93 protein-coding genes, 2 tRNA genes and 1 riboswitch (1 of these 96 running past the window's edge) are annotated in these 115,343 nt (G+C 58.2%); of the genes, 31 read left to right on the top strand and 64 right to left on the bottom strand.

Annotated elements, in window-relative coordinates; genetic code table 11:
• The coding region annotated (locus H9S92_RS01380) for a transposase (protein WP_187464848.1) crosses the window boundary (this coding region is incomplete at its 5' end): on the top strand, positions 1-64 show 64 of its 773 nt. The annotated region extends 709 nt beyond the left edge of the window.
• A 35-nt stretch (positions 65-99) separates the two neighbouring features.
• Positions 100-549 carry a putative quinol monooxygenase gene (locus H9S92_RS01375; RefSeq protein ID WP_222935929.1) on the top strand — a complete coding sequence of 150 codons (450 nt, stop codon included), beginning with the start codon at positions 100-102 and terminating at the stop codon, positions 547-549.
• A gap of 160 nt (positions 550-709) precedes the next feature.
• Here the strand turns inward: H9S92_RS01375 and H9S92_RS01370 are convergent, their stop codons facing one another.
• Entirely contained in the window at positions 710-1,546 is an 837-nt protein-coding gene (locus H9S92_RS01370; protein ID WP_187464932.1) for a phytoene/squalene synthase family protein, read from the bottom strand.
• Positions 1,539-3,062 carry a phytoene desaturase family protein gene (locus H9S92_RS01365; protein ID WP_187464931.1) on the bottom strand — a complete coding sequence of 508 codons (1,524 nt, stop codon included), beginning with the start codon at positions 3,060-3,062 and terminating at the stop codon, positions 1,539-1,541. Before H9S92_RS01365 ends, H9S92_RS01370 begins: the two co-directional genes overlap by 8 nt.
• A gap of 214 nt (positions 3,063-3,276) precedes the next feature.
• Between H9S92_RS01365 and H9S92_RS01360 the strand changes: the two genes are divergently transcribed.
• From H9S92_RS01360 to mscL, 3 genes are all read left to right on the top strand, one after another.
• Positions 3,277-5,013 (top strand): BatD family protein, encoded by a 1,737-nt coding sequence (locus H9S92_RS01360; RefSeq protein WP_187464930.1) that lies wholly within the window; start codon positions 3,277-3,279, stop codon positions 5,011-5,013.
• 430 nt (positions 5,014-5,443) lie between these two features.
• A complete protein-coding gene (locus H9S92_RS01355) occupies positions 5,444-6,415 on the top strand; it encodes a hypothetical protein (protein WP_187464929.1) in 972 nt (323 codons plus the stop codon).
• 213 nt (positions 6,416-6,628) lie between these two features.
• Positions 6,629-7,093: a large-conductance mechanosensitive channel protein MscL gene (gene mscL / locus H9S92_RS01350; RefSeq protein WP_187464928.1), complete on the top strand. Its 465-nt coding sequence runs from the start codon at positions 6,629-6,631 to the stop codon at positions 7,091-7,093.
• Positions 7,094-7,209: 116 nt separating this feature from the next.
• Here mscL and H9S92_RS01345 read toward each other — a convergent pair whose 3' ends face one another.
• On the bottom strand, positions 7,210-8,325 hold the full coding sequence (locus tag H9S92_RS01345; protein WP_187464927.1) for a M42 family metallopeptidase: 1,116 nt from the start codon (positions 8,323-8,325) through the stop codon (positions 7,210-7,212).
• A gap of 345 nt (positions 8,326-8,670) precedes the next feature.
• Between H9S92_RS01345 and H9S92_RS01340 the strand changes: the two genes are divergently transcribed.
• A complete protein-coding gene (locus H9S92_RS01340) occupies positions 8,671-9,000 on the top strand; it encodes a hypothetical protein (RefSeq protein WP_187464926.1) in 330 nt (109 codons plus the stop codon).
• A gap of 133 nt (positions 9,001-9,133) precedes the next feature.
• Here the strand turns inward: H9S92_RS01340 and H9S92_RS01335 are convergent, their stop codons facing one another.
• The 8 genes from H9S92_RS01335 to H9S92_RS01300 form a co-directional block, all read right to left on the bottom strand.
• Positions 9,134-11,353 carry a patatin-like phospholipase family protein gene (locus tag H9S92_RS01335; RefSeq protein WP_187464925.1) on the bottom strand — a complete coding sequence of 740 codons (2,220 nt, stop codon included), beginning with the start codon at positions 11,351-11,353 and terminating at the stop codon, positions 9,134-9,136.
• A 216-nt stretch (positions 11,354-11,569) separates the two neighbouring features.
• Positions 11,570-11,914 (bottom strand): nucleotide pyrophosphohydrolase, encoded by a 345-nt coding sequence (locus H9S92_RS01330; protein ID WP_187464924.1) that lies wholly within the window; start codon positions 11,912-11,914, stop codon positions 11,570-11,572.
• Between the two features lie 500 nt (positions 11,915-12,414).
• Positions 12,415-12,888, bottom strand: a complete 474-nt coding sequence (locus H9S92_RS01325) for a hypothetical protein (protein ID WP_187464923.1) — start codon at positions 12,886-12,888, stop codon at positions 12,415-12,417.
• A 676-nt stretch (positions 12,889-13,564) separates the two neighbouring features.
• The gene (gene polA / locus H9S92_RS01320; RefSeq protein WP_187464922.1) at positions 13,565-16,387 is read right to left on the bottom strand and encodes a DNA polymerase I; all 2,823 of its coding nucleotides are present in this window, start codon (positions 16,385-16,387) and stop codon (positions 13,565-13,567) included.
• A gap of 58 nt (positions 16,388-16,445) precedes the next feature.
• Positions 16,446-17,534 (bottom strand): hypothetical protein, encoded by a 1,089-nt coding sequence (locus H9S92_RS01315; protein WP_187464921.1) that lies wholly within the window; start codon positions 17,532-17,534, stop codon positions 16,446-16,448.
• A gap of 417 nt (positions 17,535-17,951) precedes the next feature.
• A complete protein-coding gene (locus H9S92_RS01310) occupies positions 17,952-18,689 on the bottom strand; it encodes a metal ABC transporter ATP-binding protein (protein WP_187464920.1) in 738 nt (245 codons plus the stop codon).
• Positions 18,690-18,940: 251 nt separating this feature from the next.
• Positions 18,941-20,314 (bottom strand): lytic transglycosylase domain-containing protein, encoded by a 1,374-nt coding sequence (locus H9S92_RS01305; RefSeq protein ID WP_187464919.1) that lies wholly within the window; start codon positions 20,312-20,314, stop codon positions 18,941-18,943.
• 650 nt (positions 20,315-20,964) lie between these two features.
• Positions 20,965-22,146 carry an MFS transporter gene (locus H9S92_RS01300; RefSeq protein WP_187464918.1) on the bottom strand — a complete coding sequence of 394 codons (1,182 nt, stop codon included), beginning with the start codon at positions 22,144-22,146 and terminating at the stop codon, positions 20,965-20,967.
• Positions 22,147-22,271: 125 nt separating this feature from the next.
• Positions 22,272-22,388: riboswitch (SAM riboswitch) on the top strand.
• Between the two features lie 355 nt (positions 22,389-22,743).
• On the opposite strand from H9S92_RS01300, the gene H9S92_RS01295 reads away from it, so the two are divergent.
• The 3 genes from H9S92_RS01295 to H9S92_RS01285 all read left to right on the top strand — a co-directional run bounded on the left by H9S92_RS01295 (position 22,744) and on the right by H9S92_RS01285 (position 25,790).
• Entirely contained in the window at positions 22,744-24,027 is a 1,284-nt protein-coding gene (locus tag H9S92_RS01295; RefSeq protein WP_187464917.1) for an O-acetylhomoserine aminocarboxypropyltransferase/cysteine synthase family protein, read from the top strand.
• 192 nt (positions 24,028-24,219) lie between these two features.
• Positions 24,220-24,681 carry a DinB family protein gene (locus tag H9S92_RS01290; RefSeq protein WP_187464916.1) on the top strand — a complete coding sequence of 154 codons (462 nt, stop codon included), beginning with the start codon at positions 24,220-24,222 and terminating at the stop codon, positions 24,679-24,681.
• 8 nt (positions 24,682-24,689) lie between these two features.
• Positions 24,690-25,790 carry a homoserine O-acetyltransferase family protein gene (locus tag H9S92_RS01285; protein ID WP_187464915.1) on the top strand — a complete coding sequence of 367 codons (1,101 nt, stop codon included), beginning with the start codon at positions 24,690-24,692 and terminating at the stop codon, positions 25,788-25,790.
• A 375-nt stretch (positions 25,791-26,165) separates the two neighbouring features.
• On the opposite strand, the gene H9S92_RS01280 is transcribed toward H9S92_RS01285, so the two are convergent.
• Together H9S92_RS01280 and H9S92_RS01275 are read right to left on the bottom strand one after the other, a co-directional pair.
• Positions 26,166-26,951, bottom strand: coding sequence for a glycoside hydrolase family 25 protein (locus tag H9S92_RS01280; protein ID WP_187464914.1), 786 nt, complete (start codon positions 26,949-26,951; stop codon positions 26,166-26,168).
• Between the two features lie 62 nt (positions 26,952-27,013).
• Complete coding sequence (locus H9S92_RS01275) at positions 27,014-27,589, bottom strand: hypothetical protein (protein ID WP_187464913.1); 576 nt, start codon at positions 27,587-27,589, stop codon at positions 27,014-27,016.
• Between the two features lie 158 nt (positions 27,590-27,747).
• On the opposite strand from H9S92_RS01275, the gene gatA reads away from it, so the two are divergent.
• Positions 27,748-29,169 carry an Asp-tRNA(Asn)/Glu-tRNA(Gln) amidotransferase subunit GatA gene (gatA, locus tag H9S92_RS01270; protein ID WP_187464912.1) on the top strand — a complete coding sequence of 474 codons (1,422 nt, stop codon included), beginning with the start codon at positions 27,748-27,750 and terminating at the stop codon, positions 29,167-29,169.
• Between the two features lie 88 nt (positions 29,170-29,257).
• On the opposite strand, the gene H9S92_RS01265 is transcribed toward gatA, so the two are convergent.
• The 4 genes from H9S92_RS01265 to crtD form a co-directional block, all read right to left on the bottom strand.
• The gene (locus tag H9S92_RS01265) at positions 29,258-29,920 is read right to left on the bottom strand and encodes a hypothetical protein (RefSeq protein WP_222935928.1); all 663 of its coding nucleotides are present in this window, start codon (positions 29,918-29,920) and stop codon (positions 29,258-29,260) included.
• A gap of 81 nt (positions 29,921-30,001) precedes the next feature.
• The gene (locus H9S92_RS01260) at positions 30,002-30,379 is read right to left on the bottom strand and encodes a VOC family protein (RefSeq protein WP_187464911.1); all 378 of its coding nucleotides are present in this window, start codon (positions 30,377-30,379) and stop codon (positions 30,002-30,004) included.
• A 99-nt stretch (positions 30,380-30,478) separates the two neighbouring features.
• The gene (locus tag H9S92_RS01255) at positions 30,479-31,195 is read right to left on the bottom strand and encodes an OmpA family protein (RefSeq protein WP_187464910.1); all 717 of its coding nucleotides are present in this window, start codon (positions 31,193-31,195) and stop codon (positions 30,479-30,481) included.
• Between the two features lie 106 nt (positions 31,196-31,301).
• Positions 31,302-32,828, bottom strand: coding sequence for a 1-hydroxycarotenoid 3,4-desaturase CrtD (gene crtD / locus H9S92_RS01250; RefSeq protein WP_187464909.1), 1,527 nt, complete (start codon positions 32,826-32,828; stop codon positions 31,302-31,304).
• Between the two features lie 463 nt (positions 32,829-33,291).
• On the opposite strand from crtD, the gene H9S92_RS01245 reads away from it, so the two are divergent.
• The 4 genes from H9S92_RS01245 (at position 33,292) to gldE (ending at position 37,096) form a co-directional block, all read left to right on the top strand.
• Positions 33,292-33,813 carry an RNA polymerase sigma factor gene (locus tag H9S92_RS01245; RefSeq protein ID WP_187464937.1) on the top strand — a complete coding sequence of 174 codons (522 nt, stop codon included), beginning with the start codon at positions 33,292-33,294 and terminating at the stop codon, positions 33,811-33,813.
• A gap of 117 nt (positions 33,814-33,930) precedes the next feature.
• On the top strand, positions 33,931-35,025 hold the full coding sequence (mutY, locus tag H9S92_RS01240) for an A/G-specific adenine glycosylase (RefSeq protein ID WP_187464908.1): 1,095 nt from the start codon (positions 33,931-33,933) through the stop codon (positions 35,023-35,025).
• 54 nt (positions 35,026-35,079) lie between these two features.
• On the top strand, positions 35,080-35,574 hold the full coding sequence (locus tag H9S92_RS01235; protein WP_187464907.1) for a single-stranded DNA-binding protein: 495 nt from the start codon (positions 35,080-35,082) through the stop codon (positions 35,572-35,574).
• Positions 35,575-35,713: 139 nt separating this feature from the next.
• On the top strand, positions 35,714-37,096 hold the full coding sequence (gene gldE, locus H9S92_RS01230) for a gliding motility-associated protein GldE (protein ID WP_187464906.1): 1,383 nt from the start codon (positions 35,714-35,716) through the stop codon (positions 37,094-37,096).
• 107 nt (positions 37,097-37,203) lie between these two features.
• On the opposite strand, the gene H9S92_RS01225 is transcribed toward gldE, so the two are convergent.
• From H9S92_RS01225 to tgt, 4 genes are all read right to left on the bottom strand, one after another.
• On the bottom strand, positions 37,204-39,468 hold the full coding sequence (locus H9S92_RS01225; RefSeq protein WP_187464905.1) for a hypothetical protein: 2,265 nt from the start codon (positions 39,466-39,468) through the stop codon (positions 37,204-37,206).
• Positions 39,469-39,571: 103 nt separating this feature from the next.
• The gene (locus tag H9S92_RS01220) at positions 39,572-41,194 is read right to left on the bottom strand and encodes a DUF1501 domain-containing protein (RefSeq protein WP_187464904.1); all 1,623 of its coding nucleotides are present in this window, start codon (positions 41,192-41,194) and stop codon (positions 39,572-39,574) included.
• 62 nt (positions 41,195-41,256) lie between these two features.
• Positions 41,257-42,696, bottom strand: coding sequence for a DUF1800 domain-containing protein (locus tag H9S92_RS01215; protein ID WP_222935927.1), 1,440 nt, complete (start codon positions 42,694-42,696; stop codon positions 41,257-41,259).
• A gap of 165 nt (positions 42,697-42,861) precedes the next feature.
• The gene (tgt, locus tag H9S92_RS01210; RefSeq protein ID WP_187464902.1) at positions 42,862-43,995 is read right to left on the bottom strand and encodes a tRNA guanosine(34) transglycosylase Tgt; all 1,134 of its coding nucleotides are present in this window, start codon (positions 43,993-43,995) and stop codon (positions 42,862-42,864) included.
• A gap of 396 nt (positions 43,996-44,391) precedes the next feature.
• On the opposite strand from tgt, the gene pth reads away from it, so the two are divergent.
• A complete protein-coding gene (pth, locus tag H9S92_RS01205) occupies positions 44,392-44,982 on the top strand; it encodes an aminoacyl-tRNA hydrolase (protein WP_187464936.1) in 591 nt (196 codons plus the stop codon).
• Between the two features lie 4 nt (positions 44,983-44,986).
• On the opposite strand, the gene feoB is transcribed toward pth, so the two are convergent.
• The 3 genes from feoB to H9S92_RS01190 all read right to left on the bottom strand — a co-directional run bounded on the left by feoB (position 44,987) and on the right by H9S92_RS01190 (position 47,967).
• The gene (gene feoB / locus H9S92_RS01200) at positions 44,987-47,116 is read right to left on the bottom strand and encodes a ferrous iron transport protein B (protein WP_187464901.1); all 2,130 of its coding nucleotides are present in this window, start codon (positions 47,114-47,116) and stop codon (positions 44,987-44,989) included.
• Positions 47,098-47,331 carry a FeoA family protein gene (locus H9S92_RS01195; protein ID WP_187464900.1) on the bottom strand — a complete coding sequence of 78 codons (234 nt, stop codon included), beginning with the start codon at positions 47,329-47,331 and terminating at the stop codon, positions 47,098-47,100. Before H9S92_RS01195 ends, feoB begins: the two co-directional genes overlap by 19 nt.
• Before the next feature lie 84 nt (positions 47,332-47,415).
• Positions 47,416-47,967: a hypothetical protein gene (locus H9S92_RS01190; protein WP_187464899.1), complete on the bottom strand. Its 552-nt coding sequence runs from the start codon at positions 47,965-47,967 to the stop codon at positions 47,416-47,418.
• 250 nt (positions 47,968-48,217) lie between these two features.
• Here H9S92_RS01190 and H9S92_RS01185 point away from each other — a divergent pair, with 250 nt between their 5' ends.
• The gene (locus tag H9S92_RS01185; protein ID WP_187464898.1) at positions 48,218-48,370 is read left to right on the top strand and encodes a hypothetical protein; all 153 of its coding nucleotides are present in this window, start codon (positions 48,218-48,220) and stop codon (positions 48,368-48,370) included.
• 142 nt (positions 48,371-48,512) lie between these two features.
• Here H9S92_RS01185 and H9S92_RS01180 read toward each other — a convergent pair whose 3' ends face one another.
• The gene (locus H9S92_RS01180; RefSeq protein WP_187464897.1) at positions 48,513-49,493 is read right to left on the bottom strand and encodes a sugar phosphate isomerase/epimerase family protein; all 981 of its coding nucleotides are present in this window, start codon (positions 49,491-49,493) and stop codon (positions 48,513-48,515) included.
• 136 nt (positions 49,494-49,629) lie between these two features.
• On the opposite strand from H9S92_RS01180, the gene H9S92_RS01175 reads away from it, so the two are divergent.
• A complete protein-coding gene (locus H9S92_RS01175) occupies positions 49,630-50,787 on the top strand; it encodes a hydroxymethylglutaryl-CoA reductase (protein WP_246463576.1) in 1,158 nt (385 codons plus the stop codon).
• A 193-nt stretch (positions 50,788-50,980) separates the two neighbouring features.
• Here the strand turns inward: H9S92_RS01175 and H9S92_RS01170 are convergent, their stop codons facing one another.
• The 10 genes from H9S92_RS01170 to H9S92_RS01125 all read right to left on the bottom strand — a co-directional run bounded on the left by H9S92_RS01170 (position 50,981) and on the right by H9S92_RS01125 (position 61,762).
• Positions 50,981-52,087, bottom strand: a complete 1,107-nt coding sequence (locus H9S92_RS01170) for a Gfo/Idh/MocA family protein (protein WP_187464896.1) — start codon at positions 52,085-52,087, stop codon at positions 50,981-50,983.
• Between the two features lie 903 nt (positions 52,088-52,990).
• Positions 52,991-55,966 (bottom strand): excinuclease ABC subunit UvrA, encoded by a 2,976-nt coding sequence (gene uvrA / locus H9S92_RS01165; RefSeq protein ID WP_187464895.1) that lies wholly within the window; start codon positions 55,964-55,966, stop codon positions 52,991-52,993.
• Positions 55,967-56,233: 267 nt separating this feature from the next.
• Positions 56,234-57,157, bottom strand: coding sequence for a T9SS type A sorting domain-containing protein (locus tag H9S92_RS01160; protein WP_187464894.1), 924 nt, complete (start codon positions 57,155-57,157; stop codon positions 56,234-56,236).
• 152 nt (positions 57,158-57,309) lie between these two features.
• Complete coding sequence (locus H9S92_RS01155) at positions 57,310-57,540, bottom strand: hypothetical protein (protein ID WP_187464893.1); 231 nt, start codon at positions 57,538-57,540, stop codon at positions 57,310-57,312.
• Between the two features lie 113 nt (positions 57,541-57,653).
• Positions 57,654-58,130, bottom strand: coding sequence for an ExbD/TolR family protein (locus tag H9S92_RS01150; protein ID WP_187464892.1), 477 nt, complete (start codon positions 58,128-58,130; stop codon positions 57,654-57,656).
• A gap of 135 nt (positions 58,131-58,265) precedes the next feature.
• Positions 58,266-58,823, bottom strand: coding sequence for an ExbD/TolR family protein (locus H9S92_RS01145; protein WP_187464891.1), 558 nt, complete (start codon positions 58,821-58,823; stop codon positions 58,266-58,268).
• A 20-nt stretch (positions 58,824-58,843) separates the two neighbouring features.
• Positions 58,844-59,356: a hypothetical protein gene (locus H9S92_RS01140; protein ID WP_187464890.1), complete on the bottom strand. Its 513-nt coding sequence runs from the start codon at positions 59,354-59,356 to the stop codon at positions 58,844-58,846.
• Between the two features lie 30 nt (positions 59,357-59,386).
• Positions 59,387-60,100, bottom strand: coding sequence for a MotA/TolQ/ExbB proton channel family protein (locus H9S92_RS01135; protein WP_187464889.1), 714 nt, complete (start codon positions 60,098-60,100; stop codon positions 59,387-59,389).
• A gap of 489 nt (positions 60,101-60,589) precedes the next feature.
• Positions 60,590-60,679: transfer RNA gene (locus H9S92_RS01130), tRNA-Ser, on the bottom strand.
• A gap of 252 nt (positions 60,680-60,931) precedes the next feature.
• On the bottom strand, positions 60,932-61,762 hold the full coding sequence (locus H9S92_RS01125; protein WP_187464888.1) for a TatD family hydrolase: 831 nt from the start codon (positions 61,760-61,762) through the stop codon (positions 60,932-60,934).
• A 76-nt stretch (positions 61,763-61,838) separates the two neighbouring features.
• Between H9S92_RS01125 and H9S92_RS01120 the strand changes: the two genes are divergently transcribed.
• Positions 61,839-62,510 (top strand): ribonuclease H1 domain-containing protein, encoded by a 672-nt coding sequence (locus H9S92_RS01120; protein ID WP_187464887.1) that lies wholly within the window; start codon positions 61,839-61,841, stop codon positions 62,508-62,510.
• 188 nt (positions 62,511-62,698) lie between these two features.
• Here H9S92_RS01120 and H9S92_RS01115 read toward each other — a convergent pair whose 3' ends face one another.
• The 8 genes from H9S92_RS01115 to H9S92_RS01080 all read right to left on the bottom strand — a co-directional run bounded on the left by H9S92_RS01115 (position 62,699) and on the right by H9S92_RS01080 (position 71,796).
• Entirely contained in the window at positions 62,699-63,292 is a 594-nt protein-coding gene (locus H9S92_RS01115; protein WP_246463575.1) for a 1-acyl-sn-glycerol-3-phosphate acyltransferase, read from the bottom strand.
• An 89-nt stretch (positions 63,293-63,381) separates the two neighbouring features.
• Positions 63,382-63,882, bottom strand: coding sequence for an asparaginase domain-containing protein (locus tag H9S92_RS01110; RefSeq protein ID WP_222935926.1), 501 nt, complete (start codon positions 63,880-63,882; stop codon positions 63,382-63,384).
• A 483-nt stretch (positions 63,883-64,365) separates the two neighbouring features.
• Positions 64,366-67,218, bottom strand: coding sequence for a TolB family protein (locus tag H9S92_RS01105; protein ID WP_187464885.1), 2,853 nt, complete (start codon positions 67,216-67,218; stop codon positions 64,366-64,368).
• A gap of 103 nt (positions 67,219-67,321) precedes the next feature.
• Positions 67,322-67,879, bottom strand: coding sequence for a class I SAM-dependent methyltransferase (locus tag H9S92_RS01100; RefSeq protein WP_187464884.1), 558 nt, complete (start codon positions 67,877-67,879; stop codon positions 67,322-67,324).
• Positions 67,880-68,067: 188 nt separating this feature from the next.
• Entirely contained in the window at positions 68,068-68,544 is a 477-nt protein-coding gene (locus H9S92_RS01095) for a DUF4199 domain-containing protein (protein ID WP_187464883.1), read from the bottom strand.
• Positions 68,545-68,680: 136 nt separating this feature from the next.
• Positions 68,681-69,937 (bottom strand): tetratricopeptide repeat protein, encoded by a 1,257-nt coding sequence (locus tag H9S92_RS01090; RefSeq protein WP_187464882.1) that lies wholly within the window; start codon positions 69,935-69,937, stop codon positions 68,681-68,683.
• A gap of 154 nt (positions 69,938-70,091) precedes the next feature.
• Positions 70,092-71,477, bottom strand: coding sequence for a dihydrolipoamide acetyltransferase family protein (locus H9S92_RS01085; protein WP_187464881.1), 1,386 nt, complete (start codon positions 71,475-71,477; stop codon positions 70,092-70,094).
• A gap of 248 nt (positions 71,478-71,725) precedes the next feature.
• A tRNA-Cys gene (locus H9S92_RS01080) sits at positions 71,726-71,796 on the bottom strand.
• Positions 71,797-72,104: 308 nt separating this feature from the next.
• Between H9S92_RS01080 and H9S92_RS01075 the strand changes: the two genes are divergently transcribed.
• The 3 genes from H9S92_RS01075 to H9S92_RS01065 all read left to right on the top strand — a co-directional run bounded on the left by H9S92_RS01075 (position 72,105) and on the right by H9S92_RS01065 (position 75,838).
• Complete coding sequence (locus H9S92_RS01075) at positions 72,105-72,866, top strand: carbonic anhydrase (RefSeq protein ID WP_222935925.1); 762 nt, start codon at positions 72,105-72,107, stop codon at positions 72,864-72,866.
• A gap of 114 nt (positions 72,867-72,980) precedes the next feature.
• Entirely contained in the window at positions 72,981-73,670 is a 690-nt protein-coding gene (locus tag H9S92_RS01070) for a DUF2490 domain-containing protein (protein WP_187464880.1), read from the top strand.
• A 293-nt stretch (positions 73,671-73,963) separates the two neighbouring features.
• On the top strand, positions 73,964-75,838 hold the full coding sequence (locus H9S92_RS01065) for a CocE/NonD family hydrolase (RefSeq protein ID WP_187464879.1): 1,875 nt from the start codon (positions 73,964-73,966) through the stop codon (positions 75,836-75,838).
• On the opposite strand, the gene H9S92_RS01060 is transcribed toward H9S92_RS01065, so the two are convergent.
• Entirely contained in the window at positions 75,839-77,161 is a 1,323-nt protein-coding gene (locus H9S92_RS01060; protein WP_187464878.1) for a GntP family permease, read from the bottom strand.
• A gap of 449 nt (positions 77,162-77,610) precedes the next feature.
• Here H9S92_RS01060 and H9S92_RS01055 point away from each other — a divergent pair, with 449 nt between their 5' ends.
• From H9S92_RS01055 to H9S92_RS01045, 3 genes are all read left to right on the top strand, one after another.
• Positions 77,611-78,612: a CotH family protein gene (locus H9S92_RS01055; protein ID WP_187464877.1), complete on the top strand. Its 1,002-nt coding sequence runs from the start codon at positions 77,611-77,613 to the stop codon at positions 78,610-78,612.
• 75 nt (positions 78,613-78,687) lie between these two features.
• Entirely contained in the window at positions 78,688-79,449 is a 762-nt protein-coding gene (locus H9S92_RS01050) for a hypothetical protein (RefSeq protein ID WP_187464876.1), read from the top strand.
• A 195-nt stretch (positions 79,450-79,644) separates the two neighbouring features.
• Positions 79,645-81,003 carry a Gfo/Idh/MocA family protein gene (locus H9S92_RS01045; RefSeq protein ID WP_187464875.1) on the top strand — a complete coding sequence of 453 codons (1,359 nt, stop codon included), beginning with the start codon at positions 79,645-79,647 and terminating at the stop codon, positions 81,001-81,003.
• Positions 81,004-81,101: 98 nt separating this feature from the next.
• On the opposite strand, the gene H9S92_RS01040 is transcribed toward H9S92_RS01045, so the two are convergent.
• Together H9S92_RS01040 and H9S92_RS01035 are read right to left on the bottom strand one after the other, a co-directional pair.
• Positions 81,102-82,370: a LamG-like jellyroll fold domain-containing protein gene (locus H9S92_RS01040; RefSeq protein WP_187464874.1), complete on the bottom strand. Its 1,269-nt coding sequence runs from the start codon at positions 82,368-82,370 to the stop codon at positions 81,102-81,104.
• Positions 82,371-82,448: 78 nt separating this feature from the next.
• Entirely contained in the window at positions 82,449-82,856 is a 408-nt protein-coding gene (locus tag H9S92_RS01035; protein ID WP_187464873.1) for a thiol-disulfide oxidoreductase DCC family protein, read from the bottom strand.
• 201 nt (positions 82,857-83,057) lie between these two features.
• Here H9S92_RS01035 and H9S92_RS01030 point away from each other — a divergent pair, with 201 nt between their 5' ends.
• The gene (locus H9S92_RS01030; RefSeq protein WP_187464872.1) at positions 83,058-87,230 is read left to right on the top strand and encodes a hybrid sensor histidine kinase/response regulator transcription factor; all 4,173 of its coding nucleotides are present in this window, start codon (positions 83,058-83,060) and stop codon (positions 87,228-87,230) included.
• Between the two features lie 291 nt (positions 87,231-87,521).
• Here the strand turns inward: H9S92_RS01030 and H9S92_RS01025 are convergent, their stop codons facing one another.
• From H9S92_RS01025 to clpB, 7 genes are all read right to left on the bottom strand, one after another.
• Positions 87,522-88,919 carry a glycosyltransferase 87 family protein gene (locus H9S92_RS01025; protein ID WP_187464871.1) on the bottom strand — a complete coding sequence of 466 codons (1,398 nt, stop codon included), beginning with the start codon at positions 88,917-88,919 and terminating at the stop codon, positions 87,522-87,524.
• On the bottom strand, positions 88,912-90,513 hold the full coding sequence (locus H9S92_RS01020; RefSeq protein ID WP_187464870.1) for an NAD(P)/FAD-dependent oxidoreductase: 1,602 nt from the start codon (positions 90,511-90,513) through the stop codon (positions 88,912-88,914). The genes H9S92_RS01025 and H9S92_RS01020 overlap by 8 nt, the downstream gene beginning before the upstream one ends.
• Positions 90,514-90,851: 338 nt before the next feature.
• Entirely contained in the window at positions 90,852-91,271 is a 420-nt protein-coding gene (locus H9S92_RS01015; protein ID WP_187464869.1) for a hypothetical protein, read from the bottom strand.
• Between the two features lie 198 nt (positions 91,272-91,469).
• Positions 91,470-91,826: a hypothetical protein gene (locus tag H9S92_RS01010; protein WP_187464868.1), complete on the bottom strand. Its 357-nt coding sequence runs from the start codon at positions 91,824-91,826 to the stop codon at positions 91,470-91,472.
• A 309-nt stretch (positions 91,827-92,135) separates the two neighbouring features.
• Positions 92,136-92,702: a UbiX family flavin prenyltransferase gene (locus tag H9S92_RS01005; RefSeq protein ID WP_187464867.1), complete on the bottom strand. Its 567-nt coding sequence runs from the start codon at positions 92,700-92,702 to the stop codon at positions 92,136-92,138.
• Between the two features lie 37 nt (positions 92,703-92,739).
• Positions 92,740-92,985: a hypothetical protein gene (locus H9S92_RS01000; protein ID WP_187464866.1), complete on the bottom strand. Its 246-nt coding sequence runs from the start codon at positions 92,983-92,985 to the stop codon at positions 92,740-92,742.
• An 80-nt stretch (positions 92,986-93,065) separates the two neighbouring features.
• Positions 93,066-95,699, bottom strand: coding sequence for an ATP-dependent chaperone ClpB (clpB, locus tag H9S92_RS00995; protein ID WP_187464865.1), 2,634 nt, complete (start codon positions 95,697-95,699; stop codon positions 93,066-93,068).
• Positions 95,700-95,990: 291 nt separating this feature from the next.
• Here clpB and H9S92_RS00990 point away from each other — a divergent pair, with 291 nt between their 5' ends.
• The 4 genes from H9S92_RS00990 (at position 95,991) to H9S92_RS00975 (ending at position 101,644) form a co-directional block, all read left to right on the top strand.
• Positions 95,991-97,142, top strand: a complete 1,152-nt coding sequence (locus tag H9S92_RS00990) for a Fic family protein (RefSeq protein ID WP_187464864.1) — start codon at positions 95,991-95,993, stop codon at positions 97,140-97,142.
• A 240-nt stretch (positions 97,143-97,382) separates the two neighbouring features.
• The gene (locus tag H9S92_RS22595) at positions 97,383-98,657 is read left to right on the top strand and encodes a helix-turn-helix domain-containing protein (RefSeq protein ID WP_187464863.1); all 1,275 of its coding nucleotides are present in this window, start codon (positions 97,383-97,385) and stop codon (positions 98,655-98,657) included.
• Positions 98,658-98,738: 81 nt separating this feature from the next.
• Positions 98,739-101,057 (top strand): serine hydrolase domain-containing protein, encoded by a 2,319-nt coding sequence (locus H9S92_RS00980; RefSeq protein ID WP_187464862.1) that lies wholly within the window; start codon positions 98,739-98,741, stop codon positions 101,055-101,057.
• A 41-nt stretch (positions 101,058-101,098) separates the two neighbouring features.
• The gene (locus H9S92_RS00975) at positions 101,099-101,644 is read left to right on the top strand and encodes a YceI family protein (RefSeq protein ID WP_187464861.1); all 546 of its coding nucleotides are present in this window, start codon (positions 101,099-101,101) and stop codon (positions 101,642-101,644) included.
• A 141-nt stretch (positions 101,645-101,785) separates the two neighbouring features.
• On the opposite strand, the gene H9S92_RS00970 is transcribed toward H9S92_RS00975, so the two are convergent.
• The 4 genes from H9S92_RS00970 to H9S92_RS00955 are packed head-to-tail and all read right to left on the bottom strand — an operon-like array spanning position 101,786 to position 106,613.
• Positions 101,786-102,208, bottom strand: coding sequence for a type II toxin-antitoxin system death-on-curing family toxin (locus tag H9S92_RS00970; RefSeq protein ID WP_187464860.1), 423 nt, complete (start codon positions 102,206-102,208; stop codon positions 101,786-101,788).
• A complete protein-coding gene (locus H9S92_RS00965; RefSeq protein ID WP_187464859.1) occupies positions 102,205-102,426 on the bottom strand; it encodes a hypothetical protein in 222 nt (73 codons plus the stop codon). The genes H9S92_RS00970 and H9S92_RS00965 overlap by 4 nt, the downstream gene beginning before the upstream one ends.
• A 58-nt stretch (positions 102,427-102,484) precedes the next feature.
• Positions 102,485-103,648 carry an N-acetyl-alpha-D-glucosaminyl L-malate synthase BshA gene (gene bshA, locus H9S92_RS00960; protein WP_187464858.1) on the bottom strand — a complete coding sequence of 388 codons (1,164 nt, stop codon included), beginning with the start codon at positions 103,646-103,648 and terminating at the stop codon, positions 102,485-102,487.
• A gap of 43 nt (positions 103,649-103,691) precedes the next feature.
• Complete coding sequence (locus H9S92_RS00955; protein WP_187464857.1) at positions 103,692-106,613, bottom strand: T9SS type A sorting domain-containing protein; 2,922 nt, start codon at positions 106,611-106,613, stop codon at positions 103,692-103,694.
• A gap of 216 nt (positions 106,614-106,829) precedes the next feature.
• Here H9S92_RS00955 and H9S92_RS00950 point away from each other — a divergent pair, with 216 nt between their 5' ends.
• A complete protein-coding gene (locus H9S92_RS00950) occupies positions 106,830-107,714 on the top strand; it encodes a MerR family transcriptional regulator (RefSeq protein ID WP_187464856.1) in 885 nt (294 codons plus the stop codon).
• Between the two features lie 85 nt (positions 107,715-107,799).
• Here H9S92_RS00950 and H9S92_RS00945 read toward each other — a convergent pair whose 3' ends face one another.
• From H9S92_RS00945 to H9S92_RS00925, 5 genes are all read right to left on the bottom strand, one after another.
• The gene (locus H9S92_RS00945) at positions 107,800-108,135 is read right to left on the bottom strand and encodes a hypothetical protein (protein WP_187464855.1); all 336 of its coding nucleotides are present in this window, start codon (positions 108,133-108,135) and stop codon (positions 107,800-107,802) included.
• Positions 108,136-108,434: 299 nt separating this feature from the next.
• Entirely contained in the window at positions 108,435-108,776 is a 342-nt protein-coding gene (locus tag H9S92_RS00940) for a hypothetical protein (RefSeq protein WP_187464854.1), read from the bottom strand.
• A complete protein-coding gene (locus tag H9S92_RS00935; RefSeq protein ID WP_187464853.1) occupies positions 108,776-109,210 on the bottom strand; it encodes a papain fold toxin domain-containing protein in 435 nt (144 codons plus the stop codon). Before H9S92_RS00935 ends, H9S92_RS00940 begins: the two co-directional genes overlap by 1 nt.
• Positions 109,132-111,801, bottom strand: coding sequence for a Hint domain-containing protein (locus tag H9S92_RS00930; protein WP_187464852.1), 2,670 nt, complete (start codon positions 111,799-111,801; stop codon positions 109,132-109,134). Before H9S92_RS00930 ends, H9S92_RS00935 begins: the two co-directional genes overlap by 79 nt.
• Before the next feature lie 266 nt (positions 111,802-112,067).
• On the bottom strand, positions 112,068-112,610 hold the full coding sequence (locus tag H9S92_RS00925) for a hypothetical protein (RefSeq protein ID WP_187464851.1): 543 nt from the start codon (positions 112,608-112,610) through the stop codon (positions 112,068-112,070).
• A gap of 156 nt (positions 112,611-112,766) precedes the next feature.
• On the opposite strand from H9S92_RS00925, the gene H9S92_RS00920 reads away from it, so the two are divergent.
• Complete coding sequence (locus tag H9S92_RS00920) at positions 112,767-113,072, top strand: hypothetical protein (RefSeq protein WP_187464850.1); 306 nt, start codon at positions 112,767-112,769, stop codon at positions 113,070-113,072.
• Positions 113,073-113,113: 41 nt separating this feature from the next.
• Here H9S92_RS00920 and H9S92_RS00915 read toward each other — a convergent pair whose 3' ends face one another.
• Positions 113,114-114,358 carry a 6-bladed beta-propeller gene (locus H9S92_RS00915; RefSeq protein ID WP_187464849.1) on the bottom strand — a complete coding sequence of 415 codons (1,245 nt, stop codon included), beginning with the start codon at positions 114,356-114,358 and terminating at the stop codon, positions 113,114-113,116.
• Between the two features lie 212 nt (positions 114,359-114,570).
• The coding region (locus H9S92_RS00910; RefSeq protein WP_187464848.1) for a transposase at positions 114,571-115,343 on the bottom strand (773 nt) is incomplete at its 5' end.

The following is a 115,343-nucleotide window of genomic DNA, read 5'->3' as shown; positions in this document are numbered from 1 at the left end:
GAACCTGCCAAAAAGTCAAGAGGTACTGGCGGAGGTCAGGAACTACGCCGCTAGAGCAGCTTGAAATCGCAGCGGACCATTGAATTAAGACTAAGCACAATGAAATTGCCCACCCAGATATTCCCATTACTTTTTCTCGCTTGCTTACACTTCTCCTGCGCGCGAAGCGAAGATACACGGGAACAGACTAATGCACCAGACCCGAAGGAAATGATGATCAGAATCGCCGAAATCGAGGTGGATTCCGCATATTTAGACGATTATATCGCCATCCTGAAAGAGGAGGCGGCTGCTTCCGTCCTATCAGAGCCTGGGGTTATCTGTATATACCCCATGTTCCAACGGGAAACTCCCAGTGCCGTAAGGTTGCTGGAGATTTACGCAAGCCAAGCGGCTTACGAGTCGCACCTACAATCACCACATTTTCTGCATTACAAATCCGCAACACGCCACATGGTCAAGTCGCTCAACTTAATTGATATGGAAGCAATTGACCCACTTTCGATGTCGCAAGTGTTTGCCAAGGTCCACGCCCCCCAGGTCGAGTGAAGTTCTCCCCTAGGCGGTGTGATGTCAAGTCTTTCCCGACTTAGTCCCTCTTCGTGTCCTTAGTGGTTCAAAAAACCTGCGAAGCAGGGAAAATGACTAGAAACTCCTCGCCGGACCGGAGGTCTTGATCCAGTTTGCTGCGACGTGGAACGCCTTGACCTCACATCATCCCGAAGCGGGCTTTGACGGCGGAGCTGGCCAGCAGGTAGACTTTCTTGCCATCGGGTACGCGGATGCGCTCGTCGGCCACCTGCCGGGCGGGGGCATTTTTTATTTTCTGGAAGAGCTTGGTGTAGTACACGTAGGCGAGGTAAACCCCCAGGCGGGCGCTGGTGGGCAATTGTTTGATGCCGGTGTAGGCGTGGTCGAAGTCGGCTTTGATATCGGCTTCGATTTCGCGCTTGGTAGCGCAGTCGAAGTGCTGGTAATCGACGCCGGGGAAGTACACCCGGCCGCGCTCTTCGTAGTCGGATTTGATGTCGCGCAGGAAATTGATTTTCTGGAAGGCCGAGCCCAGGGCGCAGGCGGAAGCTTTGAGCCGGTCGTACTCGGCCACGTCTCCATCGACGAAGACCTTAAGGCACATCAGCCCCACGACTTCCGCCGAGCCGTAGATGTACTGCTTGTAGAGCCCGTCGTGGTAGGTCGAAAACTCCAGGTCCATGGCCATGCTATCGAGGAAGGGGTCGATCAGGTCGCGGCCGATGCCGTAGCGGTTGGCCACTTCCTGAAAGGCCTGCAAAACGGGGTTAAGGCTGATGCCTTCTTCGAGCGCCAGGTAGGTATCGCGCCGGAAGCGGGCCAGGAGCGTCGCCTTGTCTTTGTCGTGGAAGGTATCGACAATTTCATCGGCGAAGCGCACGAACCCATAGATGCCGTAGATGGGCTCCCGCAGGGGTTTATCAAACACCCGAATGCCCAGGCTGAAACTGGTGCTGTAGCGGCGGGTGATCAAAGAAGCGCACTCGCGGCAAACTTGTTGGTAAAGGCTAAGCATAGGTTTTTGGATTGGGGGTTGGGGCGCTGAGGCCTTTGGCCCCGGTCAGGGTCCGGTGAATGTCTTGCGCCACCACTTCGCCGGAAATGATGCTGGGGGGCATGCCCGGCCCGGGGGTAGTGAGCTGGCCCGTGTACCACAAGTTACGCAACTTACGGCTGCGGAGCTTTGGCTTGAGAAAGGCCGTCTGCCCCAGGGTATTGGCCAACCCGTAGGCGTTGCCCCGGTAGGCGTGATAATCCGCTTTGAACTCCCGGTGGGCAAAGGCCCGGCGGTAAACGACGTGGGGCCGGATGTCTATCCCCGTCCGCAGCGCAAAGCGTTCGCACATCAGGTTCCAGTAACGTTCGCGGGCTTCGTCGGTATCGTCCAGATCGGCGGCCAGGGGCAGGAGGAAGAAGAGGTTTTCCTGCCCCGCAGGCGCTACGCTGGGGTCCGTAACGGAGGGAGCACACACGTAGAAGAGGGGGTCAGCGGGCCAGGCGGGTTCCTCGTATATTTCGTGGGCGTGGCGCGCAAAGTCCGCATCGAAAAATAAGGTGTGGTGGTGGATGCCGGGCACCTTGCGGTCCAGCCCCACGTAAAAGAGCAGGCTGGAGGGAGCCATCACGCGCTTTTCCCAGTAGGCCGGGCTGTAGACCCGGTCTTGGGGATCCAGCACCTCCTGCTCAAAGTGGTGGTAGTCGGCTCCGCAGACGAGGACGTCGGTGGGGTACCGCTGCCCGTCGGCGGTGAGCACTTCCTTCACCTGGCCGCCTTGGCTTACTACCTTTTGCACTTCTGCACCCGGGTGAATGGTCACGCCGAGCCCTTTGGCCACGGCCACCATGCCTTCAATAATTTTGAACATGCCGCCCAGGGGGTACCAGGTGCCCAGGCTCAGGTCGGCGTAGTTCATCAGGCTGTACAACGCGGGCGTCTTAGCGGGGGTGGCACCGAGAAACAGGACGGGAAACTCCAGCAATTGCCGCAGTTGGGGATGGCGGAAGAGCTTGCGGACGTAGCTGGCCATATCCGTCAGCATCTGCAATTTGAAGGCGGCACGGACTACGCGGAGGTCAGCAAAGTCGAGAATACTATGCCCGGGTTTGCGAACAAATTCGCCGAGGCCGACGCGGTATTTGTATGCTGCCTCGGAGAGGAACTTGCGGAGGTTGGCGGAGCTGCCGGGCTCCAGGCGTTCGAAGAGGGCAAAGAGCTCGGCGTCATTGGCGGGCACCTCCATGCGCTCGCCGGGGCCGAAGTAAATCTCGTAGCTCGGGTCCAGGCGTTGCAGGGTGTAATGTTCGGCGGCGGAGGAACCAAAGTCGTTGAAAAAATCTTCAAATACTTCCGGCATCCAGTACCAGCTGGGGCCCATATCGAAACGGAATCCTGCGGCCTCGAAGGTCCGCGCCCGGCCGCCCAGATCAGGGTTTTTCTCCAGGATACGCACCCGGTAGCCTTCGCGGGCGAGGTAGCAAGCGGCGGATAGCCCCGCAAATCCGGCCCCTACAACGGTAACTTGTTGTTGCAAAACAAACTGATTTTGGAGTGTAACGATATAAGCGGAAAGTGGTTTTGGCCCTACGCCACCCGGAAGGTATACTATCGGGCATGCAGGATGCCGTAAACCCCGCCTCCGGTAAAGTAAGACATTTCTGCTCCGCCCCACCCCCTCCCTCCTTTCACCTCCGTTGCGGGGCACCGCCTGGCAGCACCACTTCCGCCCGGCTCCGTATCTTCGCCCTATGTGGCGAAACCTTGCTCTACTCTTCTTCCTTTGCACCTGCGGCCGCGCCCAAGTGGCCCTGGCCCAACACCAGGACATTGATTTTAGCGCCGAGGTAAGCAAAGCGCGCACGTTCATCAACAGCACCGTGGAATACAGCCTGGTGCTGCGCAATGCCCAGGGCACTGATCTGGTGCCTCCGGCTTTCCGGGACTTTATCGTCTTACGCGGCCCGAGCCGCGCTATGGGTACCACCATCATCAACGGCGTGGGCAGCAGCCACCTCACCCACTCCTGGCTCCTCCAACCCAAGCGCGTTGGCGAGCTCACCATTGAAACGGCCACCATCGTAGCGGCGGGCCGCACCTACCGTGCCAACTCCAAAACGGTAGAAGTCCTGCCCGTCGATGCCGGCGCCGCCGCCCTGGCCCCCGATGATTTCCTGCGCGCGGAGCTCTCCACCGATACGGCCTACGTGGGCCAGCAGATCATCCTCGACCTCAACCTCTACTCCACTACCAACGTCATCTCCCGCAACCTGATGCAGGAGCCCGATTTTGCTGGCTTTTTCTCCCAGCCCCGGCGGCAGTACGACGGGCGGCCGCGCACCGTGATCGAAAACGGCCGCGAATACCAACGCCGCACCCTCGGCAGCCTCGCCCTTTTTCCTACCAAGAGCGGGCGCATCCGGATTGACCCCTACCGGATGGTGCTCGGTACGGTGCGCTACCGCAATTCCAGCACCTTTTCCCGTCGCTTCACCGAGCAAATCCCGCTGAATACCGATACCCTCTACGTGGAAGTTAAGGAGCTGCCCCAGCCGCGCCCCGCCGACTTCAGCGGTGCCGTTGGCAGCTACCGACTGGACGTGCAGGCCGACCGCGATCAACTGACCACCGACGATGCCCTGACGCTGCGCATCATCGTCACTGGCGAAGGCGACATTGAACGCCTTGACGCCTTCCCTCCGGTGAGCGACAAAGACTGGGACATCTACGACCCCGTCATTCTCCAGGAAGAGCTGCTGGACAGCCCCTCCGGTATGTTGGGCCGCAAGATTTTTGAGTACAAAGTAGTGCCCAAACGCGCGGGGCAGTATGACCTGCGGCCTGGCCTGACCTACTTCGATGTTGACAGCAACCGCTACGTGACCAACGCCCCTGCGGTCTTTCCCATCACCGTCACCGGCGGCACCGGGCAGGCGACTTACGAGATCGATACCCTGAGCGAAGAGGCGGCCAAACTGGTCTTACTGCCCGTGAGGGACCTCCCCGCAGGCCGCAGCTACGGCAGTGCTACCGCTTCCCGCTTCTACTACTGGCTGCTTTTCCTGCTGCCCTTGCTGGGGGCGGGCGGGGCCCTGGCCTGGCAGGCCTACCGCGCCCGGCAGGCGGGCCGCGACCCCGCCGAAGTAGCCCGCGCCCGCGCCGCCCAGGCCGCTACCCAACGCCTGAAAGGCGCTAAAGTCCACCTCGATGCCGTAGCACCCCGCCCCTTCTACGACGCCGTGGAAGGCGCGCTGTTCGGCTACCTGCGCGACCGTTTCAACCTCTCCGTAGCCAAGCTTAACCGCCGCAACGTAAGCGCCACGCTGCGGGACGCCGGCGCCGATGCCGCCCTGGCGGAACGTTACGACCGCCTGCTCCAACGCTGCGAAATGGCCCTCTACGCTGGCCAGGACCAAGCCGACGACCTGGCCGACACCTACCGCGCGGCAAGAGAGTTGATTGTGGATACGGAGCGGCAGGTGGAGTGAATGAGTGAATGAGTGAATGAGTGAATGCGTGAGTGGAGCTGCCGCAAGGGGGAAGCTTTCCTTCAAACCTTTCCCCTTTATTCCTTTCCCCCTTTCTTCATTCCCCTTATTCCTTTCCCCTTTATTCCTTTACCAATTTGCCTCCCTTTAGCGAGAGGTTTTGCGTGGGGACACAGCCAAGATGGGTTCGGGTGGGGACGCCCTCAGCAGTGTTTTTCGCGTAGCCCCATGTCACTGGTGTTTTCGGTGGGGATACCACCCTCAGCCGATTTTTTCGCGTAGCCCTGTACGGTAGCCTGTCGCTCGCGGTAGCATCATTCGCGCATTCACTCATTCGCGCATTCACTCATTCACTCCTTCGCGCATTCACTCATTAGCCACTTGCGGGCATTACCTTACCTTTGGCACCAGAGTTAACTCCGCCCAGCCATTGCTTTCCCTCTTCCGCACCAACCAAGCCTACGCCGGCCTTCTTTTGTTTCTGTACGCTCTGGTGTTGCAGCTTCCCCTTTTTTTGGGTGGCGGCGAGCCCAGACCGCCGTACACGGGGGGCGGGGTGCTGGGAACCTGGCTGATGGAGCAGCTGGCGCAGCACCGCAACTTTGCCCTGCTGCTGCCCGTCTTACTGGTGGGCGTACAAGGGGTTCAGGCCAACACGCTGGCCACACGGCACCAGCTGTCGCGGGTAGTCACTCAGTTTCCCGGCTTATTTCTGGTCCTGATGTGGGCGGTGGTGCCAGCTTTCCGGTGGCTGCACCCCATCCAGGTGGCCAATGTGTTTTTGCTTTTTGCACTCCTTTCGCTGGGCCGGCTTTACAAACGCAATGAGCCTGCCGTGGCACTGTTTAACGCGGGGGCCTGGTTGGGGGTCGCCTCACTTTTCTTCCCGGAGTACCTCTTTTTTCTGCCAGCCTTCCTCATTGGGGTGGGTGTTTTGGGGAGGCCCGAGCCCCGGAGTCTCCTGCAAGTGACGGTAGGATTACTCACGGTCTATTTCTTAATGGGCACCTGGCATTATTTCCGGGGGACTTTCGTAGGCTTCCTAACGCTCCAATTTTCCGTCATTGGCCTGGCCGACTTTATGCCTGCCACACCTTTTAGCCTGGCAGGACTGGCTTTGCTGGCACTCCTGATCCTGGTACTGATCACCCTTTCCGGCCGCATCCAGCGCCTGCTCAATATTGAGGGGAGCAAGGGGATAAACATCCAGTTCTGGGTGCTGCTTTCGTCCCTCACCCTGGTCCTTTTTGGTGCGACGGTCTACGCGTCCTTCGCGCAGGTGGCCGTTGTTCCCCTGGGCATTTTACTGGGCCTGGCCATCGTGGAAGCCCCGGTAGCGCGAGCCAATTTTTTCCATTTGCTCCTGTTCAGCGCCGCCCTGGTACCGGGATTGCTGTGGTAAGGGGCGCGGTCGCAGGTGCGCAGATCGGATGAGGAGCGAGGCGGACCTGAACGCAGGGCTGGACCGCAGGGTTATGCTTTTCGCCTAGTGGGCCAACCAGCAATTCCTGTTACACCTTAGTCTAGCCAGCGCGGTGCTGACGTCGACTTAATGTAACGATACTTACTGGTTGGCCCACCAGTACTATCGTTCTTCACCAACTTCTTTTTTACCATGAGCAATTTCTTGCAGGAATTCAGAAAATTTGCCGTCAAGGGCAACATGATTGACCTGGCCATCGGCGTCGTCATCGGGGCAGCGTTTAACCAGATCGTTGATGTCCTGGTCAAGCGCATCATCACTCCTCCCCTGGGCTATCTGACCACGGGCGTGGATCTTTCCGATCTTGAGTGGGTCCTTAAAGCTCCCGTCCTGGCCGCCGATGGTACTGTGACCGACCCCGGCGTTGTACTGGGCTACGGACTTTTGATTGAGGCCATGCTGGATTTTGCGATCGTCGCCTTTACCCTCTTCGTCGTTATCCGCCTCATCAATAGGCTCAAAGACCGCTCTGAAGACGAGACTAACAAAGAGGTGCCTACCCCGCGCGATATTCAGTTGCTGGTGGACATCCGCGACGAAATGCGGCGTTTCAATGCTTCCACTCCTCCGCCCAAAGCCGAAGCTGCGGAAGTGTAAGCGCTGGCTGGTCGGGAGATGGTAGGCTGGTTTTGGCTTGTCCCTGCTCCTTATCCGTTCTCCCCCTTTCGGGGGGTCGGGGGGGAGCACCTGCGGCCGCGCCCTGATTTTGGGTCTTAGAGCCAGTCGAACTCGCCTCCGCTGCTGGGCTTGGCATCGGGGTGACGGTTGCTGTCGTGGCTGGCGCTGAAGTCCCAGTCGTAACGGTCCAATTGGTGGATGCCGGCGCTGAGGAGGGCGATGGATGCCTCGATGTCCTGGCAGTGGGCCATTTCGGTACTCTGGTGCATGTTGCGCAAGGGGATGGAGATGGCCCCGACGATGGCTCCCTTGGTGCCGTAGCGCTGAATGGCCGCCGTATCGGTGCCACCGGCGGGCAAGAGTTCCAGCTGGGTTTTGATGCCTTCCCGGTGGGCGACGCCCTTGAGGTAATTGACCATGCGGTAGTCAGAAATGACCGAGCCGTCAATGACTTTAATGGCCGTGCCCTCGCCCAGGCTGGTGACGGTTTCGTGGGCGCTGGAGCCGGGTACATCGTAGGCAATCGTCACGTCGAGGCCGAAGCCAAAGTCGGGGTCAATGTGGGCGGTACTGGCCATGGCACCGCGCAGGCCCACTTCTTCCTGAACGGTGAAGGTAGCGTAGAGGTCGTAGGGCAATTCCTGGTCCCGCAGCCGCCGCAACGTTTCGATGAGGATGAAGACCGAGACCCGGTTATCCAAAGATTTGCTGGTGACGCAGTGGCCGATTTCGATCAGTTCCCGTTCGCGGCTGATCGGGTCGCCCACAGAAACGTAACGAGAGACTTCCTCTTTGCTCAGGCCGGTATCCACGAAATAGTCGGCCAGCGGAATGACGTTTTTGCGCTCTTCGGGCTTCATGATGTGGATCGGCTTGCAGCCCAGCACCCCGATGAGGTCTTTGCTGCCGTGGACGATAACGCGCTGGGCCGTCAGCGTCTTGGGGTCGAAGCCGCCGAGGGGAAGGAAGCGGAGGAAGCCCTTGTCGTCAATGTGGTTCACGATGAAGCCAATCTCGTCCATGTGGGCGGCTACCATCACCCGTTTAGCCACCCTGCCGCGGCGGATGGCCACCACGTTGCCCATGTTATCAATCTGGACTTCGTCGGCCAGCTCCTTGATTTCCCGTAAGACCAGTTCGCGGATTCTGCGTTCGAAACCAGAGACGCCAGGCGCTTCGCAAATGGCTTTAAGCAAGGAAATATTCAGCATGATGGCAGGTAGATTAGCCCCGTAAATGTAGGCATTGGCAACGCTTTGAACTAGGCTGGTGGACAAAAAAGCTCCACAACTACCAATCATTGGGCGATGGCCCTATATTTGCACCATCTCATGATCCTCGGTGGTCAGAACCGCAGTAGCGTCATAATCCCCCCCGCCTCGCGACCTTTTGTACCGCCTTACCATCTTAAACCTAGCCGTTTTTTTCTCTGGACCCGCTCCGGAGGTATCTTTTGCGTGTTGTGCCTCGTCTTAGCAGTCATCTCTCCTGGATTTTCCGCCTTTCGTTTTTCAGAAGTTTTATTATTCCCGTTTACACTATAGCAACAACACAACATGAAGGTTTTTTTCACTACTGTACTCCTCGCTCTGGGCGCTTTCGCCTACGGTCAGGTTACCATCAATCTCACGCAGGATCTCGTCCTTACGGAAACCCTGGTGATCAGCCAACCCACTACCTACAACGGCAATGGCTTCAGGCTCATCTGCGAAGGCTGTAACCCCGCCATTCGCGTGACCAACGGCGCAGAGGTCCACTTCCAGGACGTTATCTTCGCCAAGAGCTACGTGCGCTGGCTGCAGGTCGATAACCCCTACACCGGCCAGGTTACCTGGAACAGTAACCGGATGAAAGGATTCATCCGTGGCGAGCGGGGAGGCAACTAAGGATACTCCTCATACCTGCATTCTTTTAGGATAAGCTCGAAGCTGCTGCTGCGGCCTAGCCCTCCCTTTGCCTACGTTGCACTTTCTTCGCTGGATGGCCGGAGGAAGAATAAAACCTTATGCCTGCCCCCCTCTAAAACCAGTAGCCCAAATTGAAATACAACTCCCGGCCCGCGTTGCCGTGGGCGTAGGTGAGTTCAATGGGCCCCAGCGGAGAATCGAAACCGTAAGTGATGCGCCCCGCAGCCAGGAGATCGCGACGGACGGAACTGGGGATGGCCGCATCCAGGGTCAGGCGCGCCACCCGCCCCGCCAGCGTAAAGTAATGGCTCGCCTGACCTGGACGGATGCGGGCAAAAAATTCCCCCATCAGCAAGTCTTTGCCCGAGGCTTCGCCCAGGCGCAGACTCGGGAAGGCCTTGAAGTTGTTCATCAGGTTGCGGTTGTTGCTGCCCAGGTAATACCGGTAAGGCAAAGAGGGCTGATCCAGAAAACCGCCCGCCGTGAGTTCCATGCCCAGACTGAACGAGGGCGTAATAGGGACGAAAAACGTAAAGTCCAGATCAGCGTTGTAGGCCCAGGCACCCGCCTCTGCTCCGTCGGTGCCCAACTGCCGGATGGCCCGGGCTTTGGCCTGGATGCTGAAGCCCCGCATGGGGAAATCCCGCGCGCTGAGCTTATCGTAGAGAAAATAGAGCTGGGGGACGAAGTAGTGGGCATCAGCCAGCGCATAAATATTGGCGGTGTCGGCCGCAAGCAACTGCTCGGAATTGCTGCGGTAACGCTTTATTTCGGCAGAGACGCCGCTGAAGGAGTTGGTGGTTTGGAGAAAATCCCAGTAGGCCTCCAGGTTGAGGTCGGAGAAGCGAAAATTCAGTTCCTTGAAAGTGAGCCCACCCGGCCCTACCACGTTTTGGGGCAGGTCAAAGTCCACCTCGGAGTAGTGGAGCCGGCTGCGGAGCCCAAAGGCCATGCCATTGACCCGGTTAACGCGGTAGTCGGCCCGGTACCGAAACTGGCTACCGCCGATGAGGTCGATGGTCGTCAGGGAATTGTTGGCAATGAAGTCATTGACCGTCAGGCCAACGAGCAGGTTGGCCCGGTAGACCTGGTCGTAGTGCAAGCCCACGCGTAGTTGCTGGCCGAAGTCGGGGGATTGCTTAAGGCGGAGGGTGAGTTTGACTTCGTCTTCCGTGCCGGGAATGGCCTCCCAGTCGTAGTCCACGTTGGTATAGCGGCCGGTGGCGAAGAGCGCTACCAGGTTTTCGCGGAAATCCGTCCAGGCAATGCGCCCCGGCAGATCCCCCTTGAAAAAGCTGAGGATCTGACGGCGGCTGAGATCGACGTTGCCGACAATTTCGACGATGGGAGCATTGAGGTGGCTGGGGACGGAAATGCTGTCTTGGGCCGGGGCTGGACGTTGGCGGGCGGCAATCATCCGCAGGCTGTCCAATTTAGCTTCGGCCGCGCGGCGCCCCGCCAGGATGATGTCGTCGATGGACTCAAAACTGAGCTGGGAAAATCCCCCCAGTTCGGGCTTCAGGTCAATGTTGGTGGCGGCGTACTGATCGATGTTCCGGCGGGTGGCCTGGAAGAAGGCGATTTGGAGGAGGAGTTTGTCCAGCGAATTGATTTCATCGGCATCGTAGGGGTCCTGTTCTACGGTGATGCCGATGATGTAATCCATCCCCTTCTCCTTGATTTCCTCGGCGGGGTAGTTGTTGGAAATTCCACCGTCGGTCATGATGTGGCCATTCATTTCGTGGGGACTCAGTACGCCGGGCAAGGCCGCACTGGCGCGCATGGCATCGGCCAGAATGCCTTCTTCGAGCAGGATGGCTTCGCCCGTTACCAGGTCTGTACCCACACAGAGAAAGGGCGTGGGCAGGCGGCTGAAGTCCCGCACGGTATGCACCCCGGCCGTCCAGTGGCTGAACAAATCCCGGATGCGCTGCCCGTCGGAGAGGGCGGCGGGGAGTTGAAGGCTAAAATTTTGCAGGCTCAGCCCCAGCAGGTAGTGCTCATTATAAAGTTTTTCGTAGATCGTGCGGTTTTCCCGACCGATGACGTCCTGCAGTTCGGCCATGATGTCGGTTTGCCGCAGCATCCGCTCCAGCTGCCCGGCCCGGTAGCCCGCCGCGTAGAGGCCACCGACGATGGAGCCCATGCTCGTCCCCCCGATGTAATCCACGCGAATGCCCGCTTCCTCCAACACTTGCAAGGCCCCGATGTGGGCGTATCCCCGCGCACCTCCTCCACTCAAGACCAAACCAACTTTAAGGTCATCAGTTTGACCCCACCCGGGGGCGGAGAGCAAGGCCAGCAAGAGTAAGATCAACAACGAGGTGCGCATGGTAAAGGATTGAAGAGGCCAAAATTACGCGAATCAGGCAGTACCCACCGGCGGATGCTCATCCTTTGGCGCGGCCGCAGGTGCCGGGTAAAGGGATAGGGAGCAAAGGAACGCTGGGCTGGCCCCGGCATTGCTCCCTCGTCCGGGTCTCTGCACCTGCGGCCGCGCCCCCGGCCACAGCACCTGCCCGGCTGTCGTTCTGTTCCCGCTACCAGGTCAGGGGGTTTTCAACTTCGGATTGTCGCGGTGGCGCTCAGCATCGCGGATGCTTTTCTTTTCCAGGTTCTGGCGAAAGGCGTCTTCGAGGTCTACCCCAGTCTGGTTGGCCAGGCAGATGAGGACGAAAAGGACGTCGGCCAGCTCATCGGCCAACTGCGCCGGAGCCGTAGCCGCATCTTCCGGGCGCTTGAAGGATTGCTCACCGTAAAGCCGCGCCATCAGCCGGGCCACCTCCCCGGTTTCCTCCATCAAAATGGCGGTGTTGGTCAGCTCGCCGTAGTAGCGGACGCCTACGGTACGGATCCAGGTATCAACGGTAGCTTGCGCTTCTGAAAGAGTCATGGACACAAATTTGCGGCTTTTTCCGGGCAATTCGGTGGACTAAACGCAGGGCCAGACAATAAAATTTTCACAACGGATGAAAACAAATTACTAACAACCAGTATTTTGTGTATCAAATCTATTAAAAAATCGTTCACAAATAGCTAAATATGTCCTTGTTCCCTTCCCCGACTTGCCGCACTTTTGTATCATCGGGAAGGTCAAGCGCCTTCTTTTCGATAAGAAATATGTTCATGGGATTATGATTTGTGAGTGGCTCCGTCCCAGTTTGACCATTGGGACGGCCACTTTTTTCCCCACCCACCATGGGAACACCCAAAAAAAAAGCCGGTCCCGAATGGGGAACCGGCTGTAATACATTCATGGGATCAAAACAAAAAGCACTAAAGATGAGCCGAAGATAGTCGGAATCTTTAATTCCGGCAAGCTTCTGCCAAAATTTTTCGTGAGATTATGATGTAGCCCCCTCGGATTATGGTTCCGGAGGGGCTTTTTTTTGCCTAGAAGGACCGCAGCAGCGTGTATTCCGTGTCGTTTACCCGCACCTTATCCCCCGCTTTTTTGCCGAGCAAGGCCTGGAAAAGCGGGCTGGCGGCGGAGATCCCCCGGTAGCTTTTTCCTCCGATGCTGAATTCATCGGCTGCTACGGCTACAAAGAAATTCCCCCGGTCCGTTTCCACGATGTCGCCCACCTGTACTTCGGGGTTGGCCGTGATGGAGTCGAGGCCATTCAGCAGGTCTATCTCCATTTGCAGGGCTTCCACAACTGATGCGCGGGAGTTCACCCGGTTCATTGCCTGGTCGGATTTGCCGCCGTCGAAGAGACTGTCTTCATCCTCGCCTTCTTTTTCGGCGGTGGCGAGGTCCGATTGCTGGCTCTCCAGCATGTTGCGGTAAGACTGCTCTTTTTCAGCGAGCAGATGCTGGACAATGGCGTGCTTTTGTTGGGTGATCTCGTTGCTTGCGTCCGTCATGGGAAATGGAAATTTTGGTTTTGTTGATAATCATGCCAACGGATTGGCAGGCATCGATGTTTGGCCATTCGCCTTCGCTCAGGAATGGAGGTTGCCACCAGCCGGAAGCCACCCTACCCTGGGTTTTTTGCCGCGCCCCCCCCAGGCTAAAGCCCCCCACAGTCCCGAAAATTGTAACGTATTGCCCGAACATCGCCACCGGGTGCTGCTTTTTAATAGCAAGTACCAACCCCACCGCATCCGTTGCGGACTATACTGCTACAATGAACATGCCACCCTGGTGAAACCGAGGCAGCTGCTCATTGCGGCGGCTTCCCTTCGAGCGACACGACTATCGCGAGTGTTTCACACAGTGAAACGGCAACTCATGAAACAAGTCAAGTCTTTTGCTGGGTTTTTGGTTAATGTTCGGGCAGGTCAGCTTAGCTGGCTTGCCTTTTTTAATGTGAGGTTGGCCACCTTACAATGATCATAACTATTTGGTTTTCAATGGCTTTAAGAAGGCAGTTCGGTAGTGCTGTAGTTCGGTAGTTTTTGTAGTTCAGTAGTGGACAATACCCCACTACCGAACTACAAAACTACCGAACTAAAGAACCGTTACGGTAACCATTGAAAGTCATTGAATAGCTACGTTTCATACCCCCAACCTGACGTTTTTTAAGTCCTTTGGCCAGCCCTAGTGCGCTTCCAGCCAGTTCTCCCCCCGGCCCGTTTCGACCACGATGGGGACGGCCAGATCGGGGATGGCTTCCCGCATCAGTTCTTCGATGATGGGGATGACGCGGTCGGCTTCGCTCTTGGGGGCATCGAACACGAGTTCGTCGTGGACTTGCAGGATCATCCGGGTCTTGAACCCTTCCCGCCGGAGGGTTTCGTCGATGCGGATCATGGCAATCTTGATCATATCGGCCGCCGTTCCCTGGATAGGCGTGTTCATGGCCATCCGCTCGGCGATGGAACGGGCCAGGCTGCTGCTGGAGTTGATGTCGCGCAGGGAACGCTTCCGGCCCAGCAGCGTGCAAGCGTAGCCTTCTTCACGGGCCTGCTCTACGGAGCTTTGCATGAATTCCTTGAGCCCGGGGAAACGCTCGTAGTAGCTCTTGATGAGGTTGCTGGCTTCAGCCCGGCTGATTTCCAGTTCCTGCATCAGGCGCTGGCTGCCCGCGCCGTAGAGGATGGCGAAGTTGATGGTTTTGGCCTGGTTCCGCTGCTCACGGTCCACCTGCTCGAAGGGAATGTCAAAAACCAGGGCGGCGGTGGCGGTGTGGATGTCGCGTCCTTCCTGAAAGGCTTTCACCATGCCTTCGTCGCCGCTCAAGGCGGCTACCAGGCGCAGCTCGATCTGGCTGTAGTCGGAAGCCAGCAGGATGTGGTCTTTGTCGCGGGGGATGAAGGCCTTGCGGATTTCCGCGCCCTGCGGGGTCCGCACCGGGATGTTTTGCAGGTTGGGGTTGGCGCTGCTCAGGCGGCCGGTGGCGGCAATGGTTTGGTTGAAAGACGAATGGATGCGCCCGGTAGCGGGGTTGACCAGCAGCGGCAGGGCATCCACGTAGGTGCTCAGCAATTTGCTCAGGCTGCGGTAGCGCAGGATTTTCTTGACGATGGGGTAATCGGCGGCCACTTCCAGCAGGGTCGATTCGTCGGTTTTGTACTGCCCCGTCTTGGTTTTGCTGCCCTTGTAGGCCACGCCCATGCGGCCGAAGAGGATTTCGCCGATCTGCTTCGGCGAGCCGATGTTGAAGGGCGAGCCCGCATCCTGGTAAATTTCCCGCTCCAGCTCCTGAATTTCTGCCGCCAGCTGCTTGCTGTAGTTTTCCAGGAAGGGGACGTTAAGGTTGACGCCCGCCAGTTCGATGTTTTTGAGGACGGGGATGAGGGGCGCTTCGATGGTTTCGTAGAGTTCCGTCAGCCCTTCCTCCTCCAGCTCGGGCCAGAGGGCGTGGTAGAGGCGCAGCGTCACGTCGGCGTCCTCGCAGGCGTAGGTCACCACGCGGTCAATGGCCACCTGCCGCATGCTCAGCTGCTTCGCCCCCTTGCCGATGAGGTTTTCAATGGGGATGGGCTTGTAGTTGAGGTATTCCTCGCTGAGGATGTCCATGGCGTGGCGCTTATCGGGGTGCAGCAGGTAGTGCATCACCATGGTATCCAGCAAGGGGCCACTGACGGGTGCGCCGTAGCGTTCCAGCATCATCAGGTCGTACTTGATGTTTTGCCCCACCTTTTTAATGGCAGGGTTGGCCAGCACGGGGGCAAACTCGGCCACGATGGCTTCGGCCGCAGCACGGTCTTCCGGCACGGGCACGTAGTAGGCCTGGCCTGCGGCCCAGCTGAAGGAGAGGCCCACCAGTTCGGCGGTGGTGGCGTCCAGACCCGTCGTTTCGGTATCGAAGGCAAAAATCGTTTGGCTTTCCAGGGCTTTGACCAGCGCGGCGCGGTCTTCGGGGCGGTCGGCCTTCCGGTAGTCTTGTTCGGTGTTACCAATGTGGAAATCGGCAATGGCGTGGGCAGCGGGTTGGCGGAACTGCGGCGCTTCGGTGGGCGCGGACGCAGGTGCAGCCGACGTTGAAGGAGCAAAGAGGTCCCCCTGCTGGCTGACCGGAGCTTTGGCCTCTTCCTTTTCCCCGAGAATTTCGTTGGCGATGGAGCGGAACTCGAGCTCCCGGAAAATGTCCGTCAGGTGCTCCCGGTCGAAGTCCTCGATCAGGTAGGCTTCGGCGTCGAAGGTAATGGGGACGTTGACGTCGATTGTTGCCAGGACCTTACTGAGGATGGCCTGGTCGCGGAATTCCCGCAGGCGTTCCTGGTTTTTGCCCTTTACCCGGTCGAGGTTGTCGAGCAAATTTTCCAGGCTGCCGAATTCTTGGATGAACTTGGCCGCCGTCTTGGGCCCGATGCCGGGGACGCCGGGGATGTTGTCTACCGTATCCCCCATCAGGCCCAGGAGATCGATCACTTGTTCGGGCCGCTCAATTTCCCATTTTTCTTTGATTTCGTCCACGCCCAGGATGTCGATGCCATTGCCCATGCGGCTGGGCTTGTACATCAGGATGTTTTCCTCTACCAACTGGCCGTAGTCTTTATCGGGCGTAACCATGTATACGGTATACCCCTGGCGGGCGGCCTGCTTGGAGAGGGTGCCGATGACGTCGTCGGCCTCGAAATTGTCGATGACGATGACGGGGATGCGGAAGCCCTGCAAAATCTGGTGGATGTAGGGGAAGGCTACGGTGATGTCTTCCGGCTGTTCTTCGCGGTTGGCCTTGTAGTCAGGGGCGAGGTCATTACGGAAAGTGGGACCGGAGGGATCAAAAACAACGGCCAGGTGGGTAGGGTGCTGGTTTTTCATCAGGTCCCACAGCGTCCGGGTAAAACCCATCATGGCCGAGGTGTTGATGCCCTTGGAGTTGATGAGCGGCCGGTTGATGAAGGCAAAGTGGGCACGGTACACGAGGGCGTGGCCATCGAGCAGGAAGAGTCTTTTGTCGGTAGGGGTAGCCATAGGGCGAAGGTACGGGGTGACACCGATATTTTAGGCGCTCACCCCGCCTGCCGCCCGCTTACTGCACCCGGCGGTAGCGGAGCGTATTGCCCCGGCCTCCCACCATGGAGAGTTCCAGCTGCGCGGGCCCGCTGCTCACCAGCGCGTAACAGACCACATCCTGACCGTAGAGGGCAAGGCAGCCGAAGTCGCCCGCCGGCGCACAATCGGCGGGGCAGCGGGGATGGTACACATAGGGGGCCTCTTCCAGGCTTTGGCCTTCGTAGCGCATGGAGAAGATGCCGTCTTTGAGGAGGATGCCCGACAGGGGATCATCTTCAGCAACCCACTCCCCCTGGAACTGGGCGAGCGCCAGGGAATCGGCTCCGCTGAGGAAAGGATCCTGATGGTTCACTACGGTGTACGCTCCATCGGCTACCACTCCGTTGCCAAAACCGCAAGTTGGCGGTGTACCGGCAAGGGTGCGCACGGTCGCTTTGCCCTCGCTAAAAAGGAACTCCAGGGTGCAGCCTTCGTCACCGAATTCTGTGGTACGGTACTGGTAGGTATTCGACCCGGTCAGGGTGGCATAGCCTTCCATGGTGCCCTGGTTGTAGGCCGGCGGACCATTCACCAGCTCCAGCGAAAAGTGAAGGGTATCGAAGGAAGTCCGTTGTACGGCCAGTTGCTTGCTGCCCGTCGTTTCCACATTGTCGCCCAGCTGATAAGTGCCACCGATGGGCAAAAAGGCATCCCCAGTGCCCACTTCTTCCTCAGTGAAGTTGAGGGTACGCAGCTCAGTGACCAACGCCGTAGCCATTTCTCCCGACGTTTGGCCATTTTCCAGGAAAGGCTCCAGGGTGCGGAGTAAGCTGTCCCGCTCGGCACTGCGCTGGGCCACGGGGGCGTAAGCGGGGTTGCCCAGCACGGAGTCCCGCAGGATGAACAGCCAGCCAATGGCCCGGTCGTCCCCCAGTTCCGCCATGCCGTCCATGGTCACCAACATCGCTGCGGGGTCGCGGAGTAAGGCGTCCCTCACGTCCAGCGCCTCCTCGATACAACTGCCCTCCGTGCACGCAAGGAAAGCTTGCCAGGCGGGGTCCTCCTTAGGGCCACAGGCGGAGAACAACAGGGCCAGGAAAAGGGCCAATACAGTAAGGGAGCGCAAGCCAGCACGACCTGCGAGGACACCCTCCGCATTAAGCGGAAAGAAAAAGCGAAAAGACGGATATACCATGGTGGGATGAAAGAATGATCAGGCCACAAATTTACGACGAAGCCCACCGCGCTTTTCCCGGCCGAACAAAAAATAAGGTAAGGTCAGATTGGGGGTATCGAACGTAGATTCGCTGATTTTCAGATGGCCAGACCGTAAAGGTTTTGTAGTTCAGTAGTTTTGTAGTTCGGTAGTGGACAATGCCCGCTACCGAACTACAGTACTGCCTTCTAAAAGCCCTTGAAGACCAATTGGTTGTGGTTATGGCAAGGGCTCAACCTCACGTTAGGGTAGATCCCCCTTCCCTTGCTCCTTAATCCTAACTCCCCCCTTCGGGGGGTCGGGGGGGAGCACCTGCGGCCGCGCCCCCTACCCCATTTGGTGCAGGAGGGCGAGCTGCCCGCCGAAGGTGCGCTTGAGCAGTTCGGGGGTAAAGACCTCCGGGGTAGGCCCGGCGGCGATGAGGCGCTGGTTGACGAGGATGACGTGGTCGAAGTACTCGGGGACGGCCTGCAGGTCGTGGTGGACGACGAGCAGGGTCTTGCCCGCCGCCGAGAGCCGGCGGAGCACCTCGATGATTTTTTCTTCCGTGGGGATATCGACGCCCACGAGGGGCTCATCGAGCAGCAAAATTTCTGCCCCCTGGGCGAGGGCGCGGGCCAGAAAAGTGCGCTGTTGCTGGCCGCCGGAGAGTTCCCCGATTTGCCGGTGCTGGAGGTTGAGAATGTCGAGCTCGCGCATGGCCTCGTCGGCCAGTTCATGGTCGGCGGCGTTGAGCTTTTGGAACACCTTCTTGTGGGGGTAGCGGCCCATCAAAACGACGTCGCGCACCGTAGCCGGGAAGGTAAAGTCGATCTCGCTGCGCTGGGGGACGTACACGACGCGGCGGCGGACCTCCTCCACGGGCTGGCCCAGGACGCGGATGCTGCCGGTGTAATCGTCAATCAGCCCGAGCATCGCCTTGAGGAGGGTGGATTTCCCGGAGCCATTGGGGCCGAGAATGCCGTAGCGGTGGCCTTCTTCGATTTCCAGGAAGATGTTGCTCAGTACGCGTTTGCTGTCGTAGGAAACCGAAAGATCGTTGATGGAGATGGCGGAGGTGGGCATGGGGGCGTAGTTTTGAGGGATGGTCGCGCTGGTAAAACGCGTCAGGAAGGTGAATGGGTGAAGCGCCTGCCCGCGCGTTTTTCTTTCCTGTTCAATTACTGCGTTGATCCAGGTGCGCAGGTGCATTTCCTTTTGCGCGGCGCAATTCGCCATTGCCCAGGGACTGCTTCAGGACTTGCCTGATTTCCGCAAATTGTTGCTCCCAGAGGGCGCGGCAATTTTCCAGCAGCATCAAATGGCCATCGCGGGGTTTACTTAAACCACGCGCCGATCTTCCGGAGTAAAGACATTTTCCCGGGCGCGGCCGCAGGTGCGGGGTTGGGCACGGGAAGCGATGACCGGTCGAACCAGAACCCGGGCACGGCCAGGGGCACCGTAGCCAGGCTGGCGATGGGCGGAGCGGCGGGGGGCACCTCGCGCACGCGGGGGTCATAGGGCAGGTAGATTTCGACGCGGTAGAAGAAGAGTTCGTCTCCGGGTTCCAGTGGGTCGAGTTCGCCGAGGTTGCTCCACACGGCCAGTTGATCAACGGGCAGGCCGAAGGTGGCGGCGGCGGCGCGCAGGGTGGTATCTGTAGTGCCGGGCACGGTGTGGTAGCCGGTGTAGAAGCGGTCGGGGTCCATTTCGCCGTCGTGGAGGCGGGGGCTTGTCCAGGGCAGGGCGATGGCCGCTTCCGCCCGGGTGGCGGGGTGGGTTTCCAGGTAGGTCTGCATGGCGGGCATCACCCGTTGGGGCAGGCGCAGGCGGTGGCCGCCGGGCCGTCCGGGCAGGTAACCGCGCAGGTACTGGGGGTTGAGCTCGATGACCACCTCCGGCCGCAGGCGCGTCACCTGGGCTACGCGGTGCAGGCTGAGTTCGCGGTAGACCGTGATGGCTTCGGTCATTTGCAGGTCAAGCTCCATGGCCGAGGCCGTAACCTCGTGCTCGTGGTGAAAAGCCATCAGGTAGGCGGCGGCGATGATGTAGGGAACGTAATCGCGGGTTTCGCCGGGCAGGTGCTTGCGGATTTTCCAGTAGTCGCGGCTTTTGCTGCGGCGCAGGGCGCGGTTGACGTTGCCGGGCCCGCAGTTGTAGGCGGCCAGGGCCAGCGCCCAATCCTGGTAGCGGTCGTACTGCATTTTGAGGTAGGCCAGTCCGGCGGCGCAGCCCAGCTCGGGGTCCAGGCGCTCGTCCACCGTAGCGTCTACGGTCAGCCCCAGCTCGCGGGCCGTTCCGGGCATGAGCTGCCAGAGGCCGCCCGCCCCCACGTGGCTGGTGGCCCAGGGGCGCAGGGCGCTTTCCTGGACGCTGATGTACTTCAGGCTGGTGGGCAAGCCCGCCGCCGCCAGCTGCTCTTCGAAAATGGGAAAAAAACGGGCCGACCGCGCCAGCAACCGCGCCGAGGTAATGGGCCAGTTCTCCAGGTAGTTGATGATGCGGCGTTTAACTACGGGATCGAAGCGGTGCTCCACCATGCCGTTGTCCAGCAGGGCCAGGCGCCGCCGGACTACGGAATCAGCGATGGCCATGATGTGTTCCGCCTGCGCATCCAGGGCGGCGGCGGCGGCAGAGGCGCGGTCGTCAGCTGCAGCGCCAAGACTGGGGATACCGCAAAGCAGCAGGAAGAGGCAAAATCGTGTTATCACAGTGGACCGGGGTGCGAATGAGGGCGGCTAAGATAGGGGAAATTTTGGTGGGGGGGGTGGGGTGTTTGGTTCCTTAGGGTAATCGCTAGAACGCTCGTCAGCCCCCCAGCGACACATACGACAGGGGGGGCTCCCTACTGGAAGCCCCCCTGAAGTTAAGACTGAATAACAATAGCTCTGCATCAAGACTTAAGCGTAGCCTTTCGAGGGCTATTAAAGAGGGCGTAGCTGACAACACCCGCTAAGCTCAATAGGATACCACCGATTAAGAGATAGTTAGTGGTAGATGAAACATCCGGCTGCTGAATTTTCAGCAAAGTTCCTGCGAAAATTGCGAAAAATCCGAGGATAAGGGAGGTGAGAAGTGTATATTTCATCCAAGATTATTTAATCAATAGTAAAGCCTGGAAGTTGGACATAAAAGTAATACTATCAACAATTAAAACAAAGCTATCTCTACTGATAGTATTACTTACTGACAATACTTTGACATAACCCTTATGGGATCCGCCCGTTCATGGTAGTGCAAGTTGCGTCGCCCGCTCCGCTGTCCCTTTCTGGTAATAACTTCCCCTTGCTTTCCAGGTCCCCCACCCCGCACCTGCGTCCGCGCCCCCCATCAAGCACCCCAAGGGCCTGCAAACCTTTATCTACCCCTCCAACCTCCCCGCCCGCGGGAAAAAATACCAAAACAACAACGCCGATAAAACCCCCGCCACCGCTGGCACCACCCAGATGCTGCTCCAGTCATGCCCCCCGCCCGGCAGGGTGTTGGCCAACACCACCTCCCCCGCAATCCAGGCCCCGAAAAAGGCCCCCAAACCCTGGTTGGCAAACACCACCAGGCCCTGGGCCGTACTCCGCAAATTACCCGGTACGCGGTTGTTGACGTAAATCTGCGCCGCAATCACAATCCAGGCGAAAGCAAAACCCTGCACGGCAATCCCCGCGTACAACAACCACTCGAAATGGCCCGGCCGACCAACGCTAAAGGCCACGTAGCGCAGTCCCCACACCAGCAAGCCCCAGAAAACCACCCGCCGGAAACGCACCCGCCGCAGCATAAAGGGCGTGGCCAGTACCACGGCAATTTCACAAAGTTGCCCCAAAGACATCTTCGCCGCCGCCGCCTTCCAACCCACCTCATTCAGAAAAGGATTGAGGAAACTGTAGTAAAAAGACGAAGGCAGGGTAGATAAAAGAATGGCCAACAGCAGCACAATCAGGCCACGGTCTTGCCACAGGCTGCGCACTTCGTCGCCCCGCAGCATCGCCAGGTTAAAGCCCGGCTGCGGCGGCACGGCCGGCAGCTGCGTAGACAGCCAGGCCGAAGCCAAGGCGCCCCCGCAGCCGATCAAAAAGGTCAGCGCCGAAGCCTCCCAGCCGAACAAGCTCAGCGCAAGCCCCACGAGCATGAACGAGACCGTCCCCCACACCCGCACCCGGGGATACTGCCGCGCCGCATCGGGCAACTGGTGAAAACACAGCGAGGCCACCAGGCTGAACGTTGGCATAAAACACAGGTAAAAGCCCAGCACCAGTACGTAAACCACCCAAAATTCGGTAGCGAAATACGCCGCGCCCAGGAAACTCGCACACAGCAGGTTCAGCAGCAACAAGAGGCGGTTGACGCTGAAGCGGTAATCCGCCAGCCAGCCAATGATGGGCGGCGTCAGCGTAGCGGCCACGGCCATCGTCGCGTAGACCATCCCCACCTCCCGGCCGCTGAAGTGCAGCGTTTGCAGCAGGTAGTTGCCCAGGCAGATCAGCGTGCTGGCAAAAGTGATGTTCTGCAGGAAATTAAGTGCCGATAGACGGAATTTGAGCGACATGGCCACAAAGGTACACGGCCGCCGTAGCTCCCCGCCCATCCGCCGCAAATACATGAACAATTCATCATTTGTCCCGTAAGCAAGCAGCCCCTACCTTTGCCCCGCGCCAGCAGGATGTGCCGGCCATTTTATAACGAAGGGTGGAGAGCACAGGCTCCCTGAAGCCCTGGCAACCACTCCTCCCCGGCCGGGAGGGAAAGGTGCCAAAGCCTGTCCCGCGCTATTGCGGGAAACTATAAAAAACCGTCGCCAATGCCTCCACCAACGCCGTATTTCCGTCCGCTCGCCTCCATCCGCGCGGTCTATGGATAAGCCCGCACTGCCCACTTTTGAGCCGGGACAATTCGCCATCCAGCGGGCCAGCCACCCGTATGCCCGCCCGGTTTTGGGCGCGGACGCAGGATGCCAGGCAAGTCTTTTAAAAGCAATGGACGGGGAACTCCGAGCCCTCGCCTACCCGCTTGGGCCTCTCTCCTTGCTCTCGAAGCGACGGCTCCCCCCTTCGGGGGGTTGGGGGGGAGCACCTGCGGCCGCGCCCCAAGAAATCACTAAGCTCCCCGAGCGCTTTTTCTCCACAACCTTATAAATTACCTTCCCATGCGTTTTGAAACTTTGCAATTGCACGCCGGCCAGGAGGTCGACGCCACCACCCGCAGCCGCGCGTTGCCCCTCTACCAAACGACGAGCTACACCTTCCGCGACAGCGAGCACGGGGCCAAGCTTTTCGGCCTCCAGGAGTTCGGCAACATCTACACCCGGATCATGAACCCCACCACCGATGTGCTCGAAAAGCGCATTGCCGCCCTCGAAGGGGGCGTTGCGGCGGTGGCCACCGGCTCCGGTCAGGCGGCCCAGTTTCTGGCCATCAACAACCTGGCGCAGGCGGGCGATAACATCGTCTCCAGCGCCAACCTCTACGGCGGCACCTACAACCAGTTTAAGGTCGCCTTCAAGCGCATTGGCATCGAAGTACGCTTCGCCGCCAGCGACGACCCGGCCGACTTCGCCAAACTCATCGACGCCAACACCAAGGCGATCTACACCGAAACGCTGCCCAACCCCAGCTACCTCGTGCCCGACTTTGCCGGCCTCAGCGCCGTAGCCAAAAGCCACGACCTGCCGCTGATCGTTGACAATACCTTCGGCGCCTGCGGTTACCTCTGCGCACCCCTGCGCCACGGGGCCGACATCGTTGTGGAGTCCACCACCAAGTGGATCGGCGGGCACGGCACGAGCGTTGGCGGCGTCATCGTCGATGGCGGCACCTACGACTTCGGCAACGGCAAATACCCCCAGTTTACCGACCCCAGCCCCGGCTACCACGGCCTGGTGTTCAACGACGTCTTTGGCAAAAACGGTCCTTTCGGCAATATCGCCTTCGCCATCCGCGCGCGGGTGGAAGGCCTGCGGGATTTTGGTCCGGCGGCCAGCCCCTTCAACTCCTGGCTCCACGTGCAGGGCCTCGAGACCCTCTCGCTGCGGGTACAACGGACGGTCGATAACGCCCTGGAACTCGCCAAATGGCTGGCTGCCCACCCCAAAGTGGCTGCCGTCAGCTACGCCGGCCTGCCCGATCACCCCGGCCACGCCAACGCCGTAAAGTACCTCCAGCACGGCTTCGGCGGCGTACTCAGCTTCCAGCTCAAGGGCGATAAAGCCGCCGCCACCAAGGTCGTGGACAACCTCAAACTGATCAGCCACCTGGCCAACGTCGGCGACGCCAAAACCCTCATCATCCAGCCTTCCGCCACCACCCACCAGCAACTCTCCGAGGAAGAGCAACTGGCCGCTGGCGTACTGCCCAACGCCCTGCGCCTCAGCGTCGGCATCGAACACATCGAAGACCTCAAAGAAGACCTCGAACAGGCTTTCAATCAGTAAGCCAAAGCAGTTTCTTAACTTGTGAACCCCCGCTCCCACGGAGCGTAGGGGTTCACAAGCAAACCAAAACCACTCTCAAAACAAAAAAACCACTCCTCCCAGGTCATCCCTCTCCTTTGGACCACGAAGTAGCCGCGTAGCGACAGGGACCGAGGGAGAGGGATTCAAGACCAACCCAAAACCACCTCTCCAATGACCCAAGCGTATTACCAAGAACAGTACCGCGTCCTCCACGGCGTCATGCCACAGTTTGGCAGCGGCGTAGAAGAAAGCCTGGAGCGCATTCCCGCCGCAGATTTTCACCGCCCGGTGGGGCACCGCACCATCGCCCAGCTCATCGGCCACCTCGTAGCCTGGCGGCGGAATACGGCCCTGCGCCTGCGCCGGCTGCCCCGTCCGAAAATCGAACTGAACTCGCCCGAAGACTGGCCCGACTACTCCGGCAAAACCAAGGAAGAAATGATTGCCGAAATGATCGAAACCAAGGACGCCCTGGTGGAGGCCCTGGCGGAATTTGACTTCAGCACCCTCGGCGAAAAGCTCCACCCCGACTACTACTACACCAATCTCCATATGCTTGACGGGGCCGTCCAGCACGACATCTACCACCTCGGCCAGATCAACCTGCTGGCCAGTCAGCTCCAACACCAATAGCCACCATCTTGACCCGCTACCTTTATATCGATCATCCTTTCCCCCTCGAATCCGGGGCGGTACTGCCGACGCTGACGGCGGCCTACCACACCTACGGCACCCTGAATGAGGCCAAAGACAACGTCATTTGGGTCTGCCACGCCCTGACGGCCAACAGCGACGCTGCTGACTGGTGGCCCGGCCTGGTTGGCCCCGGCTTTACCCTCGATCCTGCGAAATACTTCATCGTTTGCGTCAATATGTTGGGCAGTTGTTACGGCAGCACCAGTTGCCGGAGCCTGGACCCGGCCACGGGGAAGGCTTACGGGTTGGATTTTCCCCTGGTGACTACGCGGGACAACGCCCGTTTTTTTGCCCTGGTGGCCGATTACCTCGGTATTGGCCGCATCCGCCTGCTGATGGGGGGCAGCATGGGCGGGCAGCACGCCAGCGAGTGGGCCTGCCTGCAACCCGAGCGCATTGAGTTGCTCTGCCTGCTGGCGACCAACGCGCGCCACTCCGCCTGGGGCATTGCCTTCAACGAAAGCCAGCGGATGGCACTGCGGGCCGACACCACCTTTGCCACCGACTCCCCCGAGGCGGGCCGCGCCGGACTGGAAGCCGCGCGCTCCCTGGCCATCCTTTCTTACCGCCATTACCGCACCTACCAGGCCACCCAAACCGAACCCGACCCCGCCAAAACCGAAGATTTCCGCGCCAGCAGCTACCAACGTTACCAGGGCTATAAGCTCTGGAAACGCTTCGACCCCCTGTGCTACTATCACCTTTCCCGGGGAATGGACTCCCACCACCTCGGCCGGGGGCGCACGGGAGAAGCCGCTGCCCTGGGCCGCATCCTGGCCCAAACCCTAATCATCAGCATCGATACCGATATCCTTTTCCCCACCGAAGAGCAATCCTTCCTCAGCCGCCACATTCCCAACAGCCGCCTGGAAGTGATGCAATCGGACTACGGCCACGACGGATTCCTCGTCGAAACCCCGACCATCGGACGCCTGCTGGCCGATTTCCTCCAGGATCAACTCACCATCGACGCCGCCACCAAACACGCTTTCACCGATAGCCTGAGCGGGCGCACCTTCGCCATCCCAGGAACGGAGGAGGTGTGAGGGCCCGACTTACGGGCAAGACCTTTTACGTCGCAGGGTAAGACCTGCCTGGTCGAGCCGTGGTACGGCGAAACGTAAACCGTCGCCGTACCACGGCTCCATCGTTTTTTGAACCACTAAGTTCACTAAGCGCACTAAGACCACTAAGTTTTGGCGCGCGCTAGGAAAAGCGGTCCAAGCGAGGTCAAGACGTGAGGTCAAAACTCCAAGCAACTCACAGCCCCACTCTATGCCACTCCATGGGCTAAAAGCGTCTCGCCGGACCAGAGGTCCGGACCCAGCAAAACTCTAAGCAACTCCATGCTATACTCCATGTCACTCCATGGGCTATAAGTGCTCCGCCGGACCAAAGGTCCGGACCCCTCCAGAAAAAGTTTACTCCCCAAAATCAGCCAAATCCCGCTCCCCCGGCAAGGCGGGCGGAATACAGAGCAAAGCCAAATCAAGGTGGGTCCCGGTAAAAACATTCCGGTCAATATTGCCCACCACCCCGGGCAGGTTGCCAGCATCCGTGTACTGCCAGAACTCAAAAGAGCGGCCACAGACCGTGACGGGTTCGTCTTTGTCGTAGCGGGCCAGCCACAAGGGGTACTCATCGAGCTGCCCCGCCAAAAAGCGGTTGTAAAAATGCTGACCGGTGTAAATGATCGGCTTCACGCCGTAGTGGACTTCCGCCATCGTGGCCCATTGCTTAATGGCCGCCACAAGCTGGGCCGGAGATAGCTTACCCCGCTCCTCTACGTCCAGCACCGGCGGCAAATCGCCCGGCAGCAGGTCTACTGTTTTGAAAAACAGGTTGGCCTGGGTGGCCGCCGCTACTTCCGGCCGGAAAAAATGGTAAGCCCCCCGGCGGATGCCCGTCCGGCCAGCCGCAAACCAGTTGCCTTCAAATGCCCGGTCGCGCAACTCCCGGCCCTCAGTGGCTTTGATGAAGGCGAAGTCGTGCCCGTCGGCCACCAACAAATCCCAATCAATTACGCCCTGGTAATGGCTCACGTCAACACCGGTCACCTCGTAGCGATCGGCAACGGCCGTATCGTCGGGCAGGCAAGCCGTCAGCAGGGCCAAGGGCAAGAGCAGGAGGAGTTGTTGGAGATTACGTAAGATGGTAAAAAAGCACTGATTACGCCGGTAAGATAAGGAATTGCCAAATGACCGCATCTCCCACCCGGAAATTTGTCCGGCAGCTTGCCGTTCCACCGGGTGGGAGAGGCCGTCCACGCTTACTGCGCGCTGACGAAGCCGCGGATGTTCCAGTTCACCCGTTCACTGCCGGTGATCTGGTTAAAACTTGTCCAGGCTCCGCTGGGGGTCTGGAGGCGGTCGCCATTGGGGTTGTAGTTGAGGCCCTGGTCGCAGCCGACGGACTGCCCCGGGTTGAGCAACTCGGTTTCGATGCCGATCCAGATGCCATCACCCGTCAGTTCCACCGGGTTCGTCAGGAAATGCTCAATCCAGCCCGTGGTATTGATGCGCTGGGTAAGGTTGATCTCGTAGAGCACCGCCCCGGGGGCGTTATTGTCCGCTCCCGCTCCGTAAACGATGAGGGAGGTGGAAAGAGGGATTTCCTGCAGGTAAAACTGCACACTCTCCAGGCTCCGCCCCGCGTACTGCTGGGTGATGTTGCCAGGAAAAAAGGCGGCGAAGGTGGTAAATCCAGCCCCGTTGTTGGGTGCCGAAAATTGGGGACCGTCGTAGCTCAGCACCGCAGTGCCATCGCCATCGTCGTCTTCGCAGGAAGACCAGGTAAATACGCCCAGCGTAAGGACGAGCAGTAGGGTAAGGGAAGAAAATTTCATTGGTAGATCATTTGATTATGGGACCGAAGTTCGGTCTTAAGACAGTTAAGAAGCTATTATGGCTTAATAAAGTCGTCTTAAAATCTTGGCCTTGGCCGCCGGAGTTCGTCGTTTCAACAATCCGCGCCGCATTGCCGGAGGGGTTTTACCTTTGCCCCATGGCCGCACCACCTACTTCCATTCGCGCCACCCAGGCTGCGCTCGATGCCGGGGACCTGACAACGGTCCAGCTCGTTGAAGCTTACCTCGCCGCAATCGAAGAAAATCGCCACCTCAACATCTACGTCGAGGTTTTCGCTGAGGAGGCCCTGGCCACCGCAGCCCGACAGGATTGGGCGCGGACGCAGGATGCAAGGCTCGGTAAACTAGCCGGGGTAGTCATCAGCATCAAAGACGTGATCTGCTACGCGGGCCACGGGGCCAGTGCCGGGTCGCGCATGCTGGAAGACTTCGTTTCCCCCTACACCGCCACTGCCCTCCAGCGCCTGCTCGACGAAGACGCCATCGTGATCGGGCGCACGAACTGCGACGAGTTCGCCATGGGCTCCGGCACCGAAAACAGCCACTACGGCCCCACCCGCAACGCCGCCGACCCCGCCCGCGTCCCCGGCGGCAGCAGCGGTGGCGCCGCCGTCTCCGTCCAGGCCGGCACCTGCCTCCTCGCCGTCGGCTCCAGCACCGGAGGCTCCATCCGCCAGCCCGCCTCCTTCTGCGGCCTCTACGGCTTCAAACCAACCTACGGACGCATCAGCCGGCACGGACTCATTGCCTACGGCTCCAGCTTCGATCAGCTCGGATTCCTGGCCCACAATGCTACCGACATCGCCCTGGCCCTCCAGATCAGCGCCGGTGCCGACCCCTACGACGCCACCGCGCCCAACAAAGAAGTTCCCCTTTACGCTAAAGCCGACCCCGACCGCAGCCCCAAAAAAATCGCCTACTTCGCCGACCTCCACTCCAGCGAAGCCATCGACCCCGCCATCCGCCAGGCGATGCAGGATACGGTCGATGCCTTCCGCGCCGCCGGCCACACGGTATCTCCTGCCAGTTTTTCCTACTTCGATTACGTCGTCCCCACCTACTACGTCCTCACCACCGCCGAGGCCAGCAGCAATCTCAGTCGCTTCGACGGCATGCGCTATGGCTACCGCAGCCCCGCCGCCCAAGACCTCGCCGAAACCTACACCCTGAGCCGCTCCGAAGGCTTCGGCACCGAAGTCCAACGCCGCATCCTCCTGGGCACCTTCGTCCTCAGCAGCGGCTACTACGACGCCTACTTCGGCAAAGCCCAGAAGGTGCGCCGCCTCATCCGGGATCAACTCCAGGGCATTCTCGATACCCACGACTTTATCCTCATGCCCGTCAGCCCCAGCCTGCCCTGGCCCGTCGGGGAGCAAACGGACGACCCCGTTGCCAATTATCTGGCCGACATCTACACCGTCCTGGCCAACCTCGCCGGCCTGCCCGCCATCGCCGTCCCTACCCCGCCGGCTGGCCACCTGCCCGTCGGCTACCAACTCATGGCCGACCACTGGGAAGAAGCCGCCCTGCTCAACTTCGTCCGCGGCCTCGCAGATTAAACGTAAGACCTGGGTGAGGGTGTCCCCACCGGGGCGTCCAGGTTTCGGTTGCCCCCCTCAACCAAGATGCTGCGCAAGCCCCACAACCCTATTCCTCTTCAATTTTCCGGAGTTGCTCCACGTCGTTCAGGTCCCGGTATCGGCCAGCCGCCAGTTTGGCAGCAATCAAATCCCGGTGATTGATCACCCGCACGGCCAGGTCCTCAAATTCGTAAATGCTGGATTGAGCGTAAACTTCCTCAAAAACGAGGCCTTTAACCCGCGTCATCAAGTCAATCGCACTCGGGGGAACCCCAAAGGTGAACACATCGAATTTGTCCGGCGCCAGAAAATTTGCCTCGGTCATATCAAACGTAGGCATACCAAAATCAGCGAAGGCCAACTCGAGCAATTGGTAATTCTCGGACGTAGGCTGCACCCAAATGTCCAAATCACCCGTAGTCCGGGAATAGCCGTGCAAAATAACCGCGTACCCGCCTACTAAAAGGTAAGCAACACCCGCTCGATTAAGCGCGTCGATAAAGTCTTTGAAGTCGGAGTTAAATACGTTAGCCATGCGGCGAATGCGAATTTTTGCGACGGAACGGTCAACCCGCATGGGTGCATCCGGTGCAATTCCCCAGGCTTGCCGAATCAGGAAATCAGCGGCCAGCAAGCGCTCCGCCGGGCTACGCTTGCGCCAGTACCGGATCTGGTCATCGGCGCTAGCAAAAGTATTGGCCCGGAAGGCAGTTCGGTCCAGTTTGAACATTGCCCAAAGCTAAGGTTTTGTAGGCAAAAAAGCCGCCATTGCAGGAGTGCCAAGTAAGTAAAAAGGGAAATTCCTCCCCACCTAGCGAGCCAATTCCTCAGCAAAGTGCCACAGCACCCCCGCCGGATCCAGCAGGTGGATCTCCCGCAGGCCCCAGGGGTAATCCGTCGGTGCTTTCCAGCGGACGCCGGGGTAACGATTGACCAGGTCCGCCGCCTGCAACTCCGCCCAGAGGCCGTCCAGGTCGTCGACGAAAAGGAAAAGCATGGTGTTTTCCGCCCAGTCCTTTACGTAAGCATCTTGTAGGTAAAAGGCCGAGTCCCCCAGCTCAAACAAAACCATTTTGGGGTCAATGGGCCGCTCCGTTGCGCCCAGGTCGCGGTAAAAAGCCCGCGAGGCAGCAAAGTTTTTGGCCGGTACAAAAGCCCGGAGGCCGGAGGTGCGTTGGAGAATGGACATACGTGGGGGGAATGATTGAAGGGAACAGCCCATAAAACGAAGCGGGCACCAGCAGGGTTGGCTGGTGCCCGCTTCCGGGTGGTCTAGTGCGCGAAGGGCTTATTCAGGGACCGTCAACGAGCCATCCATGGCTTTTTGCTGGAGGTTCTCGCTGGCTTTGATGCTCACTTCTACGCGGCGGTTCTGGGCGCGGCCGGCGTCGGTGGTGTTGCTCGCAACGGGAGCAGATTCACCGTAACCGGTGGTCTTCATCCGGCTGCGGGCCACGTTATGGGCGGCCAGGTAATCGGCTACGGAAGCGGCGCGCTTCTCGCTCAGGCGCTGGTTGACGCTGTCGCTACCGACGTCGTCAGTGTGTCCGCCAATGAGGATGTCGGTATCGGGGTAGCGGGCGAAGACGGAAGACATCCGGTCAAGTTCCGCCATGCTCGCTGCCGTCAGGCTGGCCTTACCGAATTCGAAGAGTACACCACCATCGAAGGTAACGGTAACGCTCTCGGTGATGGTCTCACCGGTTTCGGGGTCAACGGTTTCTACTTTATCGACTTTTGCACCGGGCACTTCTTCTTCGAGTTCCTTGGCTTGCTTGTCCATGTACTTACCGATGATGGCACCGGCCGTACCGCCGATGACGGCACCGATTACGGCACCTTTGGTTCCGTCACCACTCCCTTTGCCGATGGCACCACCGATGACACCGCCGGCGGCACCGCCGATGACGCCGCCTTTAGCAGACTTGCTGGCGTTGCAGCCCATGCCCACGAAGAGCACCGTAGCGAGGAGGGTAAGAAAGAATAGTTTTGCGAATTTTTCCATTTTGCTTTGCTGTTGGTTTACGTGATTGAAACGGTAGTTGCAAGACGCATGTTCGTCTTGTTGGTCACCACCCCACCGCAATTTTTTGGAACTAAGGACCAACAATTCAGGCACTAGTGGGCGCCACGGACCGGGGGGCCGGGGGGTGGCGGGCAGCTAAGAGCCCGGCAGTGATTTTAGCGGAGAGCAAACACAGGGGAACACCGCCGCCCGGGTGCACGCTGCCGCCCAGGAAGTAGAGGCCGGAAATCTCCTGACTGAAGTTGGGGTGCCGCAAAAAAGCCGCCAGGGGGTTGTTGCTGCTCGTGCCGTAGAGGGCCCCCTGGTGAGAACCGGTAAGTGCTTCCAACTGGGGCGGCGTGACGATTCTTTCTTCCACAATGAGGGCCTCCAGGTCCTGGGCAGCAGGGGCGCTGGACGCAGGTGCAAGGAGCTGTTGGGCGAGCCGGGTGAGGACCCGCTCGCGCAGGCCCCGTGTCCATTCGTCCCAATCCTGCCCCGTATCCGCCGGAGCGTTGACCATGACGAACCAGTTTTCGCAGCCCGCCGGGGCGTCGCTTTTGACGAGTTTGCTGCTGATGTTGACGTAGACGGTGACGTCTTCGGCCAGTTCGCCGGCTTCGAGGGCGGCGAACTCCCGCGCGTAGTCGTCGCTGAAAAAGATGTTGTGCAGGCCCAGTTCGGGGAATTCGCGGCGGATGCCCCAGTAGAAAATGACGGCACTGGTGCTTTTTTGCTGGCGCAGGGTGCGGGCGGGCTTTTTCGCCCCGGGGAGGAGTTTATCGTAGGCCAGCCAGACGTCCATGTTACAGACAACGTTGTCGGCGGGCAGACTTCCCCCGCTCGTTGTTACCCCAACCACGCACCTGCGTTCGCGCCGGATCTCCGTCACCCTGGTATTGAACCGGAAATGCACCCCTAGCCGCTGGGCGAGTTCGAAGAGCGACTGGCTGATGTCGAACATCCCACCCTCGGGCAGGTAAGCGCCGAAATGGTGCTCGAAGTGGGGGATCATGCTGAGCAAGCCCGGGGCTTTGTAGGGGTTGGAGCCGTTGTAGGTGGCAAAGCGATCAAAGAGCTGGATGAGCTTGGGGTGGCCCAGATCGCGGGCGTGTACGGCGTGCATACTGCGGAACAAGTCGAGGCCGGGGATGCGGAGGAGGGCGGCGGCCACGCTCCAATCCAGCCAGGTGGCTGCCCGGTGAAGGGATTTTTCGAGGAAGGTGCGCCCGGTGAGCTCGTACTTACGGGCGGCGTCGGCCATGAAGTCGGCCACCCGTCCGGCAGGTACCCCGAAGGTAGCGGCGGCGGCCCGGGCCAGATCGTCGGTAGCGGCCGGGGCGGTGAAGCGCGTGCCGTCTTGCCACCAGTAGTGGCATACGTCTGGCAGGCGTACGTAACGAAAGTGCTCGGCGGGGTCTTCGCCGGCGAGCGAGAAAAGCTCATCCACGTACTGGGGCATAGTGAAAAGGCTGGGGCCGAAGTCGAAGCGGTATTCGCCCAGGCTGAACTGGCTCAGCTTGCCGCCGGGGCCTCCGTTGGCTTCGCATACGGTGACCGTATGGCCAGCCTGGGCCAGGCGAACGGCGGCCGCCAGGCCCGCAATGCCAGCGCCAATGATGATGGTTTGCATATCCTTATATATATGGTCGCAAGAATACAGCAGTAAGGGCAAAACAGCCGTAAAGTTCGTGACCGCCCCCGGGGGCCCGCCACAGGCCGCAAATCGCCCGTTCCGGGGGTATGAAAACCTAAACTGCGGGCATCCGTACAAAGTCAGGGTCCTGGCACCTTTTCGGCTTGTATGAAATCAGGAATGCGGGTACTCGGGCTTTTTGTCTAAGCTTTTACTAGGTTTTTGCCCCGAAAACTTAGACAAACGTAATTAATTTTCATTTTTTACTGAAAATTTAAAATATTTGACAATCGTCTAACAATCCTTTAAATTACTGTTAATCAATCACTTGTATTTAAAATGTCTGCTAAGCGTGCCCGGAAGTTTCCATATGTAAGCCTTACGACGGTCTGAAAACTTGCACAACATCTAAGCTTTCCCTAACTTTACTTCAACAAAGAAGCAAAAGACCTTACTTATGATGACCCAGGGAGAATTTTTCACCGAGTTTAGCCGCATGACTTCCATGCTCAATGCCTTTGCCTACAACCTTACGAAAAATTCGGAGGATGCCAAGGACTTATACCAGGAGACCGCCTTCCGTGCAATGACCAACCGCGACAAGTTCCGGCCCGGTACCAACCTGAAAGCCTGGCTCTTCACGATTATGAAGAACATCTTCATCAACAACTACCGCAAGAAGGTGAAGGCCAATACCATTATGGACAATACCGATAACCTCTACTACATCAACTCCGGTGCGGAGACGGTAGAGAACGATGCCGACAGCAACATCCTGATCAAGGAGTTAACGGGCATGATTGAGGTGTTGGACGACAGTACGCGCATTCCCTTTCTGATGCACTACCAGGGCTTCAAGTACCAGGAGATTGCCGACCACCTGAGCCTGCCGCTGGGTACGGTAAAAAGCCGCATCTTTTTTGCGCGCAAAGATCTTAAGTCGCAGATCAGCCGGCAGTACGGCAAGTTGCGCGAAGCTTAGCAGTTCCCGCCCCGGGTCTGCTGCTGAATAGTGTCTAGTAAACTATCACTTTAACCAAAGACACTTCCGTCCGCCGAAGCCCCGTGCTCCGGCGGATTTTTTTTGCACTTTTGCGCCATGTCTGCTTCCCCCGATTGGCTTTTTTTCCGTTCTGCCCTCCTGGCCTGGTACCGGCCCGAGCGGCGGCCCATGCCCTGGAAGGCCCATCCCGACCCCTACTGCATCTGGCTGAGTGAGATCATTCTGCAGCAGACGCGGGTAGAGCAGGGCCTGCCTTACTACGAACGCTTTGTGGAAGCCTACCCTACGGTGGGCGACCTGGCGGCTGCGGAGGACGCTGCAGTGATGAAACTCTGGGAGGGCCTGGGCTATTACTCCCGCGCCCGCAACCTGCTCAAGGCCGCCCGCTACGTGGTGGCGCAGTACGGGGGGGAGTTTCCGGCTACCTACGAGGGGCTGCTCACCTTACCGGGCGTGGGACCGTACACGGCGGCGGCCATCGCTTCTTTTGCCTTCGGTGCGCAGGTGGCGGTGCTGGACGGAAACGTGTTCCGCATCCTCGCCCGCTTTGCCAACGACGCTACGCCGGCAGACACTGGCCCGGGCCGCAAGCACTTCGGAGCGCTGGCCAGTGCCGCGCTGGGCGACGCGGCCGCTCCGCTTTACAACCAGGCCATTATGGACTTCGGTGCCCTGGTGTGCACCCCGCGCAAGCCCGCCTGCCCCAGCTGCCCGCTCCGTACCCACTGCCGGGGCTACGCGCTGGCCACCTGGCCCGAATTGCCCGGCAAGACCAAGAAGATGGCCCGGCGCACCCGCTATTTTCACTACCTCGTCATTACTGACCGGGCGGGCAACACCATCGTACAACAACGGTTGGAGAAAGACATTTGGCAGGAACTCTTCCAGTTCCCCCTGATCGAAACAGCACAAGCCGGTGGCCAGGTAACGGACCTGGTTCATCACCCCGATTGGCCCGGTTGGCTCCCCGCCGGAGAACTGCGGCTGGAAAAAAGCAGCCCCCCCTATCAGCAACAACTGACCCACCAGACCATCGAAGCCGTCTTCCACACCTTCACCTGGGAGCAAATGCCAAAAAAAATTTCGGGTTACGCTTTGATAAAAAACAAAATGTTTATTAAATTCGCCTTTCCGCGGGTCATCACCCGGTTTTTAGCGGATAAACGGCTGTTGCTGGACCTCTTTTCCTAGTCCTGCCGCCTGCCCGTCTTGTCCGCTTCCCTTTAACCACCAACAAAAACAGCAATGATCAACAAAGTCACCCTCGTTGGCCGCCTTGGCGCGGATCCCGAAATCAGAACCCTGGAAAGTGGAGCAATGGTAGCCCGCTTTGGGCTGGCCACTTCCGATAGCTACAAAGACCGTGCGGGCGAGTGGCAGGAGCAGACCGAATGGCACGACGTCATCCTCTGGCGCAACCTTGCCGAGCGGGCCCAGGAATACCTCAAAAAAGGCAGCCTCGTTTACATCGAAGGCAAGCTCACCCACCGCAAGTGGCAAGACAAAGACGGCAACCCCCGCAAAACTACCGAGGTGGTAGCCAACTATTTCCGCATGCTGAGCAGCCGCAGTGACGAAGGTGGCAACAGCAACTACATTCCACGCGAAGAGCCCGCCCCCACCATGTCGGCTCCCCCACCCCGCAATGCGTCTCCGGCCACTCCCAACACCGCCGCTGCCAACAGCTTTGAGGACGATGGTGGATTCCCCGCCGACCCCGGGGAAGACCTGCCGTTCTAGTGGGCCAACCTCCTGGCCGGATCAGCGCGCAGTACTTTCCCCACTCTGCGCAGGAAGGACTATCTTTGCCCCATAATTTATTTCCTCCTGCCCGTTGGACGTCTCCGACTTACCGTATTGGTATTTTTCCCCGTTGCTCATGATCAATTCCGGACTGGAATTGGCCGCTGGCTTCTTGGCAATTGCCGTCCTGCTGTTTCTATCGGGCCTGATTTCCGGGTCGGAAGTCGCCTTTTTCTCGCTCACGCCCAATGACTACGAGGAAATCCAGGATATGGACAACTCCTCCAGCAAACTCCTGCTGGAACTGAAGGAAAAGCCCCGCCGATTATTGGCCACCATCCTGATTGCCAATAACTTCATCAACATTGCCATCGTCCTCATCTCGGAATGGCTCCTCAAGACCCTTCTGCCGGATGAACTGACCCAGGATTGGGGGCGGGCGCTGATCGAGCTTTTCTCCCTTGAGGGAAGCGTTGACCAGGAGATCCTCGCTACGGTCCTCCGCTTCAGCATTACGGTAATTGGCGTGACCTTTCTGCTGGTCCTGTTCGGCGAAGTCGCGCCCAAAGTCTACGCCCGCTACAACAAAGTACCGTTGGCCCTGCGGATGTCTCGCCCGCTCAACCTGATGATGGGCTTTTTCCGCCCGCTCACCTTTACCCTCGTCAACGGAGCTGCCGTAATTGAGCGCCGGCTCGAAAACCATACCCAAGACATCGTCGCCGCCAGCCAGCAGGACATTGACGAGGCCATTGACCTGACGGTAAAACTTCAGGAAAGCGGTGAGGAAGGCCAACGGCAGGATGTGGACATCCTCAAGCGCATCGTCCAATTTGCCAACGTTACCGTGCGGCAAATCATGCGCTCCCGGGGCGACGTCATCGCCGTGGAAAAAAACATCGACTACCACGCCCTGCTGGCCATCATCCGCGAAAACAATTACAGCCGACTGCCGGTATACGAGGAGGACTTTGACAAGATTCGCGGCCTGCTCTACGTAAAGGATTTGCTTGGCCACCGCAACGAAGGCCCCGAGTTCGACTGGTTCCAGCTCGTCCGCGAAGACGTCCTGTACATCCCCGAAAACAAGCGCATCAGCGAATTGCTCAAAGAGTTTCAGCAAGAGAAAATGCACCTTGCCATCGTCGTCGATGAATACGGCGGCACGGAAGGCATCGTCACGCTGGAAGACGTTTTGGAGGAAGTGATTGGCGACATCCAGGACGAATTCGACGAAGACGACGAGATCATTTACGAGCAAATCGACGACCTCAATTTCATCTTTGAGGGCAAGACCCTGCTCAAAGACGTCTGCCGCATCCTCGACCTGCCCACCTCCACCTTCGACGAGGCCAAGGGGGACGCGGAGTCCTTCGCGGGCCTCTTACTGGAGCTGCTCGGGCAGTTCCCCGTGGCCGAGCAAGAACTGGAATTCCGGGATTTCCGCTTCAAAATCGTCTCCATCACCCACCGCCGCATCGAGGAAATCCTCATCACCTTACCCAGTAAGGAGGAGTAAGGGGCGCGGTCGCAGGTGCCGGGGCTAGTGAAGGAGCGACCAACGTAGGCAGCAGCCCCGCTAATGCGTGAATGGCGTAAAGGAAGTCCCGCTCCTACCGGGAAACATTATCTCCCCGCAAACCAGGCAAAAGTGCGGCACTCGGCAATGGCTTTCTCGTAAAATTCGGTGTCGGGGTATTCATCCCGCAGCAAGCGGAAGTAGGTGAAGGGCCGTGCTCCGCCGGGTCGGCCCGCAGCGTAGTGGGCGTTGCGTTCGGTCTTCGCGGCGTAATAGATGATCTCTGCGGCCGCTTCCCGGTTGGGCGCGCGCGTAAGGGCCCGCTCGAAGTAGTAGCGCGCCCGGTCCATGCTGAAGTTTTCGCGGTTGCCCAGCGGGGCTTCGGGATGGCTAAACAGGGCGTCGGGATTGGCCTGGGCCGCTGCCCGCGCCGCGCTGGTGGCCGAGCGAAAGGGGTCTGCCATGCGCCAGTTGTAGCTGTAGTAGCTCATATTATAGTGCGCCAGGCCAATGTTGAAGTAGTTGCGGGCGGCAATGGTGTCGTTGGTCGTCCGGCGCGCTTCGTCTTCCAACTCCAGCAGGCGTTCGAGTAAGTCAACCTTATTGTAGCGCACTACGGCCGCGGAAGGAGAATAATTGACCCGGTCGTGAAACTGTTTTTCGAAAGGCGCAAAAGTGCCGTAGAGGTCGCGCCGGGCGGTGGGGATGCGCTGAAAGATTTCCAGAGCCGTCTCCCACTGCCCCATCTGCAGGTAGTGGATGCCCAGGAGGTCATTGATGTCGTCCCTGGCGTTGGGGCCCACCCGATTGGCCAGCAGTCGCTTGTCAAAAGCATTGCCCAAAATACTGTCGGCAACGACTTCCAACTCGCGGATCATCGATCTTTCCGGGTTTTTCTGCAGCGCATCGAAGCCGTAGCGGAGCAGGGCGGCTTTGCCCCGCTGCCCGGAACGGAGGTACACTGCCTCCAGCTTATCGTTGACCATCGGCTGAAAATCGGGGTAACGGCTTTGGATGTTTTCCCCGACGAGCAGGTCGTAATAGTGCATTTCAACGGAGTCGGTTACCCGGTCGAGGGCCAGCACCTGCATCACCTGGTTGAGGATGTCCACCTGCTGGCGGATGCTGTCGTTTTTGGCGGCGGCGGCAACCTCGCCGAAGGTCCTTCGGGCGTAGTAATAATCTCCGGCCAGCATTTCGATGAAGCCCCGGGCCAGTTTCCACACTTCGGGGTTGGCAGCATTGCCAGCGGTCACGACCTTATTAACGAAGGCCTGCAGGGTAATCAGGCGCTGGGCAGCGTTAGGGCGGGGACGGCGGGCCCGTACCTGGTTTTCGCGGCGGTTGGGGTTGAAGTCGAGCCCCAGCAGGTCGCTTTCCAATTCCAGCAATTCCCGCATCAAAAGCGGCTCCAAGGCGCGGTTGGCGGGTTCGAGGGTGTAAACGCTGACCATCTCTTCCAATACTACAGCCCGTCCGTTCTGGGCCCGCAATACGTGAAGCATCGCCCGTTCGTGGTCGTTCGCACAGAGGTTGCTGGTTGCCCGCCACTCTTCGTCGGTGCGGATTTTGAAGCTTTCGTAAGCGCTTTGGCGCTTGCTCGGGCAGCGATCAAAAATGCGGCTGAAGAGGTAAGCTGCGCGGGGGTAGTCCCCCAAAGCCTGCAAAGCCCCCGCCCGGTGCCCCTCGATCCAGTCGTAGATGATGCTGGGGTCAGCCTCAATTTTGGGCATAAGGTAATCGTAGAGCCGGATAACGTATTCGTGCTCCTGCAGGTAATGGGCCAGGCGAATGACCTGATAGGCGTAGCGCAGACGGACGTAGTGGCTCTCCAGGCTTTTGAACTGGTCCAGCCCTTCGTCGATCAAGCGTTCCATCTCCACCCGCTGTAACTCGCGCCCGTCAAATGCATTGCGGGGGCGCAGTACGTAGGGCTCGGCGCGTTTGGCAAAAAGGAGGTACTCTACGACCTCGCGACAGCGGTAGGCGATGAGATGACGGGCAAAGGTGTTGCTGCGCAGCGAGCTGGGCAAATCCGCCGCCTTTGCCCCTTCCTGGCCGAGGAGCGTCAGTAAGCGACGCAGTTCATCTTCTTCGCCCTCGTAAATAAGGGCCCGAATATCGGGCTGCTCTACCTCTTCGCAGTAGCGCTCGTGCCATTCCGCCACGTTATCGAGCACCTGGCGGTTGTCCTTTTCCTGCTGCGCTTCCCGGTAGGCATTGCCAAAGGCGAGGTAGAACGGGGAGATGTTGGCGTCAAAATCCACCAGCGCGGGATTCAGAAACTGGTAGCCGTAGAAGGTCGGTTCGCACTGCGCGAGCAGGGATGCACCGCAGCCCAATGACAATAAAAAGCAGAGATTTCGGATCATGTTGCCGCCAAGATAGCGAAAATGGCTGGTGGCAAAAATACGCCCTAAGCACGAGCAAGGGGAGCCCCCGGCGGGGAGCTCCCCTTACTGAACAATACCCACGCTAGCGGAAAACGCCCAACTTGCGGCTGTGCATCTTCCCGTTCACTTCCAGGCTGACGACGTAGAGCCCCGACGCCCAGCCCACGCTGTTGAGGGCGAAACGCTGCACGTGCCCGCCAGCCAATTGCTGCCCACTGTAGGGTGCACTCAGCTTTTTGCCACTGACGTCAAAGAAGTGGACGGCCACCCGCGAACTGGTGGGGAGATCGTATTCCAAGACCACCTCGCCGCCACTCAGGTAGGCTTTGAAGGGCAATTCCGTAGTGTTGCGGTTGCGGGTACTGGTGGTGCCTTGGCAGAATAGGCCCAGGTCGCTCATCCTTTCGAAAGGTGCGCCCATGATGTTGTCCACCAGGTCGCCATCGATGCACAGCCAATTGCTCAGGACGGTGGCGTAGACGTTGCGGAAGTCGACCTGGAACTTCATATTGTCGTTATTGTCCACGTCGTTCATGTCCGGCAAGCCGCCGGTCATGCCATTGCCGTTGAGGCCTTTGCCGAAGAGGAGCAAGGGTGCGGCCGCGCCGTGGTCGGTCCCCGCCGAGCCGTTTTGGAAGATGCGGCGGCCGAATTCGCTGAAGGTCATGGCCAGCACCCGGTCGTCGATAGCCCCGGCCTTCAAGTCGGCAAAAAAGGCAGTCACGTTCTCTGCAACGCTTTGCAAGAGGTAGCCGTGATCGCGCACCTGGTTGGCGTGGGTATCAAAGCCATCGAGTTCGACCACGAAAAAGCGCGTGCCCAGCCCTCCGCGCAGCATCCGGGCGACGAGGGAAAGCTGGTCGCCCAGCCGGTCGTTGCGGTACTCAGCGGAGTTTTCCCCGGCGTCGTAGGCCTGGGCCAGCACGCCCGCGTAGCGGAAGGTCGTATTGGCCACCGCCCGCAGGTAACTGAGCTGTTCGCCGTAGGTGCAATCCGGCACATCGTTCACGTCGTAAAGCTGCCCCGTGCGGGCAATCTGGTAAAGCTGTGTGGGGTTCTCCGTAGAAATGGCGTAGTTGAAATCATCGGCGTTGTTGAACAGCAGGTTGCCCGGGCCACCGATCTGGATGGCAGGGGGAGTAGCCGGCGGCATGCTGAGGAAATCGGGGTGCTGAATGCTCAGGTAGCGCCCCAGTACGCCGCTGTTGATGACTTCTTCGGAGTCGGAGGCCGTCGCCCAGATGTCGGAAGAACGGAAGTGGCTCAGGTTTTGGCCAGGGTAGCCCACGTTTTGCACCACCCGCATTTGCCCCTCGTTCCAGAGGCTGCGCAGCGGAGCGAGCTGGGGGTGTAAGCCCAGGGTGGAAGTAAGATCGACTACCTCATTGCGGGGGACGAAAATGTCGGGCCGGTGCCGCTGGTACGTCCCAAAGTCGTGGATCGGAATCAAAGTATTAAGGCCGTCGTTGCCGCCTTTGAGGCGGATCATCACCAAAACCCGGTCGTCATCGGCACCCGCCAGCGCCGCCATGAGCGGAGACATGCCGAGGGCGTTGACCGGAATCTTGTTCAGTAAAAAACCGGAGGTACCGATGATGCCGAGGTTGCGGAGAAAGTTCCGCCGGCTGTGGTCCTGCTGGTGGGCCAGGCCATCGCTCAGGCGCTCACCCGGCCGGGTAGATTTGTTATTGTTAGTTGGTCCCATAAAACGGACGATATTTTTTCAGCACGCTCGGCCCACCGGGTCGAGGCACTGGGAGGAGCTAATTAGTTCAACTGGAATTCGGGCATCCGGCCAATGTGGCGCAACAGAACGGTGATCTGCCACGACGCCGAATCCCAATCAAGGTTCCACTGGCCCGTATCGTAATAGTTGGAAGGAATCTCCCACTTCAGCGCATCGGTGGCAATGTCGTAAGCCTCCTCCGTCACCAGGCCGCGCGGAACGAAGTAATCCACAATGGCCCGGGCAATGACCTCGGGCGAATTGCTGTTGCCGGAAAGGCGCTTGGCAAAGGCCGGGTAGGTTTGCTCACTTTCGTTGTGCACGCCCCAGGAAAAGCCATCCATAAAATCCCAGCGCAGCGTCAGGCGGTTGGAATCAATCCAGGCCCGGTCGCCTTTCCAACCTGCTACATCGGGGGGCTCACCCAGGTACTGGCCCATGTTGGCCGTGGCCCAGAAGCCCCAACCTGCCGAGTTTTCAAATTCCCCGAAGTCGCCCTGCCGCATAAAGGAAGTCAGCAGCTCCAACGGACTTTTGACGAGCACGCCTTCGTTGGCCGCATCGAAAAAATGCGCGCTACTGAACAACTCCCGCAGCACGGGCATGATCTGAAACCCACTGGCCCGGAAAGTCTGCGCCATGGCGCTGATCACCTCCGTATCGGGGTCCCGATTGACGTAGTAAGCGTAAAGTTTGCCGCAAATGAACTCGGAAATCAGTACGCCACGTTCTTCGAAAAGGACGTCAATCAAGGTTTCGTAATTAAAGTTGCCGGTGCGACCAAAGACGGTCTTATCCCCCGGATCGTAGCCCCACTCGGCCCATTCCACCGCGCCGCAGAAGCTCGTCCAGCCGTTCCAGCCCGTCAGTGCCCGGCTGGCCTCCACGATGTCTTCTTCCGTGTAACCATTATTGACGCCGAGGGTGAAAAGCTCGAACAGTTCGCGGGCGTAATTTTCGTTGGGCTGCTGCCGCGTGTTCTCAAAGCCATTGAGGAAGAAAAGCATGGCGGGCGTTTTCGTCACCTCAATCACAAAATCGTGGAAGTTACCAAACGCATTATCCGTCAGCACTTTAAAGTACTGGTAGTAATGGCTGGCGCAGCTGTAGGTCTCGTACTTGGTCACAAAGTGGTTGTGCCAGAACAGGACGAGTTTTTCCCGCACGCCGTACTGCTGGGCTTCTTTCAAAAAGCCCTGGCCCCAGAGGGCATAAGACTCGAAGACATCGACTTCGGCGGCCATGAAGGCGTCGTAATCCCAGTAGGCCCACTCAGGTTCCGGGCGGTCGGGGCGGGTAGACGCTTCCGTCAGGAGTTGGTCGATGGTGGCTGCGGGGCCAGCAACGAGGGCTTGCTCGATCTCGTCGGGCTTGGCACCGAAGCCAATGCGTCGGAAAAGATGTTGCACCCGGGCTTCGTCCCAGGGGCGTTCGGCGGTGGGCACGTAGGCTTCCAGGCCAGTTGTAGCGCAGTTAGTCAATACCATTTGTTTTGTGGGGATTCGTTCAGCTCGGTCTAAGTTAAGGCCTTAGCACGATACGGGGCGGGGAAACTGGCCGTTCGGACCAACATTTAACGTATTAGCCGCAACGATAAAGTGTGCCAACAAGCAAGATTTTGGGGCGTCTGGTATCAAAAATTTCTTTCAAAGCCTGCGTTCCAGATCGGGCAGGATCTGGTCTTTCCAGGCGCCGAAACTGCCGTCCAGAATCCGTTCCCTGGCCTCCGTGACGAGGCCGAGGTAGAAGGCCAGGTTGTGGAGAGTAGCGATTTGTGGCCCCAGTAGCTCATTCACGCGGAAGAGGTGGTGGAGGTAGGCGCGCGTGTGGGTGCGGGAAGTGGGCGCGGCCGCAGGTGCAGGGTCGAGGACAGAATAATCAGTCCGCCAACGGGCGTTTTTGATGTTGATGATCCCCTGGCGGGTATACAAGACGCCGTGGCGGGCGTTGCGGCTGGGCAAGACACAGTCGAACATATCCACTCCCCGGCTGATGCACTCCAGGATATTGGCCGGGGTGCCAACGCCCATCAGGTAGCGGGGTTTGCTGGCAGGGAGGATCTCGCAGCAGAGCGCCGTGATGCGGTACATGTCTTCAATGGGTTCCCCGACGGAGAGGCCACCGATGGCATTGCCGGGTTGGTCCTGGCCGGCGATGAACTCCGCCGACACCCGCCGCAGGTCGTCGTAGCTGCTGCCCTGGACGATGGGGAAAAGCGCCTGGCTGTGGCCGTACAGCGGAGCCGAAGCGTCCATGAAAGCCACGCACCTTTCCAGCCAGCGGTGGGTGAGGTGCATGCTGTTCTCGGCATAGCGGCGTTCGCTGGGGTAAGGTGGGCACTCATCGAAGGCCATGACGATGTCGGCCCCGATGCTCCGCTGGATGCCGAGGCTGCTTTCCGGACTAAACAGGTGCTTGCTGCCATCAATGTGGCTGGCAAAAGTGGCCCCTTCTTCGGTGATCTTGCGCCGGTGGGCTAGGCTGAAGACCTGGTAGCCTCCGCTGTCGGTCAGGATCGGCCCGTCCCAGGCCATAAACTGGTGCAGGCCGCCCGCTGCTTCCAGCACTTCGGTGCCCGGCCGGAGGTAGAGGTGGTAGGTGTTGCCGAGGATGATGCGGGCCCCGACGTCTTGCCGCAGCTCGTGCTGGTGGACGCCCTTGACGGTGCCGAGCGTCCCGACGGGCATGAAAATGGGGGTGGGGATTTCCCCGTGGTCGGTGCGGAGGGTACCGGCGCGGGCGGCGGTGTGGGTATCGGTATGGTGCAGCGTAAATTGCATAGGGGGCAAAGGTAGGTGCTCCCGGGATTTAGCCGGAAGGTATTGTCGCGGCTTTAGCCCGACCCCCTGGTCGGGCTAAAGCCCGACATTACAGGCGGCGCAGGGGGCGGCGATGTGGGTATCGGTATGGTGCAGCGTAAATTGCATAGGGGGCAAAGGTAGGTGCTCCCGGGATTTAGCCGGGAAGGTATTGTCGCGGCTTTAGCCCGACCCCCTGGTCGGGCTAAAACCCGACGCTACAGGCCATCATTGCTATTGCGTCCCGGAACCTTGCACCTGCGACCGCGCAAAAACACAACCCGCCCTTATCTTCGCCCCATGCTTACCTTCCTGCGCCGGCTCTTCGGCCCCCGGCAAACTGCGTTCCCCGACGCCGACCAAACAACTGACCCCACCATGAAATTTTTGATCGTCGGCCTCGGCAACCCGGGCCCCAAGTACGAAAATACCCGCCACAACATCGGTTTTCGCGTGGTGGAAAAGCTGAGCGACGACTGGCAATCCGGCAGCCACGGCCTCCTGGCGCGCATCAAACACCGCGGTAAGCAAATCACCCTGCTCAAGCCCGACACCTTCATGAACCTGAGCGGCAAGGCCGTGCGCTACTGGCTGCAGGCCGAGAACGTTCCGAAGGAAAACCTGCTGGTCATCCTCGACGATTTGCACCTCGACTTTGGGCAACTGCGCCTGCGCGGCAAGGGCTCGGACGCCGGCCACAACGGCCTGAAAAGCATCGATCAACTCACCGGCGGCAACGACTACGCCCGCCTGCGCTGCGGCATCGGCAGCAATTTCCACCCCGGCCAGCAAGCCGACTACGTGCTGAGCGAATGGAGCGGCGCGGAGCGAGCTGGCCTGCCCACTCTGGTGGATACCGCCGCCGAAATGGCGCTGCATTTTTGCGGGCACGGCCTGCAAAACACGATGAATAAGTATAATGTGCGGGGGGGGAAGGGTGATCCCAAACCGCCTAAGGGGGGGGAGTGAGGGGCTAACTCAACACCTGATAAACCCCCATAGCCGAAAAATAAGCCAGCACCGTCATAAACGTAAACTGGATCGCCGGCCACTTCCACCCACCCGTTTCGCGGCGCGTGACGGCCAGGGTCGACATGCACATCATCGCAAAAACGTAGAAGATCAACAGACTCCAGGCCGTCGCGGAGTTATAAACGGGCTGCCCCGTGCGGGGGTTTATCTCTTCGGCCATCCGTTCGCGGATCCGCAGCTCATCATCGACGCTGCCAATGGAATAGATCGTGGCCATCGTACCGACGAAAACCTCCCGCGCTGCAAAACTGGCCAGTAGGGCGATGCCGATCTTCCAGTCGTAGCCCAGGGGACGGATGACGGGCTCCATCGCTTTGCCCAGGAGGCCGGCGTAACTGGCTTCCAGGCGTTCGCTGGCCAGGACGTCTTCGGCGGCTTCCCCGGTGTAGCCCAGTTCCTGGTTGATGCGCGCAGCGTTGGCCTCTGCGGCGGCCATGCGCTGGGATGGGCCAAAGGAAGAAAGCCCCCACAGAACAATGCTGATGAGGAGGATGACTTTACCCGCTTCCTCTACGAAAGTGCGCACTTTTTGCCAGACGGTAAGCCCCACGTTGCGCCACACCGGCGTCCGGTACTCGGGCAGTTCCAGCATCAGGAAGCTGCGTTCGGGGGTTTTCAGGACGAGCTTAAAGACCAGGGCGGAGAGCATCGCCGCCGCAATCCCCAGGAAATAAAGCCCCGCGAAAGCCAACCCTTGCAAACCAAAGCCCCAAAACGTTTCCTTAGGAACCGCAAAGCTGATGAGGATGACGTACACCGGAATGCGCGCCGAACAGGAGGTCAGGGGCGTCACCATAATGGTCAGCAGCCGCTCCTTCCAGTTGGCAATGGTGCGCGTACTCATGATGGCCGGGATGGCGCAGGCGTGGCCACTGATGAGGGCCACTACCGAGCGCCCGTTGAGGCCAAAGCGCTGCATCAGGCTGTCAAACAAGTAAGCAGCCCGCGCCAGGTAACCCACCTCTTCCAGAATGGCAATGAAGAAAAACAGGATGGCAATTTGGGGAATGAACACCAACACCCCGCCCAGGCCCGCGATGATGCCGTCAACGAGCAGGTTCGTCAGCCAGCCCTCCACCAGGGTGGCGCGGACGCTCGTGCCCAGGGTCTCAAAAACCCACTCAATGCCGTTCATCGGCCACTCCGCCCAGGCGAAAAGGGCCTGAAAAAGCAAGAACATTACGGCCAGGAAGATGAGGGGCCCCCAGATGCGGTGGGTCAGGATGTTGTCCAGGCGCTCGCTCCGGCTGGCTTGGTCGCCAGCAAAGCGTACGCTGTCGCGCACAATCGGCTCGAAGGTGTTGTAGCGCTCCATCGTTTCCTCCACCTGGGCGCGGAGGCTGTGGAATTCGTGGCGCACCCGGGCTTGCTGGACCAGGTGCCGGGTCTCCTCCGGAATGTGCCGCAGCCAACTGGCGTGGTGGGTCAGCAAAAGTGCGTGGTAATCGTTGCGGGCGGGGAGTTCCTGCCGGAGGTCCGCCAGCACATCGCGCGCCCGCGCACCGGGTTCGTAAAAAGGGGCTTCGGGGCGGTACTTCGCCGGGTCTTTAAGCAAGTCAGCGACGGCCGTTTTCAGTTCCTCCAGGCCCTGCCCTTCGCGGGCACTGACCAGCAGCACCGGCACCGCCAGCTCCCGGCTCAGTCGGGCCACGTTTACCTGTAGCCCTGTCTCCTGAATGACGTCCATCATGTTGAGGACGAGAATCATCGGCAAGTCCAGGTCCCGCAACTGCGTGAAAAGCAATAGGTGTTTGTCGAGTTTGGTAACGTCGGCAACGTACAGAATGGCGTCCGGAAAAAGATCGCCTTTAGGGTTGGTCAGTTCCTGCACCACGAGGCGCTCATCCAGGCTGGTGGGGTAGCAACTATAAGCGCCGGGGAAATCCACCAGCTCCACCCCTACCCCACTGGCCAAGGCGATCTCCCCCGACTTCTTTTCCACCGTGACACCCGGGAAATTACCAATGCGCTGCCGCAAGCCAGTTAGTGCATTAAACAACGAGGACTTCCCGCTATTGGGGTTACCAACCAGGCCCACTACGGCCCGGCGCTTTACTTGATCATTATGCATGCGAGCTCTTGCTTCCTCAGGGCCAGACAATGGCGGTCAATCTTAACGTACCAGCAACTGCCAAACGGGCTGGAGCGCACGATGCGCAAGCGCGATCCCGGACGTACCCCAATATCCAGCAGCTTACCAGCGAGGTCTTCGTTGGTAAAACGATCAATGATGCCAGACATTCCGGCGGTAAAGTGCACTGCGGCCGTAAGGCGGGGGAAAGGCATAGTGAATTACTTAGGACCAGCAAAGATAAGCCAGTTCAAACTGTTTTTAGGTGGTCTAAATAATTATGACTTTGGGCTTACTTGTTACTGCCGTTGTAACTCGAAACTCCCTTGCAGGCCAGTGATACCGTTGACGAAGTGAAGGATCAGGTAGTTCTGGTCGTAGGGTAACTGGAAATAAAGCGTGCCCATCGTGCCATCCCCCGCCACGAAGCTGCCGTGAAATTGCCCTGCGGCATCCACCTGCGTCAGGTAAAAACCTGAGTTACCGTTGTGGTAGGTGCCGTAGGTGCCTTCCGGTCCGAACTGTATCGTAAAGAGTTTATCATTCCACCAGGTCGAGTTACTCAACTGGGCCTGCCGTGCCGCTACCGTATTGTTCGCTTGGTTGCTAAAAGCCGTACTGGCTTCTTCCAACTCCGCATCGTCAAACAATGTCGCGGGGTCTTCCAGCGGGGTAGTCCCCGTCCTGGAGTTGCCCATCGTTTGGCGATCCGCCGCTGCTGGGGGCAACTGCTGGTTGAATAGCCCGGAGAAATCGGCCCCGTCTTCTTCCCAGGTGGATGCTGCCATGGCATCTACAAAGACCGCCAGGAAGATCACGGCACCCAGGCCCAGGAAAACGAATAAGAGCACTTTCCCCAGAGTGCCCCCACCGGATTTGGGGGCAGCCGGAGGAACGTTTGCCGCATGGGCAGGCCGTTGCTGTTGCGGGGGCGGGCTGGGGGCTGGGGGCTGGCGTGGGGTTGGGCTTGGGTTCCGGTGGTGTCGTATACTTTTTGTACCTCCCCCACCGCATTTCCTTCAGCTCCCGGGCGTAGTTGAGCAAACGGAGGGAGAACTCCCGCTCGGCCGATTCGGCCACCATCAAACCCTGGATCTTCTTTTGCTGCAACTCGTCGTATTCCCGCAAGAAAGCGACGGCCGCGTGGAAGTGGTCCGGCATCTCTTCCTGCATAATGGGCAGTTGCTGCTCCATCAGGTCCATCGCCTCAGTAATGCGGTTTTCGGCCACCATCTGGGTTACGCGCTGGTATAGATCGGGAGGGAGAGGCATGGTAAGTTGAAATGGTTCGCAAAAAACGACTGTAAGATACGATTTATCTCGCCGCACAACCAAGGTGCAGGGGCTAGGCCGCCGGAGGAAACCTCGCCGGCCCCGCCCCCACCTCAGGGTCTCTTTACACCATCCGCCCGGCGCTTTGCAGCAGGGCGATGCTTTTCCGGATGCCTTCTTCTTCGGAGAGCTCACTGCCTTCGTACTCGACGCCGATCCACGACTGGTAGCCCGCGTCTTTGACGATTTTGAGCATCCGCTGGTAGTCGGTGTGGGTTTCCGTACCGTCTGCCGCAAAATCGTGGGTCTTGGCCGAGACGGCCTTGGCGTAGGGCATCAGTTCAGCCACGCCCTGGTAGCGGTCGTATTCCTCTTTGCAGCCCGTCAGGCCCCGCTCCATGCAGAAATTGCCGAAGTCGGGCAGCGTACCGCAGTTGCTCATTCCGGTGGCGGCGATGACGTCCGCCAGCCACTTGCCATCGGAGCTGAAGCCGCCGTGGTTTTCTACGATGACGTTCAGTCCCGCTTTACCCGCGTATTCGCTCAGGCGGGCCAGGCCGTCGGTGGCGTTTTTGGCCACCTCTTCGCGGCTGCCTTTGCCGGCAGCGTTGACCCGGATGCTGTGGCAACCCAGGAATTTGGCGGCATCCACCCACTGGTAGTGGTTTTCGACGGCCAGGGTGCGGGCCTTAGCGTCGGAATCGCCCAGATTGCCTTCGCCGTCTACCATGATGATCAGGGATTTCACGCCGTGGTCGTTGGCCCGCTGCTCCATCTGCTTGAGGTAATCCTGGTTCTTGGCTTTGTCCTTGAAAAATTGGTTGACGTACTCGATGCCTCCCAGGCCAAAGGTGTTGCGGGCGGTAGCGGCGAAGTCGAGGTTATCCATTTTGCCCGCAAAAAGCGTTTTGTGGAGGCTCCACTGCGCCAGGCTGATGTCGAACCACAGGGGGCTTTCGGCCGCAGGTGGCACGGCCGAGCTGGCGGTGGTGCCGTCCATTTCCTGCGTAGCGCTGGTGCCACAGCCCAGGTAGGCAACGCTGCCCAGCAGCCCCAGCCCCAGGCCTGCCTGCGTTGTTTTAGTCAAAAAAGTCCTTCTTTGCATTGGTCGAAGTTTAGTTTCGGAGGGTGTAGATACGCAAAGTTCGTGGAATGCACCCCATCTCCTGCGTTCAATAACGATGGGTGCCGCAGTTGTGGCAACTACCTTCGCACCTACTGATTCATCAACCCCTTCCGCTATGTCCCTTAAGTCCACCGAGCACAGCCTCGAAGAACAGTATGCCCAGCGGATGGCCCGGCTGGCGGCAGCGGGCCACGCCCTCCCCCACTTGCGCGGCGAACGATCGCACGCCACGGCCGAGGATTTACGCGGCAACATCGAGAATTTCATGGGCATGGCCGCCGTGCCCGTCGGCCTGGCTGGCCCCCTGCGGATGCGCGGCCAGCACGCCCACGGGGATTACCTCGTGCCGCTGGCCACTACCGAAGGAGCGCTCGTAGCTTCTTACTCGCGCGGCATGAAAGCCATCACCGACGCCGGCGGTGCCACCGCCCGCATCCTGGCCGAAGGCGTGCAGCGCGCCCCCTATTTCCGGCTCGCCGACCTGGCCGCCGCCACCCGCTTCGTAGCTTGGGTGGCCAGCGTTCGCCCCACACTGGAAGCCATCACCGCCCAAACGAGCCGCTACGCCCAACTGCAAAACATCATCCCCTTTCTGGAAGGCAACGCCGTCACCCTGCTGGTGGAATTTACCACGGGCGACGCCGCAGGCCAGAACATGGTCACGATCTGCACCGACCGCCTCTGCCAGTTCTTCGTGGCCGAATCGCCCGAAAAGATCGAAATCTGGTACATCGAAGCCAACGCCGGTGGCGATAAAAAGGTAAGCCAGCTGAGCTACCAGCGCGTACGCGGCAAAAAAGTATCCGTCGAAGTCGTCATCCCCCGCGACGTAGTAGCGGCAGTACTGAAAACGACGCCCCGGGCCCTGGCCGATTTCAGCCTGGCGGCCACTTACGGGTCCGTACAGTCCGGCACCATGGGTGTGCAGGCCCACTTCGCCAACGGCCTGGCGGCGCTCTTCATAGCCTGTGGCCAGGACGCCGCCTGCGTGGCGGAGGCGGCCGTTGGGACCGTCCGGCTCGAAATCACTGCTTCCGGCGACCTCTACGCTTGCGCCACCTTACCCAACTTGATCGTCGGCACCGTCGGGGGCGGCACCGGGCTGCCCACCCAGCGGGAATGCCTCGAATTGATGGATTGCTTCGGAGCGGGCAAGGCCGGACGCTTGGCCGAAATCACCGCCGCCGTCTGCCTGGCGGGCGAACTCTCCATCCTCTCCGCGCTGGCCGAGGGGCACTTCACTTCTGCTCACGAAGCATTGGGGCGGAAGTAGCCCCCCAGCTCGCAGTGGGAATTTTGCTGTGCAGTGCATCATTTTGGGCGCGGCCGCAGGTGCTCCCCCCCACCCCCCCGAAGGGGGGAGTCAGGACAAGGAGCAATGTTTTGCCGAAGGAAACGCTGTCCTTCGCTAAAAAAGCTACATCATGCCGAGGATACCAGACCATCGATCAGACGGACAACCGTCCTCACTTCAACTTCACCGCCTTATTCAGCCTCGCGCTTTTAATTGCCGCATCCAAAATCTCCATGACCACCATATTATTTTCCAGTGAAGATAAATCGTAGGGATCTGCACTCACCGTCCCATTGATGACCGCCGCAAAATACACGAAGGGGTCGTGGTAAGGGCTTTCCCTTTCGGCCAGCGTCATTTGCTCCTCCGTAAATTCATCGTAGCCACGGGCTATGCGCACCCGCAGGTCATGGCGATTGTCTGCGTAAATCGCTCCTTTTAGTCCGTAGATTTCCATGTCCTTCCGCCCGATGGGCCAGTTCCAGGACGCCTGAAGGATGGCGACTGCATTATCGTAGGTCAAAATGATGATGGCTTCGTCATCAACCTTGGGATTGTTCGCGGCTTGTTGTTGGGCCGTCACCGCAGTTACGCTGTTGGGTTTTTTACCCTCCATAATCCAGGTCAGCAAATTAGCGCCGTAGCAACCGAAATCCGTAATGGCCCCGCCGCCGTTCAGTACCGGATCGGTCAGCCATACCAGAAACTCATCATCAACACCTATTTTTTTGGGCCCCCGATGCCCATCTCTGACGATTATTTTCCGAATATCGCCAATCAGAGTATCCTGCTGGATCAGTTCAAAAGCTTTGTGGTTGGTGGGGTACCAGGTGGTCTCGTAGTTCGTCAGTAAATGAATCCCGTGCTTATCCGCCAGCTGCTTCATTTTTTTGGCGTGCTGCAAACTTACGGCCAATGGCTTTTCTACCATTACGTGGATTCCGGCTGGCGCACAGACCTCCACGATTTTCAAGTGATCGTAGATGGTGCCAAATGCGGTCACCGCCGTGGGCTGTTTTGCGGCGATCATTTCTTCCAGTGTATTGTACACCAGGTCCATAGAGAACGCGTACTGGTCGGCATACCGCTGGGCCAGGTCTTTATTCGGCTCTACAATGCCCACGATGTCAAATTCCGGGTGGAAATCACTGTTGAATATCCAGTGGACGTGCGTGTGGGTCAGGCCCACTACGCCCATTCTTACAGGGGCCGCTTGGCTGTACACGGTGGCGCAGATTATTTGGAATAAGACGATTAAAATGACTTTATTTTTGAGCATGCGTTTCGCTTTTTGATTTGTTTTAACCCCTTTGATGAACGGACATGCTCCGGGGATTTCGCCACTCCACACCTACTCCACTAGTGGCCTGTCAACATTTAAAATTCGGGTAAGGTGCTAGTAGATTTTGTTGACTGACTAAATCAAAAAACGCAGGCAACGCCATAGCGTTGTTGAGGCTTTTTGATGACGGCAGGCGGCAAAAGATGCTACAGATTATCCGAAAATTTAAGTTTGACAGACCACTAGACTCAAATCCCCCCGTACACCCGGGGCAGCTACTTTCAACTGCATCCGAAGCTGCTTACGTGAAGGGATAAGATTCAGCTTTTCGAGTCCACATAACTCTGGTAACCTTTAAAAGCCACCCCAGCACTCGCTATGGAACCAAAGATTCCAATAAGCCAACTCTCCGTGAACAGCAGACCAATTCCAGCGATGAAGCCCACTACTCCAAGCAGAAGGGGTAGCAATAATACGGATTTATCCCTCTTAGCCATGTTATGGTGTTGAACGGTTAACTTATCTGTTAATGAATTTTGTACTATTTCTTCGCCCCCCCTCCACCAACTCAGCCAAGCACCAGCGGACACTTCAGCCCGTGAATCAGGTGGCCAGTTCGAATAGCTACCAGGTTGGAGCCGATAATGGTCATTGGCTAAATGCCAGGAACGGCAAGCAAGTTACGCCTTTGGCCCAATCGTTGCACCCTCCTAGCCATAAATTCGGCCGAAACAATTCCTTCTGACCCAAAAATTCACGCTCAGGAATAGTCCTGGCTTGCCTGACGATGCCTGTGGAGAAGGAATGCAAGCGGAATGTCCCACGACTCCCCTTGCCCGAAGACAAAACCTTACACCTGCGGCCGCGCCCTAATGGCCTGCTGCTTTCGAACCACGAGGCTTAAACTCCCCCTTTGGGGGCCGGGGGGCTTAACTCCCCCACCAAAAACTGCCCCGTATAACTCTCCTTCACCTTCGCCACCTGCTCGGGTGTACCCTTGGCCACCACGTTGCCGCCGCCGCGCCCGCCCTCGGGGCCGATGTCGATGAGGTAGTCCGCTACCTTGATGACGTCCATGGAGTGCTCAATGACGATGACCGTGTTGCCCTTATCCACCAGGCCCTGCAAGACGCGCAGCAGGTACTGGATGTCTTCGAAATGCAGGCCCGTCGTAGGCTCGTCGAGGATGTACACCGTTTGCCCGGTGGCCTTTTTGCTGAGTTCTTCGGCCAGTTTCACCCGCTGTGCTTCGCCGCCGGAGAGGGTCGTCGCCCGCTGCCCCAGGGTGATGTAGCCCAGGCCCACGTCGTTGAGGGTAGACAGCCGCCGGGAAATCTTCGGGATGGCCGTAAAAAATTCGGAAGCCTCGGCCACCGACATATTCAGCACGTCGTTGATCGACTTGCCCTTGTAGAGAATCTCTAGCGTCTCCCGGTTGAAGCGCTGCCCCAGGCAGGTTTCGCACTCCACCTCCACATCGGGCAAGAAGTTCATCTCGATGGTCCGCATGCCGCTCCCCTTGCAAGTCTCGCAGCGGCCACCCTTTACGTTGAAGCTGAAGCGCCCCGGTTTGTAGCCCCGGATTTTGGCTTCCGGCAGTTCCGTAAACAGGCTGCGGATGTCCGTAAACACCCCCGTGTAAGTGGCCGGGTTCGACCGCGGCGTCCGCCCGATCGGGGATTGATCAATGTCGATGACCTTATCGAGGTGCTCCAGGCCGGAGACCGACTGGTGGTCCATCGGCTTTTTGACGCTGTTGTAAAAGTGCTGGCGCAGGATGGGGTACAGCGTCTCGTTGATGAGGGTGGATTTCCCCGATCCACTCACGCCCGTGATGCAGGTGAAGGTGCCGAGGGGGATTTTTATCGAGACGTTTTTGAGGTTGTTGCCGCTGGCCCCTTTGAGTTCCAGGAACTGCCCGTTGCCTTTGCGCCGCTTGGTGGGGACGGCAATTTCCTTGCGGCCAGCCAGGTAATCGCTGGTGATGCTACCGGCATTTTTCTTCAGCAAAAACTCTTTCGGTGGGCCTGCCGTCACCACCTGCCCGCCTTTGATGCCTGCGCCGGGACCGAGGTCGAGCAGGTAGTCGCTGGCCATCATGATGTCTCGGTCGTGTTCGACGACCAAGACGGTGTTGCCGATGTCCGTCAGGTCACGCAGGGCCTGGATGAGGCGCTGGTTGTCGCGCTGGTGCAGCCCGATGCTGGGCTCGTCGAGGATGTAGGTGATGCCCGTCAGCTGGCTCCCGATCTGGGTAGCGAGGCGAATGCGCTGGGCTTCGCCACCGGAGAGGCTGCGGCCGGGCCGGTCGAGGCTGAGGTAGCCCAGGCCCACGTGCAGCAAAAAGCGGAGGCGGAAGCGGATTTCCTTGAGGATGTCGGTAGCAATGAGCTTGGTCCGCTCGTCCATCCCCTCTTCGGCCGTTTCCATCCACTGGCCGAGTTCGTCCAGGTCCATGCGGGCCAGGTCGCTGATGGTTTTGTCTTTCACCTTAAAGTTGCGCGCTTCGCGGCGCAGGCGGTCTCCCTCACACTCGGGGCAGGTGTCCACGGTCATGAATTCCTCGGCCCAGGTGCGGATGCGCTCACTCGTCGTCTCTTCGTACCAGCGGGAGATCATGTTGACCAGGCCGTTCTGGGCCACGTCCCACACCATGTCGTGGGCCATTTTGTCGTATTCGCTCTTCTTTTGCCGGCCGCTTTTTTTCTCGCCGTACAGGATCACGTTGAGGCCTTCGGCGGGCAGCGACTTGATGGGGTCGGTGAGCTTGAACTTGTACTTTTTGGCGATTTCCTTCACCTGTTTGAAGGTGGTGTTGTCGCGGCTTTCCCCCAACGGCAGCACTCCGCCCTGGTTAATGCTCAAGGTACGGTCGGGGATGATCTTATCGATGTCCGGGCTGTTCAGTTGCCCCAGTCCGCGGCAGGTGGGGCAGTAGCCGTAGGGCGAGTTGAAGCTGAAGGTATTGGGGTTGGGTTCTTCGTAGCTGATGCCGTTTTCGGCGTCCATCAGGTTTTTGGAGAAGGGGGCAGTGTGGCCGCTGTCGGTGTCTTGCACGAAGAGCAATCCATCGCCCATTTTCAGGGCGGTCTGGAGGCTTTGGCTGAGGCGATCGCGGCGGTCCGGGCCCATGCGGATGCGGTCAATGACGAGCTCAATGTCGTGCACCTGGTAGCGGCTGATCTGCATGCCCTCCACGAGGTCCTGGATTTCTCCGTCGATCCGCACCTTGGTGTAGCCTTGCTTGCGCACCTGCTCGAAGAGTTCGCGGTAGTGGCCCTTGCGCCCCCGGACGAGCGGGGCGAGCACGACGATCTTTTTGCCGTCGTACTGTTCGGCAATCTGCTCCTTCATCTGCTCTTCGGTGTAGCGGAGCATCTTTTCGCCGCTGGCGTAGCTATAGGCCGTGGCCGCGCGGGCAAAGAGGAGGCGGAGAAAGTCGTAGATTTCCGTGACGGTGCCCACCGTAGAGCGGGGGCTGCGGTTGGTCGTTTTTTGCTCGATGGAAATGACGGGGCTCAGGCCCGTAATCTGTTCCACGTCCGGCCGCTCCATCGTCCCCATAAACTGCCGGGCGTAGCTGCTGAAGGTCTCCATGTAGCGCCGCTGCCCTTCGGCGTAGATGGTGTCAAAGGCGAGGCTCGATTTCCCACTGCCGCTCAGGCCGGTGATGACGACCAACTGGTTGCGGGGTAGCTCCACATCGATGCCCTTCAGGTTGTGCTCCTTGGCCCCGATGACGGTCAGGAAGCGCTCCGCGTGGGCCAGTTCAGTAGCCACCGCTGCTTTTTTGGGCGCGGCCGCAGGCGATAGTCCCGGAGCATTTCGGGATGCAGGGGAAGTCTTGGAAGAAGCAGTGGTTTTAACGCGGGGCATAACATTCTTTTCGGGCGGGGACGCCGCAGGGCGCTATCCCAACGGAACAAAGATAAGATTGTTTTTCGCTTTTTTGTTGGCAATTTCTTGCGTTAACACAGGTTTGTGGGAATTTTTCTCCACCCTGCCTCGAACTCCTTTGGGTTTAGCCCGCCGGGGACGACACAGGTTTCCCTTCTTGCTCGCTGCGATACTGTGAATGCCCTCGTAAGAGAAATCCGCCGGAAAAAACGCCCTCCTTTTCCACGGTCTCATTTCCCACGCCAATCAGTAATTGGCGTGGTGGATAAATTTATGCGCTCGGTGGCCCTCAATGTGGAGGAAGTACAGTCCACTTGTGGCACCCTGCAAGCCTAGCTCCGTTGTTCCCCTAGCCAACGAACCGCTTTTCACCATTCTCCCCGTCACATCAAAAACCCGGTATTGCCTGTTTACGCAGTTTTCGCACGTTACCCGCAATACTCCTCCGGCGGTAAAAGCCGTAACATCCACCGGGTCGAGATGTACATCGCCAATCCCACGAGTAGAGGTCAGAATATTTTCACAGTCGTATCTATATCCAAAAATAAGATAATCGTTGAATTCTTTGAGCCCTATCGCAGGGTGGTATAGGCACCGCGGAGGTCCTCCTTCCACCGTCTCAACATCACTGAATACCAACTCAAATGGATCAATATACCCCAAGGTATTCCCAATATAATTCATGACTGTATCTATAATTGTTCCCCTGTCAGAATACTCGTAGGACAATATTTGCGCAGCAACCTCCAATTCATTTAAATAATGCCTGAAGGTATCCAACACTTCCAGCCTGATCGTTACGTCTGTATTGGGATAGCTGAGTAACCAGTTGTCTCCTGGGCCAGCATTGAAGTCAAACAAAGTATCCGCCACCATTCCGTCAAACGAAACCAGGATCAAATTGTCCTGATTTTTAAAGTAAATTGGGGGCCGTTCCCTACGTATGGTGTCTTCGTTAAACCTGGTGATGGTTTGCGAAATCTTGAACTTATTGAATTCAAGTTCTCCCACCTTAGTCAATCCCTCAAATTCAACAATGTTTATCCCTTCGTAAAACCCGCCGTAGTGATCATACACCCAGCGCGAACCCGGCCCAAAGGAATCCTGACCGAATACTGTGGCAGTAGCAAGGAGTAGTAGAAGCGTACTGAGCTGAAGCCTTAAATTCATGGTGTGCTTGTTTTGGAGCGAGGTCCGCCGCTTATTTTGGTGTATTTTTAAGGCAATCAGACTTCCCTCGCTGCTCCCCCTTTGGGGGTTGGGGGGCCAACGAACTCCCCCCTTCGGGGGGTTGGGGGGGAGCACCTGCGGCCGCGCCCACTTTACGCTAAACCCGCCGCCATGATAGCATCCGCAAAATAACCATTGCGGCCCTCGCGGGGGATGAAGGTCACCAAGTCGCCCTTATGTACGCTGGGGCACTGCAATTGGCGGGCGGTGAAGAAAAACTCTTCCGCCGTGCCGACCAGGCGCAAATAGCCCTGGCCTTTTTCCGCCAGGTAGAAAAGAATCACTCCCGGCTGGCGGGCGGCGGGATCGGACGGCGGTTCCATGGATAAGATTTATAAGGAAGTGGCTTATGGATGGGTAAGCCTTAAAACGAGCAAAGCCACAAGCGGTTGATGCTTGTGGCTTTGCGAGGGGATACCAGCGAAGGGCGGGTACTTTACTCCAGCGCCTGGGCGCGTTTGCCAGCGGAGTAGTTGATCTTCAACTGGTTGCTTTTGCGCAGCTTGGTCTTGACGTCCTGAACGATGCCCATGGTCACCTCACCGTCTACCCGCAGGGAAGAGGTGATGCGGTCCCGCTTGTTGTCGGGGAGTTTCACCTTGTGCTGCTCGAGAAACAGCGGAATATCATCTACGGTGGAGATTTTGTCTCCCAGCTGGATGCGGGGAGAGGTACCGTACACCGCCTGGTACTGCTTGGTGGGCCGGCCAATGTAGATGTAGTTTACCAGGGATTTCTCCTCCAGCTTCGTCAGCTGGGTAGCTTCCGGGGTATTCACTTGCAGCTTCAGGTCGGAGTCCCGTAGAACGGTTACCATCATGAAGAAGAAGAGAAGCATGAAGATGATGTCGGGCAGCGAGGCAGTAGATACCGCCGGGCTGGCCTTACCACGTTTTTTCGTGAACTTGGCCATTGTGCTTTTAGCTTAAAGTGGGTTAGAACAACTGAGCGTTCGTAAGATGCCGTTTCCGGCGGGGTTGGTGGGGGGAGTGCTAAGAAAAAATTGGGCCGGTCCTTTGGTTAAACAAAAGACCGGCCCGCTTTTGCCTTATTGCTCTTCACCGAAGTTGGTGGGCTCTGCCTCGGAGAGTACCATGGGAATCTCTTCCTTAATGGCTTTGCGCTTGGCAAATTCCATGTCTTCAGAGTAAGGCTCTCCGTAGCGACGCTGGGAAAGCTCATCCCACAGTTCTTCGTAAGCCCCTTTCAGTTCGTTGTAGACGGCGAGGTACGTTTCGTAGTTCGTACCCCGGTCGTTCTTCAACGAAATGATGGCGTTGCGGGGAGATTCCGACATGTCAGGGGCGTTGTTCGGGTTGGAGATGAACTCCTTGGCATTGGCGCGCAGTTCGGCCAGGCGCATGGGGTTTTCCCGAACGAGCAACTCATTCTGGGCGTTGACGAGTACGGAGTACACGTTGCGCGTTTTGAGCTTGGTGATGTCGGGCTCTTCGTCGGACCAAGGTGGGAGCCTTACGAGGATACCTTTGTCTTCAGCGATGGTAGTGGTGACCAGGAAGAAGATCAGCAGCAGGAAGGCGATGTCGGCCATCGACCCTGCGTTGATCTCATTGTTCATCCGGTCTCTCGTTTTGGTCTTTGCCATGGTCGGGAAACGTTTTACGGTTACTTAAAGATGCTGCGGACGCCGAAACCTACCAGGGTAAGTACCGCCAAACCGATCAGCACGAGGGAAGTAAGGATAGAGCCACTAACGAATTTCAGCGTTCCACTACCAAAATCCGTTTCCTGGTCGGTTTTGAATTTGTTGATGGAGTTGATGATTTCGGGGGATTCCTGAGCGATGTCTCCATTTACCGTAGAGTAGGCAATGAGGGCGATGACGACCAGCGCAGCCAGTCCGAGCAAGCCCTTCAGTGCACCCTTCGGGTTAGAGGCAAACTGGGCGGCACCGAAAATTCCGGCAACGATGAAGGCCAGCACCGTGAGGATCACGGAGATCATGATCCCAAAGTCGAAGGCCGTCGTAACGTACTTTTCGGGTGGGGAACCGTCCAGACTGGTTGCTTCCATTTCCGCTGCGGGAGCGGTAAAGATGCCAAGAAGGAAAATCAGGGTAACCAGAACTCCAATCCCGAAAGCCAGGGCCTGGCCGTACTTGTTCAAAAATGCGTACATGAATGATTGGATTTAAACGTGAGTGCCGGGTTACTTGAATACCTTGTTGGTCGCCATGGTATCGACCAGGGCAATGGAAGCGTCTTCCATGCGGTTGACGATGCCGTCAATCTTGTTTACGATGTAGTTGTAAAGGATCTGCAGTACAATGGCCACCACCAGACCGAATACCGTCGTAAGAAGTGCTACCTTAATACCACCGGCAACAACTGCGGGGCTAAGGTCACCAACGGTTTCGATTTTGTTGAAGGCCTGGATCATCCCGATTACCGTACCCATGAACCCGAGCATCGGGGCAATGGCGATAAAGAGCGAAATCCAAACGAGGCCGCGCTCCAGAAGTCCCATTTGTACGGAACCGTAAGAAACAATGGCCTTTTCTACTGCATCGGGACCTTCGCTGCTGTGGCGGAGTCCTTCGTAAAGTACACTGGCGGTAGGGCCAGCGGTAGATTTGGCTACTTCCTTGGCGCCTTCTACGTCCCCTTCCTCCAGGCGCTCGCCGATGCGGGAGAGCAGCTTGTCGGTATTAGTGGAAGCCAGGTTGAGCGTAATGATGCGCTCAATACAGAAAGCAAGGCCAAGAATAAGACAGATGAGTACTACGGCCATGAAGCGCCAGTCTCCATCGATGAAGTACTTCTTGAGAATTTGGAAGCCTCCTGAAGAATCCTGTGCCGCGAGGTCAGCAGTGGAAAATGCTACCAGCGTGAGGGCCGCCAGCGTCTTGAATAGATGTCGCATAGCCGAAATTGGATTTAACGAATAGTTTGTGCGTGAAGAAAAATCCCATCCGGGCGGAGTTGCCCGAAAGAATGTTATTTTGAGGATAATCGTCGTTACGATTTTTCCAGGTTGTCAAAGGAGTAGCTCCCCAAACACTCCGGAAGAGCAGCAAGATATAAAGAACTTCTTTACTTGCTCCTTCCGGGTCAATTTTTTGTCATCTCCCTACCTAAATCCGGCCTTGGCCCGGGAGAAAGAAGAGAAAGAACAGGGTGGATCTTCGTTTGAACCACCTCAGGGTAGTTCCCTACCCTACTTAGGTCGCCCCAGGGAAAGTAGTGCTCTCCTAGGTGGTGCTGACCCAAGGGAAGGGATCTACTCTTGTTTTGCTGGCGGAGAGGAAGGGATGACGGTGAAACACCGTGATCGCCCAGGGCTCAGGTTCGAACCAGCGGACGGTCTGAAAACCAACCTTGCCTTCCCTTGGCGTTCCAGTGGGGATGGATCTGGCGGAGAGGAAGGGATTCGAACCCTCGATACGGTCACCCGTATATACGCTTTCCAGGCGTACCTCTTCAACCACTCGAGCACCTCTCCTTAATTTGTCAATGGGTCTCCGCAGACCATTATCTGCGGAGGTGCCGGATCTTAAGTCGGTTCAGCTTACGGGAGTAAGTTGACGGCCGATTCGGCGAGCAATGCTTTGGGGGGTGCGAACCGGGGTGCGTACCTGCCCTCAAAAAGCGCTGCAATTTACTGGAAACTTTGTCGTCCGTTGACGCTTTAGCCCAGGATAGGCGCAAAAATTGTAAAAACGATCAACAAAACAAAATTTTTATCGGCAAAGCCTCACATTAAGCTTTCCCGTACGGGTGGCCCGAGGGCCGCCCAGGGGTAATCTGCTTGCACAAAGTGGTCAAGTTCAAAGAGTTGCCACGCGTTGTAGCAGGTTTGTCGGCCAACTGCCGCGGGTGAAGTTTCCCAGAGCTCGGCAATCTTTTCCGCGACCAGGGGAAGGTAAGCCGTTTCGTTGCGTTTGCCGCGGTAGGGGACGGGGGCCAGGTAGGGCGCGTCGGTTTCCAGCAGGATGCGCTCGCGGGGCATTTCCCGCAGCACGGGCTCCAGCCCCCCGTTTTTAAACGTCACTACGCCGCCGATGCCGAGGTAGAAGCCCAGGTCAATGGCCCGCCGCGCCTGTGCCAGGTTTCCCGTAAAGCAGTGAAAAACGCCCCGCAGCCGGTCGTCGCCGACGGTCGTGATCAATTCCAGCAGTTCATCGATCGCCTCCCGGGCGTGGATGCAGATGGGCAGGTCGTAGTCCAGGGCCCACTGGCACTGGGTAAGAAAAGCCGCTTCCTGTTGCTTGCGGAAGCTCTTATCCCAGTACAGGTCCATCCCAATCTCTCCAATGGCTACCCAGGGGCGCTGGTCCAGGTAGGCTTTTACCACCGCCAGTTCCTCGTCAACGTCTTCTTTGACGCTCACGGGGTGCAGGCCAATCATCGCCAGGGTCTGGGTAGCGTAGTCCTGTTCCAACTGCAGCATGGCCGCGTGGCTGCTGCGGTCTACGGCGGGGAGCAGTGCCAAAGCGACGCCCGCTGCCCGGACCCGGTCCATCATTTCCGCCCGGTCTTCGGCAAACTTGCGGCTGTATAAGTGGGTATGCGTATCAATGTACATGCTGCAACGAATAATGCCTTCCCCGGAGTTTTTGACGGTTAAGCCACGAAAAAAATGTGTGGCTTACCTTCGCTCCATGGCAAAACAGAAGAAATTTTACGTCATTTGGCTGGGCCACGTGCCGGGGGTTTACGCCGACTGGGCCACGGCCAAACAACAGGTGGATGGGTACAAAGGTGCGAAGTATAAGTCATTCCCCGAACGGAAACAGGCCGAAGCAGCCTACGCTAAGGGCTTTCAGCACTACCTCGACCAGGCCGTAGTGGCCAATGCCGGCTCCGCCACCAAACCCCGGTCTTCGTCTGGTTCTCCCCGCCGCTCCAATGCCCCCTCTACCCCCACCATCCTCAGCCGCAGCATCAGTGTTGACGCAGCCTGCTCCGGCAACCCCGGGGCCATGGAATACCAGGGCGTCACCACCGCCGGCCAAAAACAACTCTTTCACCGCGCCTTCAAACTCGGAACGAACAACATCGGGGAGTTCCTGGCCCTCGTCCACGCCTTTGCTTTCCTCAAGAGCCAGGGAATGGAAGACTTACCGATCTACAGCGACTCCCAGATCGCCATCGGCTGGGTGAAGAAAGGCAAATGCAAAACCACCCTGGCCCGCTCCCCCAAGACCGAGGAGCTCTACACCTACATCGACCGCGCCGAGGAGTGGCTGAAAAACAACCGCATTACCAACCCCGTCTACAAATGGAACACCGAAGCATGGGGGGAAATTCCCGCCGACTTCGGTAGAAAGTAAAGCGTCGGGGTCGGATTTGCCTCCCCTCCGTTGCGCAGTAAGGTCTGGTTGGGGGTGTCCCCACCCGAATGTCCACGGTTTGGGTGGGGACACCCTCAGCCGGGATTCCCCCCGCTCCTTCACCTATCCTTGCATCCCGAAATCCTCCGGGACTATCGCCTGCGGCCGCGCCCCAAAAGAGGACTACTTTATTGCCGCACCTCAGGCAGTAAATCCAGCACCGCCGGATCGTAGGTAAAACTGTTTTCCGGCACCAGCCCCTGGACCCCGTCGAAATAGCGGTAGAGAAAATCGAAGTCCACCCGGATGTCTCCAGTGGGATAGTACGGCGGCGCGAACTCAATGATGCCATTGGCAAAGTCGAACTTGCAGGGCAGCAGCGGGACGCCCGCCTTGAGCGCAATGAAGTAAAAGCCCGTTTTGAAATGATCCACTTTTTTGCGGGTCCCCTCCACGGCAATGCAAAGCCTGAACTCATCCCGTTGCCGGAACAGGGCCACTACGCTGTCTACAAAGTTCGTCCGCTTCTCCCGCTCCACCGGCACCCCACCCATCCAACGGAGCACGAGCCCCAGTGGGCCGCGGAACAAGGAAGACTTCCCCACAAAATTGACGTACTCGCGGATCACCATCCGGGAATAGACGCCGTAGAAGAAGTCGCGGTTGGAAGTATGCGGAGCCACCGGCAGCACGTACTTCTCAGGCCACTTGCCCACGTTGTGATCCACAATTCGCATGCCATTCAGGCGAAGCATCAACCGACCAAACCAGGCTGGTAACATGGTGTACAATTATAAGAGGATGGTGAAAAGGCGTAGGAAGCAAGGGCCGCCAGGCACCAAGGTAATGAGCCCAGGCGATATGGGGGCAACTACTGTTCCGGCGAAACGGCCTCAAAGTATCCCGTGCTTCGGTTCTTCTGCACCCCGTCCCAGGTGAAATAGCGACCGTTCATGGCGATGTAGACCCCCGCCGGCAGGGCCTGCACAAAGGCCAGGGCACTGCCCAGGTTGAAAAACCCATCGGAAGACGAACCGAAGGCGTAGGGAATCATCGCCCCGGTCAAAACAATGGTCTTGCCCCGGATGTCGGCCTTGGCCAGGTACTCGGCGGTTTTTACCATGGTATCCGTGCCGTGGGTGATCAGGATCTGTTTGGTGCCAGTGCCCCGGCAGTTGTGGGCGATGTTCTCCCGGTCCAGGTCCGTAATCTCCAGGCTATCGACCATCATCAGGGTCCGTACGTTCACGTCCAGGGTACACCGGCCCCGCTCCAGCATCTCCGGCAGGTTGGAGTCCTGAAAGTACAGTTGCCCGGTAACGAAGTTGTACTCTTTATCGAAAGTGCCCCCGGTGACGAAAATCTGGATCAAGGCGAGAAGTTTATGGCCAAAGGACCGCAGCGGCTTGCCCGGTCTGGCCACAAAGGTAAGACAGCCAACTGGGTACATAGGAGGGATTTGTGGCCCTGCCGGACTCCGACGCCCGTAGCGCCGGCGGCGACGGGGCCGGTGCACCCACCCGGCCGGTTCTTACCGCTACCCAGGCCTCTGTGGCCCCCCGAAACCCTGCGGGATTGGCGACGGAACCCCAGAAAAAAACCCCTCTCCCGAAACGCGGGAGAGAGGCTATCCCAAAAACCGATTTAAGATCTTTATGCCCCGGTACCCACTCGGGAATACATACAGGGTTTTCTCCCTTTCGCACGGGGCGGAAGGGGATTTTGCGAAATCAGGTAGGTAGATAGCTTCAAGGTTTGGCCAATGTGCCGCCCCGGAATATGCTCAAGTTTCGATCAAAAAGTGGAGGAAGACCACATAACAGCCCAAAGATAGGAAATTGTCCGCAATCCTACACTAAAAACTTCCGCCCAGCAAAAATCGAAATTGGAAGTCGTTTCGGTCGCTGGAGAAGAGGTCCTGGTTGAGGCGGTAGGCGAACTCTGCCCCAATCGTAATGTCCTGCGTATTCAGCCAGGTATTGTCAAAAAGCAACTGCCCGCCAACGGAGTTTTCGCTGCCGGTGAAGTCGTACTGGTCAATGACGAAGGTACTGCGGTCGTAGAAGGCGTTGAGCCGTATCCGTTTGAAGTAAGTGATGCCCGCCAGGCCAATTTCCGGGTACAGCAGCGGCAGCTGATAGTTGATGCCCAGGCGGTAAACGCCGTCGTTGACCGGCGCGGCGTAACCCCGGCTGTAGCGGAATACGTCGGGGAACTGGTACGGGTTTTGCGCGGGCTCCCGTTGGTAGTCCAGTTCAATCCGCAGCCCGTGGGTGCGCCACAGTCCGGGCAGGTTCAGTGCCGAACGCAGCAAGAGGCGCTGCCCCGCATTTTCGTCCCCCAGCGCCCGGTCGTAGAGCACACTCAAACCAATGCCGAGGCGCGACTGCACCTGCTGCGAGGCCATCCGCCGAAAGCTGCTGAAGCCCACTGCCAGGGTTACTCCCCCGAAATTCCCGGCCGCTCCCCCACCCTCGGCGTTCCGCAGCGCGTAGTGCGTGTAGGCTACGGCCGGGGTAAGGCTCGTCAGGTAATCCCCCGCCACCCACTGCCAGGGCACTTCCGCTCCGGCGGAAAAAGACAACTGCTGCAGCTCCCGCCGCCGCACCAGAAAAGTATCGGGGGCGGGGTCCAGGGTCAGGAAGTTGCGGTCCCGAAACTGCCCGCTGAGGTTCAGTACGGGGTAAAGCCCGCCGTAACTCACCCGCGCGATGCCGGAATAACGGTCTTCGTTGATGTTGTACAAGCCCTCCAGGGAAAGCGCGACCGTTTCCAAAGCGTTCGTCGCTTCGATGGTGAGGCCCGGTACCACGTAGCTGCCGTTGTACGACCAACTGTGGAGCTTGATGCCTCCCAGGTGGTCCGGGAAGTTCCGCGTCGGGAAGGTCTTGGCTTCCACCCCCGCCGAAAGGTCAACGGCCTCATCGGCGTAGGCCGCTGGCCGCTCGAAGAAGGAAGGGCCGGCGGGCAACATTCCGCCGGGCAACCCCGGCAGCAAGCCACCCCCTTTTTCTGCTCCGCCTACCGCCAAACGGTGCAGCCGCATGCCCCGCGGCCCCGGCTCCGTATAGTATAGGTCTCCGCCCCCGCTCAGGTAGGGCATCTGGGCCCCAATGGCCACGTTGGTGAGTTGGCGCACCTCCCCCGTTGCCGGGTCGAGTTGGTAGACGTTGTCTACGCCGTCCCGACCACTGCTGAAGGTCAGCGTCCCGTTCGGCGCCACCCGCAGTAAGTCGACGTTTTCCGTCGAGCGGGGCCGGACGACGCGCGTCTCGCCGCTTTCCACGTTCAGGGCCAGCAGCGCAATGCCCGCAAAAGATTGCTCCAGGAAGTAAATCGTCTCTCCGTCGGGAGAAAAGCGGGGGAAAATAACGTTGGCCGCGGCAGAGGGGTAGCGGCGGATTGCTGCTCCCGACTGCGTATCCAGTACCACCAGTTCCGGGTTGCCCCGGAGGGGGTCGGTGCTGACGGCAACGATCCGGCGACGGTCGAAACTCAGGGAGGGGGAAACGAACTTGCCCCGTTCCGTGAGTTTGCGCTTGCGGCCGCTGCCGAGTTCGTAGAGGACGATGTCGCTGTAATCAAGATTGGTGTACCGGGGGTCCTGCCGGGCCTCCATCCATACGGCCAGGTTCCCGCGCACGTCGAAGTACGGCTCCCGCTGGATGCCTACGCTGGTGAGGACCTGGTCTTTTTGTTGTCCCGTGGGGTCTACCCTGACCAGCTCGGGGGTAACCTGAAAGCCGCTGCGCAGGGCCAGCAGGCTGCCGTCGTCGCTCACCTGCGGAAAGCGGTAGCTGACCACTTCCCGGCTGGGGTACCCGATGGCTTCGCCTTCCACGAGGGGAGGGCGGGCGGCCAGGGCACTGTCCTGGGCCTCCTGAAGCGCGGCCAGCGTTGCGCGGTAGAGCGTTTTGGTGGTGTAGCCCGTCTTCTTTTCCAGGGCCCGGCTGAAGGGGTAAAGCAGGCTTTTGTAGGCCGCCCCGTCTTGCACGACGGATTTCCAGACGTCGTTGCCGTAACGCTCGCGGGCGAAGGTCAGCATCGCGTAGCCATAGCGGTAGTGGTCAGGGACGAGATCCGCAAAACTCCCGTTGCGGGCCTTGGCGTAGGAGTAGTCCGTACCGGCGGCCAGCAGGCTGCGCAGTTCGGCGCTGAAGGCGGGCGTGCGCCCCCGGCCGGCGCTCGTCAGGGCCGTCTCAAAAATCACCGCATCGCCTTCGCTGAACCAGTTGGGCGTGGCCAGGCTGGAAAGCACCGCCCAGCCGTACTGCCCCTGCAGGAAGGAGAAAAGGCGGGTGATCCCCCGGCGTTCGTTGCTGTTTTGCTGGACGTGCCGGAACTCGTGAATCGTCAGCAGATCCACCCAGTCGGTCGTACTCAGGAGATTTTGCTGTTGGGGAGGACTCACAAAAAACTCCGAACGGAAGGGGGCCAGCCCGACGTAGCCGTTGATCGTCAGGTTCGGCGTCTGCAACACCAGATCGAAGGGATAGTGCTGCTCGCCGATGGTCCCCGCGTGTTGGGTATTGAGCAACTCCACCAGCGTAGCCACCCGTTGGGCACGGGCCTCGTAGCCCTTGGGAAAGATGATGCGCCCTTGGTCCGTTTCGATCTGCTGCCAGTCTACCGAAGGCGGGTGGAGCCCAATTTGGGCGCGGACGCAGGTGCCGTAGCACAGAACAAGGAGCAAGGTAAGGAGACGCATGAGCCATTTTTTATCCTCACCCACCCCAGCCGTAGCCCGGGCGGATGCGGAGCCCAAATATAACCGGAGAAAATGGTTCAGGCTGTCGCCTTCGGAGGGGACTTTACTTCCGCTTGCAGCAGTACAGCACCCAGGCGGGTGGCAGGTTGCCCCAAACCCGGCGGGTGGCTACCGGCCCGAACGCCTCTTCGTAGTAGCGCTTGGTCTTAAGGCTGTAGTGCACCTGGTTGTAACACCCCCCTTCCCGGAGGTTATCGCGGGCGGCGGTAACAATCTGCCGCCCCAACGCCTCGGGCAAGGCCGCAAAGGGAATAGCCGATACCACGTGATCCGCCTGCTCCGCCCCGATCTTATCGAGCCAGTGGCGGATGTTCTCGGCACTGTCTTCAGCCACCACCAGCCGGTCGTCACCCAACGCGCGCAGGTCAGCACACAGGTCCGGACTCACCTCAAAGGCAATAACCTTCCCCTCGGGATGCAGGCGCTTGAGGATGTGCCGCGTAATCACCCCATCGCCCGCCCCCAGCTCCACAATGACGCGGGCCCGGTAAAAGTCAATACCCGCAATGGCCGCTTTACACAGGGCCGGGCTGCTGCGCGTAATCGTACCCGTAGTACGGAGGTTGCGCAATCCCTCAAGCAAAAAAGAAATGGTCGACATAAGGCAAGGCAGCGGCGGTTTTGAAACGAGACACGGTTGCCACCGGAGCAACCCCTCGGTGAATCCGCCAAAGGTAGTACGCGCCACGCAACCCTGGGGTTCCCTCCCTTGCTCATTGGATCAGCGCCTGCACCTGCGGCCGCGCCCATTTTTCCCGCCCGAGAGCATTCGGTACTGCTGAAGGCCCACTAGCCGCGCTTCGCAAAAATCGCCACGATGGCACTGGTGACGGCCCCCATGACAATGGCACCGATGAAGCCCATCACAATGTAATTGCCAAGATTGAAAAAAGCCTCCGCATCCGCCTGGGTGGACAATCCTTGCGCTACAGAGTAAGCAATGACATTATCAAAATAGTGCGGTGTGATGATTTTACTGGTAATCAACTGCGTGAGCGGGCTGAGGATGGCGACTACGGCCGTGACGATCATCCCCGCCTTAAAGCCCTGCCCCCAGCTCATTTTACCACCGTAAAAGTTCTCGCGCTTGTCTTTGAGGGCCAGCACGTAGAGGATGATGGCGGGCACGGCAATCAGGTTGGTCCACACCGCATGGTGTTCAAGCAACTCATCGTGAAGCCCTACCAGGCGCTCGCCCAGCATCCAAAGCAGGCTCATGGCAACGAAAATAAGGCCCCATTTGATTTCAATCCGGTACTGTTGCATAACAAAAGGTTTGGTGGCGATCCAGCCTTGGCCGCCGGGTGAATAGTATGCGCACAGTTTACCAACGCCCTGGCAAATTAGGGCGGTCGCAGATTTTTTGCAACAATTTTGCGCAAAAAATTTCAAATCAAAACAATCAGCGGGGAGCTACAAAGTACACTATATATAGGTCTCGTTTCCCGAAGCCGTCTTTGCGGTCGCTGGCCAGGAAGCCGGTGAAATGATCTGGCGCGACGCGGAAGTGGGTATCGTCGCCGGCGGAGTTCAGGGGCAAGCCCGCGTTAGTGGGCAGGGTGAAGCGGTTATCGACGCCTTCAACGCGGTAGGTGTAGACCACGTCAAAACCGCCCACGCTGTAGGTGGGGTCGTTGGTACTGAAGTAGACGGTACGCCCGTCAGCCGCCACAAAGGGACAAATCTCGTCGTAAGGTCCGTTCACGTTGGGCCCCAGGTTGAGGGCCGGTCCGTAGCCACCACCGGGCAGGCGGGGCATGCGGTAGAGGTCGAGTCCGCCGAAGCCTCCGGGGCGGCGACTGGAAAAATAGATGGCATCTTCCGCCCCGAAATAAGGCGTGGCATCCCCCAGCGCCGCCGAAAGGGGGGCGTCCGGAGCAATGGTCACCAATTGCTGGTTGCCGCCAGTGGTAAAGGTATCGAGCAAAAAGCGCCCGTCCGTGGCATCCTGCCCCCGGTAGTAGTAGAGCTTTTGGCCATCGGGACTAAAATCCAGCAGGGTCTCCTGGGCGGCGGTGTTCAGGAGGGGATTGACGGGCGCGGGAGGGCCCCACCCCGCCGGATCGGCCAGCGAGACCACCATGTCGCTCTGCACCTGCCCGCTGGCCAGGTCGCGCCGCAGCAGACTGAAGTACAGCCGTCCGCTACCCGTTGGGCTGGGCACCGGCCCAAATTCATCGTTCTCCGTATTGATGCGGTTGCCCATGTTCTCGGCCACCATCTGGTCGCTGACGAAGCCGGCGCGAATGCCGTTGTCGGTATTGCGCAGCAGATTGATGACCGTGCGCCGCTCCGGCCCGTCGCCCGTCAGGCTGCGCAGGTAGCGTTTGTACTCCACCGCCGCGCGGGGAAACTGGTGCTGGGCGTGGTAAATCCGGCCGAGGTAAAACCAGGCCAGCGGAAAGTTATCCCGCTCCCGCTCCACGATGGCCAGCAAACCCTGCTCCGCTGCCAACAGATCATTGGCGTGAAACTGGCTCACAGCCAGCAACAGCCCCGCGTCCGTGTCCGTCTCCGTCAGGCCTTTGGTTCCTTGCAGGGTGCGGATGGCCGCAGCGTATTCCCCGGCGGCAAATTCCCGCTCCGCCCGCTCCAGACGCTCTTTGCGCTGGGCCAGCAGGCAGCAGGGAAGCAGGAGGAAGAGGAGGAGAAAGCGCATGAGCGGATGGGTGTATGAGCGAATGCGTGAATGAGCGAACGCGTGACCGCCGTAGGCAGCAGCGTAGGTAATGAGCGAATGAAAAATGGCAGCAAGTACCTGACATTAAACACCTGACATCTGACGCCTGACATCACACATCTGACATCTGACATCAAACATCCTTCCGTCCTTTGTCAAAAGCTTCCAGGTAGTCGCCCACGCGGCGGAGGAAGGAGCCGCCGAGGAACCCGTCTACCACCCGGTGGTCGTAGCTCAGGCTCATGAACATCAGTTGGCGCACGGCGATGAGGTCGCCGTATTCGGTTTCTACCACGGCTGGCTTTTTGCGGATGGCCCCTACGGCCAGGATGGCTACCTGGGGCTGGTTGATGATGGGGGTGCCCATGACGTTGCCGAAGGTACCGACGTTGGTGAGGGTGAAGGTACCGTCCTGGATCTCAGTGGGCTTGAGTTTGTTTTCCCGCGCGCGGCCGGCCAGGTCGTTGACCGCCTTGGTGAGGCCCAGGAGGTTGAGTTGGTCGGCATTTTTGATCACCGGCACAATCAGGTTGCCATTGGGCAAGGCTGCGGCCATGCCGAGGTTGATGCCGGCCTTTTTAACGATGGTATCGCCCTCTACGGAGACGTTGATCATGGGAAAATCGCGGATTGCGCGGGCCACCGCCTCCAGGAAGATGGGGGTGAAAGTGATTTTTTCGCCGTGCTTGCGCTGGAAGTCGTCTTTGACCCGCTCGCGCCACTGCACGATGTCGGTTACGTCTACCTCAATAAAGCTGGTGACGTGGGGGCTGGTGCGCTTGCTCTCCACCATGTGGTGGGCGATGAGCTTGCGCATGCGGTCCATTTCGATGATCTCGTTTTCGCCGCTGCTCTTCCGGGCCGGGGCCGGGGCAGCTGCCGGTGCAGGGCTGGCGGCGGCGGCGGTTTCGGGGGCGGTGCCGTGGAGGAAGCCGTTGTCCCGCCGTTGCAGGTAGGCCAGCATATCGGCCTTGTTGACCCGTCCGTCCAGGCCGCTGCCGGGGATGCGGTCGAGCTCGGCCTGGGCAATACCTTCCTGGGCGGCGATGGTACGGACCAGCGGGCTGTAAAAGCGGCCTTCGCTGTGGGTTTTTACCGGGCCGGTGGCTTCGGCGGTCATTGGGGCGCTGGACGCAGGTGCAGGGGAAGGACGCCCCCCATCCCCCACGGGGGGAGCAGCAGGGGAAGGCGTGGCCGGCACCGGCTTCTCTTTGCCGTTCGCGTTGCTGTCGGAAACGGCCTCACCCGTCGCGGGACTGGCGGCCACCGCCGCGCCAGCCTCCGTTTCGATCAGGGCGATGACTTCCCCTACGGCCACCGTACTATCCGGGCCGTGGAGGATTTTGGCAATGGTGCCGTCTACGGGCGAGGGGACTTCGCTGTCCACCTTATCCGTAGCAATTTCCAGGATGGTATCGTCTACTTCGACGGTATCGCCCACTTGCTTCACCCAGTTGAGGATGGTGGCTTCGATGATGGATTCACCCATCTTGGGCATGATCAGCTCGACTAAGGCCATGTGCGTTGGTTCTTTGGTGCGGTTGGTTAATCCGCTGGCTTGGTTACAGGACTTTGGCAAAATTAAGGCTTTTGCCGCGCATGGCGTAGAATCCCGGCCGAATCCACCACCCGGCCCCCAAAGTCTGCTCCGGCCGCTGAAGCTAACGAGTTACCAAGTGCGTAGTCGACGAGCACTCCCGCCGGAGGCTAAACCAAAAAAGAAAACCCGCAAACAACTGTTGGCCAGTCGATTGCGGGTTTCTTCTGAGGTTGAGAGCGGATTCGAACCGCCGTAGCAGGTTTTGCAGACCTGTGCCTAGCCACTCGGCCACCCAACCATCGGGGATGCAAAAGTAGGTCCGAGACCATGGTAGCGCCAAACTTTGGGCCATCTTTTTATTGCGGCCCGTTTTTGGGGTGGGCTGCTCCACTACTTCCGGCTACCGGAATTCCACATTTCCTGCCTCCTTTACTTTTTGGGGATGGGTTGGGAGGGGCCTGCCTGGCTCCCCAATTCTTCCCGTCGCGTACCCTGGGCTGAAAACCAAAAATTGTCACCTCATCGTAAATACGATAGTTAAGCTATCAAATTTATTAAACACACTTTCAAAATTGAAAGTTTTGCTATCTCACTAAACAACCGACCATGAACTCAATTTCTTTTTTCTCACTACTGTTCTTTTTGCTGCTCGGCCCGCTGGCCCTGCACTCCCAACAAGCAGCGGTAGTCGACCGGCTCCTCGAGCTGGAAGACGGGCAGTACTTCGCCGACCGCGACAGTGCCTACAAGAACCCCTACTATGGCCTCAAGAAACTGATCTACGGCAACCGCCGCTTCGTGGACAACAGAAGCATCAAGCCCCGGCAATCGGATGCCGATCTTAAAAATGGATCGCTGGGGCAAAAACCTTTCGCCACCATCATTGGCTGTGCAGACAGCCGGGTACCCAACGAGATCATCTTCGACCAGGGAGTGGGAGACCTTTTCATCACCCGTACCGCCGGCCAGGTGATGGCCGAGGCTTCCTACGGCACCATCGAATACGCTACGGTGGTGCTCAACACCCGCTTGATCGTCGTACTGGGCCACCAATCCTGCGGAGCCGTCAAGGCCGCCATGTCTTTACCCGAGAACCCTCCCGGCCACGTGGTTACCCTCATCAACGCCATCAAGCCTGCCTCCCTTTACGCCAAGGCGCACGCCAGCGGGGAAAAGGAGCAGACAGACCTCGCCATCCGCCAAAACGTCATTGAGCAAGTCAATGAACTCCGTGACCTCGAACCCGTCCTCAGCCGCCGCTTCGCATCCGGCGAAGTCTTGATCGTAGGTGCCGTCTACAACCTGGAAACGGGTCTGGTCAGTTTCCTGGAAGAAACGATTGAAAGCTTGCCCGCCTTCAACAAGTAAACCCGAACTTGGGCCCTGTACCCGCGCTGGAAGACCCGCTCCCCCAACCGGTGGAGCCACGAAAAAACCCGTTCCAGCGCGGGCCTGGGTACCCAAAATTCTTAGCTTAATCTTATGCGATATTCTCTGCTTTTCTGTCTATTGCTGGCTGGCCTCCCCCTCAGCGCACAAGCCGTTGATGAAGACCAGCTCGGGGCCTGGTACATGTATTTTTACAACGCCCGCTTCGGCAATGGACCCTTCGGCATCCAGGGCGATTTCCAGTTTCGGTACTGGAATTTCGGGACCGACCTCGAGCAAATCCTGATCCGCAACGGCCTGACGTACCGGCCCAAAGACGCCGACGTACTTTTTACCCTCGGCTACGCCACCATCACCTCAGGAGTGCCGGGCGAAAGCAGCGAAAGCAGTCACGAAAACCGCATTTACCAGGAAGCACTCCTGCCCCACAAGGTAGGGGGCCGCTTTCTGCTGACCCATCGCTTCCGCTACGAACAGCGCTGGGTGGAAGGCCAGGATTTCCGTACGCGTTACCGCTACAACCTCTTCCTCAACGTCCCCCTGAACGCCCGGGAATTGGGCCACAAAACGGCCTACCTGGCCCTGTACAACGAGTTGTTCATCAACGGACAGCAAGACGTGGGCAATGGCAACCGCGTTGCTACTTTTGACCGCAACCGCACCTACCTCGGGTTGGGCTACGGGTTGGGCAGGAAGTTGCGGGTACAACTCGGCGCCATGAACCAGACCACCGCCACCTGGAGCAAATGGCAAACCCAGTTCAGCGCCCACCACACTTTCTGAGGGCGGGAGGAGCGGGGCACAGCGGCATTGTTTTGTGTACAGTGCCTAAAAAAAACGTGAGGTTGAGCCCTTGCAACAATCACCACCCACTGGTCTTCAACGGCTTTCAGAAGGCAGTTCGGTGGTTTTGTAGTTCGGTAGTTGACAATGCCCACTACCAAACTACCAAAACCATTGCCATCTAACCCTCTGGAAATCAGCAAACAGCTACGTTACAACTCCCCAACCTGACCCTAAAATAAAACTTGGTGTACCTTACTGGCTTTCCCGACTGTCCAACGATAATGTACACTATGTCTTTTCGCCTTTCCTTGCTCTTACTGGTCCTTTTGCACTGCACCTGCGGCAGCGCCCAATCATCGGCTGCTTACCTGAAACTGGCCCAGGTGGCCCACATTGAGCAGAAAAACATGGTGACGATGCGCGACGGCGTGCGCTTGTGTACGGACATTTACCGCCCCAAAACCGACGCCAGGGTGCCCATCATCCTGAGCCGTACTCCTTACCAGATGAACGCCTGGGTAGACGGCGAAGAGCGCACCCGCACCTACGAGCGGGCCTACGAGGCGGTAGTGCGCGGCTACGCCTACGTGGAACAAAACGAACGCGGCCGCTACTACAGTGAAGGGGAGTGGGACATCCTCGGGGTGCCCCTCACCGACGGCTACGACGCCTTCACCTGGCTGGCCGAACAAAGATGGAGCAATGGCAACATCGGCCTCTACGGCTGCAGTTCTACCGCCGAGTGGCAAATGGCCGTGGCCAGCCTGGGCCACCCCGCCCTGAAGGCCATGGTGCCCATGGGCTACGGCGCGGGCGTGGGCCGCATTGGCAAGTACATGGAGCAAGGCAACTGGTACCGCGGCGGCGCCCAACAGATGCTCTTCACCGCCTGGCTCTACTCCGTGCAGCACGACCCGCAGCGCCCGCGCCTGGCCGCCGGCACCAGCCGCGAAGACCTCCTGCGCCTGCAACGCTTTTACGATATGTCTCCCGAATACCCCAGCGTCGACTGGGCCGAAGGCCTCCGCACCCTGCCCGTTCAGGACATCATCCGCACCCAGCACGGCCCCCAGGGCATTTACGAGGAGATGATCACCCGCCAACCCAACGACCCGAAGTGGTACCAGGGCGGGCTTTACCACGATGATATGCCTTTCAACGTGCCCACCTTCTGGTTCACGAGCTGGTACGACGTCTCCATCAGTCCCAACCTGGCCCTGTTCAACCACGTCCGCCAGAACGCTACCAGCCCGGCCGTGCGCGAGCAGCAGCACCTGGTCATCGCCCCCACCCTGCACTGCGCCTACACCCGCGCTACGGCCAACACCGTAGTCGGCGAACGCAACGTGGGGGATGCCCGCCTGGACTACGACGAACTCATCTACGGCTGGTTTGATAAGCACCTCAAAGGCACCGAAAGCAGCAAAATAAAGGCGCTGCCGCAGGTGCAATTCTATACCATGGGGAGCAATGTCTGGCAAACCAGCACCGCCTGGCCCCCGCCCGCTGCGGTGATGACGACCTACTACCTGGACTCCGACGGCCGCGCCAACACCCGCCACGGCAACGGCCGCCTCGTAACCAAGGCCCCCGCCAAAGACCAGCCCGATGCCTTCGTTTACGACCCCATGGACCCCGTACCGAGCTACGGCGGCAACGTCTGCTGCACCGGCAACGCCGTAAAAGGCGGCTCCTTCGACCAGCGCGTAATGGAAAACCGTAACGACATCCTCGTCTACACCACCGAGCCCTTCGCCGAGGGCGTCGAACTTTCCGGCTTCATCGAGACCACGCTCTACGTCAGCTCCGATGCCAAAGACACCGACTTCACCGTGAAGCTCATCGATGTGTACCCCGACGGCACGGCCTACAACCTCGACGAAACCATCCAGCGCGTCCGCTACCGCGAGGGCTACGACCGGGAAGTGTTCATGGAAAAAGACAAGGTCTATAAGGTGGAACTTACGCCCATGTCCACGAGCAACTACTTCCAGCCGGGCCATTCCATCCGCATCGAGGTTTCCAGTTCCAACTTCCCGCGCTTCGAGCGCAACCTGAATACGGGTGGGAAGAACTACGACGAAAAAGAGGGCGTGGTGGCCAAAAACAAGGTCCACCACAGCGTGGCATACCCCAGTGCCGTCCGGCTGCCGTTGCTGCGTTGATCAGCGCAGCACCAGGCCCAGCAGCAAGACGGTGACTAAGACGGTGAACCCCATCACCGCCGTCAGGGGCGTATAGCTGCGGTAGGCGTCGGCCACCTCAATGCCCGAAAAGCGGGAAACGACCCAGAAGTAAGAGTCGTTGGCGTGGCTCACCGTCATGGCCCCGCCGCCGATGGCCAGGGTGAGGAGGGCCAGGTCGGTGGCCGAGCTGAAGCCCGCCAGCGGCAGCAGCGGAGCGACGATGCCGGAGGCGATGACCAGTGCGCCCGTACTGGAGCCCTGGGCCGTTTTGAGCAGGGCGGCAATCGCAAAGCCCAGGCCGAGGAGGGCGCTGCCGGATAGCGCGGCCTCGCCTACCCAGGCCGCGACGTCGGCGGCCAAGGACGAAGCTTTCAGGATGGCCCCGAAGGCACCGCCCAGGCCGGTGATGATGAGGATGGGGCCCGCCAGGTTCAGTCCGTCCTTTATCCATTCCGTCTTGGGGGTAGCCGAGGGCAACAGCAACGCGGGGATGCAGCCCAGCGCTAAAGCTACCGTTGGCTCGCAGCACCAGCGGAGGTAGTCGGCCAATCCCCCCGGCTCCGTAGTAAGCTGCAAGACCGAGCCCAGCGCAATGAGGACCATGGGCGTAAGCAGGGGCAGCAAGCTGGGGAGTAGGCCCGGGGTGGCCTCCAGAAGAATTTCCGCTGCTGCGGGCGGGCGGGCCGGAATGCGGGCACCCAGCCAGGCGGCGGACTTCCAGACGACGAACAAGGCAGGCAGGCTAACGACCAGGCCGAGGCCCATGATGGTGCCGATGTAGTCCGTCGCCCCCAGGTTGGCGGCGGCGGCCAGTGGGCCCGGGGTGGGCGGGATGAGGGTATGGGTCAGGTAAAGTCCACCGGCCAGGCTCAGTGCCAGCGGTGCCAGTTTCGTCCCCGCCCGCAGCGCCAGGGCAGGCAACAAACCGGCCAGAATGATGAAGCCACTATCGCAAAAAACCGGCACGGAAATGACCGCCCCCAATACGACGAGCCGCAGGCCCAGGCGGCCGCCGCCACCAATGAGCAAATCCGCAATCCGGCGGGCAGCTCCCGAGCGCTCCAGCGCCACCCCGATGATGCTGCCCAGCACAATGAGCAAGCCTACCCCTCCGACGAGCCCGCCAAAACCCTCCTTCAGCAGCGCGATCACTTGCGGCAAATCAAAGCCGATGGCCAGCCCCAAGCCCACCGCAGCCACGAACAGGGCAAAAAAAGGATGCCAGCCAAAACGACTCCCCGCCACAATGAGGAACAGGATCGCCGCCGCAAGGGCCAGCAAGAGAGGAAGTCCGGAAAGCATGGGCATTAGTCGTTTGGTCCGCTTTCGCCAAGGTAGGGCCTGCGGCCGGGTTTTTCCGCTGCCGTGCCGTCCGTTAGCGGGCAGGGGATGTCCGAAAGCGGTCACTTGCTGCTTTTATTGCAATTGTTTACCGCTGATTATCAGCTACATAAATTTCGGGCACGCTTTTGGCATGGGAGAGGGCAAGAGAGGCCAGCCCCACCACCGAAGTGGAGTGCGCTCGCCGAAGCCCAGCGGGGTGAGACGTTGAAAATCAGGAAAGTCACCAGGCCGTTCGTCGGATTTTACTAGCATTCGTCGATGGAAACCTAGGAGGGCTCGAACAAATTTTCGGCGACTGAAACACCCCCCGATATTTGTGTCATCAAAGCACGGAAAGCAAAGGCAACCCGTGCAACCCATAACTAAATACCAAGTCTCTTAAACCAGACCCAGCCAATATTCCGATCATGACGCGTTTCTTCTTTACCCTCGTTTTCAGCATTCTTTTCAGCTGCGCTGTTTTTGCCGATCAAGACGGGGGCGGCGCAAAAGCAGGCCCCAGCCTCTTTGATCAGTGGCTGACCGAGAGCAGCACCCACATCACCTTCCGCGTCAACTTCGATACCCTCGAGGCCAACCGCAAAACGGAAAACTTCTTTGCCGCCACCGTTATCCACAACGGCGAAGAACTGGAGTTGGAAGCCGCCGTGCGCGGACGCTTCCGCCGCCGGACCTGCGTGATGCCTCCCCTGGAACTCAAGTTTGCTAAGGATGGCCTGCGTGCTGCCGGACTCAACACCCACAACGACTTCAAACTCGTTACCCACTGCACCGGCGATGCCGCTGGGCAGGATGCCCTCCTGCGCGAAAAACTGGCCTACGAGCTTTACCAGACCGTTGCCCCCAACGCCAGCTACCGCACCAAGCTGCTTACCGTCACCTACGTTAACACCGTTGACGGCAGCAGCACCACCAGCTACGGCATCCTCATCGAAGACAACGACGAACTGCAAAACCGCCTTGACACCGACAACTGCAAATCCTGCTACGCCCTGCCCGCCGAGAAAATCACCAACGCCGAAACCCTGGCCCTGTTCCAGTTCATGATCGGCAACAGCGACTTCTCCAACCGGATGGTCCGCAACCTGAAGTTGCTCGAAAACGCCAACGGCACCTATACCGCCGTTCCTTACGACTTCGACTACAGCGGCCTCGTCAACGCCACCTACGCCAATGGCTTTGCTCACTACAACGAAACGAAGGTGACCGACCGGACGCTGATCTGGGAATACGACACGGCCCCCGACTTCAGCGGCAGCGTCGCCTACTTCGTCTCCCTCAAAGACACCCTGCTCCAGCAGGTGGAAGACTTTGACGGCTTGAGCGCCGAGAGCAAGCGCGAAATCACCCGCTACCTCAAAGGTTTCTACAAGGAACTGGCCTCCGACGCTTTCTACACGGCCAAGTAAAGGCCCCTCCGCCTGCTGCCCGCCGTATGACTTTTTGCCTCCCACTGACCCCGCCAAGACGCTTACCTTAGCGGCATGCCCGCACTTCCCAAAATCATTCCTGTTGTTCTGATGGCCGCGACCCTGCTCGCGGCCATTGGCATTGGTGGCTTGTTCTTCCTCAAGCAGTCGGGCGAGCGGCGTGCCAACCGGCTCTACGGCACCCTGCTGGTGCTCGGCGGGCTTACCCAGCTGCACTTTTTGCTCGACTTCAGCGGCTGGCTGTTGCGCTATCCACCTTTGCGTTTTCTGCCCATCTACTTCAGTCTCTGGCTGCCGGTGCTGCTGTTCAGCCACGTCAAAATCAGCCTCTTCCCCCGCTACCGGTTCCGTTGGACCGACCTCAAGCACCTGGTTTTGCCCATTGGGCAAACGCTGTATTTTGTGTCCATCTGGTGCTTCCCGGCACTGCGCCACGCTACGGGCAGATCCTTTTACAACCCTTTTTACGGGAGCCTGGAGCAGCTCCTCTTCCTGGCTGGCTGGCCCCTTTACGTCTTGTTCAGCTACCTCTACCTGCGGCGCAAGCGGCGGCAATTGCAGCGGCGGAGTTTGCCGCGCCACATGTGGTACCTCCGCAAATTGCTCAAAGGCTGCTTACTCTTCATCCTGGCCTACGCCATTCTCTCGTCCGCCGATTTCCTGGCTTACAAATACTACTGGGCAGACCTCCGCGGCCTGGCCTGGTACGCGGGCATCCAGGCGCTTTCCTATACGGTGCTGCTGCTGTGGCTATGCGTTTACGGCGTTCAGGTGCTCGTGTGGGGCCGGAAATTGATTGCCAGCAGCCAGGGCTGATTTTTGCGGTGCCGTATTTCAGGTGGGGCGCGGGCGCAGGTGCTCCCCCCCGGCCCCCCGAAGGGGGGAGCTAAGATAAGGAGCAAGGGAGGGTTCGGGTGGGGGCATCCTACAGCCGGGATTATTCGGGGAGTTTGTAGTTTAGGCGCTCAAAACCACTCACTTTTTACGGAGCTTTCCTAAAGTCAGACCACCATGCGCCGACGTCAATTCCTTCAGTCTTCCCTCGCTGCACCTGCGGTACTTTCCACTGCACCTGCGTTCAGCGCCCCTGCTACTACTGGCCGTTCGCTGGAAAAACTGCGCGTGGCGGTGCTGGGTACGGGCTTCCGCGGGCAATCGCACCTGGACCTGCTGCTGCGCCGCGACGACTGCGTTGTAACGGCGATCGCGGACATCGACCAGCGTATGATCGGGATGACGAAAGAACTGTTTGCGAAAGCGGGTGCGCCCGCGCCCGTCGTTTACGACCAAGGACCGGAAGATTACCTCCGCCTGCTGGAGACCGAAGATCTGGATGCCGTCATGATTGCCACTCCCTGGCGCTGGCACACCCCGATGGCGGTGGCCGCCATGCGCAAAGGCCGCTACGTGGGCGTGGAAGTGTGCGGGGCTTTTTCCCTGGACGAGTGCTGGGAACTGGTGCGCACCCACGAGGCCACCGGCAGCCAACTCTTCTTCCTGGAAAACGTCTGTTACCGCCGCGACGTGATGGCGGTACTCAATATGGTCCGCCAGGGACTTTTCGGCGAGTTGCTCCACCTCGAAGGGGGCTATCAGCACGACCTGCGCAACGTTAAATTTAACGACGGCGTGGAGGCCTACGGCGGGGGTGTGGAGTTTGGTCCCAAGGCCTTCCACGAGGCCCGCTGGCGCACCGCCCATTCCGTCCTCCGCAACGGCGACCTCTACCCCACCCACGGCGTCGGGCCGGTGGCCAACTACATCAACATCAACCGGGGCAACCGTTTTGTGGGCCTCACCTCGATGGCCAGTAAGGCCCGGGGCCTGCACGAATACATCGTCAACCACCCCAAAGGTGGCCCCAGCCACCCCAATGCCAAAGTAGAATTTAAGCTCGGCGACAAGGTAACCACCCTACTATCCACCGTCAACGGCGAAACGGTAGTCCTCCACCACGACACCAACCTGCCCCGGCCCTACAGCCTCGGCTTTAGGGTGCAGGGGACGAAGGGCCTGTGGATGGACGTCAACCAGTCCCTTCACCTTGAAGGTACCACCGAGGCCCACCGCTGGGCTGCGGCCGCGCCTTTCCTGGAAAAATACGACCACCCGCTGTGGCAGCGCATGGCCGACCGGGCCGAAGGGGCCGGACACGGGGGGATGGACTTCTTCCTCGTCAACGCCTTCGTCGAAGCCGCCAAAGCCAATGCCGTAGCGCCCATTGACGTCTACGATGCGGCCACCTGGCTGGCGATCACCCCCCTCTCCGAGCAATCGGTAGCCCAGGGAGGCACCCTGCAAGCTTTTCCCGATTTTACCAACGGCAAATGGATGGACCGGGCGGCGGATTTTGCTACGGGAGGGTATTAGTTCAGTAGTCTAGTAGTTCATAGTTCAATAGTCTAGTAGTTCAGTAGTGTGGTAGTTTACTGGTAACTAGTAAACTATGAACTATGAACTAACCACCGCTACCGCATAACCATCACACTACCACTTTCCACGAACTCATTGCCCTGGCAGCGGTAGACGACGCGCCAGACGGCCACGCCGGGGTGAACGGGGGAACCCTTGAAGGTGCCGTCCCAACGGGCGAAGGCGTCGGTCGTTTGAAACATCTGGGCGCCGTAGCGGTCGTAGATTTCAAAGCTGACGAGCTCGGAGATGGCGAAGGGGTTGGAAATGCCGAAGGTTTCGTTTTCCGTTGGTCCGATGCCATTGGGGGTAAAGGCCTTGGGCAGGAAGATCTGGGAGCAATCCAGCAGGGCGGGGTCAATGACCTGTAAGACGATGCTATCAATGGCCGTGCAATTGCTTTCGGCGTCCTGGATGCGGACGCGGTAAGCTTGCCGACCTGCCGCCACCGGGGTGATGGTGGGCTCGGCCGCCGAAGGGTCATCTACCCCGGCCCGGGGCAGCCAGTCGTAGCCCACACCACAGGCGCTGTTGAGTTCGATATCGACCGATTCCCCGAGAAAGAGGCGGCGCGTGGTGTTGACGATGCGGTCGGGCCGTTCGTAGAGGCCTTCCACTTCTGCGTCGCGGAGGGCGCGGCTGTAGATGCGCATTTCGTCGATGAGGCCATCGAAGGGCGTCTCTCCCGGGGTACGGCAGTTGGTGGAGCCGATGAGGAAGTCGCCGGTGTTGTCAACGTCAACGCGGCTCGAGGTTCGTGCCTCGCCAACTTCCCGGGCGTTCAGGAAAAGGCGTACGCTGTTGCCTTCCCGCAGCAAGACCACGTGTTGCCAGCAGGCGGCGTTGGTGATGCGGTGATCAACGCGGGCTTCCTGATTGTTTTGCCGCAGCACCGCGGAGATGGTACGCGTAAGGGGAGCGTAGCGGATGGCGATGAACTGAAGGTTATTGCAGTTGGTATCCCGTTTGGACACCAGGTACTGGGTGCCGTTGGTACCGATGGATTTAAAGTAGAAACTAAGGGTAAAGTCTTCGGATTCGAAGCGACGGTTGACGTTGTTGCTGTTGCCGCCGGGGATCCGCACGAAGTCGTTGCCACTGTTCAGGGCGAGGGCGGAGCCATTGATGCCGCAGGCAAATTCCGGCACGCCGCTGGGCACGCCATTGTTGGCACTGTCTCCGGTGGCATCCCCAAAGTTGCCATCGAAGGTGTAGCGGGCCACCAGGTTGAGTTCCGTTGGCATGGTCTGGGCAGTCGCTCCGCCGGGGAAGATGCCCAAAAAGCTCAGGACCAGGAGTAGACAAGGGAAGATAAAAACGCGCATAAACCGATTTTTTGGGCCGCAAAGGTAGGGTGATGGCCACCGTTTGTTTCAACGCCGCAGCGCGTTCAATCATTGCCTTTAACCAAGGAAGCGGGCCTTCCATTCCGGGCGGGGCAGCAGGCAGGCTTCGCGTTTGCCAAACCAGCGGTAGCGGTTTGCGGCAATGAGACGATAAACGGCGTCCCGCAGCACCCGGGGAAAGAATCGCAGGAACCTGGCGAGGGGTCGGTACACGCCACCGAGGAGGGCTGTAGCGCGAAGCGCCCCGTCGCTTTCCGTGTACGCCACGCCATTGTCGTAAAGGACCAGGCTGCTGAGGGCCGTAGGGTCCACCCCGGCGGCCGGGAGCAATTCCTGGGCCAGTTCCGACTGCAAACTGGCAAAACGGAGATTCCCCTCCCGGTCATTGAGGAGGAACCACTGGACGGCCCCGTTGCACAAATTACAGAGGCCATCGAAAAAAAGGACGGGAGATGCTGCTGCCATAACCCTGAAAACAATGCAGGCGGGGGAAGGTTGGGCCACGAGCCTTTCGTCCACAGGGGAAGCACACTAGGAAAAACCGGGGAAAATGCTATTTTTGTCCTTTGCAGCTGAACTTGTTTTTTCGTTTTCTGGCTATAGAAGTGGTGAATTCATCTTTCCACCCCCAGCTCCCGTTGGGTGGTGAAAATAGTCGTACGGCCATTGTCAGAAAAGCTTTTCCTCTTACTGCTCTTCCTGGGCTTCGGGCTTTGCGCCTACGGCCAGGGTTACCGTTTGCAAGCTGACCACTACACGGCGGAGGACGGCCTTTCCCACAATGCCGTCAGCAATATCTTCGAAGACAGCCGTGGCCTGCTCTGGCTCACCACCCGCTTCGGGGTCAACCGCTTCGACGGCAACCAGTTCAGGGTGTACACCAAGGAAGAACACGGCTTGCACAGCAACAATATCGGGCACGTAATGGAAGACCCCGATGGTTTGATCTGGATGCTCAACGGCCTCAACGGCACCCGCTACACGGCCTACTACAATTCCTTTACCTTCACCCTCTTTGACGCCTTTCGGGAAAAGACCGTCCCGGCGGAAACCTACCTTCCAGCGCAACTCCGCGCCGCCCTGGAAGGCTGCAAGGTCTACGCCCAAATGCCTGATCGAAGCCTGCTCTTCGTCAGTGAACGGGGCTACTTCGTTCATTACCGACGGCAGGACAATTACTCCGTCGTCCAATTGCCCGAGCCCCTGGAGAATCTGGTGCGGGTCATCCCCCTGGCTGGTACTGGCTTCTGCATTTCGCAGGGCCACGTCAGAAACGAGCGGGAACGCACCTGGAAAGGCTACGACCTGACGGGCAAAGCCATCTCCCTGGCAAGTGAGGAACCCACTCCGTGGTCTCTCCCTTCCCCGTTCACGGTGGGCCAACCTTATATGTACTGGACGGGTAAAAGCTGGCTGGTTTCCTTCCATACGCCTAAAGAAACTACCCCCAACTGGCGGTACATCCGCTATGGCCCCGACCTGGGCGCCAGCACTTTTTCGCTGCAAGAACTCTTCCCGGAGCTTCCCGATTCGGCCCAGCTCCGCTTTTTCGACGAGCGGCAAGACCATTACTGGATACAGCTCGGGGAGGTTACCCTGCTGATGCGGGTAGGGGAAGGCACCCTGGCGGAGTTCCCCGGATTGCAGTTGCCCCCTTTCGTGCGGGCCGATCGCAGTGGGAATTTGTTGGCCACCAATGGCCAGGATGGCTTTTCCCACCTCCGTCTCAAGCGCGACTTTTTCAGCCGGACGGGTATTCCCGGCCACGCCCACCGGGGGATCAGCTTCGATACTACTGGTCGCCTTTGGGCGGGCATCGAAACGGGGTCTTACGCCCGCGATTTACCCGTGGCAGCGCCCAACGTTGTCACCCCGCACAACCACGCGGTATTCAGAGCAGCTTCCGGAGACATCTGGACGGGACTGCCCTACAACGTACAGCAATCTTCTAATTTCTCCCGTCCTTTCCTGCGGCGCTTTCGGGGGGGGAACCTGGATTCAGTTGACCTGTTTTTCGCCGATACTTTGGTCAACTTTCAGCTCTGGGCGCTGTGGGAGCAAAAGCACACGCAAACCATCTGGTGCGCAACGCTTTCGGGAGACGTTTTTGCGGTGAACGCTGTTTCGGGCGATGTCCGCCGCATTCATTATGACCAAAGGCGGGTGCGCCAGCCCATCTTCATCTATGCCTTTACCGAAGATGAGCAGCAACGGGTGTGGATGAGTGCTTCTACCGGTCTGTACTGCTTTGACGCCGGGGGTGAATTTCTGGGGCATTATCACGACCGGGCCGAGGGCAACTTTCACCTTCCCGCCACCAACGTCCATCACTGCCACATCGACGCGGAGGGTGTTTTCTGGCTGGCTACCGGCGATGCCGGCCTCCTACGCTGGCATCCCGAAGGCGCAGTACCTACCCGGACCTACACCACCCGCAACGGCTTTCCTTCAATGGTACTCCACGCCGCCTACGAAGATTCACTAGGTTATCTCTGGATTCCTTCCGAAAACGGGATCGTCCAGTTTCACAAGGACTCCGAATTTGCCTTCCACTACGGCCCCGATGACGGAACAGTGGATGCTGAGTTCAACCGCATTTCGCACTACCGCCACCCCAACGGAAACCTGTACTTCGGGGGAAACACCGGCATCACCTACTTTAACCCCCGTCATTTTCACGCCAAACAACAACTCGCACCCGGGCCAGACTACCTGCGCCTGCTCGACTTGCTACAGCGCCGCAGCGAAGACGGCGCAGCATTTAACCGGATGGCCGACCTGATCGCAAGCGGGTCCATAACCATATACCCTGCCGATTTAGGCACCCGTCTTACCTTGGTTTCGCCAGACCTGTCCCCCGTTCCCTACCTCATCACCAGCCAGGTGATCGGCTGGCAAGAACACCCTATTCCCGTGGGCAGCAACGGCATCCTGCTGGAGGGGCTCCCCTATCAGCATTATCAGTTGCGCATCGTCGCCCAAGACATGGCGGGGCGGCTGCTGCAGGAAATGACCATTCCACTGCGGGTAATTGCCCCTTTCTATTTAAGGCTCTGGTTCATTTTGGGTATTCTGATGGCCATCATCGGCATCATTTACCTGGTCACTTCCTACCAGAGTGCCCGCCTGCGCTATCTGGTAGCCGAGCGCACCCGGCAGATTGAAGCCGATAAGCAAATCATCAGCCAACAGGCGGCGGAACTTCGGCGCCTCGACGATCTGAAATCCCAGTTTTTCGCGAACGCCAGCCACGAGCTGCGCACCCCACTCACTTTGCTTCTTGACCCCCTCCAACAGGAACTGGAACAAGCCACATTGCCCGAACCGAGCCAACGACGACTGCAAAGGGCCAAGGAACAGGCCCAACAACTTTTGCGCCTCGTCAACGGCATCCTCGACCTTTCCAAGCTCGATAACGAGCAAATGATTTTAGAATCCAGGCCCACCGCCGTCCGCCCGCTTTTGCAGCGCATTGTGGAAGAGTTTGTGTCTTACGCCCAGCAAGTGGGGGTAAGCGTAGCCGATACCTACCACTTTCCCGAGGATTTAAACTTGTTGACCGACGCCAGCAAACTGGAGACCATTATACGCAACCTCCTGGCCAATGCCGTCCGCTTCACCCCGCGTGGCGGAAGGGCGACCTTGCGGGCCGTCTACCACGACCAGCACCTCCGGGTCGTGGTTACGGATACCGGACGGGGCATTCATCCCCTGGATCTCCCCCACGTTTTCGAGCGCTACTACCAGGCGCGCCACGCCGCCACCAGTGCCGAAGGGGGAACGGGTATTGGCCTGGCCATTTGCAAATCGTTTGCCGACCTAATGGGGGGCACCCTCATCGCCCGCAGCACCCTGGGCCAGGGGAGTACCTTTGTGCTGGAAATCCCCGCCGCAGTAGCAGAACGGGCATTGCCCCGTGGGGCGCGACCCGGAGAGCGGCAATCGTCCGCCACGACCACCGAGGGGGCGCTGCCGCAGGTGCCGGGAACGGTAAATAACGCAGTGGAAGTCCACCCACCCAGCAGCCCAGCCGGCAATGGCCAACGTACCATCCTGGTGGTAGAAGACCATCCCGGCCTGCGGGAACATCTCGTCGACATCCTGATGTCCGACTTTTCCGTCCTTACCGCCAGCAACGGGCGCGAAGCCCTCGAACGCCTCAATTGCCCGGCCGCTTCCCTACCCGACCTCATCATCACCGACCTGATGATGCCCGAAATGGACGGAATGGAACTCCTGGAACAACTCAAAGCCCACCCCACCTACGCCAGCCTGCCCGTCATCGTACTCTCCGCCCGCGCCAGTACCGAAGACCGCCTGCGGGCCCTCCGCATAGGGGTAGACGACTACATCCTCAAGCCCTTCAACGGCAAGGAACTCCGCCTGCGCATCGCTAACCTGCTCCGCAACGCCGCAGTCCGCCGCAAAAACCTCAACAGCACCCCGGACCCCGTCGAAGCGCCCTCCTTTGCCATTTCTACCGACGAAGCCACCTGGCTGGAAGAGATCAAAGCGATCGTCCAGGCCAATTTGCAGGATCCCGACTTCGGCAACGAAGCCCTCGCCGCCGCCGCCTTTATGAGTACCCGCAACTTAAGCCGTCGCATCAAGGCCGCGACGGGCCTGAGTACCAACAAGTTTATGCTGGAACTCCGCCTGCTCGAGGCCCGGCGCCTGCTGGAACAGCGCCAGCCGCCCACCCCCCCGGCCCTGGCCGAAGCCATCGGCTTTCAAAAGACGAGCTACTTCGCCACCAGGTTCCGCGATCGCTTTGGCGTATCGCCCACCGAATACCTCAACGCACTGGCCAGGGAAAGCAACGCGGTAGAAAAAAATTGATGGCCGCCTCGTCAAAAGCACGTGCATACGCTCTCCTGAGCCCGGCAATGCAACTTTGGGCCAAACAGATCAAGACCCTGAAAAGCGTTGGGGAACGCTCGGCCAGTTCCGGGAACCTACCCGCCTCTGAACGGGATATTGGCGGTTCTTTCCGCTGGTTCAGGGGTGGATAGACGGTGATTTGTCCGCTTTGGGGCTTGCATTTGGCCGGTTTGGGGGCACAGTCGGGGAGTTAATGGGAGGATATTTGTGGCGAACAACACTCTAATGGTTAGGAAGGGGTGGAGGAGACTAGTCACTTTCACGCCTTCCTGCTTTAGCGTTTTTTACGCTGTAGCGCCACCATTCGGCTCCCGCAAATACTGCTACTGCTACGTACTCCACGCCCACCAGCCAAAGGTTCTCGGCGTAGGGCACCGTTACGTAGTTGGTGTAGGTGAGCATAATGAGGAAAGACCAGAGCAGGGGGAAGCGCCACCGCGTGAAGCAACACAGGGCAATGGGTACACTCAGGTACCAGGGATGAACGGTGGTGGCACACAGCAGGTAGAGGACGAAAGCCATCAGCCAGCCCGCCGGCAGGGTATTCCAATCCCGGCGCCGGTCGAGCAGGGCCAGCAAGAGGATGCCCGCCGCAGCCGCCTTGGCCAGTAGCGGACCGAAGCGGGCAATCTGGTTCCAGCCAATTTCGTAGTATCCGTAGGCGCGCGCCAGGTAGTAAAGGCTCGCATTGAACTCAAACTTGCGGAAGTACAAATCCAGGCTATCCCCAAAGCCGGCCGGAAAGCCCGCGAGCAACATCGGCGCAAAAAAGAGCAGACAAGCCCCGCCAAAAGCCACCGAAAAAACCCAGAAGGGCCGTCCCCACAGTCGCCGGATCAAATACGGCAGCAGCAACAGCGGCAAAAGCTTACTCGCCACCGAGGCCGCCATGCCCGCCGCTGCGGCCACCCAACGGTGCTGCCGCAACAAATAATAAGCCAGCAAGAGGAAGAAAACCATAGCCCCTTCGAAGTGCAGGTTCCCCATAATTTCAATCAGGATGAGGGGATTCAGCCAGTAAAGCAGCAAGTTGGTGGGAGGCCAGGGCGTCTTGTCCGACTTCCCTTGCTCTTCCCCCGGGGGAACGGATGCCAGCACCTGCGTTTTAGCGCCCCCTTGTAAAAGCCGCCAGAAAACCCAGAGCGTACCCAGCTCACAAGCCAGCAAAAACAGCTTCATCACCACCGCCGCACCGTACCAGCTGCCCGGGCTCAGCCAGGCCGCCAGCGTGAACACACCCTGGGCCACCGGCGGGTAGATCGTGTAGTATTCCGGTGAATTGAGCAAGGCAAAAAGCTCTGGCGTCAGCCCCGCCACGCTGTTCTCCGGCAGCAGATAGTGCGCGGGCAGGTGGGCAAAGGGGTTGTGCCCGCTGGCTACCAAACTGCCATCCCAGATGAAGCGGTACACATCGTCGCTCAACCGTGGAAAGGCAAACACCAGGGCCACCCGGAGCACAATGCCGAGACCAATCAGCCAAGGAAGCCGTTCAGCAGCCGGGCGGTAGAGCAGCGCCAAATAAGCGCTGAATGCCAGGGCGAAGGCCAGAAAAAGCGACCAAAAATCGCGGCGATCTACCCCAAAACCGAGGTAAAGCACCCCCAGGGAAAGTGCCGCAGCGGCGAGGATCGGCTTTGCCTTATTCATGCTTGTGCTTTGCCGAAGGCTGGGCCGCAACGCTGGCGGCTACGGCACGGGCCACGTTTTGGCCGTCCATGGCCGCACTGAGGATGCCCCCCGCGTAGCCCGCGCCTTCTCCGCAGGGGTAGAGGCTGGGCAGCTCGGGATGCTGGTAAGTGCTGCGGTCGCGGGGGATCCGGACCGGACTGGACGTCCTGCTTTCGGTGCCAATGACGTTGGCTTCGGCGGTGAAGTAACCCCTCATTTTGCGGCCGAAGTCTTTTACGCCTTCCTGCAGGCGGGTGTAGATGCCGGCGGGCAAGAGTTCGTGGAGCGGGGCCGGAAAAAGGCCGGGGATGTAGCTGGTGGCGGGCAGGTCGTGGGAAAGTTTCTGCCGGGCAAAATCCGTCAGGCGGCTGGCGGGTGCGCGCTGGGTGCCGTCGCCCGCCACAAACATGGCCTGTTCGACGGCCTGCTGGAAAGCCAGGCCTGCAAAAATGCCGTGACTGGCGTAGGGCAGCAGGTCTTCCATCTCTACGGCCACGACGGTACCGGAGTTGGCGTAGGGGCTATCGCGCCGGCTCAGGCTCATGCCGTTGACGACAATCTCGCCGGGTGCCGTTGCGGCGGGCACTACCAGTCCGCCAGGACACATACAGAAACTGAAGACCCCACGTTCCTGGACCTGGGTGACGAGTTTATAGCTGCTGGCGGGCAGGTTTTCCTCGCGCTCGCGTTGGCCGTACTGGATCTCATCAATCAGCGGCTGGGGATGCTCGATGCGCACGCCGAGGGCAAAGGGCTTGGCCTCCATCCGCACCCCGTGGCGGTGGAGCAGGTGGTAAATGTCGCGGGCGGAGTGTCCCGTGGCGAAAATGTAGGCCGTGGCGCTTAGGCGGTAGGTTTCGCCATTTTCCGTTGCAATGACCAGGGCCCGGAGGTCTTGGGCGTCGCGCTCCAGGTCAATCACCCGGTGGCCGAAGCGCACCTCGCCGCCGTGGGCAACGATGGTTTCGCGCATATTGGCCACCACCTTGGGCAGCTTATTGGAACCGATGTGGGGGTGGGCGTCAATGAGGATATCCGGCTGGGCACCGTGCTCGACGAGCAATTGGAGGGCCTTTTGGTAATTGCCGCGCTTAAGGCTGCGGGTGTAGAGCTTACCGTCGGAGTAGGTCCCGGCTCCCCCTTCGCCGAAGCAATAGTTGGAATTGGGGTCGACTTCCCCAAATTGCTGAATGGCACGCAGGCTGCGGCGGCGCTCCTGCACGTCTTTGCCCCGCTCAATGATGATGGGCCGAAGGCCCAGCTCGATCAGTTCGAGCGCCGCAAACATCCCCGCCGGACCGCAGCCGATGATGGCCACCGCCGGGGCTTCGGCCACCTCGCCCAGGCTTTCCAGGTAGGGGGCCTCAGGCGTAAAAGTCTCGCCGGGGGCAGCCACGTCTACGCGCAAAAGAAAATGGGGGCGGCTGCTGCGGGCATCAATGCTGCGCCGCACTACGCGCACTTCACCGACGCTGGCCGGGGCCAGTCCCCCCTGGCGGATGAGCGCCTGGCGCAGGGCCGCTTCGTTGTGAAGATCAGCCGGGGCAACCTTGATTTCCAACGATTTTGCCATGGAAAGACAAAAGTACGCGCTTATCCACGGGAAATGAACTTCCCGCCAGAATAGCGGACTGAGGAAGGCAAATATATTGCTTAACGTAAGGTTAAGGCAATAATCACAACTAATTGGTCTTCAGAAGGCAGTACTGTAGTTCGGTAGTTTTGTAGTACTGTAGTTTTGTCGTGGACAATACGTTCCACTACCGAACTTAAAAACCATTGCGTTCTAAGCAGCTGAAAATCAATGAATATCTACGTTGTACGCCCCCAACCTGACGTTTGCTAAGGATAGGGCGCGGACGCAGGATGCCGGGGAATGACCAGCGAGCAGAGCCCGCCCAATAACCCGGTCTACTTCGTGCTACGCTGGTAAACGTTGCTGCCCGCAGCGGTGAATTCCTGGGGGATGTACACCACGATGTTGACGGTTTCGGAGGTCGTGCCCTGGGTGCCCTGGACAACGCGGCGGACCTTATCCCGGCTCACCAGCGAAAGCCGGTCGCCGGCCACTTCTTCTTTCAGGTCCCAGCGCTTTTGCTCCAGGAAAAACTTCAGAATGTGGGGCTTGCCGTTGTTGATCTTGACGCTGGTTTCGATCAGGATGTCGTCGCCCGGCCACTGCCGGACTTCGTACTGGTCGTACTCGTACACATCCAGATTGACGACGTTGATGGAGTCGAGGTCGACGGTTTTGTGGAAGATGTCCGCAGGGTCCTGTGCAAAGGCCACGGCGGCGATGCCCAGCAGGGCGACGGAAAGCAGATAACGCATGTTAGTGTTGATTCAATGCGGTGGATAGGGAAGATTCCAGTTGGAGGCGGGAAGCGGACCGGGGGGGAAGTGTGCAAACCCGGCCGGCTTGCCTGGCATGATTCATAACGCCACAGCTCCGCCGGGTGTTGTACGTTAAGCGCCGGCGGAGAGGACTCTCCGCCGGCGCTGACAAAATATCTACGGTGTGTTGTAGGCTTACTTCCAGTCGCTGCACATCACCCCGTTCTTGGCGATGACTATGACTTGCTGGCGGACGGTTTTGTCTTTCGTGACCTTGAGGAGGTAGCGGCCCTTGGGCAGGGCATCCAGCTGGAAATTGTAACTGTAGCCATTGTGGTTCTTGATGCGGTCGTAGAAAACGCTCTCTTCGGTATCGAGGTTTTCGAGCGAGACCGTAGTGAAGGCCTGTTCGAGGTTGGCAACGATCAGCTCGAGGCCACTTTCCGACATTTGGCTACGGACGATGAGGGGCTCGTTGCCATCGGCCGCCGCCAGGGGGGCGGCAAAAGCAAAGAGCAGGAAAGCAAAAGAAGCGAGGAAAAAGGTTTTCATGGTTTGGGTTATTTGGCCGCACGGATCAGGTGAAAAAAAACGAGTAACAGCGCCGTACGGTGGGTGAATGGCTGTTATCGTAAACGACGATGAAGTTCCTCCTGAAGTTGCATCCTCCGCTGCGGATTCCGATGAATTAACCCAGAGTGTCGACGAATTAAGGTGGGGGTGTTACAGAATAAACCCGGCGGAGGGTGTCCCCACCCGAAACGTGGACATTCGGGTGGGGATACCCTCAACCAGGTTGCTGCGCTAGCTCTTCCGTCCCTCGCTCCTTATCCTGGCTCAGCACCTGCGGCCGCGCCCACCTTATTCTTCTCCCCAGCGGTAGGAATCCAGCTCCAGGCCGGCCAGGTCGAGAACCCGGTCCACCACCGTGCGGGCAATTTCCTCCTTCGTTTCCGCCCCGCCGTAGAAGCTGGGGATTGCCGGGCAGATGATGCCGCCGGCTTCGGTGAGCGCCGTCATGTTGCGCAGGTGGATCAGGCTCAGCGGCGTTTCGCGGGGCACGACGATGAGGCGGCGGCGCTCCTTGAGTACGACGTCGGCCGCCCGCGTAATCAGGTCTTCGCTCACGCCCGTGGCCATCCGCGCCAGCAGGCCCATGCTGCACGGGCAAACGATCATCGTACCATACCTGGCCGAGCCTGACGCAAAGGGCGCCCGAAAATCCCGCTTGGCGTAGAAATCAAAGGGGTACGCCGCCGGGTCAAATTTGCCCAGCTCCAGTTCCCAGTTGTAGCGGCCGTTGTCCGTCAAGACCACCCCTACGGCCTGCCATTGCCCGCGCAGTTCCACCAGGCGGTCGAGCAATAATTTGGCGTAGATGCTGCCGCTGCTGCCGCCGATGGCTACGACGATTTTGTGCTTTTGCATGGATAGGGAACGAAGCGTGGCTCTATTGGTTGTCGATTTATAGCAATGAAGTAAGCAATAGGTAAATCGTCGTCCCGAAAACTAGGAAGCCAAGAAACCATGGTAGGATTTTGTCGTCATGCTTTACCCTTAATTCCGCAATAGATATTTTGCCCGTTCCGTCAAACAGACTGTAAATTCTCAGGCCAACGCCTTGGATAAAATTGAAAAGCCCTCCAAAGATCCATTCAGAAAGGAGGATGGCCAGTAGCTCAACAACGAGGATCCCAATTATTTCAAACATACCAGTAAGGTAACATTTTCGTGTTTAAAAAAAGCGGCCGTGAAAACTCCCGGCCGCTGATACCCTCACTAATACACCCATTAAATCTTTTGCGCGAGCTCTGCCACGCGCTCATTCTCCCGGGCCTTGCGGAACACCACCAGGCCATCGAATACATCCAGCACCAGCTGGCTGCCCGCCTTCACGCTGCCCTCCAGCATCTGCTTGGAGAGTTGCCGCAAGACCTGCTTTTTGATCACCCGCTTGAGGGGGCGGGCACCGAATTCGGGGCTGTAGCCTTCGGCCGCCAGCCAATCCATGGCCTCGGGCGCGACGGTTAAGACAATGTCCTGCTCGGTCAGCTGCTCCCGCAGCTCGTTGAGCTGTAGCTCCACAATGCCCCGGATGTTTTTCTGGGTCAGGGGGCGGAACATGACTACGTCGTCAATGCGGTTGAGGAATTCCGGGCGTACCGTTTGCTTGAGCAGCGCAAAGAGGGCGTCTTTGGTCTCGTCAACAATATCGTCTTCGTTGTTTCCGGCAATCCGGCTGAAGTTTTCGCGGATGAGGTCGGAGCCGATGTTGGACGTCATCACCACAATGGTGTTGCGGAAGTTCGCCACGCGGCCTTTGTTGTCGGTCAGGCGGCCTTCGTCGAGCACCTGCAGCAGGATGTTAAAGACGTCGGGGTGGGCTTTTTCAATCTCATCTAGCAAGACCACGGAGTAGGGCTTGCGCCGCACGGCTTCGGTGAGCTGCCCGCCTTCATCGTAGCCGACGTAGCCGGGAGGCGCACCAACGAGCCGGCTGACGGCGTGGCGTTCCTGGTACTCGCTCATGTCGATGCGCGTCATCATGTCGGCGTCATTGAACAGGTATTCCGCCAGGGCTTTGGCCAGCTCCGTTTTCCCGACGCCGGTAGTGCCGAGAAAGAGGAAACTGCCGATGGGCCGGTCCTGGTTACTCAGGCCGGTACGGCTCAGGCGGATGGCGTCGGCGACGGCCTCAACGGCTTCGTCCTGGCCAATGACGCGCAGGTGAAGTTCTTCTTCGAGCTTGAGGAGCTTTTCGCGTTCGCTCTGAAGCATGCGGGTGACGGGGATGCCCGTCCACCGCGCCACAATTTCGGCGATGTCTTCAGCGTCGACTTCCTCTTTGACCAGCATTTTGGCGTTGGTCTGCATGGTCGTAAGGCGCTCGTTGTAGGTGGCGAGTTCCTGCTCCATTTCGGGGATGAGTCCGTAGCGGATTTCGGCAACGCGGCTGAAGTCTCCGCTGCGCTCGGATTGCTTGGCTTCGGTCTTGAGCTGCTCGATGCGTTCCTTCGTTTGCTGGATGCCGAGGACCACTTCCCGTTCCGTTTCCCACTGGGCGCGGAAGGCGTTGCGGCGCTCTTCGAGGTTGGCCAGGTCGCTGGCGATGCGGTCGAGTTTGGTCGCGTCGTTTTCGCGTTTGACGGCTTCGCGTTCGATTTCGAGCTGGCGGATTTTGCGTTCTACTTCGTCAAGTTCGGCGGGCATGGAGTTCATTTCCATGCGGAGGCCGGCGGCGGCTTCGTCGATCAGGTCAATGGCCTTATCGGGCAAAAAGCGGTCGGGGATGTAGCGTTGGGAAAGCTGTACGGCGGCCACTACGGCTTCGTCCAGGATGTTGATCTTATGGTGGGTTTCGTAGCGTTCCTTGAGGCCGCGGAGGATGGAGATGGCGTCTTCTTCGTTGGGCTCATCCACGGTTACCTGCTGGAAGCGGCGTTCGAGGGCCTTATCGGTTTCGAAGTATTTCTGGTATTCGGCGAGGGTGGTGGCCCCGATGGCGCGCAGTTCACCGCGGGCCAGGGCGGGCTTGAGGATGTTGGCTGCGTCCATGGCGCCTTGTCCTTTGCCCGCGCCTACGAGGGTGTGGATTTCGTCGATGAACAGGAATATCTGTCCCTCGGCCTGGGTGACTTCATTGATGACGGCCTTGAGCCGCTCTTCGAATTCGCCCTGGTACTTCGCACCGGCAATGAGCGCCCCCATATCGAGGCTGTAGATGTCTTTTTCCCGGAGGTCTTCGGGGACATCGCCATTGACGATCCGGTGGGCCAAACCTTCCACGATCGCGGTTTTACCTACACCGGGCTCGCCGATGAGGATGGGGTTGTTCTTGCTGCGACGGGCCAGGATGTGGAGGACGCGGCGGATTTCTTCGTCGCGGCCAATGACGGGGTCGAGCTTGCCGCTGCGGGCGCGCTCATTGAGGTTCACGGCGTACTTTTCGAGGGAATTGTACTGGTTTTCGGCGGAGTTGGAAGTGACTTTCTTCCCCTGCCGCAGTTCTGCGATGGCTTTTTTCAGGACTTTTTCGCTTACGCCGGCGTCGCGCAGCACCTGGGTACTGACGTCATTGACCTTCAGCGCGGCCAGGAGGAGATGTTCCAGAGATACGTATTCGTCGCCCAGATCCTTGGCGATAACGCTGGCGTGCTGCACCAGCTCGGCCGCCGGACGGCTGAGGCTTTGCTGGCCACCGCTCACTTTGGGATAGCCCGCCACGATGCTGTCGGTCGCCTGCCGGACGGCCTGGAGGTTGGCGCCCATCTTCTTAAAGAGGAAGGGCGTTACGTTTTCGTCGATCTCAAAAACCGCCTTCAGCAAGTGCCCGGGCTCGATGCTCTGCTGCCCGTTACCCAGGGCAATTTCTCCGGCCCGTTGCAGGGCTTCCTGGCTTTTGATGGTGAAGTTATTGAAATTCATAGCTTATGTTGTTCCGGCCTAAACCGGTGATTGTTAATGGATTAGCACCACCTGAAAAACAGCCTTAGGAGCAATTTGGATGCGAAGGCGGCCCGACCTTAACGTGCAAAGCGCGTTCCCGGGCAACGTATCGGAAAAATAGTCAGGTGTTCGCGAACTGGCCTGACTTTTTTTCAGGCGCGGCCGCAGGTGCTCCCCCCCGGCCCCCCGAAGGGGGGAGTCAGGACAAGGAGCAAGGGGGGGAGCTGGAATACCGTTTTGAGCCGATTAAACTTGCTAATCGGCTCAAGAATGAGTATTTTTGAGCCGATTAACGGACTCAATCGCCTCATGTACAACTGGCAACACGATAACTGGCCTGAATTCTTTTATAGGATGGAGGATTTGACTGAGCCGCTAAAAAGGCTTAGTGATGTCTTGCGGCCTTTATTGAGCAAGGTTCAGAACTTACCGGAAGAAGATCGCCACCGCTATTTCATAGAAGTGTTGATTGCCGAGGCGCAAAAAACATCCAAAATAGAAGGCGAATTTGTTAGCCGGGAAGATCTGCGTTCTTCCATTCTGTCTCACCTGTACCTCGGGAACTATAAAAAAAATATCCGAGACCTGAGGGCTGTTGGCATTGGCAAATTATTGTCAACTATGGCATCAAATCATTCCAATGACATTACCGAGACTACACTTAAATACTGGCACCAGCTTTTGTTTGACAGATTACCAACGATAAATATTATTGGAGGCTACCGTACGAGTACAGAACCAATGCAAATCGTAAGTGGTCCTGATTACGATCTGACCATCCACTACGAAGCCCCTCCTTCAGATCGTGTGTCGCAAGAGATGGAGAAAATGGTAGCTTCTTTGTACAAATCTCAGCATGCGGATCGTCTATTGGACTACGTACTAAGGGCGGGAGTTTCCCACCCTTATTTTGAAAGCATCCACCCATTTCAAGATGGCAACGGTCGAATTGGGCGGGCAATAATTGATCATCTTATATCGCAGGGTGTTGGCTTCGTGATGCCGTTTAGTATTTCACAGGTTTTTGCTGATAACCAAAAAGAATATTATGCCCAACTCAATACGGCATCAAGGACGCTTGATATCACTAGGTGGATGGAATACTTCATTGAATCAGTCGTCACCGCTATCACTAATGCCAACGAAGAGATTAGTTTTCTACTCGCCAAAACAGCCTTCTTTGACCGGTTTGGGAATCAGTTAAACGACCGACAACAAAAACTCATCCGTAGATTATTCGATGCGGGGAGGGAAGGCTTTCCGGGGGGGCTTTCCGCTAATAACTATGAACGCTTAACCAGGTCTTCGAAAGCTACCGCCACACGAGAATTGACGGAGTTGACAGAAATGGGAGCACTTCTTCGCACCGGCGCAGGGCGAAGCACCCGCTACGAATTGCGGTTGGAGGATTTGGTCCCGTAAGGACCGCCGTGTGCCAATCGGGCAGTTGGTGATGCGGCATACCTATCGTTGAACCACTGTAACAGGCTGCTGTTAGCACGACCAGGTAGCCGTCACTGCACTGCTTCCAAGACTTCCTCTGCATCCCGAAATCCTCCGGGACTATCGCCTGCGGACGCGCCCGAAATGCAGGCTCCTTGGGGAACTCCCCCCCCATGAATTATGGCTTCCCGTGCCGCAGGGAAACCTACCTTAGCTGCCGTGTTCGACTTCAACTTCTACTCCAGTCTGCTCCTCATCGGCTTTGTCCAAGGCCTCGTCTACGCGTGCTTGTTGTTGCTGCGGGGGTTGCGCCAGGACCGGATCAGCGACTTTTTTGCGGCGAGCATCCTGCTGGTGGGTGCGCTCTACGTTGCTCCGTGGATGCTGGGTTTTGCGGGCTGGTACGATGCCCACGATTGGCGAACCACCCTGATGTTCTATGGCTCGTGGAATAACCTATCCTTGCTCGGCCCCCTGGTGTGGCTTTATTTCCGCTCCGCTACCAATACCGATTTCACCTGGCGGCGGCGCTACTGGTGGCATTTTCTGCCGTTTGCCCTGTTCAGCCTCCTGCCGTTGGGCATTTTGCTTTACGATTGGCTGTACTGGTGGCTGTGGCTCGGCGAGGACTTCACCTTTTTTTACGGAACCCGCGGCCCGGCCGCTGAATGGGACAATGAGAACGGAAGTAAGTTATACTCCACTTTCGCTTACCTGAGCATCCGGATCATGACCATCATCTACCTCGGCCTGGTGGTGATGGATTACCGACGCTACCGGCGCTACGTGCGCGAGCAGTTCAGCAATTCCGGGCATCTTCAGCTGAGTGGGCTGAGTTACTTGCTGCTGCTGTTGCTGGGCAGCATTTCGATCACCTTCGTGCTGGAGGCCATCACCGTTTTGACGGATTCACCGAGTTACGTCGATGAGTGGAAACGTTTTTTCTCGATGTCCATCCTGGTCTTTCTGGCCGCGATCCAGTTTTACGATATCGATCCCCGTTTGACGCGGGTGCTGCGTTTTGCCCCCGACGACCCCGAGGAGGAAGCAAGGTCGGCAACCGCAACACCGGAAACGGAGCGCGGCGGAAACGATGCGGCGGAGTTGCAGCGCATTGCGGCCCGCCTGGAGCGCCGCCTGGAAGTCCACGCCGATTACCTCGACCCCGAAGTAAAGCTGGCCGCCCTCGCCGAGCGCATTGGCACCAATTCCTCCGTCCTGAGCCGGGTGATCAACACCACCTACGCGATGAATTTCAACGACTACATCAACGCCCGACGGTGCAGCGCTTTCATCGCAAAACTGGCGGCGGGAGAACACCAGCAGCATACCCTGCTGAGCCTGGCCCTCGACTGTGGCTTCAACTCAAAATCCACCTTCAACCGCGCCTTTCGCAAGCAGTATGGCTACAGCCCCCGGGAAGCCATCGCCAAAATCGACGCCACTCCCCTTCCGCACGAAGGCTTCGGACAAGCCATTGGGGGCAAATCATAATTTGACACGGCCCAAATCCTGATTTAGAGCGCAGCGGCCCGGTGGAACCCGGTCTTTTGTGGCAACCAATCCCCAATTGCCGTGCGCATCCTATTCGTTACCCTCCTTTTCTTCTTCCTGACGGTCTTTGCCAGTGGCCAATTGTACGCTCCTTTCCGGTTCCAGATTGATGGGCAGTCTTTTCGTTTGGCAGAGGCAATGCGTAACGTTCACGCCTCAAACGTCAGCGCCGCCCTGAGTGCCCCGGCCCTCGATAGCAGCTTCACTTACGCAGTGGAGGGGCCCGCCCCCGCCAAGACCACGTACTATCCGGCGGGTGCGGCGGGGACGATGCCCATCCGCCTGGCGGTATTGCAGCTCGCCGAGCGCGGACGGATTGACCTGGACCAGCCCGTCAACCGCTACCTGTGCAGCGTCCCCCTCGCCGGCCGCTTTGGTGCTACACTTACGGTACGCGATCTGCTCCTGGGCCGCTACCAGCTGGGAAAACGCAGCAAACCACGCGGCCTGGCGCCTGGCCAGGACCTGCCCACTACCACCAACCTGGTAAAGAAGCTCCGTGCCGATAAAGTCCGGCCACCCGATGGCAATACTACCTACGGCAACGACCTCGTGCTCCAGCTCCTTTTGGAAGACAGCTACGGAGAAGCTCTCCCCGCAATCCTTAAGCGGGAAGTTTTCAGTCCGCTGGGAATGAGAAACAGCTTTTACGCGCTGCAACTCACGCCAAGCCAACTGGTCAATGCAGCAGTGGGCCACGAGGAAGATGGCCGGCCCATCCTGGAAAACCGTCGCTACGCTGAGCTTTCTGCGATGGGTTTGTGGACGACGCCGAGCGATTTCGCCCGCTTCGGCCGGGCCATCCTGGAAGCCCGCAAAGGGGCGAATCCGATTCTCGGGCGGGAACTGGCGCTGGCGGGCACCACCGCCCAGTACGGTTTCAACTCCCTGCTTTTCCACGTTGATGAACAAGGCATGGTGTACAGCGGAGGAAACTTCTTTGGTTACTTCTTCATCATGAACATGGATGTGGCGGCCAACTGGGTATCGGTAGCGGCGGTGAATACCCAGTTGAAGTGGCAGATCGGGGGCGCGGTAAGCCGCCAACTCGGCCTGCTGGCCCGGCAGGCCGCCTCCGAAGACCACCTGACCATTTTCCTCCCGCAAGGCAGCGATAGCCCCGTTGCCGATGAGGTGGAGCACTTTGCGATGGTCAGCGCAATCCGCTGCAGCCGGAGTGCAAAATTTCCTGCGGAAATTACCGGAACGCCCGCTTTTGTACTGCAGTCGCCCCGGGGACGCTCCATTTACAGTGGCCGCCACGACGACGCCGAGGCCATTCGTGGCTGGCTGCGGTCCAATCAATTGATGTTGCGTTCCATGGTCCCCGATATCCGGACGGGTCTCTACCAGGAACGGGGTCGGCAGCGCATCAGCCTGCCCATCAAATACACCGCTGCTTTTCCGTTGATCGCTCGCTTTGAAGCGGCGCTGGGCAGCGAACTTGGTCTGACGGAAGGCACCTGTGATCTCGGCCCCCTCGACCGCCGGGTGTACCTGGACCTCCACCCCTACGCGGAACCGACGGGGAACTACGCGGTCACTTACGCCCTGTTCAGTCAATTCAACTGTCATGAAGCGGTAAGCACCAACTACGGCGATCCGGTGGCCGTCGGGGCGGATGGCCAGGGGCTGCAAGAACTTATCCAGAAGATTGCCGTGGCGTTTCGGGCGCTTAATCGGCCCGAGGCGGGATTTACGCCAGCCGCAATTGCTGCGGATATTCCGTCAGCCCCGTGGGCCAGCATTGGTTACGTTGCTCCCGCTGCGGCCCTGGCTGCCCAGGCCCGCGATACTTTCCAGCCGCCGCTGGCCCTGGGCGCCCGCTACGTCGTGAATCAGGACGAAGCAGATCCGCCGGGCCTGTTCTTTGGTTTTCCCGCGCCGCTGGATCGCTACGCAGGCGAAGTCCGTCGGCTCAGCGGTCAGTTTTTCCTTGCGGATAATGGCCGTCAGATCAGCGGTCGCTTCGAGTTGCCGGTGGCGGCCATTCGCACCAGTTCTACTGCGCTGGACGACTACGTACTCGGCACGCTGCTGCGGGCGGGGCGCTATCCGACGGCGGCACTGACCATCCCACCTTGCCGGGTGCCCGCTCCCTGGCGGCTGGGCGTGGAGCAGGGTATCGACTTGCCCGCTACACTGGAAATCCTTGGGCAAAAGATCACCGTCACCTTGCGCAGCACCTTCACGCCGGCCCCGAACGGGGAATTGCGTGCGGCGGCCACCTTCTGGCTGGATTTCCCGGAGGTATTCGGCGTCGCTGGCCCCGACGGGCCAGCGGAAGCGCGCCGACGCCTGGAGTTTTCTGCCGCCCTCACCGCACAGCGCGCCGCCTGATCCTGTCTGTCAAACCGCCTTCGGGCACTAAATCATTCGTTATGCGTTTTCGTTATTTCATTTTCCTGCCTGCCTTACTGTTCGCGTTATTGGTCTTCGGGGCCATGGCCAGTAGCCGGGTGGAATTCCCCGCCACCGCACCGGGCACCATCACCTTCGTTGGCGACGCTGGCAGCCCTAATGTGTTTACCGTTGAACAGTGGAAATTTGACCGCCTGGAGCGGCTCGACCAACCGCTGCAGATTGGGGTTACGGCTACCCTGGATATGGCGTCCATCACCTGCAGATGGAAAGACCTGGAGCAATCGTTGCACAAGAAGAAAGATTACTTTCACAGTCGCAAATTCGCCACGGCCAGCATCACCATCGACGGGGCGGCCCCCGGGGACACACCGGGAAGCTACCGCGCCAACGCCCGCGTAAAAATGAAAGGGGTAACGCGGGAAATACCGATTGACTTTACGCTCAGCGGCAGCGGCCCTTACCGGCTGCACGCTACGGCTACAATAGATCGTCGCCAATTCCGCTTTACGGGAGATGGCCCCAAGGATGAGGTTCCCGTAACGGTAGACGCCGTGGTAGAATAGGGTTCGTCTACCCCGGAGCCTTCCTTATTATTTAGGCATTTCACTGCACCTGCGGCCGCGCCACAATGAAAAACAATTGGGGCGCGGCCGCAGGTGCCAAGGAAAAGTATAAGAGCAAGGAAAGGCCAACACCCCACCCAGCTATTTCTCTTTGGCGTGCACCGCAAACCAGTCCCGCACCGCATCCAGGTTGTGCTCCCCCGCCGCAACGGCCATGGTGAAGTGGTAAAGTTCGTCGGGGGAGATGTCTGCCTCGGTCTCCCCGGATACTAAACGGTGGCCGTTGAGTTTCAAGAAAAGCAGCGCAGCTTCTAATCCCGTTCGCTTATTTCCATCCTGGAAAACGTGGTTGCTAATGATGTTAAACATGTAAATAGCCGCCTCATCCGGGATGGAAGGGTAAAGCGGTGCTCCAAACATTTCAGCGCCCACGGATTCTAGCGTATAAAGAAGTCCTTCCTCTTTCAAGAAATTATGTGGGGGGACAAAATTACCACCGTGCTGCTCTATACTCATCTGATTGATGAGTACGATATCATCGTATTCCAGATAACTGATACTCACGCCAGAGCCTTGAAAGTACTGTCATACTGGTCAAAATCTTCCTGAATCAAGGCACGCATTCTTTCCCGTCGGGCGGCAGCATCTTCCGTGGCGGATGCGGGATTTTGTTCGAGAATTTCCATAACCGCATGTTTAATCAGTTCCGGGTGTTCCCGAAAGATAGTTAAAACAACTTCTTTCAACTGATCAGCAGAAAGATCGGACACCGTCGTACTCATGGCAGCAAATTTTAAGGAACAACGCAAAAACCACCCCCAATAGTTGCCCAGTTCCGGGCTAACAATCAAACACCGGCTCCTCAGGCTTCACCTGCGTCCGGTCAATCACCTCCTGGTAGTAGGCTTCGTATTTGGGGATGATTTCCTCTATGTCGAAGCGGGCGGCCTGGGCCAGGGCGGCGGCGCGAAAGCGGCCCAGGATGGCGTCGTCTTGCAGGATTTTGAGTACGTCTTCGGCCATTTTATCGACCATGCCTACGCCGGAGAGGAAGCCCGTCTGCCCATCGATATTGACTTCGGGAATACCACCCACGTTGCTGGAAACTACGGGCACCTGGCAGGCCATGGCTTCCAGCGCCGCCAGACCGAAGCTTTCGCTCTCCGAAGGCAGCAGGAAGACGTCCGAAACCGCGAGCAACTCCTCAATCGCATCTTGTTTGCCGAGGAAGCGAATGTCTTGGCTCAGCCCCAGCCGCCGGCTCAGGTCTTCGCAACGCCCCCGCTCCGGCCCATCGCCGATGAGGAGGAGTTTGCTGGGGATGGCATCGTGGACAATCTTGAAAATGTAGATCACGTCGTCGACGCGCTTAACCGGCCGGAAGTTGGAGACGTGGATGAGGATGCGTTCCTTGTTCGGGGCGATGGCGGCCTTGAAGTGCTCCTTGTTGTCGCGGCGGAATCGCTTGAAATCAATGAAGTTGTAGATCACCTCGATGGGGTTGCAAATCGCGAAATTGCTCAGCGTATCGCTGCGGAGCGACTGGGAAACGGCGGTAACGCCATCCGACTTGTTGATTGCAAAAGTGATAGTGGGCGCAAAGGCGGCGTTGGTGCCCACCAGCGTAATGTCGGTTCCGTGCAGGGTAGTAACGAAGGGCACGTAGCGGCCCCGGCTGACCAAAATTTTCCGCGCCATGTAGGCCACCGAGGCGTGGGGCACCGCGTAGTGCACGTGCAACAGATCCAGGCCGTAGTTTTCCACCACATCCACCAACTTGGAGGCCAGGGAAGTTTCGTAGGGCGCGAATTCAAACAGGGGATAATCCGAGCCACTATCGACCTCGTGGTAAAAGACGTTGGCCTGGAACACCCCCAGCCGGGCCGGCCGGCGGTAGGTAATAAAGTGGATCTCGTGGCCGCGTCGCGCCAGCCCCAGGCCCAATTCCGTGGCCAATACACCACTCCCTCCGTAGGTGGGATAACATACTACTCCAATCTTCATGCTTCAATAAGGCATCCCCCGGAAATTAGTTTGCTGCCCATTCCTATCGTTTGATGACCCGGACAGTTTTTGCAGCGTCTCCCGCTTGGAGGCGCACCAGGTAAATGCCCGCCGGGTAGGCCGTCAGGTCGAGTGCGGTGTTGAGTTCGCGCTGGGTGCCGAAGTCGCGGCGCAGCACCCGACGGCCGGTGAGGTCGTACACATCGGCCCGCAGCGGCGCAGCTTCGGGGAGGGTGAGTTGGAGGTTCAAGCGGCCGTCCGTGGGGTTGGGAGAGAGCAGTAATCCTGCCAGCAATTCATTGTCCTGGTCAACGGCCACGGTCATATCGATGGTGAAGGTAACCGCATCGGTGCAGCCTACGGCGTCGGTGACGATCACGGTCACTTCCCCTTCGGCCAGTCCGTCGACCGTGGCCCCCTCGTCGCCCGTCGACCACTCGTAGCGGTAAGGAGGCAAACCAGCGGTGGGGACAATCGTCACCAGCGCATCCGCCCGGCCCGCGCGACTAACGCCTACGATGGCGGGAATCAAGCCCAGGCTTTCCGGACAGCGGGCAATGCTGATGTTGTCGTAGTCAACAACGAAACTACCGCTCAGGCGGCGCACCTCGAAGATGAATCCCGCTACGCCAGCAGCTTCCTCCGGAATGGCCAGCGCGTAGGAACCCGGCTGGAGGGTGTCGAACTGAAAGAGAGGAGCCGCCGCGTCGCAGTAGTCCGCCAGAATCGTCAGGCTGGCCACGCCGGTGTATTCGTCGGGGTTATCAGTGTCGCTCAAGGCTACGTCAAAGCGAAGCGTGTCCGTCGTCAGAATATCCCGGTAGGTAGCCGTCGCAAAGGTCCCGAGGGTATCGGCGGCATTCAGCAGGGTCGAGAGCGTAGCCGAGGCATTGCCTGGGCGCACCCCGATGGTAAAGTCATCGTCCGCCCGCCATTTTTCCGGAACGCCCGCTCCGTCGAAGCCTTCAAAGAAGGGCAAATCCTGGATGCCTTGGAAAAACAACAGCGTGGTATCGTTGCCCGGCTCCACATCGTCGGCCAGGCTGACCCAGAAACGAATGGGGCCGGAGAAGGCGTTGCCGGGAGTACCTTCCAGGAAGGTGTAGGTCGCTTGTTGGCCGGGACGGAGTGAATCCGGGAAAGTCTCGGTATTCATTACGCCATCGGCGGAAAAGCTGAGCTGGATGTTGTCGGCCGTGGTCGTCCCCACGTTGGCGAAGGTGAAAGTAAGCTCGGTATTGCTGAGGATGCCGCAGTCGGCATCGCCCTCGGCAGAGACTGCCGCCAGGTTGCGTTCGGCGCGCTGCCCCAGGCTGACGGCGTCCACCAGCACTCCTTCCCGGGTGTCGCTCAGGCCACTGTTGAACACGAAGCGGAGTTGAATTTCTTCACCGGCCGCGCCTTCCAGCAGGTTGCCTACCAGGCGCGGCATCCCGTTGAAGCCACCATCGCCTTCCCAGTAGCGGTTGGCAAGGTCATTGTACCAACTGAAGGCGGCGGGACTGTTTTCCACGCGCGACCAGTTCTCGCCCCGGTCTTTGGTCATTTCCAGGTAGACGTTGTCGAAATCCGCCTCCGTTTCCACCTGCAAGACGGCGCTGAAGAGGGGGGCTTCGGTCATGTCGGCCAGGTCAAAACAGGGCGAATAGAGGTAGCTTTTTTCTTCGTTGTTGTAGTCGCCGCGCAGGTTCGTCACCCAGGCGTTGCGGCCATCGGGGGCTCGGTCGATGATGGTGCCCAGGGGTTCGCCCCAGCGCCAACTAGCCGCCGCCCGGCCCGCGCGCTCCTTGTACCAGAAGCCGTCGTTCGCCTCAAAATCTTCGTGGTAGGGGAAGTTGGTGATGAGGGGGACGTGGTTGACGAAAATGACCAACGTGTCGTTGCTGGGGTCTTCATCGCCTTCCAGTTGGGTGAAAAGCGTGAATTTATACGTGCCGGGGCGATTGAGGGAGGCCCGCAGGTCAAAGGTGAAAAACTCCGTGCTGTCTACACCCACCACACCGGTAAAGATGCCGTCTTCGGGGCGGGAGACGCCCGCCGGCTGGTCGTTGATGAGGTAATCGACATTAAAGAACTGCTGGGGTTCCCCGCCGAAGTTGGTGATGCCGATGGTCACTTCCTCCAGGCCCAGGTCGCAGCCCGTTTGCGGAGACATGAGCGCGGTGATGCCCACGTCCGCCCGCTTTTGGGTGAGGACTTCAAAGGGTCCGCGCCGGGCGGTCGTGTCGCTTTCCGCCTGGCAAATGGTGCTGATCCAGAACTGGTAGCGCGTATCGGGCATCAGGTTGTTGATGCGGAACATGGTATCGGCGCGGGTGATGGTCTGGCCGATACTTCCCGTGTTGGGGTCGAAGTTGCCGGGGCCGTATTCCAGGCGGTAGAGTGGGTTGGCGGCGCTGGGGCCGGCGGCGAAAGTCACTTCCACGGAGGTGGAACGAACGCGGGAAAAGACGACGCTGGCTGCCGGCGGACCGGCGCAAGCGACGCAGGCGGCCGTGAAGCTGAAGAGGTTGGTGGTCGTCATCAGGTTAGCCGGCGCGGTGTAGATCAGGCTGTCGTTGTTGTCCAGGATGGAAAAGCCGATTTCTTCGGGGAAGGCCCCGCCGCGGAAGTCGATCTGTACCTCATCTCCGTCGTTGACCATAAAAAATACCGTCGTTTGGCCCGCGTCGTTCATCTCGCGGGTCAGGGTGTAGGTGGTTGCGACCCCGGCGACGCGCAGGGTGACTTCCCCGCCGTTCCAACCGTCCTCTTCGGTGTCGGTCAGCAAAAGTTGGTACTGGCAGTCTTGGGCGGAAATGCCCAGGCCGAGGGCCAGGAGGAAGAGCAGGAGGGAGTAACGGTGGAGCATAATTTTTCGGTTTTTCAGCGGGGTTTGAGGGTGGATAATGAACATGGGTTCCGTTTGGGCGCGGCCGCAGGATGCAAGGTAAGTCGCTTTGAAGCGCAGGGAAAGGTAAGGCATAAAAGAGGTTCAGTGGTTCCTTACTTTGCTCCTTGTCCCTACTCCCCCCTTTGGGGGGCCGGGGGGGAGCACCTGCGGCCGCGCCCTCATTCCAGAACGGGCCGCGAAAAATAGCCAAAAGCGCGAAAACGAATAGTGCCGGAAAGTCTGAACCTTTAACTAAGGACGCTGTTAGTCCCCCGCAAGGCATAAATAGACCTTTTAGCACCACCTGCTTTGGCCGTTTATTCAATCAGCGATCTGGAGAAGCTCACCGGCATCAAGGCCGCGACCCTCCGTGCCTGGGAGCAACGGTACGAAATCATCACGCCGAAGCGGACGGACACCAACATCCGCTACTACCTGGATGAGGACCTGCGGCAGCTGCTCAACGTCGCCCTGCTGAACAAAAACGGGATGCGGATCTCCAAAATCGCCAGCCTGAGCCGCGACGAACGCGCCGAAAAAGTGGCTTCCATCAGCTCCATCAACGTCAGTCCCGATACCCAACTCGACGCCCTGACCCTGTCTACGGTGGAGATGGACGAGTTCAAGTTCAGCCACATCATCGATAAAAATATCCACCAGCGGGGCTTCGAAGAGACGCTGCTGGAGGTCGTTTACCCCTTCCTGGATAAGCTCGGCCTGCTGTACTTCACCGGCTCGATCAACCCCGTGCAGGAGGCCTTCATCAGCAACCTTATCCGCCGCAAAATCATTGCCGCCACTGATGCGCTGCCGCCCCAGCGCCAAAAGCGCTCCCCCGTTTTCTGCCTCTACCTGCCGGACGGCGAACGGCAGGAACTGAGCCTGCTCTTCATCAACTACCTGCTGCGCAAGCGCCGCTTTTCCACCATCTACCTCGGTGCCGACGTGGGTGTGGCCGACCTGGCCGACGCCACCCGCTGCACCACGATCGACTACCTGTTTACCATCTTTTCCAACGCCTTCATTCACGAGCCCGTGGAGCAGCACGTGAAGTCGGTCCTCCACAATTGTCCCGATGCCACGCTCTTGCTGACGGGTTACCAGGCCACGCTCCACGATTTCGGGGACAACAGCCGCGTGCGGGTGGTGAGTGGGTTGGAGGAGATGTTGTTGTTTGTGCAGCGGTTGAAGTGAGGGGGTAGTGAATGAACTGGGTGGCACCGAGAGGGTTCGCCTGAACGGAGGGAGACCGGACGCTCCCAGATTCCTTGCTGGAACTTCATTTTGCAAGCGAAAAGATTATCCGGGGCAAGGAACGCTGCGAGGTCCTGATGGCTTTGAAGGGGAGATTTTGCTTTGGGGAGACCAGCATCGGTTGATCGTGCACCCGCCAAGTAGCCGAGTAGATCGGGTGCCGGGCCGTAACGCCCAGTGTCTTGCCGTCCTCAAAGGTAAGCCTAAAAACTTGATCGGATACGTGGGTGAAGATGGCCGTGACGGGGCGGTAGCCGTATTCATCCGTTGGGTCCTCATCTATCGGCTTTTTCTGGGGGAGGAGGTGCTTGATGGACGTGATGCGGAAGGGGCCGGTGATGCCTTGCTCCGGCAGGTGCATTTGGACTACTGCGCCAGTTTCATATCCCTTTTGAGTGATCCAGTCGTTGTGTAGCGCCAGGCGGGCGGTGGAGCTGCCGTTGATTTCTTCAAAAACTACTTCGTTCCAGTCGATGTCGTTTACTTCGTATTTGTCTCGATCTCTTTGCTGGGTGGGAGTGTCGAGGTAGGGGCCTTGGCTGGTTGGAGATATCTAATGGCTAAATCTTTATATGAGAATAAACCTTAGGCACAGCAAAAACATACCATTAGTGCGCGCAGACTCATGAAATTTGCACGCATCCGATCTAATTTTAGGCGCTACATGTTATTATAAGTAGATAGAAAATCTATTAATAATTGGTAGAAAACTTTTTGCCCCTCTGCCTCACTTTCTTGATGCTCAACAATAAACAAGTAGTAGCTAAGACCAGATGGACATTCCACCTTATTACTAAAAATACTATTTTTCCTTTTTTCGCAAAAATCCATAAAATCTGAAACCCAGCCCCCTACTCCGTTTTTCACTGAATTATCACTTTCTGACGCCTGGTACCCTAAAAGAAAATAATGTATCTCTCTTATGCTAGTAAATTCCCTAAAGTGAACTTCATCATTTCTAGCCCATAGCAAAAAATCTATTATCTTATTGTCTTTCATCATTAGTAAAATGAATTTATTACTTGACTTGCATCAATAACATCAGGCTTCAATTTTAAATGCGGAGGATATTCAAACTTGCTTAACCATTCATCTACATCCATTCCATTGGGGTTCATGTTGTCAAACATTTTCCCGTTGATTGGTGTACCTACATGTAATCCATTGGTGGCGATCTCCTCTCCATTATGATAGATTCTCATTTGTGCTCGATTTCCATTCATATCAAATAACCTAAATATAACAGCTTTGGGGTTAGCCTCTCCATTCTGAATTAAATACTCTCTCAATGCTGTACCATACTCTTTGCACATATACTTTTTATGATACTGTTTAGTTGCATCAGATATCCCATCAATTATGTTTTGAAGGACCCCATAATTATTATGCACCACAACCCCCAAGCCCCCCACCAAGAAATTATGCCACTCCTGCACCTCCAGGTTATACACCGTCTGGGCACCCGTTTGCGCTCAGATTTCACCACCCTTGCAACTCCCGATTTGGTGAGAACGCGTTCGCCCTCCCGTAAATCACCAGCTAGCCGCCAGGTACCCGCCGTAGCCGAGTAGATAGGGTGCCGGGCCGTAACGCCCAGTGTCTCTCCATCCTCAAAGGTAAGCCTAAAAACTTGATCGGATACGTGGGTGAAGATGGCCGTGACGGGGCGGTAGCCGTATTCATCCGTTGGGTCCTCATCCATCGGCTTTTTCTGGGGGAGGAGGTGCTTGATGGACGTGATGCGGAAGGGGCCGGTGATGCCTTGCTCCGGCAGGTGCATTTGGACTACTGCGCCGGTTTCATATCCCTTTTGAGTCATCCAGTCGTTGTGTAGCGCCAGGCGGGCGGTGGAACTGCCTTTGATTTCTTCAAAAACTACTTCGTTCCAGTCAGTGTCGTTTACTTCGTATTTGTCTCGATCTCTTTGCTGATCTGAAGTGTAGGGGTCTTGAACGGATAGATCGAGGTAAAGGGCATCCTCTGTGCTTACCAGTTGTTTGGGACCAGCATTTACTGTTTCGTGGGCCAAAGCATAACCTAGGAGTGGAACCTCCTGGATGGGCATAGGTAATACCGGTAGGGCGGCGGCGAGGGCCAGGGCTTTTGCTTTGCTACCGAAGGCGTAGCCATTGGTACTACCCGCCATCCACACTGGCGTGTCCTTTACAAAGCAGCCTTTACCCAGGATTTTGCACTTTGCTAGTTTGTGTTTTTCTCCTATATTTACAATGCTATTCTCAACCTCATGAATGGAGTCGTAGAAAAGATCATCAAAACGTTTGCTTCCGGGGATATGTATTTCATCTAAGAATTGCATAATCTTTACCATGGCTTTTCCCGTATACTTGGCCGCCAACTTTCCCGCAACCGAAGTGCCCCCGGAGAAAAAACCCAGTATGACCTCAAACATAAGTACTCCAATGTCGTATCCCTGCATTGTGCAGCCATTAGCCAGACCTCCGAACCAAGTTTCTATCGTCACCAGCATTTCTTTGAAAAGGGCATTGATTTTGTTCCAATCCAGTTGCTCAAGGATGGTTTGAATATCATTATAGGCTTGAACTACCTTATCAATATATCCATTCAGATCTTGGATTACTTTGGCCTCGGTAGCCTTCCATCCTTCGGCAAGATAAATATCCCAAAGCGCTTGCACATACTGAACAGAAGCAATTACCCATTCTACCACTGACGTGGTGGCATCATAAATATACTGTATAGTACCCAGTAAGCCATCAAAAATACCAACCACAATGCCCAACTTCAACCTGTTCATGCCATCAGTTATCTGAAGGAGGGATGACTTGTTAGGATCACCATCAAAGGCATCATTTATTTCGTGGAGTACACAATCCTTACCAAAGGTCCAACTCAAGCCACAAGACTGCTCATAATCTAGTGCGCATTCGTCGGGCAAACTCATTGATTCCTCAGCATTCCCGCCACTAAAAGCCGCAGCAGGTGGCTCCGTACCATTACCGAAATCCGGGTTCAAAAGCTGCATTCTTTGCAGGTAAAAATGCCCAATGATGATGTCAGCTTCGTCTTGAGTGAAGTTGAACAATTTCTTTGTGTAAAGGGTATCTGGAGTGTGGTGAAACCAGATCACCATTTTTTCCGAACTGTTGTTGAACGCCGTAGCGGCCAAATCCAATTCCGCATTGTTACTCAAGGGATCGGTAATAATCAGGGTGGCAGATAAGGGCCCCAATTCTTCGATAGCCGCAACCGAACTCCCGAACCCAGCGCCCATCAAATGTCGAAATAACGTGCCATCATTCCCTATTCCAACTTCTAAGTTGACAAAGTCGTGGACATTAACGGTAGTTGCCGAGCCGCTCCCCACAGAGCCAATGTAAGCCGGGCCAATGCCCCTCACGAAAAGCCCTTCATCATTAATTGGCTCAGCGGTAAATCCCGCCTGGTTAAAGTCTCCCGCTAAGTTCAACGTCCCAGCGTGTATTTGATTCAATAAATCCGCCAATAGTCTCAACCCCGCAATCTCCGCAGCCGCATTGGCCCACAACTCAGCGTTATTAAGATCCGCAACCTCTTTTATCCGCTTCTCAATCATACTGGCCATCACAGCCTCCTCCAATGCGGAAACTGAAGTATAAGGAGCAACGTCCGGCAGCTTCAACTCGACGCGATGCGCCACCTTACCAGTCGGTAATATGTCTTTGCCAATAACAATGAAGGAAGAGCGGCTTTGGTATTCAGCACGTAAGGCATCTCTAAAAGCTTGCTCAAAGTTGTAGTTCGGGGTTGCCTTTACTAGCAGGTAATAGTAGTCGTGGCCTACAACGTCAAAATCCGCGTTAGAATGGGCCATTACCATCGATTTCACCGCACAAGCTTCGTCAAAGAGCGCTTGGGAGTAGAGTGTGCTTCCAAAGCCACTTTCCGAACGGGAAATTTCGTAACAAAGCTCAATTGCAACAGCCTCTCCAAAAGGGAACCGACTTTCTCTCGAAAATAAAGAGACTTGAAAAAACAAGAAAATGAGGGAAAGAACCAGGGTTTTCATTCTACAGCGATAGTTGAAATTTGGTCATTCTGCCTACTATTTAGCCGTAAAGACCATTAAGAAAAGCCTTTTCACTGCCAGTAAACGTACCGACCTATCTAAAATGGGAAAAATTTCAGTTCCCTATCCCAAGGTCTTTAGACTACCTGTAAACTAACTCACTCTCCCACTCGCCTACCCTACGCTTTATCGACACAGCCGCTACCCCTACCCACCAAAATGGACTCAGCGATTTCCTTACGTCATGAATTTAGCCCTTCAGGACCCTATTCCCCCAAGTCCTCCAGCATTGCATCCACGGGGTAATTGCCGTCGGAGCGCATATTACTCAGGAGCTGAAATTTGGAGCGGGCGGCGGGGAGGTTTTCGGCCCGCAGGTCGAGCAGGCCGCTGAACCAGACGGCGGCGGCTTCTGCATCGGGGTTCGTTTGTGGCATCGCCTCCAGGTGCCTGGCGGCTTCGCCGTAATGGCCGGTGGCGAGGGCGGCGGTGGTGGCCAGCAGCTGGGGCAGGTGATCGGCCGGGGCGGGGTTGCTTTCCAGGTAGGCGCGCAGGGAAGTGAGGGCAAGGTCGTAATCTTCGGCCTGGTGGTAAAGGATGCCTTGGCGGAGGATCGATTGGTCCAGGTCATCCGCCGCAACCTCAGTACTTACCAGGCTGCGTTGCAGGCCGTAGCCCGTCGGCGGGGTCGCGCTGAAGTAACGTTCATAGTGCATCAGGCCCGTGTTGCGCTGGCTGAAGTTGGTCAGCACCGTGCCGCAAACGGCCAGAAAAACCAGGGCGACACCGAAGGTGGGAAGGATTTTCAAAGGGAGAGGGGAGGATTACTTGGCCACAAAGTTACACCCGAAAGCGGTAGCCAGGCGTTAGGGAATGGTTAAGAGCCGCCCCGCTGAAGAAAAATTTGGTGGGCTGCGGCTCGTTTTCTGCCCTTTCTGCCGCTCACTCGCCCGTATCTTGGCCCCATGCAAAGTCTTCTCCTCACCGTCGTCATTGTTCTTTTTCTGGCCATGCTGGGGGTCAACCTCTACTTCCGGGCCAAGGTGCTGCGCGCCTACCGCATTTTGGTGATGAACCGCGTGGACTTCACCCCTGCCCAAATTTTCAGCACCTACCGCGTGGAGCACGAGATCATCCCCAGCTACCCCGCCCAGGCGGAAAGCATCCGCAATTTCAGCAACTACCTGCGCCGCAGCATCCAGATGACGACGGTGCTGATGGCCCTCATCACGGCTTTCGGGGGGATATTGATGTACTACCGGAATGGGTGAGCGAGGTGGATAGGAATGCCAGGGGAGCGCCCGCAAATCCCCTACAATTTAACGGACACAAAAGCCAGCACCACACTACAGTACTCAGTCACTTGGTCGGCTGCTGCTAAAAACCGGGCTTCTTTTGGCGTAAACTGGTGCCCGGGAGGGTGGCTGGCCCGCAGCGCCTCCGCCCGCAATTTAAACGCTTCTGCATCGTGGTAGAAAACCAGCTGACCCTCATCCGTAATTCCAACCAGATATTTCAAAGGTAATGACTGGTCAATATTGTTTGGTCCGGTGTTGTCAAAGCGAATTACCCGATAGATCGTTCGGCCAGTTCGTTTGTTCTTAATGATGAAACGCCTACGCAAAGGCATAAGGAAGGAAACAATCAAAAACTCATTGTTTTCAAAAATGTAGTCAAAGTTAGTAAACTTTTCTCCTTTGAACTTCATACCAAAGGTTAGTATTTCCTCAGCACTCATGTGCTCCATCGTCTCCATTTCCTCCTCCGAAAACAGGTAGGCAGCGGGCAACTGCACCAGGTATTTTTCTTTCACCCCTTCTTCACTGATCTCCCAAATGCACCCGCGCCTTACGTCCGCATAAAGCACGGCGTCGGGCGACGAAGAATGAAAAAAGGTTTCGTACGTGCTTAACCGGTAACGTGCTGCGGGAGTGTGCGCAATGCCCTTAAACCCCTCGACTGGCTTAAACACTGCTGGATTTTGGAGCGTATTCAGGTACAGTGAACTGGGCTCTCCGTTTTCGATGACCGGCCGCGCAATGATTCGGCCGGACGGCAGAAAGGCGATATTTACCAATCCGTTTGGAAAGTTAGTATCTATATGACGTAAATAATTTAGACTTTGGTCGTAGAATATTATTTGGCTCTGTAAACGATCAGGGATGATTACCTCGTTGTTGTGCAATACAATATCGTCAACTGCGTAGAATTTTTTCTCTATCGACGTGGTCCCCTCTACACTCTCAAGCAACTCGCCCTTACTGGAAAATTTGAATATGGTTCGATCCAACTGATCCTGTAGAATGTAAATATCGTCGTCGTAAAACCTCAGCTTGTTAATGCTGTACAGGTAATCCTTCCCTTCTACCGAAAGAAGGGGCACGTAACGCTCAATGTCGAACATCTCCTGAAAGTCCAAGGGTTCAAACTGTTCTGGGCTGAACACCTCTGCTTCACTTGTGCCTGGGTTACTGTCCACCTTTTGGCAACAGGCCAGTAGCGTCATAAGCAAAACAAGAAAAGTGGCGTTTTTCCAGGAGTGATTTTTCCGGGTCATAGTGTTTAAATTTTGGAATACTGTTTCATGGAGCAGCGCTTTTCTATTTAAAGAGATTGGGTAGGCAAGCCCAAAGTATGACCTGCCCCTCCCAATCTTAAAGCTCTACTGGCTAGGTGCATTGCATGACTTTTGCTGCCAAGCTTCGCAAGACCCAGAGCCAAACTGACATCTAATCACCGGTGTGCCATCTGCAATGGTCCGCTGCGATTTCAAGCTGCTCTAGCGGCGTAGTTCCTGACCTCCGCCAGTACCTCTTGACTTTTTGGCAGGTTCGGGTCAATCCCACACCTGCTGAAAATGCGTAAAGCCAAGCGCTCATTGGTATAGGCAGTTGTAATATCAGCCATGGAAAATGCTCCGCGTTCAAGGTCGGGAACCGCTAAGTGGTGGGCAGCTTTAGCCAAATTAACTACCGTTAGCGCGCAGTTGACGTGGAAGTCGATCTTAAGCCAATCACGCCCTTGCCCCTCTTCTAAACCGCTGAACTGCTTGCCATCGCGGAAAATGAATTCTTGTTGGTAACGACAGCGGTAAGCATGGACAATTTGTTCGGCTGGCTGATCAACATCGGTGCTCATGTATACCTTCACAGACTTGATTTTGTTTTTTTCGTCAAGTTGGTGTATAACCACGATACGGATTTTTAATCCTGCTACTTTTAGTTGAACCACGCCCGTCCAAGCAACGGTTTGAGGTGAACTCAGCGCTTCCACTCGACTAAATACGGCAGGATCAAGGTTAAATAAGTTGACAAAGCCAGCATATTCCTTAGGCCGCCCTTTTGACTTTTGTGGTCCGCTGTAGTAGTAGCGCAGACTGACGTTTTTACGCAAGCGGGAGACTACATGAAAACCTGCATTGACAACGCGTTGGATGAATGGATTTCGGGAAAAGTACGCATCGACTACCACGTATTTACTGATCTGGAGCAGTTCGTCAGCCCGTTGCTCAAGGATTTCGGCATAATAATCCAGCAAAGATT

Origin of the sequence: Neolewinella lacunae (genome assembly GCF_014349155.1) — a bacterium.
Classification (GTDB): domain Bacteria; phylum Bacteroidota; class Bacteroidia; order Chitinophagales; family Saprospiraceae; genus Neolewinella; species Neolewinella lacunae.
This window is presented reverse-complemented; position numbering and strand designations above follow the sequence as displayed.

What these genes read in the sequence shown, in the direction of transcription:
- H9S92_RS01265 (WP_222935928.1), bottom strand. Translation starts at nt 29,920, where the DNA reads ATGTTCAAACTGGACCGAACTGCCTTCCGGGCCAATACTTTTGCTAGC.
- H9S92_RS01245 (WP_187464937.1), top strand. Translation starts at nt 33,292, where the DNA reads ATGACCCAGGGAGAATTTTTCACCGAGTTTAGCCGCATGACTTCCATG.
- mutY (WP_187464908.1), top strand. Translation starts at nt 33,931, where the DNA reads ATGTCTGCTTCCCCCGATTGGCTTTTTTTCCGTTCTGCCCTCCTGGCC.
- H9S92_RS01070 (WP_187464880.1), top strand. Translation starts at nt 72,981, where the DNA reads ATGCGATATTCTCTGCTTTTCTGTCTATTGCTGGCTGGCCTCCCCCTC.
- H9S92_RS01170 (WP_187464896.1), bottom strand. Translation starts at nt 52,087, where the DNA reads ATGCTCAAAAATAAAGTCATTTTAATCGTCTTATTCCAAATAATCTGC.
- H9S92_RS00990 (WP_187464864.1), top strand. Translation starts at nt 95,991, where the DNA reads ATGAGTATTTTTGAGCCGATTAACGGACTCAATCGCCTCATGTACAAC.
- H9S92_RS01100 (WP_187464884.1), bottom strand. Translation starts at nt 67,879, where the DNA reads ATGTCGACCATTTCTTTTTTGCTTGAGGGATTGCGCAACCTCCGTACT.
- mscL (WP_187464928.1), top strand. Translation starts at nt 6,629, where the DNA reads ATGAGCAATTTCTTGCAGGAATTCAGAAAATTTGCCGTCAAGGGCAAC.
- H9S92_RS01300 (WP_187464918.1), bottom strand. Translation starts at nt 22,146, where the DNA reads ATGTCGCTCAAATTCCGTCTATCGGCACTTAATTTCCTGCAGAACATC.
- H9S92_RS01000 (WP_187464866.1), bottom strand. Translation starts at nt 92,985, where the DNA reads ATGTTTGAAATAATTGGGATCCTCGTTGTTGAGCTACTGGCCATCCTC.
- H9S92_RS01035 (WP_187464873.1), bottom strand. Translation starts at nt 82,856, where the DNA reads ATGGCAGCAGCATCTCCCGTCCTTTTTTTCGATGGCCTCTGTAATTTG.
- H9S92_RS01275 (WP_187464913.1), bottom strand. Translation starts at nt 27,589, where the DNA reads ATGAAATTTTCTTCCCTTACCCTACTGCTCGTCCTTACGCTGGGCGTA.
- H9S92_RS01295 (WP_187464917.1), top strand. Translation starts at nt 22,744, where the DNA reads ATGCGTTTTGAAACTTTGCAATTGCACGCCGGCCAGGAGGTCGACGCC.
- H9S92_RS01280 (WP_187464914.1), bottom strand. Translation starts at nt 26,951, where the DNA reads ATGCGGTCATTTGGCAATTCCTTATCTTACCGGCGTAATCAGTGCTTT.
- H9S92_RS01160 (WP_187464894.1), bottom strand. Translation starts at nt 57,157, where the DNA reads ATGAATTTAAGGCTTCAGCTCAGTACGCTTCTACTACTCCTTGCTACT.
- polA (WP_187464922.1), bottom strand. Translation starts at nt 16,387, where the DNA reads ATGGCTACCCCTACCGACAAAAGACTCTTCCTGCTCGATGGCCACGCC.
- H9S92_RS01175 (WP_246463576.1), top strand. Translation starts at nt 49,630, where the DNA reads ATGTCCCTTAAGTCCACCGAGCACAGCCTCGAAGAACAGTATGCCCAG.
- H9S92_RS01255 (WP_187464910.1), bottom strand. Translation starts at nt 31,195, where the DNA reads ATGGAAAAATTCGCAAAACTATTCTTTCTTACCCTCCTCGCTACGGTG.
- H9S92_RS01180 (WP_187464897.1), bottom strand. Translation starts at nt 49,493, where the DNA reads ATGCAAAGAAGGACTTTTTTGACTAAAACAACGCAGGCAGGCCTGGGG.
- H9S92_RS01135 (WP_187464889.1), bottom strand. Translation starts at nt 60,100, where the DNA reads ATGCGACATCTATTCAAGACGCTGGCGGCCCTCACGCTGGTAGCATTT.
- H9S92_RS01040 (WP_187464874.1), bottom strand. Translation starts at nt 82,370, where the DNA reads ATGCGCGTTTTTATCTTCCCTTGTCTACTCCTGGTCCTGAGCTTTTTG.
- H9S92_RS01115 (WP_246463575.1), bottom strand. Translation starts at nt 63,292, where the DNA reads ATGTTACCAGCCTGGTTTGGTCGGTTGATGCTTCGCCTGAATGGCATG.
- H9S92_RS01060 (WP_187464878.1), bottom strand. Translation starts at nt 77,161, where the DNA reads ATGCTTTCCGGACTTCCTCTCTTGCTGGCCCTTGCGGCGGCGATCCTG.
- H9S92_RS01140 (WP_187464890.1), bottom strand. Translation starts at nt 59,356, where the DNA reads ATGTACGCATTTTTGAACAAGTACGGCCAGGCCCTGGCTTTCGGGATT.
- H9S92_RS01025 (WP_187464871.1), bottom strand. Translation starts at nt 88,919, where the DNA reads ATGAATAAGGCAAAGCCGATCCTCGCCGCTGCGGCACTTTCCCTGGGG.
- H9S92_RS01310 (WP_187464920.1), bottom strand. Translation starts at nt 18,689, where the DNA reads ATGCCCACCTCCGCCATCTCCATCAACGATCTTTCGGTTTCCTACGAC.
- H9S92_RS01325 (WP_187464923.1), bottom strand. Translation starts at nt 12,888, where the DNA reads ATGACGGACGCAAGCAACGAGATCACCCAACAAAAGCACGCCATTGTC.
- H9S92_RS01235 (WP_187464907.1), top strand. Translation starts at nt 35,080, where the DNA reads ATGATCAACAAAGTCACCCTCGTTGGCCGCCTTGGCGCGGATCCCGAA.
- H9S92_RS01105 (WP_187464885.1), bottom strand. Translation starts at nt 67,218, where the DNA reads ATGCGTCTCCTTACCTTGCTCCTTGTTCTGTGCTACGGCACCTGCGTC.
- H9S92_RS01330 (WP_187464924.1), bottom strand. Translation starts at nt 11,914, where the DNA reads ATGACTCTTTCAGAAGCGCAAGCTACCGTTGATACCTGGATCCGTACC.
- H9S92_RS01075 (WP_222935925.1), top strand. Translation starts at nt 72,105, where the DNA reads ATGAACTCAATTTCTTTTTTCTCACTACTGTTCTTTTTGCTGCTCGGC.
- H9S92_RS01095 (WP_187464883.1), bottom strand. Translation starts at nt 68,544, where the DNA reads ATGCAACAGTACCGGATTGAAATCAAATGGGGCCTTATTTTCGTTGCC.
- H9S92_RS01340 (WP_187464926.1), top strand. Translation starts at nt 8,671, where the DNA reads ATGAAGGTTTTTTTCACTACTGTACTCCTCGCTCTGGGCGCTTTCGCC.
- pth (WP_187464936.1), top strand. Translation starts at nt 44,392, where the DNA reads ATGAAATTTTTGATCGTCGGCCTCGGCAACCCGGGCCCCAAGTACGAA.
- H9S92_RS01155 (WP_187464893.1), bottom strand. Translation starts at nt 57,540, where the DNA reads ATGGAACCGCCGTCCGATCCCGCCGCCCGCCAGCCGGGAGTGATTCTT.
- H9S92_RS01145 (WP_187464891.1), bottom strand. Translation starts at nt 58,823, where the DNA reads ATGGCAAAGACCAAAACGAGAGACCGGATGAACAATGAGATCAACGCA.
- gatA (WP_187464912.1), top strand. Translation starts at nt 27,748, where the DNA reads ATGGCCGCACCACCTACTTCCATTCGCGCCACCCAGGCTGCGCTCGAT.
- H9S92_RS01220 (WP_187464904.1), bottom strand. Translation starts at nt 41,194, where the DNA reads ATGGGACCAACTAACAATAACAAATCTACCCGGCCGGGTGAGCGCCTG.
- H9S92_RS00940 (WP_187464854.1), bottom strand. Translation starts at nt 108,776, where the DNA reads ATGATGAAAGACAATAAGATAATAGATTTTTTGCTATGGGCTAGAAAT.
- H9S92_RS00955 (WP_187464857.1), bottom strand. Translation starts at nt 106,613, where the DNA reads ATGCCTTACCTTTCCCTGCGCTTCAAAGCGACTTACCTTGCATCCTGC.
- H9S92_RS01375 (WP_222935929.1), top strand. Translation starts at nt 100, where the DNA reads ATGAAATTGCCCACCCAGATATTCCCATTACTTTTTCTCGCTTGCTTA.
- H9S92_RS01005 (WP_187464867.1), bottom strand. Translation starts at nt 92,702, where the DNA reads ATGCAAAAGCACAAAATCGTCGTAGCCATCGGCGGCAGCAGCGGCAGC.
- H9S92_RS01360 (WP_187464930.1), top strand. Translation starts at nt 3,277, where the DNA reads ATGTGGCGAAACCTTGCTCTACTCTTCTTCCTTTGCACCTGCGGCCGC.
- H9S92_RS01090 (WP_187464882.1), bottom strand. Translation starts at nt 69,937, where the DNA reads ATGCGCTTTCTCCTCCTCTTCCTCCTGCTTCCCTGCTGCCTGCTGGCC.
- uvrA (WP_187464895.1), bottom strand. Translation starts at nt 55,966, where the DNA reads ATGCCCCGCGTTAAAACCACTGCTTCTTCCAAGACTTCCCCTGCATCC.
- H9S92_RS01050 (WP_187464876.1), top strand. Translation starts at nt 78,688, where the DNA reads ATGCCCGCACTTCCCAAAATCATTCCTGTTGTTCTGATGGCCGCGACC.
- H9S92_RS01020 (WP_187464870.1), bottom strand. Translation starts at nt 90,513, where the DNA reads ATGGCAAAATCGTTGGAAATCAAGGTTGCCCCGGCTGATCTTCACAAC.
- H9S92_RS01370 (WP_187464932.1), bottom strand. Translation starts at nt 1,546, where the DNA reads ATGCTTAGCCTTTACCAACAAGTTTGCCGCGAGTGCGCTTCTTTGATC.
- H9S92_RS01150 (WP_187464892.1), bottom strand. Translation starts at nt 58,130, where the DNA reads ATGGCCAAGTTCACGAAAAAACGTGGTAAGGCCAGCCCGGCGGTATCT.
- feoB (WP_187464901.1), bottom strand. Translation starts at nt 47,116, where the DNA reads ATGCATAATGATCAAGTAAAGCGCCGGGCCGTAGTGGGCCTGGTTGGT.
- H9S92_RS01225 (WP_187464905.1), bottom strand. Translation starts at nt 39,468, where the DNA reads ATGATCCGAAATCTCTGCTTTTTATTGTCATTGGGCTGCGGTGCATCC.
- crtD (WP_187464909.1), bottom strand. Translation starts at nt 32,828, where the DNA reads ATGCAAACCATCATCATTGGCGCTGGCATTGCGGGCCTGGCGGCCGCC.
- H9S92_RS01120 (WP_187464887.1), top strand. Translation starts at nt 61,839, where the DNA reads ATGGCAAAACAGAAGAAATTTTACGTCATTTGGCTGGGCCACGTGCCG.
- clpB (WP_187464865.1), bottom strand. Translation starts at nt 95,699, where the DNA reads ATGAATTTCAATAACTTCACCATCAAAAGCCAGGAAGCCCTGCAACGG.
- H9S92_RS01065 (WP_187464879.1), top strand. Translation starts at nt 73,964, where the DNA reads ATGTCTTTTCGCCTTTCCTTGCTCTTACTGGTCCTTTTGCACTGCACC.
- bshA (WP_187464858.1), bottom strand. Translation starts at nt 103,648, where the DNA reads ATGAAGATTGGAGTAGTATGTTATCCCACCTACGGAGGGAGTGGTGTA.
- H9S92_RS01045 (WP_187464875.1), top strand. Translation starts at nt 79,645, where the DNA reads ATGCGCCGACGTCAATTCCTTCAGTCTTCCCTCGCTGCACCTGCGGTA.
- H9S92_RS00930 (WP_187464852.1), bottom strand. Translation starts at nt 111,801, where the DNA reads ATGAAAACCCTGGTTCTTTCCCTCATTTTCTTGTTTTTTCAAGTCTCT.
- H9S92_RS01260 (WP_187464911.1), bottom strand. Translation starts at nt 30,379, where the DNA reads ATGTCCATTCTCCAACGCACCTCCGGCCTCCGGGCTTTTGTACCGGCC.
- H9S92_RS01010 (WP_187464868.1), bottom strand. Translation starts at nt 91,826, where the DNA reads ATGAAAACCTTTTTCCTCGCTTCTTTTGCTTTCCTGCTCTTTGCTTTT.
- H9S92_RS01335 (WP_187464925.1), bottom strand. Translation starts at nt 11,353, where the DNA reads ATGCGCACCTCGTTGTTGATCTTACTCTTGCTGGCCTTGCTCTCCGCC.
- H9S92_RS01290 (WP_187464916.1), top strand. Translation starts at nt 24,220, where the DNA reads ATGACCCAAGCGTATTACCAAGAACAGTACCGCGTCCTCCACGGCGTC.
- H9S92_RS01125 (WP_187464888.1), bottom strand. Translation starts at nt 61,762, where the DNA reads ATGTACATTGATACGCATACCCACTTATACAGCCGCAAGTTTGCCGAA.
- tgt (WP_187464902.1), bottom strand. Translation starts at nt 43,995, where the DNA reads ATGCAATTTACGCTGCACCATACCGATACCCACACCGCCGCCCGCGCC.
- H9S92_RS01345 (WP_187464927.1), bottom strand. Translation starts at nt 8,325, where the DNA reads ATGCTGAATATTTCCTTGCTTAAAGCCATTTGCGAAGCGCCTGGCGTC.
- H9S92_RS00920 (WP_187464850.1), top strand. Translation starts at nt 112,767, where the DNA reads ATGCAAAGTCTTCTCCTCACCGTCGTCATTGTTCTTTTTCTGGCCATG.
- H9S92_RS01015 (WP_187464869.1), bottom strand. Translation starts at nt 91,271, where the DNA reads ATGCGTTATCTGCTTTCCGTCGCCCTGCTGGGCATCGCCGCCGTGGCC.
- H9S92_RS00965 (WP_187464859.1), bottom strand. Translation starts at nt 102,426, where the DNA reads ATGAGTACGACGGTGTCCGATCTTTCTGCTGATCAGTTGAAAGAAGTT.
- gldE (WP_187464906.1), top strand. Translation starts at nt 35,714, where the DNA reads ATGATCAATTCCGGACTGGAATTGGCCGCTGGCTTCTTGGCAATTGCC.
- H9S92_RS00915 (WP_187464849.1), bottom strand. Translation starts at nt 114,358, where the DNA reads ATGACCCGGAAAAATCACTCCTGGAAAAACGCCACTTTTCTTGTTTTG.
- H9S92_RS00945 (WP_187464855.1), bottom strand. Translation starts at nt 108,135, where the DNA reads ATGCACCTGCCGGAGCAAGGCATCACCGGCCCCTTCCGCATCACGTCC.
- H9S92_RS01195 (WP_187464900.1), bottom strand. Translation starts at nt 47,331, where the DNA reads ATGCCTTTCCCCCGCCTTACGGCCGCAGTGCACTTTACCGCCGGAATG.
- H9S92_RS00975 (WP_187464861.1), top strand. Translation starts at nt 101,099, where the DNA reads ATGCGTTTTCGTTATTTCATTTTCCTGCCTGCCTTACTGTTCGCGTTA.
- H9S92_RS01085 (WP_187464881.1), bottom strand. Translation starts at nt 71,477, where the DNA reads ATGGCCTTAGTCGAGCTGATCATGCCCAAGATGGGTGAATCCATCATC.
- H9S92_RS01055 (WP_187464877.1), top strand. Translation starts at nt 77,611, where the DNA reads ATGACGCGTTTCTTCTTTACCCTCGTTTTCAGCATTCTTTTCAGCTGC.